The sequence below is a fragment of the Mycobacterium sp. WMMD1722 genome, assembly GCF_049315205.1.
In the GTDB taxonomy this organism is placed as follows: Bacteria; Actinomycetota; Actinomycetes; order Mycobacteriales; family Mycobacteriaceae; genus Mycobacterium.
This window is the reverse complement of record NZ_CP186056.1, coordinates 973875-1084093: the sequence shown is the minus strand read 5'-3', so window position 1 is coordinate 1084093 and position 110219 is coordinate 973875. Positions and strand designations below refer to the sequence as shown.

Annotated in this window: 121 protein-coding genes (2 of these 121 cut by a window edge); 58 read left to right on the top strand and 63 right to left on the bottom strand. The window is 67.5% G+C overall.

The annotated features are described in order from the left end of the window. The 5 genes from ACN27E_RS05050 to ACN27E_RS05030 all read right to left on the bottom strand — a co-directional run. A protein-coding gene (locus ACN27E_RS05050; RefSeq protein ID WP_422747074.1) for an FAD-dependent oxidoreductase crosses the window boundary here: on the bottom strand, positions 1-1503 show its 5' portion. Its footprint begins 633 nt before the window's first position; 1503 of the gene's 2136 nt are visible here — the first part of the coding sequence; the start codon lies at positions 1501-1503; the stop codon falls past the left edge of the window. Between the two features lie 471 nt (positions 1504-1974). Next, positions 1975-2337: a TSUP family transporter gene (locus ACN27E_RS05045; protein WP_422747072.1), complete on the bottom strand. Its 363-nt coding sequence runs from the start codon at positions 2335-2337 to the stop codon at positions 1975-1977. A gap of 164 nt (positions 2338-2501) precedes the next feature. After that, the gene (locus ACN27E_RS05040; protein ID WP_422747070.1) at positions 2502-3128 is read right to left on the bottom strand and encodes an NADPH-dependent F420 reductase; all 627 of its coding nucleotides are present in this window, start codon (positions 3126-3128) and stop codon (positions 2502-2504) included. Positions 3129-3143: 15 nt separating this feature from the next. After that, entirely contained in the window at positions 3144-4544 is a 1401-nt protein-coding gene (locus ACN27E_RS05035; protein WP_422747068.1) for an MmgE/PrpD family protein, read from the bottom strand. 97 nt (positions 4545-4641) lie between these two features. After that, positions 4642-5598, bottom strand: coding sequence for a LysR family transcriptional regulator (locus ACN27E_RS05030; protein WP_422747066.1), 957 nt, complete (start codon positions 5596-5598; stop codon positions 4642-4644). Positions 5599-5776: 178 nt separating this feature from the next. Between ACN27E_RS05030 and ACN27E_RS05025 the strand changes: the two genes are divergently transcribed. Both ACN27E_RS05025 and ACN27E_RS05020 read left to right on the top strand, forming a co-directional pair. Beyond that, a complete protein-coding gene (locus tag ACN27E_RS05025) occupies positions 5777-6703 on the top strand; it encodes a GlxA family transcriptional regulator (RefSeq protein ID WP_422747064.1) in 927 nt (308 codons plus the stop codon). 89 nt (positions 6704-6792) lie between these two features. Further along, positions 6793-7326, top strand: coding sequence for a carbonic anhydrase (locus ACN27E_RS05020; protein ID WP_422747063.1), 534 nt, complete (start codon positions 6793-6795; stop codon positions 7324-7326). A gap of 390 nt (positions 7327-7716) precedes the next feature. Here ACN27E_RS05020 and ACN27E_RS05015 read toward each other — a convergent pair whose 3' ends face one another. From ACN27E_RS05015 to ACN27E_RS04975, 9 genes are all read right to left on the bottom strand, one after another. Further along, entirely contained in the window at positions 7717-8109 is a 393-nt protein-coding gene (locus ACN27E_RS05015; RefSeq protein WP_422747061.1) for a nitroreductase family deazaflavin-dependent oxidoreductase, read from the bottom strand. A gap of 249 nt (positions 8110-8358) precedes the next feature. Further along, positions 8359-8502, bottom strand: a complete 144-nt coding sequence (locus ACN27E_RS05010; protein ID WP_422747058.1) for a DUF2191 domain-containing protein — start codon at positions 8500-8502, stop codon at positions 8359-8361. Positions 8503-8811: 309 nt separating this feature from the next. Beyond that, the gene (locus ACN27E_RS05005) at positions 8812-9192 is read right to left on the bottom strand and encodes a hypothetical protein (protein WP_422747056.1); all 381 of its coding nucleotides are present in this window, start codon (positions 9190-9192) and stop codon (positions 8812-8814) included. Positions 9193-9256: 64 nt separating this feature from the next. Further along, on the bottom strand, positions 9257-10417 hold the full coding sequence (locus ACN27E_RS05000; protein ID WP_422747054.1) for an acyl-CoA dehydrogenase family protein: 1161 nt from the start codon (positions 10415-10417) through the stop codon (positions 9257-9259). A gap of 15 nt (positions 10418-10432) precedes the next feature. After that, entirely contained in the window at positions 10433-11374 is a 942-nt protein-coding gene (locus ACN27E_RS04995) for a PDR/VanB family oxidoreductase (RefSeq protein WP_422749620.1), read from the bottom strand. After that, on the bottom strand, positions 11361-13346 hold the full coding sequence (locus ACN27E_RS04990; RefSeq protein WP_422747053.1) for an acetoacetate--CoA ligase: 1986 nt from the start codon (positions 13344-13346) through the stop codon (positions 11361-11363). The genes ACN27E_RS04995 and ACN27E_RS04990 overlap by 14 nt, the downstream gene beginning before the upstream one ends. Beyond that, positions 13343-14323 (bottom strand): fumarylacetoacetate hydrolase family protein, encoded by a 981-nt coding sequence (locus ACN27E_RS04985; protein ID WP_422747051.1) that lies wholly within the window; start codon positions 14321-14323, stop codon positions 13343-13345. The genes ACN27E_RS04990 and ACN27E_RS04985 overlap by 4 nt, the downstream gene beginning before the upstream one ends. Continuing rightward, entirely contained in the window at positions 14320-15288 is a 969-nt protein-coding gene (locus ACN27E_RS04980) for an MBL fold metallo-hydrolase (RefSeq protein ID WP_422747048.1), read from the bottom strand. The genes ACN27E_RS04985 and ACN27E_RS04980 overlap by 4 nt, the downstream gene beginning before the upstream one ends. Then, positions 15288-16487, bottom strand: coding sequence for a cytochrome P450 (locus ACN27E_RS04975; RefSeq protein WP_422747045.1), 1200 nt, complete (start codon positions 16485-16487; stop codon positions 15288-15290). The genes ACN27E_RS04980 and ACN27E_RS04975 overlap by 1 nt, the downstream gene beginning before the upstream one ends. A gap of 138 nt (positions 16488-16625) precedes the next feature. On the opposite strand from ACN27E_RS04975, the gene ACN27E_RS04970 reads away from it, so the two are divergent. Beyond that, the gene (locus tag ACN27E_RS04970; RefSeq protein WP_422747044.1) at positions 16626-17222 is read left to right on the top strand and encodes a TetR/AcrR family transcriptional regulator; all 597 of its coding nucleotides are present in this window, start codon (positions 16626-16628) and stop codon (positions 17220-17222) included. Between the two features lie 235 nt (positions 17223-17457). Here ACN27E_RS04970 and ACN27E_RS04965 read toward each other — a convergent pair whose 3' ends face one another. Both ACN27E_RS04965 and ACN27E_RS04960 read right to left on the bottom strand, forming a co-directional pair. Beyond that, complete coding sequence (locus ACN27E_RS04965) at positions 17458-17859, bottom strand: nuclear transport factor 2 family protein (protein ID WP_422747041.1); 402 nt, start codon at positions 17857-17859, stop codon at positions 17458-17460. Between the two features lie 45 nt (positions 17860-17904). After that, positions 17905-18618 (bottom strand): helix-turn-helix transcriptional regulator, encoded by a 714-nt coding sequence (locus tag ACN27E_RS04960; RefSeq protein WP_422747039.1) that lies wholly within the window; start codon positions 18616-18618, stop codon positions 17905-17907. A 120-nt stretch (positions 18619-18738) separates the two neighbouring features. On the opposite strand from ACN27E_RS04960, the gene istA reads away from it, so the two are divergent. Together istA and istB are read left to right on the top strand one after the other, a co-directional pair. After that, complete coding sequence (gene istA / locus ACN27E_RS04955) at positions 18739-19953, top strand: IS21 family transposase (protein ID WP_422747038.1); 1215 nt, start codon at positions 18739-18741, stop codon at positions 19951-19953. Continuing rightward, positions 19953-20768: an IS21-like element helper ATPase IstB gene (gene istB, locus ACN27E_RS04950; RefSeq protein ID WP_422747036.1), complete on the top strand. Its 816-nt coding sequence runs from the start codon at positions 19953-19955 to the stop codon at positions 20766-20768. Before istA ends, istB begins: the two co-directional genes overlap by 1 nt. 336 nt (positions 20769-21104) lie before the next feature. Here the strand turns inward: istB and ACN27E_RS04945 are convergent, their stop codons facing one another. Beyond that, positions 21105-21353: a DUF3297 family protein gene (locus ACN27E_RS04945; RefSeq protein WP_422747034.1), complete on the bottom strand. Its 249-nt coding sequence runs from the start codon at positions 21351-21353 to the stop codon at positions 21105-21107. 176 nt (positions 21354-21529) lie between these two features. Here ACN27E_RS04945 and ACN27E_RS04940 point away from each other — a divergent pair, with 176 nt between their 5' ends. Further along, complete coding sequence (locus tag ACN27E_RS04940; protein WP_422747033.1) at positions 21530-21739, top strand: hypothetical protein; 210 nt, start codon at positions 21530-21532, stop codon at positions 21737-21739. A gap of 25 nt (positions 21740-21764) precedes the next feature. Here ACN27E_RS04940 and ACN27E_RS04935 read toward each other — a convergent pair whose 3' ends face one another. Then, entirely contained in the window at positions 21765-21893 is a 129-nt protein-coding gene (locus ACN27E_RS04935) for a hypothetical protein (RefSeq protein WP_422747031.1), read from the bottom strand. 357 nt (positions 21894-22250) lie between these two features. Between ACN27E_RS04935 and ACN27E_RS04930 the strand changes: the two genes are divergently transcribed. Beyond that, positions 22251-23648: an NAD(P)/FAD-dependent oxidoreductase gene (locus tag ACN27E_RS04930; RefSeq protein WP_422747030.1), complete on the top strand. Its 1398-nt coding sequence runs from the start codon at positions 22251-22253 to the stop codon at positions 23646-23648. 213 nt (positions 23649-23861) lie between these two features. Then, positions 23862-25016 carry an amidohydrolase family protein gene (locus tag ACN27E_RS04925; protein WP_422747027.1) on the top strand — a complete coding sequence of 385 codons (1155 nt, stop codon included), beginning with the start codon at positions 23862-23864 and terminating at the stop codon, positions 25014-25016. Between the two features lie 55 nt (positions 25017-25071). On the opposite strand, the gene ACN27E_RS04920 is transcribed toward ACN27E_RS04925, so the two are convergent. Next, complete coding sequence (locus tag ACN27E_RS04920) at positions 25072-25788, bottom strand: class I SAM-dependent methyltransferase (protein ID WP_422747025.1); 717 nt, start codon at positions 25786-25788, stop codon at positions 25072-25074. 79 nt (positions 25789-25867) lie between these two features. Here ACN27E_RS04920 and ACN27E_RS04915 point away from each other — a divergent pair, with 79 nt between their 5' ends. The 6 genes from ACN27E_RS04915 to ACN27E_RS04890 all read left to right on the top strand — a co-directional run bounded on the left by ACN27E_RS04915 (position 25868) and on the right by ACN27E_RS04890 (position 29265). After that, a complete protein-coding gene (locus ACN27E_RS04915) occupies positions 25868-26185 on the top strand; it encodes a hypothetical protein (RefSeq protein WP_422747024.1) in 318 nt (105 codons plus the stop codon). A gap of 39 nt (positions 26186-26224) precedes the next feature. After that, the gene (locus ACN27E_RS04910) at positions 26225-26665 is read left to right on the top strand and encodes a hypothetical protein (RefSeq protein ID WP_422747023.1); all 441 of its coding nucleotides are present in this window, start codon (positions 26225-26227) and stop codon (positions 26663-26665) included. A gap of 161 nt (positions 26666-26826) precedes the next feature. Continuing rightward, positions 26827-27942: a molybdopterin-dependent oxidoreductase gene (locus ACN27E_RS04905; protein ID WP_422747021.1), complete on the top strand. Its 1116-nt coding sequence runs from the start codon at positions 26827-26829 to the stop codon at positions 27940-27942. After that, positions 27942-28379: a hypothetical protein gene (locus ACN27E_RS04900; protein WP_422747019.1), complete on the top strand. Its 438-nt coding sequence runs from the start codon at positions 27942-27944 to the stop codon at positions 28377-28379. The genes ACN27E_RS04905 and ACN27E_RS04900 overlap by 1 nt, the downstream gene beginning before the upstream one ends. After that, on the top strand, positions 28376-29029 hold the full coding sequence (locus ACN27E_RS04895) for an RNA polymerase sigma factor (RefSeq protein WP_422747017.1): 654 nt from the start codon (positions 28376-28378) through the stop codon (positions 29027-29029). The genes ACN27E_RS04900 and ACN27E_RS04895 overlap by 4 nt, the downstream gene beginning before the upstream one ends. Continuing rightward, a complete protein-coding gene (locus ACN27E_RS04890; protein ID WP_422747015.1) occupies positions 29026-29265 on the top strand; it encodes an anti-sigma factor family protein in 240 nt (79 codons plus the stop codon). Before ACN27E_RS04895 ends, ACN27E_RS04890 begins: the two co-directional genes overlap by 4 nt. Before the next feature lie 20 nt (positions 29266-29285). Here the strand turns inward: ACN27E_RS04890 and ACN27E_RS04885 are convergent, their stop codons facing one another. Next, the gene (locus ACN27E_RS04885) at positions 29286-30923 is read right to left on the bottom strand and encodes a dihydrolipoyl dehydrogenase family protein (protein ID WP_422747012.1); all 1638 of its coding nucleotides are present in this window, start codon (positions 30921-30923) and stop codon (positions 29286-29288) included. Here ACN27E_RS04885 and ACN27E_RS04880 point away from each other — a divergent pair. Next, positions 30912-33134 (top strand): arylsulfatase, encoded by a 2223-nt coding sequence (locus ACN27E_RS04880; RefSeq protein ID WP_422747011.1) that lies wholly within the window; start codon positions 30912-30914, stop codon positions 33132-33134. The two genes, ACN27E_RS04885 and ACN27E_RS04880, sit on opposite strands and share 12 nt — an antisense overlap. Positions 33135-33144: 10 nt before the next feature. Here ACN27E_RS04880 and ACN27E_RS04875 read toward each other — a convergent pair whose 3' ends face one another. Then, entirely contained in the window at positions 33145-33849 is a 705-nt protein-coding gene (locus ACN27E_RS04875; RefSeq protein ID WP_422747008.1) for a TetR/AcrR family transcriptional regulator, read from the bottom strand. 88 nt (positions 33850-33937) lie between these two features. Here ACN27E_RS04875 and ACN27E_RS04870 point away from each other — a divergent pair, with 88 nt between their 5' ends. From ACN27E_RS04870 to ACN27E_RS04855, 4 genes are all read left to right on the top strand, one after another. Beyond that, on the top strand, positions 33938-34579 hold the full coding sequence (locus ACN27E_RS04870; RefSeq protein WP_422747007.1) for a GAP family protein: 642 nt from the start codon (positions 33938-33940) through the stop codon (positions 34577-34579). A gap of 32 nt (positions 34580-34611) precedes the next feature. Further along, positions 34612-35511, top strand: coding sequence for an alpha/beta hydrolase (locus ACN27E_RS04865; protein WP_422747005.1), 900 nt, complete (start codon positions 34612-34614; stop codon positions 35509-35511). Between the two features lie 154 nt (positions 35512-35665). After that, positions 35666-37360, top strand: coding sequence for a GMC family oxidoreductase (locus tag ACN27E_RS04860; protein ID WP_422747002.1), 1695 nt, complete (start codon positions 35666-35668; stop codon positions 37358-37360). A gap of 103 nt (positions 37361-37463) precedes the next feature. Beyond that, a complete protein-coding gene (locus tag ACN27E_RS04855; protein WP_422747000.1) occupies positions 37464-38030 on the top strand; it encodes an HD domain-containing protein in 567 nt (188 codons plus the stop codon). Between the two features lie 3 nt (positions 38031-38033). Here ACN27E_RS04855 and ACN27E_RS04850 read toward each other — a convergent pair whose 3' ends face one another. Both ACN27E_RS04850 and ACN27E_RS04845 read right to left on the bottom strand, forming a co-directional pair. Beyond that, complete coding sequence (locus ACN27E_RS04850; protein WP_422746998.1) at positions 38034-38627, bottom strand: hypothetical protein; 594 nt, start codon at positions 38625-38627, stop codon at positions 38034-38036. A gap of 64 nt (positions 38628-38691) precedes the next feature. After that, positions 38692-39390, bottom strand: coding sequence for a helix-turn-helix transcriptional regulator (locus ACN27E_RS04845; protein ID WP_422746997.1), 699 nt, complete (start codon positions 39388-39390; stop codon positions 38692-38694). Between the two features lie 149 nt (positions 39391-39539). Here ACN27E_RS04845 and ACN27E_RS04840 point away from each other — a divergent pair, with 149 nt between their 5' ends. Further along, positions 39540-40793 (top strand): cytochrome P450, encoded by a 1254-nt coding sequence (locus tag ACN27E_RS04840; RefSeq protein WP_422746995.1) that lies wholly within the window; start codon positions 39540-39542, stop codon positions 40791-40793. Continuing rightward, the gene (locus ACN27E_RS04835; protein WP_422746993.1) at positions 40786-41418 is read left to right on the top strand and encodes a TetR/AcrR family transcriptional regulator; all 633 of its coding nucleotides are present in this window, start codon (positions 40786-40788) and stop codon (positions 41416-41418) included. The genes ACN27E_RS04840 and ACN27E_RS04835 overlap by 8 nt, the downstream gene beginning before the upstream one ends. Positions 41419-41434: 16 nt before the next feature. On the opposite strand, the gene ACN27E_RS04830 is transcribed toward ACN27E_RS04835, so the two are convergent. Beyond that, positions 41435-42148: an SDR family NAD(P)-dependent oxidoreductase gene (locus ACN27E_RS04830; protein ID WP_422746991.1), complete on the bottom strand. Its 714-nt coding sequence runs from the start codon at positions 42146-42148 to the stop codon at positions 41435-41437. Between the two features lie 106 nt (positions 42149-42254). Between ACN27E_RS04830 and ACN27E_RS04825 the strand changes: the two genes are divergently transcribed. Further along, positions 42255-42842, top strand: a complete 588-nt coding sequence (locus ACN27E_RS04825) for a TetR/AcrR family transcriptional regulator (protein WP_422746989.1) — start codon at positions 42255-42257, stop codon at positions 42840-42842. Between the two features lie 41 nt (positions 42843-42883). Here ACN27E_RS04825 and ACN27E_RS04820 read toward each other — a convergent pair whose 3' ends face one another. Then, complete coding sequence (locus tag ACN27E_RS04820) at positions 42884-43345, bottom strand: SRPBCC family protein (RefSeq protein WP_422746987.1); 462 nt, start codon at positions 43343-43345, stop codon at positions 42884-42886. A 187-nt stretch (positions 43346-43532) separates the two neighbouring features. Then, positions 43533-43925, bottom strand: a complete 393-nt coding sequence (locus ACN27E_RS04815) for a hypothetical protein (protein WP_422746985.1) — start codon at positions 43923-43925, stop codon at positions 43533-43535. 133 nt (positions 43926-44058) lie between these two features. Here ACN27E_RS04815 and ACN27E_RS04810 point away from each other — a divergent pair, with 133 nt between their 5' ends. Genes ACN27E_RS04810 through ACN27E_RS04800 form a run of 3 tightly spaced genes read left to right on the top strand, consistent with a single transcriptional unit; the run spans position 44059 to position 46053 of the window. Further along, a complete protein-coding gene (locus tag ACN27E_RS04810; RefSeq protein WP_422746984.1) occupies positions 44059-45312 on the top strand; it encodes an NAD-dependent epimerase/dehydratase family protein in 1254 nt (417 codons plus the stop codon). Further along, a complete protein-coding gene (locus ACN27E_RS04805; protein ID WP_422746982.1) occupies positions 45285-45422 on the top strand; it encodes a hypothetical protein in 138 nt (45 codons plus the stop codon). Before ACN27E_RS04810 ends, ACN27E_RS04805 begins: the two co-directional genes overlap by 28 nt. Position 45423: 1 nt before the next feature. After that, positions 45424-46053: an FKBP-type peptidyl-prolyl cis-trans isomerase gene (locus tag ACN27E_RS04800; RefSeq protein ID WP_422746981.1), complete on the top strand. Its 630-nt coding sequence runs from the start codon at positions 45424-45426 to the stop codon at positions 46051-46053. A gap of 4 nt (positions 46054-46057) precedes the next feature. On the opposite strand, the gene ACN27E_RS04795 is transcribed toward ACN27E_RS04800, so the two are convergent. Genes ACN27E_RS04795 through ACN27E_RS04750 form a run of 10 tightly spaced genes read right to left on the bottom strand, consistent with a single transcriptional unit; the run spans position 46058 to position 56968 of the window. Beyond that, positions 46058-47167 carry an ABC transporter ATP-binding protein gene (locus ACN27E_RS04795; RefSeq protein ID WP_422746978.1) on the bottom strand — a complete coding sequence of 370 codons (1110 nt, stop codon included), beginning with the start codon at positions 47165-47167 and terminating at the stop codon, positions 46058-46060. 27 nt (positions 47168-47194) lie between these two features. After that, entirely contained in the window at positions 47195-48109 is a 915-nt protein-coding gene (locus ACN27E_RS04790) for a carbohydrate ABC transporter permease (RefSeq protein WP_422746976.1), read from the bottom strand. Then, the gene (locus ACN27E_RS04785) at positions 48106-48996 is read right to left on the bottom strand and encodes a carbohydrate ABC transporter permease (RefSeq protein WP_422746974.1); all 891 of its coding nucleotides are present in this window, start codon (positions 48994-48996) and stop codon (positions 48106-48108) included. Before ACN27E_RS04785 ends, ACN27E_RS04790 begins: the two co-directional genes overlap by 4 nt. Before the next feature lie 7 nt (positions 48997-49003). Beyond that, positions 49004-50284: an ABC transporter substrate-binding protein gene (locus tag ACN27E_RS04780; protein WP_422746972.1), complete on the bottom strand. Its 1281-nt coding sequence runs from the start codon at positions 50282-50284 to the stop codon at positions 49004-49006. A 39-nt stretch (positions 50285-50323) separates the two neighbouring features. Further along, on the bottom strand, positions 50324-51637 hold the full coding sequence (locus ACN27E_RS04775; RefSeq protein WP_422746971.1) for an alpha-glucosidase/alpha-galactosidase: 1314 nt from the start codon (positions 51635-51637) through the stop codon (positions 50324-50326). Beyond that, a complete protein-coding gene (locus ACN27E_RS04770; RefSeq protein WP_422746969.1) occupies positions 51634-52590 on the bottom strand; it encodes a DMT family transporter in 957 nt (318 codons plus the stop codon). The genes ACN27E_RS04775 and ACN27E_RS04770 overlap by 4 nt, the downstream gene beginning before the upstream one ends. A 7-nt stretch (positions 52591-52597) precedes the next feature. Further along, positions 52598-53575: an N-acetylglucosamine kinase gene (locus ACN27E_RS04765; protein WP_422746967.1), complete on the bottom strand. Its 978-nt coding sequence runs from the start codon at positions 53573-53575 to the stop codon at positions 52598-52600. A gap of 5 nt (positions 53576-53580) precedes the next feature. Beyond that, positions 53581-54744: an SIS domain-containing protein gene (locus ACN27E_RS04760; RefSeq protein ID WP_422746966.1), complete on the bottom strand. Its 1164-nt coding sequence runs from the start codon at positions 54742-54744 to the stop codon at positions 53581-53583. Beyond that, positions 54744-56084 (bottom strand): D-tagatose-bisphosphate aldolase, class II, non-catalytic subunit, encoded by a 1341-nt coding sequence (locus ACN27E_RS04755; protein WP_422746964.1) that lies wholly within the window; start codon positions 56082-56084, stop codon positions 54744-54746. The genes ACN27E_RS04760 and ACN27E_RS04755 overlap by 1 nt, the downstream gene beginning before the upstream one ends. Next, entirely contained in the window at positions 56081-56968 is an 888-nt protein-coding gene (locus ACN27E_RS04750; RefSeq protein WP_422746962.1) for a class II fructose-bisphosphate aldolase, read from the bottom strand. Before ACN27E_RS04750 ends, ACN27E_RS04755 begins: the two co-directional genes overlap by 4 nt. A 129-nt stretch (positions 56969-57097) precedes the next feature. Between ACN27E_RS04750 and ACN27E_RS04745 the strand changes: the two genes are divergently transcribed. Together ACN27E_RS04745 and ACN27E_RS04740 are read left to right on the top strand one after the other, a co-directional pair. Next, positions 57098-57883: a DeoR/GlpR family DNA-binding transcription regulator gene (locus ACN27E_RS04745; protein ID WP_422746961.1), complete on the top strand. Its 786-nt coding sequence runs from the start codon at positions 57098-57100 to the stop codon at positions 57881-57883. A gap of 172 nt (positions 57884-58055) precedes the next feature. Then, positions 58056-59126 carry a diguanylate cyclase gene (locus tag ACN27E_RS04740; RefSeq protein ID WP_422746959.1) on the top strand — a complete coding sequence of 357 codons (1071 nt, stop codon included), beginning with the start codon at positions 58056-58058 and terminating at the stop codon, positions 59124-59126. A 5-nt stretch (positions 59127-59131) separates the two neighbouring features. Here the strand turns inward: ACN27E_RS04740 and ACN27E_RS04735 are convergent, their stop codons facing one another. Then, on the bottom strand, positions 59132-59440 hold the full coding sequence (locus ACN27E_RS04735) for a hypothetical protein (RefSeq protein WP_422746957.1): 309 nt from the start codon (positions 59438-59440) through the stop codon (positions 59132-59134). Positions 59441-59546: 106 nt separating this feature from the next. On the opposite strand from ACN27E_RS04735, the gene ACN27E_RS04730 reads away from it, so the two are divergent. Next, complete coding sequence (locus ACN27E_RS04730) at positions 59547-60026, top strand: hypothetical protein (RefSeq protein ID WP_422746955.1); 480 nt, start codon at positions 59547-59549, stop codon at positions 60024-60026. 50 nt (positions 60027-60076) lie between these two features. Here ACN27E_RS04730 and ACN27E_RS04725 read toward each other — a convergent pair whose 3' ends face one another. Continuing rightward, complete coding sequence (locus ACN27E_RS04725; RefSeq protein WP_422749618.1) at positions 60077-60466, bottom strand: VOC family protein; 390 nt, start codon at positions 60464-60466, stop codon at positions 60077-60079. Continuing rightward, a complete protein-coding gene (locus tag ACN27E_RS04720; protein WP_422746954.1) occupies positions 60463-60747 on the bottom strand; it encodes an ArsR/SmtB family transcription factor in 285 nt (94 codons plus the stop codon). The genes ACN27E_RS04725 and ACN27E_RS04720 overlap by 4 nt, the downstream gene beginning before the upstream one ends. A 66-nt stretch (positions 60748-60813) precedes the next feature. On the opposite strand from ACN27E_RS04720, the gene ACN27E_RS04715 reads away from it, so the two are divergent. Both ACN27E_RS04715 and ACN27E_RS04710 read left to right on the top strand, forming a co-directional pair. After that, positions 60814-61188, top strand: a complete 375-nt coding sequence (locus tag ACN27E_RS04715; protein ID WP_422746952.1) for an RNA-binding S4 domain-containing protein — start codon at positions 60814-60816, stop codon at positions 61186-61188. 1 nt (position 61189) lies between these two features. Continuing rightward, positions 61190-62569, top strand: coding sequence for an NAD(P)/FAD-dependent oxidoreductase (locus ACN27E_RS04710; RefSeq protein ID WP_422746950.1), 1380 nt, complete (start codon positions 61190-61192; stop codon positions 62567-62569). On the opposite strand, the gene ACN27E_RS04705 is transcribed toward ACN27E_RS04710, so the two are convergent. From ACN27E_RS04705 to ACN27E_RS04695, 3 genes are all read right to left on the bottom strand, one after another. Continuing rightward, positions 62524-63348, bottom strand: coding sequence for a DNA-formamidopyrimidine glycosylase family protein (locus ACN27E_RS04705; RefSeq protein WP_422746949.1), 825 nt, complete (start codon positions 63346-63348; stop codon positions 62524-62526). The genes ACN27E_RS04710 and ACN27E_RS04705 overlap by 46 nt on opposite strands. Positions 63349-63439: 91 nt before the next feature. After that, entirely contained in the window at positions 63440-64222 is a 783-nt protein-coding gene (locus tag ACN27E_RS04700; RefSeq protein ID WP_422746946.1) for an SDR family NAD(P)-dependent oxidoreductase, read from the bottom strand. Between the two features lie 34 nt (positions 64223-64256). Beyond that, positions 64257-65063, bottom strand: coding sequence for a YhjD/YihY/BrkB family envelope integrity protein (locus ACN27E_RS04695; RefSeq protein ID WP_422746944.1), 807 nt, complete (start codon positions 65061-65063; stop codon positions 64257-64259). Between the two features lie 45 nt (positions 65064-65108). Here ACN27E_RS04695 and ACN27E_RS04690 point away from each other — a divergent pair, with 45 nt between their 5' ends. Then, the gene (locus tag ACN27E_RS04690; RefSeq protein WP_422746942.1) at positions 65109-65798 is read left to right on the top strand and encodes a CDP-alcohol phosphatidyltransferase family protein; all 690 of its coding nucleotides are present in this window, start codon (positions 65109-65111) and stop codon (positions 65796-65798) included. On the opposite strand, the gene ACN27E_RS04685 is transcribed toward ACN27E_RS04690, so the two are convergent. Both ACN27E_RS04685 and ACN27E_RS04680 read right to left on the bottom strand, forming a co-directional pair. Next, complete coding sequence (locus ACN27E_RS04685) at positions 65707-67251, bottom strand: phytoene desaturase family protein (RefSeq protein WP_422746940.1); 1545 nt, start codon at positions 67249-67251, stop codon at positions 65707-65709. The genes ACN27E_RS04690 and ACN27E_RS04685 overlap by 92 nt on opposite strands. Further along, positions 67248-68366 (bottom strand): glycosyltransferase, encoded by a 1119-nt coding sequence (locus ACN27E_RS04680; RefSeq protein WP_422746938.1) that lies wholly within the window; start codon positions 68364-68366, stop codon positions 67248-67250. The genes ACN27E_RS04685 and ACN27E_RS04680 overlap by 4 nt, the downstream gene beginning before the upstream one ends. A gap of 78 nt (positions 68367-68444) precedes the next feature. Between ACN27E_RS04680 and ACN27E_RS04675 the strand changes: the two genes are divergently transcribed. The 3 genes from ACN27E_RS04675 to ACN27E_RS04665 all read left to right on the top strand — a co-directional run bounded on the left by ACN27E_RS04675 (position 68445) and on the right by ACN27E_RS04665 (position 72301). Further along, the gene (locus ACN27E_RS04675) at positions 68445-69254 is read left to right on the top strand and encodes a carotenoid biosynthesis protein (protein WP_422746936.1); all 810 of its coding nucleotides are present in this window, start codon (positions 68445-68447) and stop codon (positions 69252-69254) included. Then, on the top strand, positions 69251-70792 hold the full coding sequence (locus ACN27E_RS04670; RefSeq protein ID WP_422746935.1) for an FAD-dependent oxidoreductase: 1542 nt from the start codon (positions 69251-69253) through the stop codon (positions 70790-70792). The genes ACN27E_RS04675 and ACN27E_RS04670 overlap by 4 nt, the downstream gene beginning before the upstream one ends. 84 nt (positions 70793-70876) lie before the next feature. Next, complete coding sequence (locus tag ACN27E_RS04665) at positions 70877-72301, top strand: sugar porter family MFS transporter (protein ID WP_422746933.1); 1425 nt, start codon at positions 70877-70879, stop codon at positions 72299-72301. Positions 72302-72311: 10 nt separating this feature from the next. Here ACN27E_RS04665 and ACN27E_RS04660 read toward each other — a convergent pair whose 3' ends face one another. Together ACN27E_RS04660 and ACN27E_RS04655 are read right to left on the bottom strand one after the other, a co-directional pair. Continuing rightward, complete coding sequence (locus tag ACN27E_RS04660) at positions 72312-72959, bottom strand: L,D-transpeptidase family protein (protein WP_422746931.1); 648 nt, start codon at positions 72957-72959, stop codon at positions 72312-72314. Then, entirely contained in the window at positions 72956-73639 is a 684-nt protein-coding gene (locus tag ACN27E_RS04655) for an MOSC domain-containing protein (protein WP_422746929.1), read from the bottom strand. The genes ACN27E_RS04660 and ACN27E_RS04655 overlap by 4 nt, the downstream gene beginning before the upstream one ends. Positions 73640-73749: 110 nt before the next feature. On the opposite strand from ACN27E_RS04655, the gene ACN27E_RS04650 reads away from it, so the two are divergent. Then, a complete protein-coding gene (locus ACN27E_RS04650) occupies positions 73750-75072 on the top strand; it encodes a hypothetical protein (RefSeq protein ID WP_422746927.1) in 1323 nt (440 codons plus the stop codon). A 54-nt stretch (positions 75073-75126) separates the two neighbouring features. On the opposite strand, the gene ACN27E_RS04645 is transcribed toward ACN27E_RS04650, so the two are convergent. After that, the gene (locus ACN27E_RS04645; RefSeq protein WP_422746925.1) at positions 75127-76236 is read right to left on the bottom strand and encodes a spore photoproduct lyase family protein; all 1110 of its coding nucleotides are present in this window, start codon (positions 76234-76236) and stop codon (positions 75127-75129) included. Positions 76237-76277: 41 nt separating this feature from the next. Between ACN27E_RS04645 and ACN27E_RS04640 the strand changes: the two genes are divergently transcribed. Further along, positions 76278-77864: a class I adenylate-forming enzyme family protein gene (locus ACN27E_RS04640; RefSeq protein WP_422746923.1), complete on the top strand. Its 1587-nt coding sequence runs from the start codon at positions 76278-76280 to the stop codon at positions 77862-77864. A gap of 61 nt (positions 77865-77925) precedes the next feature. Further along, positions 77926-78672, top strand: coding sequence for an SDR family NAD(P)-dependent oxidoreductase (locus ACN27E_RS04635; RefSeq protein WP_422746922.1), 747 nt, complete (start codon positions 77926-77928; stop codon positions 78670-78672). A gap of 1 nt (position 78673) precedes the next feature. Here ACN27E_RS04635 and ACN27E_RS04630 read toward each other — a convergent pair whose 3' ends face one another. Continuing rightward, entirely contained in the window at positions 78674-79177 is a 504-nt protein-coding gene (locus ACN27E_RS04630; RefSeq protein WP_422746921.1) for a MarR family winged helix-turn-helix transcriptional regulator, read from the bottom strand. Between the two features lie 42 nt (positions 79178-79219). Between ACN27E_RS04630 and ACN27E_RS04625 the strand changes: the two genes are divergently transcribed. After that, complete coding sequence (locus tag ACN27E_RS04625) at positions 79220-79993, top strand: enoyl-CoA hydratase/isomerase family protein (protein WP_422746919.1); 774 nt, start codon at positions 79220-79222, stop codon at positions 79991-79993. 154 nt (positions 79994-80147) lie between these two features. Here ACN27E_RS04625 and ACN27E_RS04620 read toward each other — a convergent pair whose 3' ends face one another. Together ACN27E_RS04620 and ACN27E_RS04615 are read right to left on the bottom strand one after the other, a co-directional pair. Further along, on the bottom strand, positions 80148-81095 hold the full coding sequence (locus tag ACN27E_RS04620; protein ID WP_422746917.1) for a DUF808 domain-containing protein: 948 nt from the start codon (positions 81093-81095) through the stop codon (positions 80148-80150). Between the two features lie 168 nt (positions 81096-81263). Continuing rightward, positions 81264-81800: a hypothetical protein gene (locus ACN27E_RS04615; RefSeq protein ID WP_422746915.1), complete on the bottom strand. Its 537-nt coding sequence runs from the start codon at positions 81798-81800 to the stop codon at positions 81264-81266. Between ACN27E_RS04615 and ACN27E_RS04610 the strand changes: the two genes are divergently transcribed. After that, on the top strand, positions 81766-83157 hold the full coding sequence (locus ACN27E_RS04610) for a DUF4185 domain-containing protein (protein WP_422746914.1): 1392 nt from the start codon (positions 81766-81768) through the stop codon (positions 83155-83157). The two genes, ACN27E_RS04615 and ACN27E_RS04610, sit on opposite strands and share 35 nt — an antisense overlap. Positions 83158-83224: 67 nt before the next feature. Here the strand turns inward: ACN27E_RS04610 and ripD are convergent, their stop codons facing one another. Beyond that, positions 83225-83848: an NlpC/P60 family peptidoglycan-binding protein RipD gene (gene ripD, locus ACN27E_RS04605; RefSeq protein WP_422746912.1), complete on the bottom strand. Its 624-nt coding sequence runs from the start codon at positions 83846-83848 to the stop codon at positions 83225-83227. Between the two features lie 212 nt (positions 83849-84060). On the opposite strand from ripD, the gene ACN27E_RS04600 reads away from it, so the two are divergent. The 3 genes from ACN27E_RS04600 to ACN27E_RS04590 are packed head-to-tail and all read left to right on the top strand — an operon-like array spanning position 84061 to position 85909. Further along, positions 84061-84300: a DUF6480 family protein gene (locus tag ACN27E_RS04600; RefSeq protein WP_422746911.1), complete on the top strand. Its 240-nt coding sequence runs from the start codon at positions 84061-84063 to the stop codon at positions 84298-84300. A gap of 51 nt (positions 84301-84351) precedes the next feature. Next, the gene (locus ACN27E_RS04595) at positions 84352-85452 is read left to right on the top strand and encodes a spore photoproduct lyase family protein (RefSeq protein ID WP_422746910.1); all 1101 of its coding nucleotides are present in this window, start codon (positions 84352-84354) and stop codon (positions 85450-85452) included. 7 nt (positions 85453-85459) lie between these two features. Next, complete coding sequence (locus tag ACN27E_RS04590; RefSeq protein ID WP_422746908.1) at positions 85460-85909, top strand: MOSC domain-containing protein; 450 nt, start codon at positions 85460-85462, stop codon at positions 85907-85909. A gap of 7 nt (positions 85910-85916) precedes the next feature. On the opposite strand, the gene ACN27E_RS04585 is transcribed toward ACN27E_RS04590, so the two are convergent. Continuing rightward, positions 85917-86699: a hypothetical protein gene (locus ACN27E_RS04585; protein WP_422746907.1), complete on the bottom strand. Its 783-nt coding sequence runs from the start codon at positions 86697-86699 to the stop codon at positions 85917-85919. A gap of 68 nt (positions 86700-86767) precedes the next feature. Here ACN27E_RS04585 and ACN27E_RS04580 point away from each other — a divergent pair, with 68 nt between their 5' ends. Beyond that, a complete protein-coding gene (locus ACN27E_RS04580) occupies positions 86768-86989 on the top strand; it encodes a hypothetical protein (RefSeq protein WP_422746905.1) in 222 nt (73 codons plus the stop codon). 43 nt (positions 86990-87032) lie between these two features. Next, the gene (locus ACN27E_RS04575) at positions 87033-87158 is read left to right on the top strand and encodes a hypothetical protein (RefSeq protein ID WP_422746903.1); all 126 of its coding nucleotides are present in this window, start codon (positions 87033-87035) and stop codon (positions 87156-87158) included. Positions 87159-87162: 4 nt separating this feature from the next. Here ACN27E_RS04575 and ACN27E_RS04570 read toward each other — a convergent pair whose 3' ends face one another. The 3 genes from ACN27E_RS04570 to ACN27E_RS04560 all read right to left on the bottom strand — a co-directional run bounded on the left by ACN27E_RS04570 (position 87163) and on the right by ACN27E_RS04560 (position 89815). Beyond that, on the bottom strand, positions 87163-87909 hold the full coding sequence (locus ACN27E_RS04570; RefSeq protein ID WP_422746901.1) for an RsiV family protein: 747 nt from the start codon (positions 87907-87909) through the stop codon (positions 87163-87165). A 65-nt stretch (positions 87910-87974) separates the two neighbouring features. Continuing rightward, a complete protein-coding gene (locus ACN27E_RS04565) occupies positions 87975-89318 on the bottom strand; it encodes an aldehyde dehydrogenase family protein (protein ID WP_422749616.1) in 1344 nt (447 codons plus the stop codon). Between the two features lie 65 nt (positions 89319-89383). After that, positions 89384-89815, bottom strand: coding sequence for a type II toxin-antitoxin system Rv0910 family toxin (locus tag ACN27E_RS04560; protein ID WP_422746899.1), 432 nt, complete (start codon positions 89813-89815; stop codon positions 89384-89386). 119 nt (positions 89816-89934) lie between these two features. Here ACN27E_RS04560 and ACN27E_RS04555 point away from each other — a divergent pair, with 119 nt between their 5' ends. The 4 genes from ACN27E_RS04555 (at position 89935) to ACN27E_RS04540 (ending at position 94623) form a co-directional block, all read left to right on the top strand. Further along, the gene (locus ACN27E_RS04555) at positions 89935-90387 is read left to right on the top strand and encodes a Fur family transcriptional regulator (protein WP_422746897.1); all 453 of its coding nucleotides are present in this window, start codon (positions 89935-89937) and stop codon (positions 90385-90387) included. Between the two features lie 41 nt (positions 90388-90428). Further along, entirely contained in the window at positions 90429-92666 is a 2238-nt protein-coding gene (gene katG / locus ACN27E_RS04550) for a catalase/peroxidase HPI (protein ID WP_422746895.1), read from the top strand. Between the two features lie 85 nt (positions 92667-92751). Next, on the top strand, positions 92752-93645 hold the full coding sequence (locus tag ACN27E_RS04545; RefSeq protein WP_422746894.1) for an aminoglycoside phosphotransferase family protein: 894 nt from the start codon (positions 92752-92754) through the stop codon (positions 93643-93645). 6 nt (positions 93646-93651) lie between these two features. Continuing rightward, the gene (locus ACN27E_RS04540) at positions 93652-94623 is read left to right on the top strand and encodes a haloalkane dehalogenase (protein WP_422746892.1); all 972 of its coding nucleotides are present in this window, start codon (positions 93652-93654) and stop codon (positions 94621-94623) included. Here the strand turns inward: ACN27E_RS04540 and ACN27E_RS04535 are convergent, their stop codons facing one another. From ACN27E_RS04535 to ACN27E_RS04525, 3 genes are all read right to left on the bottom strand, one after another. After that, a complete protein-coding gene (locus ACN27E_RS04535; RefSeq protein ID WP_422746890.1) occupies positions 94624-95316 on the bottom strand; it encodes an Rv0518 family GDSL lipase in 693 nt (230 codons plus the stop codon). It abuts the gene before it with no gap. Positions 95317-95432: 116 nt separating this feature from the next. Continuing rightward, entirely contained in the window at positions 95433-96683 is a 1251-nt protein-coding gene (locus ACN27E_RS04530) for an acyltransferase family protein (RefSeq protein ID WP_422746888.1), read from the bottom strand. A 154-nt stretch (positions 96684-96837) separates the two neighbouring features. Next, complete coding sequence (locus ACN27E_RS04525; protein ID WP_422746886.1) at positions 96838-97632, bottom strand: M15 family metallopeptidase; 795 nt, start codon at positions 97630-97632, stop codon at positions 96838-96840. A 217-nt stretch (positions 97633-97849) separates the two neighbouring features. Between ACN27E_RS04525 and ACN27E_RS04520 the strand changes: the two genes are divergently transcribed. The 5 genes from ACN27E_RS04520 to ACN27E_RS04500 are packed head-to-tail and all read left to right on the top strand — an operon-like array spanning position 97850 to position 102340. After that, positions 97850-99007: a PP2C family protein-serine/threonine phosphatase gene (locus ACN27E_RS04520; protein ID WP_422746884.1), complete on the top strand. Its 1158-nt coding sequence runs from the start codon at positions 97850-97852 to the stop codon at positions 99005-99007. After that, positions 99004-100596 carry a sensor histidine kinase gene (locus tag ACN27E_RS04515; protein ID WP_422746882.1) on the top strand — a complete coding sequence of 531 codons (1593 nt, stop codon included), beginning with the start codon at positions 99004-99006 and terminating at the stop codon, positions 100594-100596. Before ACN27E_RS04520 ends, ACN27E_RS04515 begins: the two co-directional genes overlap by 4 nt. After that, the gene (locus ACN27E_RS04510; protein WP_422746881.1) at positions 100593-101039 is read left to right on the top strand and encodes a response regulator; all 447 of its coding nucleotides are present in this window, start codon (positions 100593-100595) and stop codon (positions 101037-101039) included. Before ACN27E_RS04515 ends, ACN27E_RS04510 begins: the two co-directional genes overlap by 4 nt. A 39-nt stretch (positions 101040-101078) precedes the next feature. After that, positions 101079-101756, top strand: coding sequence for an alpha/beta hydrolase family protein (locus tag ACN27E_RS04505; protein ID WP_422746879.1), 678 nt, complete (start codon positions 101079-101081; stop codon positions 101754-101756). Continuing rightward, positions 101753-102340, top strand: coding sequence for a class I SAM-dependent DNA methyltransferase (locus tag ACN27E_RS04500; protein ID WP_422746878.1), 588 nt, complete (start codon positions 101753-101755; stop codon positions 102338-102340). Before ACN27E_RS04505 ends, ACN27E_RS04500 begins: the two co-directional genes overlap by 4 nt. Positions 102341-102355: 15 nt before the next feature. On the opposite strand, the gene ACN27E_RS04495 is transcribed toward ACN27E_RS04500, so the two are convergent. Next, positions 102356-103129 carry an ArsR/SmtB family transcription factor gene (locus tag ACN27E_RS04495; RefSeq protein ID WP_422746877.1) on the bottom strand — a complete coding sequence of 258 codons (774 nt, stop codon included), beginning with the start codon at positions 103127-103129 and terminating at the stop codon, positions 102356-102358. Positions 103130-103455: 326 nt separating this feature from the next. Here ACN27E_RS04495 and ACN27E_RS04490 point away from each other — a divergent pair, with 326 nt between their 5' ends. Genes ACN27E_RS04490 through yaaA form a run of 4 tightly spaced genes read left to right on the top strand, consistent with a single transcriptional unit; the run spans position 103456 to position 106413 of the window. Further along, entirely contained in the window at positions 103456-103944 is a 489-nt protein-coding gene (locus tag ACN27E_RS04490) for an NlpC/P60 family protein (protein WP_422746875.1), read from the top strand. 29 nt (positions 103945-103973) lie between these two features. After that, entirely contained in the window at positions 103974-105119 is a 1146-nt protein-coding gene (locus ACN27E_RS04485) for an alkaline phosphatase family protein (protein WP_422746873.1), read from the top strand. A gap of 40 nt (positions 105120-105159) precedes the next feature. Beyond that, positions 105160-105639 (top strand): MSMEG_6728 family protein, encoded by a 480-nt coding sequence (locus ACN27E_RS04480; RefSeq protein ID WP_422746871.1) that lies wholly within the window; start codon positions 105160-105162, stop codon positions 105637-105639. Between the two features lie 27 nt (positions 105640-105666). Continuing rightward, a complete protein-coding gene (gene yaaA / locus ACN27E_RS04475; protein WP_422746869.1) occupies positions 105667-106413 on the top strand; it encodes a peroxide stress protein YaaA in 747 nt (248 codons plus the stop codon). Position 106414: 1 nt separating this feature from the next. Here the strand turns inward: yaaA and ACN27E_RS04470 are convergent, their stop codons facing one another. From ACN27E_RS04470 to ACN27E_RS04460, 3 genes are all read right to left on the bottom strand, one after another. After that, positions 106415-107098: a phytanoyl-CoA dioxygenase family protein gene (locus ACN27E_RS04470; protein WP_422749614.1), complete on the bottom strand. Its 684-nt coding sequence runs from the start codon at positions 107096-107098 to the stop codon at positions 106415-106417. Between the two features lie 41 nt (positions 107099-107139). Then, positions 107140-107967 carry an alpha/beta fold hydrolase gene (locus tag ACN27E_RS04465; protein ID WP_422746868.1) on the bottom strand — a complete coding sequence of 276 codons (828 nt, stop codon included), beginning with the start codon at positions 107965-107967 and terminating at the stop codon, positions 107140-107142. Between the two features lie 84 nt (positions 107968-108051). Beyond that, entirely contained in the window at positions 108052-109314 is a 1263-nt protein-coding gene (locus ACN27E_RS04460) for an amidohydrolase family protein (RefSeq protein ID WP_422746866.1), read from the bottom strand. Positions 109315-109338: 24 nt separating this feature from the next. Here ACN27E_RS04460 and ACN27E_RS04455 point away from each other — a divergent pair, with 24 nt between their 5' ends. After that, positions 109339-110193 carry an AraC family transcriptional regulator gene (locus ACN27E_RS04455; protein WP_422746865.1) on the top strand — a complete coding sequence of 285 codons (855 nt, stop codon included), beginning with the start codon at positions 109339-109341 and terminating at the stop codon, positions 110191-110193. Between the two features lie 4 nt (positions 110194-110197). Here the strand turns inward: ACN27E_RS04455 and ACN27E_RS04450 are convergent, their stop codons facing one another. Then, on the bottom strand, positions 110198-110219 hold the 3' portion of the coding sequence (locus ACN27E_RS04450) for an enhanced intracellular survival protein Eis (protein WP_422746863.1). It continues 1178 nt past the right edge of the window; only the last 22 of its 1200 coding nucleotides appear in the window; its start codon lies beyond the right edge, outside the window — the gene reads right to left on this strand; it ends in the stop codon at positions 110198-110200.

Genomic DNA, 110219 nt, shown 5'->3' with positions numbered 1-110219 from the left:
GTTGCGGGTGACCGGTCCCAGTCCTTGGGGCGACCAATGCGCACCCGAGGCGACGACGACCAGGCTGGCCCCGTAGTCGACGATGTCCTGGGCCGTCATCCGGGTGTTGGGGATGACGGAGACGTTGTCGAGTTTGGCGAACTGCGTCAACCGGTAGTCGATGACGCGGCTCCATTCTCGCAGTCCCGGCAGGTTGGCCATCCACTTGAGGTGCCCGCCGAGTTCGACATCCGCGTCGACCAGATGCACGTTGCGCATACCGCGCTCGCCGAGGACTCGAGCGCATTCCATGCCGGCGGGACCTGCTCCGACGACGAGCACGTCGTTCTCAGCGTTGGTGGCTCTGGAGAAACGTTCGGGGTGCCAGCCGCGGCGGTACTCCTCGCCGGACGTTGCGTTCTGAGTGCACACGATCGGCGGTCCGCCGTGCTCGAAACGTGAGACGCAGATGTTGCAGCCGATACACTCGCGGATGTCTTCAAGCCTGCCGGCCTTGATCTTCTCGGGCAGGAACGGATCGGCGATCGATGGGCGCGCGGCACCTATGATGTCGAGTACACCATCGTTGATGACGCGGCACATCTCGTTCGGATCGGTGAAGCGCCCCACCGCCACGACGGGCTTGCGTGTCGTCTCCTTAACCGATTTCACCCAGTCCATCGCTCGTGCACTTTTGAAGAAGCGCGACGGTGTCGCGTCGTCTCCCCAATCACTCCCGCCGATGTGCACATCCCAGAGGTCGACCACCCCGTCACACATCTCGACGAACGGCAGCACGTCCCGTTCGAGAAGAACGCCATCCTCGCCGCGCATGGTGTCGGCCGAAAGCCGCACTGAGATGGCGCAATCCGACCCAACAGCGGCGGAGATACCCTCGACGACCTCACGCCACATGCGGGCGCGATTAGCCAGCGAACCGCCGTATCCGTCGGTCCGCTTGTTGTAGTGCGGTGAGAGGAACTGTTCGAGCAGTCCTTCATGACCGCCGTAGATACAGATGATGTCGAAACCCGCGTCGCGTGAGCGCAAGGCGGCATCCACGTAGAAACCCTGCACCGCCTTGATGTCGTCGAGATCCATCTCACGGCAGGGCGACATCGGAACGAGATCGCTGGCAATCTGCGACGGCGCCCGCTGCACGGCCCTGGACTCCATGCTCAGTCCGTGGATGCCGCCGTACCACAACTCGATACCGGACAGGGCTCCGTTCTCGCGCACGGCGTCAGTCATGAGGGAGAGGTTGGCCGCGTCGTCGTCGTCCCAAAGGCGAGCCAGCACCATCGGCATCTGATCCGCCTCGGGATGGATCGAGCATTCCTCGGTGCACACCGCGCCCCATCCGCCCTCGGCCTTCATTCCGCGGAACGCCGCTTGCGCGCGTGGCCGGATGACGCCGAAGCTCGTGCAATGCGGCACCTGGTAGAAGCGATTTGGTAGAACCTTCGGGCCGATCTTGATGGGCTCAAACAAGATCGCGTGCCGCGGATCCATCACCGTGATCACCTGTTCCTTCGAGTGCTTCGTGTAGTGCCCGCCTGACGCATGCTGTCTCTCCTAGCTTCCGTGTTGCCCATCGGGCGGAGTCGAGCAGCCGGACGCGTCGATCTCGATAGTTCGGCGCCAGTCTCGCCGGGCGGGGCGGCCCTGCCGGCTCGGCTGCGCGGCCCGAGACCAGCACACTAAGACTGACGTTCCGAACAACTTTGCTCGACATCCCGTCGCCGGCACACACGCGAAGTGTCAAGTACGCGGACCCCCACGCCGACAGTCCGTAAAGTACCTGGTCCCGGCCGCGGCGGCCGACTTTGATGCGGCACACCTGGCCGCGTCAGTGGCTGTTCACGCGTGCCAGATCAATGACGAAGACCGAACTACGTAACCGGCGTCCGACCTGCATACCGCCAGTACGGAGATGACAAGTTCACTGAGACGAGCGGCGCCAGCACTGTCTCAGCGAAGTTGGCACCTTCGCACCTAGTGAGTGCGTCGCTCGCTTCTGAGGAAACGACGGCGCACCGCGATCATCGTCCCGAAGAACGCAGCCAGACACAGGTCGATGAGCCGCGGCGACACCGACAACAGCGTGCGCGCACCGAGAACGGCGGCAGGAACGCCCGGAACGGCGTCCGCCGACACGGCGGTCCAGTCGATCTGTCGCCACCACGCCGCGACGCGTCCGACGTTCGCAGGGACGGCGGCGATCGCCATGATCGGCACCGCCTCGCGCGGGCCGTGAACGACCACCAACAGCGGCAGCAGAAATGAACGACGGAGCCGGTACACCAGCCCGCCGAGGACTCCGGCGGCAAGGGCAACGATGAACAGAACCGCGAACATGGTGAACCTTCTCGGTGCCGCGGGCGCTTCACCGGAGATCCTCCAGGCTTTATCCGGTCAGATGACCCCGCCCGATCGGCGCACGGAGTGGCGTTGCTTGGACCAGGCGTGCCTGCGGCACCGGAACCCTAGACGCTGTCGACGCCAGCCTGCGCGCCAGGCGCTCAGCCATTCGGGAGCACAGGGTGCCCGATCGGCTCTCGGATGGCGTGTACGCCGGTCAGCGGTCCGTCCACTTGTAGGAGCCGACCGTTTTTCAGCGGGCCGAGATCGATCGGAGCGAATCCGAAGCTGTCGACCAGCGCCCGGAACCGCTTCTTGGCCGCGCCGTCGTCGCCGGCGTAGAACAGAATCCGTCGGCCGGCGTCGGTGACCGGATCGGCGGCGATCACCGGCCCATACATGTTGCCGAAAGCCTTGATGACGTGTGCGTCGGGGAGCAGCGATGCCACCAACTCACTGCCGCCCACCTCGAGGCGGTCCATGATGGCCTGTGGTGGCGGGGCGAGCCACTGATTGGTGGCGTCGACGAGTATTCGCCCCGGTCGCGGCGGCAGGCCCGCCAGCGCGTCGGGCACGTGGGTCCAGTTGACGGCCAACACGACAATGTCGGCGGCCGCGGCCTGGACCACGGTACCCGCCACGGCGCCGGCGCCCATCTCGGTGACGAGGTCGCCGAGCGCGGCCGTACCGCGGGCATTGCTGAACATCACCTGGTGGCCTGCTCTCACTGCGTGCACCGCGATCGCGCGCGCCAACGTCCCCGAACCGATCATCCCGACCGTCGTCATGTCCTACTCCCCCACTCAGAAACGGTGCCGAGACCGTCGGTGCGCAGCCACGGCGGAGACCTTTCCCAGCAGCGCAGCGAGTTCACGGACGGCGATGTCCCCGAGGCCGTGGACGCCATCGACGATGTCGGCCCGCAGGGCGGCATCGCAGAACGGCTCGGCAAGCCAGTCGAACTTCTCGACGACCCGATCCCACGACATGGGCCGCGTCGGCGATCCCTCGAAATCGGCCTGCTCGACGCGGAGTTCGCGACGACCGGAGGTGGTGATCTTCACCCGGACCGACGTCCGCTCGGGATAGGCCGCGGTGAGGTCGGCGGCCGCACTCACCTCGACTCGTTGCATCATCTCCTGAACATCTCGGCGGCGGACCCGCTCGGTCTCCAATTGCGCGGGACCGACCGCACCATCGAGCAGCGCGACCGCCGTGAGGAACTTCAAGTTGTAGTCGGCCTGCTCCTTGGTCCACGCGTGCGACTTGTCGCCGTAGGTGCCGCCGCCGGCGAAGTCGTACGCCCCCTGGAAGACTTCCACGCCGACGTGCGCGACATCCGCTCCCGACAGGCGGTGCGCGGTACGCACCTCGAGGGTGGCGTCGATGACGGCCTGGCCATGAATGAGCGAGGAGTACTGCTTGAGATAGGTCTGATTCACCGCGTCGAGGGTCCGGTCAGCGGTGCGGAAGTCCAGTGGCTGGTCGAGAAGCTGCGCCAAGCCGAACGGTCCCTCGAAAACGGCCTTGGGGCCGGTGATTCCGCGCGACGCAAGAAAGGTGGCGTAGACCGCGCGCATCGCGGTGATCGCCGGTGAGATGCCCTTCCAGTTCGACACCGGCTCGGCATGCACGGCGGCCAGCGACACGTTGTCGACCGTCGCAGCCGCGATCGCCGAAGCGGTCGCCGACACGTCGAGTCCGAGCAATTTGGCCGATGCCGCACTGCTGGACATCGCCAGCGACAGAGCGTGATTGAGTCCCTCGGCCATGAGCGGTACCTGAGCGCTGAACCGGCATTGGATCTCATAGGCCAGTGCGAGGGCGAGCAGGAAGTCCGTTCCTGACGCGTCGACGTGCTCGGCGACGGCCAACACGGCACCGAAGTTGTCGGCCGGATGGCACAGACCACCTTCGGTGAGGAACGTGTCGAGTAGATCGGGATAGCGGACCAGCACGGAGTTGAAGAATGTCGCCTGATCCACCGACAACCGGCCGCCTCCGACGGCCGTGGCGCTCGGCGTTCCGCTGAACTGCTCGGCATGCTGCCGCAGTGTCGCTATCGGCTCGCCGTCGAGGGCGCCTATTGCGCACGCGATGCTGTCCAGGACGTTGCGTCGGAGAGTCAGCGACGACATCGAAGTCAGGTCGGAACGCGTTGCGTTCACGGTGAAGTCTGCCAACGCATCTACGGTGTACGTCATCGGGACCTCCTATGGTCACCGACGAGTCAAGTAGCGCCGCCGGCGCTCGTCCAGGTGCGGCCGCTTACCACAGCTCAGTCCGGCCTCGCAGTGCAGTTCAGGAGGACTGCCGGCGGCCGGCGACCAGTCGGCCGCGATGCGGATCGTCTGACGGCGTCCACCAGCGAGGCGCGGACGGGATGCTCCAGGCCAGCGTTTCGGCGTGCGCGCGCAGAGCTTCGACGACATAGCCCACGGCTGGACGCTCGTCATCCGCGCGGGACAGCAGCGACCACGTCCACAGCGGCGTCGGGTCGACGGGGCGAACGCCCATCGTCGGCGGCGTCGCGGCGGTGTGTCGTTTCGGGGAACACAGCACGGCCGTTCTCGCCTGCCGCACGTGGCCGAAGAACGCCTCTCCGACGATGCCACCGTCGTCGATCCGTGTGATGCGAGCTCCGGTGTCCACGGCGAACTCTCCGACGAATCGGTTCCAGGACGACCATGCCGACTCGTCGGCGTCGGCGAGCACGGTGACGCGGCGTGCGGGTACGGCGTCATTGGAAGTGGCGCCTGGGGCGACGGCATGGAGTGGCTCGGCATACAGCAGGTCGGCCCGCAGGGCGCGCTGCAGGGCATCAGCCCCCGTGATCCAGGCGATGGCCAGGTCCAACGTGCCTTCAGCCACGCGGTCGGCCTGCGCGTGCGACGGCAGAACCCATTCGTCTACTCGCATCGCCACCGACGGACCGATGAGCGCGGTGACATTGTCGGGTAGCCAGCTCACGTAGCCCAGTCGCAGTGGGGCTCCGAGAGTGGCGGCCTCCCGCAGCCGCCGGCGCGCCGCATCGGCCAACCCCAGGATCTGCCGTGCGTCGTCGCGCAAGGAGTGTCCGGCCGCCGTGAGCGCGACGGTGCGCCGATCCCGCACGAACAGCTGGGCGCCGACGTCGCGCTCGAGCGCGATGATCTGTTGGGACAACGCGGGACCGGAGATGTGCAGCCGCTCAGCGGCCCGGCCGAAGTGCAGCTCCTCGGCGACTGCGAGGAAGTAACGCAGCTGCCGCAATTCCATAGGTCGAGCTTAGGTGGCACTGTTGGACCGAGCCGGCGAATGACCGCCCGGACAGCTGAGAAGCAGGTGTTACCAATGTTCAGCGAGGTGTCATGGACACGGTTCGGGCGCACGGTTGTCTTGGCGAGGCGCAACCGGCAGGAGGAGTGAGTTGTCGGCGGTAGGCGTACATCGAGTCGTGGCGCTGGCGATTGCCGACGTCGTGGCATTCGACTTGTCCATCGCTGCGCAAGTATTCGGCCACGACGACGAACGCGACCGATACAGCTTCACGGTGTGCGCGCGGCAGCCCGGAGAAGTGCCGACCTCGACCGGCTTCTCGATCAGCGCACCCGCCGGCGTGGCCGCTCTTGGCGACGCCGACACCATTGTGGTGCCCGGGTTCCACCCGTGCCAGACACCGCCGGCCTACGCTGTCGACGCGCTGCGGGAGGCTGCCGACCGAGGAGTTCGGATCGCGTCGGTGTGCATCGGCGCCTTCGCGTTGGCGTCGGCCGGCCTGCTCGACGATCGCGTCGCAACCACACACTGGCAGTACGCCGACGAGCTGCAGCGGCTCTACCCACGGGTGAAGGTGAACCCGCACATTCTCTACGCCGACGAGGGTCGAGTCCTGACCAGCGCAGGCATCTCCGCGGGTATCGACCTGTGCCTGTACATCGTGCGCCTCGATCATGGCGCCGACGTGGCGGCGGAGGTGGCCCGGCGCATGGTGGTCGCAGTGCACCGCAGCGGTGGTCAAGCTCAATTCGCCCAACGCTCGGTGCCCGATGAGGGCGGCCTGGGCGCCACCATGGAGTGGGCCATCACTGAGATGAGGCGGCCACTGACCGTCGAACGTCTGGCCCGCCACGCCGGACTGTCCCGTCGGACTTTCATGCGTCGCTTCGCCGAGCAGACCGGAACCACGCCGATGCGGTGGCTGACCACTCAGCGAGTGCTGGAGGCGCAACGGCTCCTGGAAGCGACCACACTTCCTGTCGACAAGATTGCGGAGTATTGCGGCTTCGGCAGCGCCGGGGTACTTCGAGTGCATCTGGCGCGTGAGATCGCGACCACCCCGACCGCTTATCGCCGCATATCACGCGAGAACACGCGCCCGTGAGCGCCGACGCCTCGACTTTGGCACGGACCAGACCAGAAGTGGCCCTGACGGCTCTCGTCCCCTGCGCCTGACGCGCCGATGCTGTCTGCATGAGCACTTTGACCGAACTCTTGCCCAGCAATGCCCGATTCGCCGCCACCGACGCCAAGGACCGCGTGCCGGGCATTCCTTTCCTTCCCAATCAGCAGATCTACCTGATCACCTGCATCGATCCCCGCGTCGACCCCATGGCATTGCTCGGGCTCCACCTCGGTGACGCCATCGTCGCTCGCAACGTCGGCGGCCGGGTGACTGACGCGGTCTTGGCGGACATGGCGTGGATCAGCTACCTGCATGAGGTGAAGACGCCTGACGCACCATGGTTCGAGATCGGCGTCATCCACCACACCGACTGTGGCTCAGGGCTGATGGCCGACGGATGCTTACGGGCCGGCTTCGTCGACCGTGGCTTCGATGACCAGACATTGCGGGACACCGCCGTCCTCGACCCGGCGACGACCGTCGCATCCGATGTGCAACGCATACTGGACGCCGCACACATCAGTCAGCTCATACGCGTGTCCGGGCTCGTCTATGACGTCCGCACCGGCCTTCTCACCGAAGTCGTGAAGGACCATCGATGAGCACCGTGACCCCTATTGGCAGTGGCCTCGACTCGATGTCTCAGCCAGCCGGTTGTCCTGAGTTCGAGGCTTCGAGGGTGACGGAGTCATTCGTCGAGTTTCATATTCGCGTCCGATAGTCCCCCACGTGGCCGGACCACCACCGTTTCGCATTCTTCTCGCGGTCGGCACGGTGTCCGCTCTCGTCGGAGTGCGCCCTCCCACTCGGTCGCGTCGGGGGAAGCGATCGTTTAGCCGCCATTACGGAGATGACAACACCGATGAGACGTCCTCCCCGGCCTTCGTCTCAGTGCAGTTGGCATCTTCACAGGTCGCGAGTGACGACTTCATTGAGAACGGACAGCCTGGCCGCCTGCAGACCGTCGGCGTCTGGCTGCCGCTATGGCGGCCTTATCCGGCTGGTTCGTGGTACTCGTTCAGGTCGAGGAAGTCGTCAACCGCCAACATGCCCAGTACCCGTCGTTCGAGTGGTCTGATGCTCGTGCGCTCTGGGTCGTGGACGATCCGCGGCTCGGACAGGGTCAGCGTGCGGCCCTGGGTTCGCAACGTACAACCCTGTGCCGCGAGAACATTCTTCACCCATTGGCTATCGGCGCCGTAGGTGAGGGCGATGCGTACCCCGGTTGGCGTCCGAAAGACATTGACGGGGGTTGTATAGCTTCGCCCGGAGCTGCGACCCTGGTGAATCACCAGTCCAAACCCGGGTGCCCAGGGCGCAATATGTTGGGTGACCTTATTGAGGCCCACTCGATTCAACCGGGCCACCGACTTCGGAATCGGCATTCGCCACCCCTCCCCAAGTTGGGACACGCGCACTGTGGACTACCGCACACCCGAATACTGCCACAGTCCGATGGTGTCCACTCAACATGTTGAAACGGCCATGTGCCGAACGTCGGCGATCAGCGCCAAGGACGCAACCCCCACTGATCGGCGACAACCCGGCGGTACCCACGCTGTCTCGCGCTACTACCGCCACCCATCACCTTGTTGACCAGGGTTGGCCATCTCCCCCATACCGCCAGACTTCAATCATGCGATCTGTCGAGCGCACGCAGACGCCGCTGCAGCCTGCTGCAACGCGACGCGGACGGTATCTGAAACGCCGGACGTCTTGAGTTCCTTCTGCGCGGCGGCCAACAAGTCGTCATCGAGGTCAATCAAACGCTTGGTCATCTCGCCACCCTCACGTATATACGAATTCTTGATTGAGTATGTACGCCCGCGTCCTCAATCGGCGACAGCCGGTGTCGCTGGAAGGGATCGCGCGGCGGCCGGCGACGGGATCGGCACGCTCTACCGGCACTTCCCCACCCGCCAGCGCTCATCGAGGCCGCGCTGACCTCGCCGAGGTGTGCGAATCGGCCACGACGCTGCCGGGCCGCGAAATCAAGGCAAGACGAGATTCTACGGGCTGCACCATCTTTCGAGAGACGACGCATTGCGGGTTTGCCCCAGCTCAATTCTCTTTGAGAATGAGTCCAGTCAGGGCGTGCAATCCAGCCGGCCTGGGACGTGACAATCGGGTATCACCCAGGCGCTCAGAGGGTCGTTGGGATTGACGCGAAACGAGCCGATCGGGAGTTGCAGCGCCGAACCCGGCTTCATGACCTTCGTATTGGCCATCATCGTCGGCATGGCATTGGCCAGTCGCTCGAGGACTCCGCCGGGCCGGACGCACACGAAAGCATCGTCAGGCTCACTTGGACTGGGCATCGCCTGCGACGCCGGCCAGGCCAAGTTGCACAAGTCCTGCGCACTGAGGATATGAAATCGCGGTTCCTCAGCGACTGCCACCGATGGCGTCAATAAGGGATGTGCCGCAATAGTGCCGGCCAAGACAGCCACGCTCGCAATGGTTTTCATAACGGTTCTCCTATTTGTGTCGTTGTGCGCCTCTGGCGTGGTGCTGAACGTCTCACTCCGATCGCTACCGGAGTAGTGAACGAGCCATGACAACCCGCTGAATCTGATTGGTTCCCTCATAGATTTGCGTGATCTTCGCATCACGCATCATGCGCTCGACCGGAAAGTCTGTGGTGTATCCGGCGCCGCCGAACAATTGCACTGCGTTGGTTGTGACTTCCATGGCCACATCGGAGGCGAAGCACTTCGAGGCGGCCGAGATGAAGCCAGGGTTCTCGCCACCCCGTTCGGCCCGTGCCGCGGCTGTGTAGACCATCAGCCGTGCCGCCTCGATCTTCATCGCCATGTCGGCGAGCATGAATTGCACGCCCTGCAGGTCGGCGATGCGCGTTCCGAATTGTCGGCGGCCCTTCGTGTATCCGATTGCCGCGTCCAGTGCCCCCTGAGCGATGCCGACCGCCTGTGCGCCGATGGTGGGTCGGGTGTGATCGAGTGTCGCGAGCGCGGTTTTGAATCCGGTGCCGGGATCCCCGATGATTCGATCCGCCGGTACGCGACAGTTGTCGAAATACAGTTCGGCCGTCGGCGAACCTTTGATGCCGAGCTTCTTCTCGAGGTGTCCGACGGTGAACCCCTCGTCGCTGGCGTTGACCATGAAAGCCGAGATTCCGCGGGCGCCCTGGTCGGGGTCGGTCACCGCCATCACGGTGTACCAGGACGATCTGCCGGCGTTGGTGATCCAGGCTTTCGTGCCGTTGAGAATCCAGTGGTCGCCGTCGGCCCTCGCGCGGGTCTTCATGTTGGCCGCATCGCTGCCGGCCTCACGCTCGGACAGCGCATACGACACCATCGCCCCGGCTGCCAGATCAGGCAGGACTTGTTTCTTCAAGTCGTCTGTGCCGCGCAGGATCAGGCCCATGCTCCCGAGCTTGTTGACCGCCGGGATCAGCGATGCTGATGCGTCAACGCGTGCGACTTCTTCGATGACGATGCAGGCTGCCACTGCATCGGCGCCTTGCCCGCCGTACTCGTCAGGGACGTGCACAGCGTTGAAGCCTGACGTGTTCAGTGCTTCCAACGCCTCAGTCGGGAAGCGTGGTCTCGCATCGACTTCGGCGGCGTACGGTGCGATTTCCCTTTCCGCAAGGGTCCGGATCGCCGATCGCAATTCGCGGTGAACGTCGGGGAGTTCGAACAGGCCGGTTGGCGTTGGGTCGAGTGCCATGAAATCTCCAGGGTGCTAGGCGTCGAGGATCAGTTGGGGTGAACGCGCCCGCGATACGCAGATCATCAGGCTCGAGCATGCGCGGCGTTGTTCGTCGGTCAGGACGGAGTCTCGGTGATCGGGCAGGCCCGCGAGAAGGGGGGTCTCACAGGAACCGCAGGTGCCTTCTTCGCAGGAGTACACCACCGGGACCCCGGCTTCTTCGGCGACTTCGAGAATTGACCTCTCCGGTGGAATAGTTAGCGTGACACCGCTTTTGGTGAATTGAACCTCGAAGGCGGTATTGGATTGGAGGGTTCCGGTGTCCGGGATGGGAGAGAACCTTTCGGTGTGTAGTGACCCTGCGGGCCAGAGCGCGCACAGCGTTTCGACTGAGCGCAGTAGCCCTTCGGGCCCGCAGCAGTAAACGCTGGTTTCTGGAACCGGTTCCGCGAGAAGGGCATGGAGGTCAATCTGCCCGCAAGTGTCCTCGGGAATTAGTTGGACCCTGGCCCCGTACTGCTTGAGGTCGTCGACGAAGGCCATCGATGCGGCGGTGCGTCCGCCGTAGACCAATCGCCAGTCCACGCCTTTGCGTTCGGCGGCCTCGATCATCGGGATCATCGGGGTGATTCCGATACCGCCGGCGATGAAGACATACTTGGCCGCGTCAACTTGCGCGAAGTGGTTGCGCGGAGGGCTTATCCGGATGCGGTCTCCGACGGTGAGGCGGTCGTGGATGTGCGACGATCCGCCGCGGCTGGACGGCTCTCGAAGTACTGCGATCTGATAGTGATCGCGCTTCTGAGGGGACGAGCACAGGGAGTATTGCCTGATAAGCGGTCCGAGGTGCACATCGATGTGCGCACCGGGCTCCCACTCGGGTAACGCGCGCCTGTCCGGCGCTCCGAGGGTGATTCGGACCACGCCATGGGCAACGGATTCTCTGCCCAGCACGACTGCGTCAAGAAGCTGCATTCCTGGCACGGTTTCTCCCTTCATGAACACGCCGCCGGCGTTGGCCGGTCTCGTAGTAGAAGTCCAAGAGTTCTGGCCGGTCAACGGCATGGGGGTGCACTGCACTGCCGGAATCGCGCAGGATGTTCTTGACCGGTATCTCAAGTTTCTTGCCGGTATGGGTGTGCGGGATCCCCGGCGCTTGAAGCACTTCGTCGGGAACGTGGCGAGGCGAGAGCCGTTGGCGAACGGCTGCCTTCACGCTGGCGACGATGTGGTCGTCGATCTGTCGTCCATCGGCGAGAGTGACGAACATCGGCATCCAATATCCCCCGTCGTCTTCTTCGATCCCGACAACCAACGCCTCCTCGATCTCGGGCAGATCCTCAGCCGCCTCGCAGATGTCCGCGCTCCCCATTCGGATTCCGTGCCGGTTCAGGGTGGCGTCGGATCGTCCGTGCACGACGACTGATCCCCGGTGGGTCACCGTGACCCAGTCCCCGTGGCGCCACACTCCCGGGAATTCGTCGAAATAAGCTTCGCGGTAGCGCCTTCCGTCGGGGTCGTTCCAGAAGGCGATCGGCATGGACGGCATCGGCGCCGTGACAACGAGTTCGCCGACGTCATCGACCAACTCCGTGTTGTTCGGCGACCATGCCTGCAAATTCACCCCCAGACATCGCGCAGCAATTTCGCCAGCGCGGATCGGCACGATAACCACGGAGCCCGCGAATCCAGTCGCGACATCCGTTCCGCCAGTGGTCGAGCCGACCATGACGTGTGGGCCCAGTTCCTTGGCCGCCCATTGATGCAACGCGGGAGTCAGCACGGAGCCCGTGCACGACACCGCACGCAGCGCGGTCAGATCGAGGTCGGTGGCCGGGCGCACCCCGGCCTCTCGGGACGCACTCAGATAACCGGGGCTGAGCCCGAGGTGGGTGATGCGGCCGCGTTCGGCGACCTCCCACAATGCGCGAACCGTGGGGGCACCGTCAAAGCAGTGGATCGTTGCGCCGCGAAGTAGGCCGCCGCCACGAAGATTCCACATCATCCAATTCAGGGTTGTGTACCAGAAGAATTGGTCGCCTGGGCCGAGATCGAAGTGCAGGCTCAGCGTCTTGAGATGCTCGACGACGATCCCGCCATGGCTATGCACGATGCCTTTGGGCGTGCCGGTGGTGCCGCTTGTGAAGAGCACCCATAGCGGGTGGTCGGCCGGCAGCGGCACCGGCCGCAGCGGCTCACCGTGCGAGGCCACGGCATCATCCCAAGCAATGGTGCTGTGGTCCATCAGATGACCCGCGCCGACCAGCACGGTGGCCCGCACACTCGGTAGCTGCCTGCGAAGACTCTGCACCTCGTGAGTGCGGTCGATCCACTGTCCGCGGTGGTGATGACCGGCGGAGGCGACGAGAACGACCGGGGTGAGTTGACCGAGGCGGGTGCTGGCGGCACCGGCTGAAAGATCCGTCCCGCACCCGGCCCAGATGGCTCCCAGGCTGGCCGCGGCGAGAAACGCGACCACTCCTTGCGGGCAATCGGCAAGATAGCCCACCACGCGGTCGCCCGGCTGAACTCCGAGCTTCGTGAAAGCCGCTGCCAGACTGGCGACCTGGTCCTCGAGTTCGGTCCAGGTCAGGCGCTGCGCGATCCCGGTTTCGTCATGCCCGACGATCGCAACGCCGTCGCGTCGATGACGAAACACCTGCGTGACGTAGTTGAGGGTTCCTCCGGGGAACCATCGGGTTGCGGGCATGGGCGCACCATCGGTGACGGCGTCCGGCGGCCTATCCCATGCCACCTCGCAGAATTCGGTGACGGCGCTCCAGAATCCCGTCGTATCGGTGACCGACCAATGCCACACCTCGTCGTAAGCCGCGCTCGGGGGCGGGGCCCCGCGCGATGCCGCCCACCGGGTGAACCGGGTGATCGCCGCGTCCGCCACGACCTTGTCCGACGGTTCCCACACGTACGGGGGTTTCGGAAAGTTCATGCCGACTCCGGGACGGTCCACTGGCGGGAGCGGCGGAGCTGCCCGCGACGGGCTCTCGGCACGGCGGACGGCTCGACGCCGGCGACGACCCGGCTGGACAACGAACCAATACCTTCGACGACCAGGTTGACGACGTCACCTGGACGCAACGAGGGCTCCTCGGTACCGGTGTGGGCCCAGTACTCCAGCAGACAGCCCGCGCCGCACGTCCCCGACGCCAGCACATCACCCGGTAGGAGTTCGGCCCCCCGCGACGCGAAGGCCACCATCTCCTCGAACGACCACGCCATACTCGCTGAGTTGTCGCCGCCGGCCGGCAGGGAAGCCCCGTTGAGTTCGGCACGCATATTCAGCGCCAGCCGATCGTCGCGGCGGTACGGCTCCAATTCGTCGGCGGTGACGATCCACGGGCCCAGCGTGTTGGCGAAGTCCTTGCCCTTCACTGGGCCCAAGCCGACCGGGACGACCGGACTCATCAGGTCTCGCGCTGACCAGTCGTTGAAGATGGTGTATCCGGCGATGTGCTCGCCGGCCTGCTCAGGGCTCAGATCTTTGCCTGGTTTGCCGATGACGGCGGCCAGCTCGAGTTCGAAATCGAGTCGTCGGCACCCCGGCGGCACCGCGACCGGATCGTCGCGACCCATCACCGCGTTGGTGTTGGAGAAGTAGAACAGCGGCTGGTCATACCAAGCCGGAGGCGGTGTCTGGGCACCAAGTAGTTTCAGGCTGCCTTCCAGATGCTCCTCGAACGTCAGGAAGTCTCTCAGGGTGCGAGGTTGTACCGGCGCGAGCAATCGAACGTCGGATAATCGCCGCCGGCGGCCGTCGCGCGCCCGTTCCACAAGCTGCGCACGCTGATCGGGGGGCGCGGCCAGCACCTCGAAGATGTCGGTGGTCGCAGTCAGCGGCTGGACCTCGCCGCGACTGACGACGCCAACGGTCGTCGTCCCGTCGAACGTGATTCGAGCAATTTTCATGCCCGCTCCCCCGCTTCTGGCGCCGTCGCTGCCGCGAGTTCGAAGTCGGCAATCCGGCCGAACTGCTCCAACCTCGTGGCGCGCGGGCGGCTGGGGTCGAGTTCCTCGTAGACGTTGAGCACGTTGGCGGCGATGCGACCCTGTTCCGACATCGCGGCGAACCGGCCCAGGTCGATCGACGCGACGGCCTCCTCGACGCTGAGCCCTTGCTCGAACCGTTTGGTTGCCTCGGCTTCGATGAAGGTGAGGTAGTCGCGCACGACATGGACGCCGGCCTTGTCGGTGAGTGGCCCGTGCCCAGGCACGATCGCGGTGAGTTCGAGGTCGAGGATCCGATCACACGCGGCGATGCACCGTGAGATGGGGCCGGCCCACACCAGCGGCGCCCCACCGATGAACAGAATGTCTCCGGTGTAGATGACTCGGGCATCCGGTACGTGGACCATCACATCGCCAGGGGTGTGCGCGGGACCGACCTGAACAAGCCGCACGTGCCGCCCCCCGACGTCGAGGTCCAATTCACCACGGAATGTGCGCGACGGGGGTGTCGCGGTGATACCGGACAGGTCGAAGCGGCTGCCGACCGAGCGGACGAATCCGCCGACACGGTCTTGGCGGTCGGCCATGCCGGCCATCTCGGCCACCGCGGCCGGCGTCATCAGCGCTGCCGCCGCCTCGGAGGCGATGATGTCGACCTCGGGCCCGGCGACCAACTGATTGCCGAACCAATGATCTCCGTCGGAATGGGTGTTGACCAAGGTGCGGATCGGATGCCGCGACGTCAGAGGTGCGTAGGCGTCGAGCATCTCGGCTGTGTGCGGCAGGTCGTAGAGGGTGTCCACCAGGAGCGACACCTTCGAACCGCACACCAATCCGGTGTTGCTCTCGGCCCAACGGCCCTCAGGCAGCAGCCACGCATGACAGTCGCCGCCGAGATCATGGGGCCCTTTGGAATAGCCGGTCATCATGCTCCCCTACCCGGCACCAGTCGAACCGGAAGCGACTCGAATTTCCGTACCGTGCCGCTCGGATGACGCACCGCTTCGCCGGCGCGTTCGAAGCGCACGACGCGGCCGGTGAGTTCGGTCAGCATGGCCGTCGCCTCCATCCGCGCCAACGGAGCACCCAGGCATTGGTGGACTGCGGTACTGAACGACAGGTGCCTGCGCGCGTTGTCGCGCCTGAGGTCGAGCCGATCCGGGTCGGGGAACTGCCTGGGGTCGCGACCCGCAGACGCCAGTAGCACCCCGACTGGTGCACCTGGCGGGATCGTGACGCCCCCGACCTGAGCCTGCGCCCGCGTGCGGCGGTAGAAGATGCGGAAGGGCGCTTCGTAGCGCAGTAACTCCTCGACCGCATTCGGGACAAGCTCTGGCTGCCGGCGCAGCAACTCCCACTGGTCAGGATGCTCGATGAAGGCGTTGATGGCGTTGCCCAGCAGCGCCGCCGTCGATTCGATGCCGGCCAACCAAATCGAAGCAAGCGTCATCAACCGCTCGGGTCCGTCAGCTGCGAGGCCACCGCGCGCGCCACCGGAATCGGTGATCAGCCGCCCTAGGCAGTGCGGCGGAAGGTCTTTGAGCCCGTCCTTGCTCAGCCATGCCAGCGCTTCGCCCAGCATGGCGGCATACTGCGGGTCAGCGGCAGGCTCCTCGGCGCGCACAACCGCGTCGCCCCAGTCGACGTAGGTCTGACAACTCGGCGGATTGATGCCGGTCAGCAGCGCCATCGCCCGGTGCGGCATCGGGTCGGCGATCACCTCGATCGCGTCGATGTTGCCGGAAGCGACCGCCTGGTCCGCGATCGACGCGGCCGCGGCCACGATGCCAGAACGCAGAGCTTCCAGCGCACCCTTGGCGAACGACGGTTGCACCGACCGGCGAATGCGGTTGTGCTCGGGCGGATCGCTTTCGAGAAGCGGGAACCTCTCCCGGTGTTCGCGACCGCGATAGGTCACCCCGTCGCCGGAGACGAAGTCGCTGTGATTACGCAACACCGCCTCGGCGTCCTCATAGCCCGGCACAAGCCAGATGTCGCGCTCCGGAACGAAGACAACCGGTCCTCGCGCGCGCACTTCTTCGTAGTACGGGTAGGGATCGAGGAGGGCGGCCGGGTGGTACGGGTCGAGGCCGGCCGACTGTACCGGCGACGGAGTGTGAGACATGATGAACCTTCGGGGCAGTGGCTGCAATGGCACGCAGCGAACGTGTTCCACCTCATTTGCACTGCAGTGCAGTGAGTGGTGTCACACAGTCTGCACTCGAGTGCATATGTAGTCAAGAGGCCTGTGGAGATTGGTGAGATGACGGTGAGCGAGCGGGATGAAGCAGCAGCGGCGGCACCCACGACCCGGGATCTGCTTTACGACGCGGCGGCGGATCTCTTCGTCGAACAGGGCTACGAGGACACCACCATGGCGGACATCGCGGCGCGCGCCGGAACCGCCCGCCGGACGGCCTTCAACCACTTCCCCAACAAAGGAGACATCCCGATGTTGTGGGCGCGGCGCATGGCCGACCGCGCCGTGGAGGCCTTCGCCGCACACTCCGACGATCGGGCGCCGGAACAGATCTACGCCTACTTTCAGCACATCAGTCGGCTAGTGGAGATGAATCCTGAACTCAGCCGGCAGATGCTGCTCGGTTGGGTCGCTGCGGGAGGCCCCATTCGCTACGAGTCACAGTTCCTGGCCGACCTGACGCCGGTGCTCGAGGCCGGGCAGCTGCGCGGCGAGATCGATGCAAGCGTCGACATTGCCACCGCTGCGCGAGCCCTCAGCGACATGTACACCGGCGTGGTCTTCCGGTGGGTCAGAGAACAGTGGTCGCCCCCCTGCTTGCAGACCGTCACCGACGAAGCGATCGGACTCCTTTGTTCGGGCATCAGGGCCCGCGCCTGACCGGCCGCGACCAGCTCCCCCGTCCGGCCGAATTTGGGCCCCTCGGTTGATTCTGGGGATGTGATGTCAGTGGAGATTGGGTTGAGATCCGCCGGTTGCTCCGGTCGGAGGGGATGCCGATCAAGGTGATAGCCCGAATGCCGGGTGTGGGCCGCAATACCGTGCGGCGGGGGTGAATCGTGGTCGGCTGTCCGCGGTCTCATTCGGCTTCGGGAGGAGTGCAGAGTCGGCCAAGTCAGAACGGGCGGGGTTCGGCGCCACCCATGGACCACACCTGTCGCACTCGTCCGTGCTCGAACGTGAGTTGATCGACGCCACCCACTTCTCGCAGCTGATCCTCGCCGGGTGGAGTCGACCGGAGAGTCCACACCAGCGCACCTCGACCGGCGACCTCATCGACCACCATCTCGCCTGGCGTGAATTGGGCATCAGCGAATTGCGCGCGATAGGTGTTGAGGAAGTCCTGGAATGTCGTCGGATCTTCCACCTCGGCCCCGGCGCCCGGGAAGGCCCCGAACCAGATGCGGAACCGTGGAGCGACGAGCTCGTCTACGAGGTCGTGGTTGCCGTTCCACATGGGCAGCCACCGGTTGAGGACGTCGCTGAGCCGGTCGCGGGTGTTCTCATGTTGCGTCATGACACCCGATCGTGGACGGAGTCCGCGACACCGTCCTGTCGGTGTTTACGACGAATCGTCGACTTCGCTGAAAAGCCGGGCGCCGATCCGGGCAAGTTCGGCCTCGAGGTCGGCGTGACGCTGCCGCACGGCCTCGGGTAGAACCTCGGCGGCGATGATCCGGTCGACCCGGAAGCCACGCACGCCCTCTCGAAGCCGACACCACGCCACCAAGTACCACCGGTCAACGTCGCGAGCCTTCACCCAGCCCATCGGTTCGACCACCCTGCAGGTGAGGTGACCGGCGCCGCCGCGGTACCGCAGCCGTATCACCTGCTCGCGTGCCAACCCCTCGTTGAGCAGGGCTGTCACGGCTGACCCTCCCATGGGGTCGCCGACGAGTGCGATCTGCTCGGAGAGAGCTCGCTGTCTATCACGCACTGGCTTCGGCAGAGTAGCCAAGATTTTTTGCCGCGCACTACGCCCCTCCTTGGCCAATGGAGAGTTCACAAGCCCCGACAATGCGACCATGATGGCCAGTGCCTCGTCGGCGGTTATGCCCAGCGGGGGGAGTGTGTGCGCGGTGTCGACCACGTAACCACCCCGGCGGCCGTTGTGGGCATAGAGGGGCACGCCGGCCTGGCGGAGAGAATCGAGATCACGTTCGACGGTGCGAGTGCTGACCTCAAAGCGATTGGCCAGCCACGTGGCACTGCGCGGCCGGGGCGAGACCGCCCGCAACTCCTCGACAATCGCGTACAGCCGATCGGTTCGGTTCACACCGCCGAACGTAGAGGGTGACATAACTTTTGGTGAAACCGGCCTGTCGGCTCCGGTCGAAAAGTGAGCAGGTAGTTCCGGTCGAAAAGTGAGCACCCTTCTGATTGGAGAGTGATCACTGTGGAGGATTGGGCGGAGATTCGCCGGCTGTATCGGTCGGAGAACCTGTCGCAGGCTGCGATCGCGCGGCGGTTGTCGTTGTCGCGTAACACGGTGGCCAGGGCGATCAGCGCCGAGGCGCCACCACGCTACGAGCGGGCCGCGTCGACGACGTCGGCGTGGGCGCAGATCGAGATGGCGGTACGGGTGCTGCTCGGGCAGTTCCCGACGATGCCGGCCACGGTCTTGGCCGAGCGGGTGGGCTGGACCGGTGGGCATTCCTGGTTCGCCGAGAATGTGGCCCGGATCCGCCCGGAGTATGCCCCGGCCGATCCGTGCGACCGGCTGGTGCATCGACCCGGTGAGCAGGTGCAGTGCGACCTGTGGTTCCCCGGTGCGCTGGTGCCCGATCACGCCGGAGTGCTGCGGTCGTTCCCGGTGCTGGTGATGGTCGCGGCGTATTCGCGGTTCATCGCCGCGATGATGATCCCCTCGCGGGTCACCGGTGATCTGCTGGACGGGATGTGGCAGCTACTTCAGGGCTTCGGCGCTGTGCCGCGAACACTGTTGTGGGACAACGAGTCTGGTATCGGCCAACGCGGTCGCCTAGCCGACGGAGTGGCCGGATTCTGCGGCGTACTTGCCACCCGGCTGATCCAGACCCGCCCGTACGACCCCGAATCCAAGGGGCTGGTCGAGCGGTCCAACGGCTACCTAGAGACCTCGTTTCTGCCCGGCCGGACGTTCGCCTGCGCGGCGGACTTCAACACGCAGTTGTGGGCGTGGCTGGCTGGGATCGCCAACCGCCGCACCCACGCGACCACCGGCCTGATCCCCGCTGATGCGCTCGCGGCGGATCGAGCAGCGATGGTCGCACTACCGCCGGTGGCCCCGAGCACGGGCACTACGGTGACGACCCGTCTTGGTCGCGACTACTACGTCAGTTGCGGCGGCAGCGCCTACTCGGTGCATCCGGAGGTGATCGGCCGGATGATCACCGTCACCACGTCCCTGGATCGGATCATCGCCGTCTGCGGGGACCGAGTGGTCGCCGATCACGAACGGCTCTGGGGCAGAGCCGCTCTGGTCACCGATCCGGATCACCTCGCCGCCGCGGCGGTGCTGCGAGAGCAGTTTCGAACTCGTCCCGCCGCGGGATCACATCTGGCGGTCGACGTCGAGGTGGCCGACCTGAGTGCCTACGACGCGCGGTTCGGGACCGGGGAGGTCGCCTGATGCCCGCCAAGCGCACACCGTCGGCCCCCGGTGACGCCGACAAGCTCATCGCCCATCAGGCCCGACTGCTCAAGGCCCCGCGCATCGCCGAGCACTACGCTCGGCTGGCCGAGCAGGGCCGAGCCGCCGGCTGGTCGCTGGAGGACTACCTCGGCGCGGTGCTGGCAGTCGAATCGAATGCACGTGCGGAATCCGGAGCTCGACAACGAATTCGGTATGCCGGGTTCCCAGCGATCAAGACGATCACCGATTTCGACTTCACCGCCCAACCCGCCGTCGACCGCGCCCAGATCGCCCGCCTGGAAGCCGGCGGATGGCTCGCTCAAGCGCGCAACATCGTCCTACTCGGCCCACCGGGCACCGGCAAGACCCATCTGGCCACCGCCCTGGCGATCGCCGCCGCCCACGCCGGACACCGCGTCGCATTCGCCCCCGCGACCGGCTGGATCACCCGACTGGCCGAAGCGCACCGCACCAACCGCCTCGAGGCCGAGCTGCGCAAGATCAGCCGCTACGGGCTCATCGTCATCGACGAGGTCGGCTACATCCCGTTCGACACCGAAGCGGCCAACCTGTTCTTCCAACTGGTCTCCACCCGATACGAGAAATCGTCGATCATCCTGACCTCCAACCTGCCGTTCTCCCGCTGGGGACAGGTCTTCGGCGAGGCCACCATCGCCTCGGCCATGATCGACCGGATCGTGCACCACGCCGACGTCATCGCCCTCAAGGGCACCAGCTACCGCATCAAACACACCGCGATCGACACGCTGCCCTCCGTGGAAGCCGATCGTCAGGCAGACTCAACCCCGTAAACCTGCTCACTTTTCAACCGGAGCAGGCTGCTCAGGATTCAACCGGAGCCGACAACCGGCCCGCGGCGCTTCGTTGATCGCGATGGGTTCCTCGTTCAACCCCACGCTATTCAGGGGCGACAACGCCCTTCGATGACCGGCGGCCGAACCTGTGCCGCTCCCCCTTCGTATGCCTGCCCCATTCGATGCTGTACGAGACTCGATGCTGTACGAGACGAGGAATACGGCCGGATCGAAACGGCGGGTAGCAGGTAACACCCATGTCTTGCGCCGAGCTGGATCATTCCCTGACAAGCTCGCCCAGTTGGCCTCAAGACTGTGCGTCCGCCAGTCCCTTCAGCGGAAATAAGGTTCCACCGTGCCACTGAGCTTGACGACCATCGGATTTCCGTAGCGATCCTTCGCGGTAGGAACCTCGACCCGGACCCAACCCTCGTCCACGTTGTATTCATGGACATTGGTCTTCTCGGTACCGTTGAAGCGAACCCCCACATCGCGTCGAAGCACCTCTTCGCTGTAGAAGGCGCTGCGCGGATCGATGGACAGCTGATTCGGTGGGACGTCGGTGTACTGATCCTCGGACATGATGACTTTCGTTGAATGCACGGATTGTTCCCAGAGAATCTACGCCACCGCGCCGATCGAGGATCGCGCGTGTGTCCGCCTTCAGGGGGCACCTCACAGTCACTCATCGAAGGAGGCCGCGGGGATGCCAACCTGTGCTCAAGGCGATGCATTCGTGCGCGCCGTAGGCTCGCGGCGTGCACGACGCGACGATGGCCAGTGCCGCATCGACGGCGGCGCTGACGATGGGGCTTACTTTCTATGCGGCATTGATCTTCGCCGGCATCGCGGTGGCGATCTACGACGCGCGCCGGCACCGACGGGGTCGGGCGACCACGGCTGCGGTAATAGTTGGATTGCTGACCCTGGCCGGGCTGGTCGTCGCGATCGTCAGCAGCGTCGCGTAGCCATGGATGTGCGCTACCTGGCCGATCAGCGCGCCTCGTGCGGGCGTTCCAACGTGGCCCGGTCGCCGAACAGATTGAGGTGACCGTCGATCAGCATCATGTGCCGACCCGTGTCGAAATCCCCAGCGTCGCAGGAAAGCACATCAACTGCCACCTTCCAATGTTACGCAGGCAGCGCCACCGCTGCCTAAGGGATCCAATCATTCTGCACGAGAATTGTTTTGCGACGCATCCGTAGCGATATCGGCGAGCGAACCCTAGTACCCACTACGCGGCGAAGCCGCGCTTGAGGGGCCGTCGCAGCCGAACGCGGCTACCAAGTCCGCTACTTGCCGCGAGTATTCGTCCGTCATGGATGGCCGGGCCGGAGGCGCTGAGAAACGCCTCAGCGGTCGGCCGAGCAAGTAGTTACCGACCATGGCTCCTTAGAGTTTGCTTAATGTAGTCTTACTTTTCTTAAAAAATGTTAGTTTGCCTCCTGACAAGAGCTCTCGATGCGCCAGGGAGACCCATGAAAGACGCGTCTGGACACGCTGTCGTCCTCGGTGGGGGTATCGCCGGCTTGCTGGCCACGGCCGCGCTGGCCGATGCGTTCTCGACCGTCACCGTCGTCGAGCGGGACCGATTGCCCGACAGCCCAATCGAGCGCCGCGGAGTTCCCCAGGGCCCGCATTTGCACAGCGTTCTATCCCGCGGATGGCTCACCATCGAGGAGTTGCTGCCCGGGTTCCTGGCCGATCTGTCCGCTCACGGGAGCACTGTGCTCGAGGACGCCCACCTCGGAGCCCGCGTCCACCTGCAGAACGGTCCGTACACCTTCAACCGGACCGCGCCGCTTGCCGATCCCGCTGTCCTCACACAGCATTTGGTGACCCGCCCGTTCCTCGAATTCCACCTCCGCCGGCGGGTCGCCGCGCTGCCCAACGTCACCGTGATCGATGGGCATGACATCGTCGAACTCATCGCGAATCGACCCGATCGCATCACTGGGTCGTCGATCAGTGACCGCCGCACCGGACGGGCGACGACATTGACCGCGGACTTGACCGTCGATGCCACCGGCCGCGGCTCCCGCACTCCCCTGCTGCTTGAAAGCCTCGGCCTCGGCCGGCCACCGCAGCAGTCCTTCACCGCACACGGCGTCTACTACAGCCAGCGGATCACCATCCCCGACTGCCATACGTTCTCCGAGCGCCTGATCCTCGTCGTTCCACACACCGGCGCCGGCCGCGGCGGCCTCATCGCCGGCGAGAACAACACCTGGACGCTGACCGTGGCCAAGCGGCGCAACGACCCCCACAGACCACCAACCACTTTCGCGGACATGCTCACTGCCGCCCAACAGTTCGTTCCGCCACACATTCATCCGGCCCTGCAGCGAGCCAGACCCCTCACCGAGATAATGGTTCACCGCTACCCCGGCGGCACCTGGCACCGCTACGACCGCCACCCCCACCATCCCGGCGGCCTGCTCGTCATCGGCGACGCCTTGTGCAGCCTCGACCCCATTCATGGCCAAGGCATCACCATCGCAGCACTGCACGCCCACACCCTGCGCACCCACCTGCACGCCGACCGGTCCGTCGACCCCAAACACTTTCACCAAGCCCTCACAACCGTCACCGCCCGGGTGTGGGCGATGAACCAGCCCCCGACCCGCCTACCGGCGCGCGGGATCAGACGAGCACTGCACCGCCACGTGACCCGGTGGGCACAACACAAGATCCTCGAAGCCGCCGACGATATCGTCGTCACCGAACTACTCCTCCGCGTGGCCAACCTGATTGACCCACCGCAGAGTCTCCTACGTCCGGCCGTACTGGCCCGCGTGGCCGCACATCATTTTCGGCGCGCCGACGCGAAACGTTCGGCGCGCCGGTGCGAAGCGACCGGCGGCGCGGATGATTGACCTCGTCCGCCGCCACCAACCTCACTGAGACGGCCGGACACGCACAAGGCGGAGAAATGCCATCATTGGCTCGCTCGACTTCGTACTGCGCATCGAACTCGGCTGCACGACATGGTGTGGTCCGCACACGTATGCCATAAGCGGAGGTTATCCACACTCACCCGGGAGGTTATCCCCCGTGACACTGGAATTGTCGAGCAGCAGGCTGTGGTCATGCCCCTCCCGAAGAATATGCGAGCTGAACCCCTGGAGAAACTCACAATGGGACGCCGCAACTTTCTCGGCGGCGCCGCCGCACTTGGTTTCGGCGCCGGGTTGTCCGCATGTGGCGCGATATCCCACGACCCAGGAACCGAGAGTTCGGACGTCTCGTTGCGAGACCAAGACCTCCCGTTCATCGCCACCGAAGAGACTTACACCACCGATGAGCTGATTGCGCTGAACGCGATCAATGCTGATCACGTCGAGTACCTCAAGGAAATCGGTCTCGCCGAACTCGGGCCCAGTCGCATCGGCGCAATGGATACGGCGGGAATCACCGTCGGCGTTCTTTCCGCACATACGCCGGGCGTGCAAGACCTCGTCGGTCCGGAGGGCAACGACTTCGCGTTTCGTCTCAACAAGACGATCGCCGACGGCCCGATGACCCTCTATCCGGGGCGGTACCAGGCCTATGCGACCCTGCCCCTGCGGGACCCTGCGGCATCGGCGGATGAACTGGAACGCGCTGTCCGAGAAGACGGCTTCGTCGGCGCCATGACCAATGGGTTCGTCGGCAGCAAATTCCTCGACCACCACGATTTCGAACCCGTTCTCGCACGTGCCGAGGCACTTGGTGTTCCGATATATCTGCATCCGGGCTTCCCGCCCAAAGAAGTCTTCGATATCTACTATCGTATTGAGCGTCCCGGCTACAACAATGAGTACCAGGATTACATCTTCAGCGGATCGGGATATGGTTGGCACCAGGAGGTGCTTACTCAATGCCTTCGGCTGATCATGTCCGGGGTCTTCGATAGATTCCCTAAGCTGCAGATGATCATCGGTCACATGGGAGAGGGACTCCCGTTCTACTACGAGCGCATCGTCGAAGATTTGGGAGAGTCGACCGAAGGTTCGCTGAATAAGCCTTTGGGGCAATACTTCAAGGACAACTTCTGGGTCACGACGAGCGCATTCTTTCAAGATGACCTGCTCAAGCTCTTGCTGAAGCACGTCAGTGCGGACCGAGTCATGTTCGCCACCGACTACCCGTTTGCGAACATGAAGGAGGGAACCGACTGGTTTCGCGCAGTGGATCTGCCACGCGAGACCAAGGAGAAGATCGCGTTCCGAAACGCAGAACGACTGTTCGGCATATCGGTGTGACCAGCCGCCCGGCATCACCGCTGACCGCGAAACCCTCGGTGATCCATCAACGGAACTACCGCGACAGGTCCACTGCCGTGAGGACGAAGAACAGGAAGTTTGGCTGAGTCGCCAGGGCTTCGAAGTCTTCGGGGAACAGCTCTCTGGCCGCGGGGTCCGGTTGAGGTTCACTGATCCGTGAGAGGGCGAACCCGGCCGCGGTGAAGGCGTCGGTCATCGCATGTAAAGGCCTGCGCCAGAACGTCATCGGCGCGGGTCGTCCGTCGAAGGTCCATTCGAACGAATAGCTGCTTACGGCGAAGTAATCAGGCGATGGCTGCTGAATCATATAGGCGATGATGGGGTGCTCGACCGACACGATGAGACGCCCACTTGGCTTCAGTACTCTCCGCATCTCCGCCAGCGTCGGCCCCCAGTCCTGCAGATAGTGCAACACCAACGACGCCATCACGTCATCAAACGTCTCATCGTCGAACGGCAGCCGATCGCGGAGGTCTACCCGCTCCAGTGGCACATCTCGACCTAGTCGCTGTCTGGCCAGCTGCAGCATCGCGGCGCTGGAGTCGATACCGGTGACTGCTGCACCGCGATCACGCAAGGCAGCGGATAGCGGACCAGAACCGCAACCGGCATCGAGAATCTGTCGGCCGGTCACCTCACCTGCCAGCGCAAGCATCGCAGGACGCTCGTAGTACGCGTTCACCAGGTTGTTTTCGTTCTCAGCGGCGTAAGCGTGGGCGAATTCGTCGTAGTTGTTCGCCCGGGCATTCATCGGAACAGCTTCGCACCCTTTGACCGGCTGCGGACGGGGCCACCCGTTTGGACGGTCCGACGCCGGGTAGAGGCTTGAGGTGAACACCAAGGCGTCGCGGTGGCGGGCAGTGCTCGCGGCTCTGACCGTCTTCGCCCTGTCCTCGTGCATCATCAGGACCGAGGTGCCCACTGATTCCGGGGGCCAGGGCGCAGGTCTTGTTCCGGAGAACCTGCCGCCCGGCGTCCGTTACGCAGGGCCGGGTGCCGAAGCGACGACATACCTGCGCGGAGACATCGCCCGCATCGTCGTCGAGGTCGATCAGGTTCAGGGAGCCGAGATATCCCCGGGCGCGCTCTCGCACTTCCAGACGGTGCTCGGGTCGGTGACCAACAAGCCCGTCGACGTCGAGACGTAGACGATCTCGACGAACCTCGACACCTACACCGCAGAGGACTTGCGAACTGTCGAGCAGGAAAACCGAGACACGGTCACCCGCGGCGATACGGCCAGCATGTACGTGCTCTCGGCCAACGGCACGTTCAGCGATCAACAGGGCGTGATCGGCGTCGCCTACAGCAGCTCGAGCTTCGTGCTGTTTCTCGAACAGAATCAGGCGCGCGGGTTCGGCGACTCGAACGCGGTAGAGCGAGCAGTCCTCGTTCACGAGGCCGGCCACCTGCTGGCCCTGGTGAACATCGGCTACTCGTCCCCGCGCGAGCGCGAAGACCCCGACCATCCCAACCACTCCGCCAGTGAAGAGTCGGTGATGCACTGGGCCGTGGAATCGGTCAGCATTCTCAGCGCTCTTGGCGGAGGGCCGCCCGACGACTTCGACGCCGATGATAGAGCCGACCTCGCGGACATCGCGTCCGGCTCGATCACGCCTGAGTTCTGACACTCGCGCCGGATCTGGCGATGACTCCCGTCGACTCCGATAGCCGCCTCCTGTAACGAGCGACACCGCAAGATGCACTACCCCTGCATGGGTCCTTCTCCCCCGACACCGCCCGCGACCATGCAGTGCCGTCTCGACCGACGCGTCGACGGGGTGACCGGATGACGCGCTTCGGGACGTTTTCGAGCTCACGAAGCACTGCGGTGACCGCTCGGGTGGGCGCCTGGCTGGGTGTGTGCATCGCTGTGTGCATGGTGACGGGGTTGCTCAGTCATTTCATCCAGCATCCGCAGCCCTGGTTCTGGTGGCCTACCCGGCCGGTGTGGCTGTATCGCCTGACGCAGGGCCTGCACGTGATTTCGGGCATCGCGGCGATTCCGCTGGTTATGGTGAAGCTGTGGTCGGTGTGGCCGAAGCTGTTCGAGCGTCCGATCTTGGGCGGCATCGGTCGCCAACTCGAGCGATTGTCGATTCTCGTTCTGGTTGCGACGGTGCTCTTCCAGTTGTCCACCGGCTTGCTGAACATCGCCCAGTGGTACGCGTTCGACTTCTTCTTCACCACGGCGCACTATGCGGTGTCCTACCTCGCGATCGGCGCAGTTCTGGTGCACATCGGCGTCAAACTGCCGGTGATCCGCGGCGCGTTGACGAGGTCGATCGACGGTGCGGGCACCGGCCGCGCCGTCGGTGTGTCCCGGCGGACCGTTCTGTGGGGTACCGGGGTCGCCGCCGCGCTGGCGACTCTGGTCACCGCCGGTCAGTCGGTGCCGCTGCTGCGTCGGGTGTCGGTCCTGGCGCCGCGCACCGGTACCGGTCCGCAAGGCGTCCCGATCAACCGGTCGGCGGCTGCGGCCGGCGTGCTCCGGACCGCGCGGTCCACCGATTACACGCTGACCGTCGCCCACGGCGCGGTGACCCGGCAATTCACGCTCGACGATCTGCAGGCGCTGCCGCAGAAGTCATTTCGACTTCCGCTGGCCTGCGTGGAGGGCTGGAGTGTCGACGCCGAATGGTCGGGCATCGCGTTGGCTGACCTGGTCGCGGCGGTGGGTGGGTCACCCGAGGCCGACGTTCGCATGATCTCACTGGAACCACCCGGCCCCTACTCCCGCACCACGCTGCCGGCCCGCCACGCCCGAGATGCCCGGACGCTCATCGCGCTCCGGCTCAACGGCGAAACGCTCGACATCGATCACGGTTACCCCTGCCGCCTCATCGCCCCGACGCGTCCTGGCGTGCTGCAGACGAAGTGGTTGTCCCGCATCGAGGTCGTCTGATGGCGCCGCTGCGGGTGATCCTCATCGCGGCGGGATCGACGGCCGGTCTCTACGGTGCCACCCTCGCATGGGAACTGCCACCGAGAACGCTCTTGCTCATCGCGGCATGGGCGGCGATCGGAGTGATCCTGCACGATTTCGTCTTGGCGCCGCTCTGCGCCGCGCTCGGCTGGGCCGGCCGACGGATCATCCGGGGTCGATGGTGGACGCCGGTGGTTCTGGCCTCCCTCTGCTCCGCGGTTCTGCTGGTCCTGGCCCTTCCCGTCTACGGCAGACCAGGCGCGAAACCGGACAACATGACGCTTCTCGACCGGGACTACTCGACGGGCCTGTGGCTTTCGCTTGCGGCCGTATGGCTCTGTGTACCAATCTATTACGTCGTAGCGATTTCGGTATCACGGCTGCAGCTGCCTTGGCGACGGACCGAGCGAACGTGAGTCCACCGGAGACGGTCACCACGGCGTTCGGGGATGAAGCGGAACTCCTCGCGGCATTGCGCAGGCGCGATGCGTCGGCGTACGCCGACCTCGTCGATCGTCATACACCGGCGATGCTCAGAGTTGCCCGCGGCTATGTACGGAGCGACGACGTTGCCGAGGAGGTGGTTCAGGAGACGTGGATCGCGCTGATGAAGGGGATCTACTCGTTCGAGGGCCGGTCCTCCTTGCGGACATGGTTGTTCGCCGTGCTGATCAACGTCGCCAAACGGCGTGGGGTGCGCGAGCGACGCGATGCGCTCGTGCCGGTTCGCTCGCAAGCCGACACCACCGTCGATCCGTCTCGCTTCCGTGGTCCGGCCGATCCGTACCCGGGCCACTGGCTGCCCGGCGACGCACCGGTACCCTTTCCTGACACCCCCGAGGGATCGGTACTCGGTGAGGAGATGCTGACCGTGACACGGCACGCGCTCGACCGGCTGCCCGACCGGCAACGCACAGTCGTCGCAATGCGTGACGTCTTGGGTATGGATTCGGCCGAAGTGTGCGCGGTGCTCGACATCAGCGTGGCCAATCAGCGCGTACTGCTCCATCGAGGTCGGGCCGCGTTGAGACAGCTCTTGGAGGACTACTTGAGGGAACCGTCATGACCGCCGATGCGATGGACTGCAACGAGCTGGTGGAGTTGGTGACCGAGCATCTCGACGGTTGCCTCGGGATGGACACACAGCGCCGCTTCGAAGCCCATCTGCTCGAATGCGACGGCTGCGCAAACTACGTGCAGCAGTTCCGCACCACCGTGGCCATTCTCGCCAGACTTCGATTCGACGACGTCGATCCGGCACTGCGCGCACGACTCATGACCGTGATCTCGGATCCGCGCTGACGTGCGCAAGGCGATGCCGTTCATTCGTCGAGCGGCGCAGCGACCAACGGGTTCCACATCTGACTCAGGGATGGGTGCGGCGCGATCACGTGCTGTAGCACCGACAGGGGCACCTTGCCCACGATCGCGGTCGTGGCCGCGTGGACCAGATCGCCGACATCCGGGCCGACCAGCGTGACGCCCAGGAGCGTATCGCCAGCGGCGTCGATCACCAGTTTTGCTTCGGCGTCGAACCCGTCGCGCAAGATTGCCAACTCGGCGATTTCGTCCGAATACCGCGCTGATCGTGTCACCGGGCGAAGACCGGCCGAAACAGCCTCGGCTTCGGTGTACCCGACCTGCACCACCTGCGGATCGGTGAAGACGACCTGCGGAATATGCCCGCGGTCCCGGGCAACGAACTGCGCTCCCCGAAGCGCTTTCCCGCGGGCACGGCATTCCACGACTCTGGCCACGATTCCGGCGTGATATTGCGAAACATGGGACAGGAGTGCCCGCCCCGTGGTGTCACCGATCGCATAGAGCCAGTCGCCGTCGACCCCGAGCGCCGTGAGGTTGTCATCGACGGACACGAATTCCCCGGTGGTCAGTCCGACGCTGTCCACACCGAGATCGTCGGTGTTGGGCGTGCGTCCGGTGGCAAGCACGATTTCGTCGGCTTCGACGTCGAGATCGCCTGCCCGCACCCAGACCCCGCCGCCTGCCTCATCGCGGGAAACCGACGTCAACTCGAGGTCGTGGTGGATCGTCACACCACGACTCTGCAGTGCCTGCATCACGCGCTCCCCCGCGAACGGCTCGAAACCGCGCAACAAACGGGGACCGCGCACCAACAGGGTGACGGCGGATCCCAAGCCCGACAGGATGGTTGCACATTCCACGCCGACCACTCCGCCCCCGACGACGATCGCGCGGGAAGGGACCGAGGACATCACGGCGAGATCTCGGTTGGTCCACGGTGCAGCTGTCAGCAGGCCAGGGACATCGGGGATCACCGGCCGCGTACCCGTGGCCAGGACGACTGCGTGCCGGGCGCGCACCTTCTGGTCGGATTCGTTCGTGCCGCCGACAACGACCGACCGCTCGCCGTCGAGTCGGCCGTGACCGTGGATGACCTCGATACCCGCGGCCCGCATGTTCGCGACCACGTCGTGGTCGGCCAGGTGGTCGATGACGGCATCTCTCTTGGCGAGGACCGCGTCGACGTTCACGCGGTCGCCGGACACCACCTCGCGAACGCCGGGAACCGCCTTGGCCAGTGCGAGGACTTCGATCGGGCGGATGAGCGATTTGGTCGGATTGCAGGCCCAGTAGTGGCATTCGCCGCCCACCAAACGATCTTCCACAACGCAGACGCTCAACCCGCGTCGCGCCAGCCCGAAAGCGGCTGTCGCGCCGCCCGGACCGCCCCCAATGACGACGGCGTCGAACTGCCGGCTCATGACCACTGTGTTTCCTTTCGACCTGGCGGGCACCGCCCGCTGCGGAGCTTCGCCGCGCGGCGTCGTCCTACGGAGGTGAGTGCCACGTCGAGCGACATGCGTTACACGACGGAATGGTGAGCGCCAGGTCGGCGGTTCCGCCCGGTCGTATGGTAGTAATGAGGTCGCATTACTTTGACGAGCTTCCGGGTGGAGGAGTTGGCGATGGGCACTCACGATGTGACCGACGAGGTGGCTGCGCCAGTAGGAGCGCCCAATGTGGTCATGATCGTGCTGGACGATCTCGGCTACGCCCAGTTCGGTTGCTACGGATCAGACATCCGGACACCGGCCATCGATCGTCTGGCTCGCAACGGACTCCGGTACAACCGCTTTCACGTCACCGGACTGTGTTCACCGACACGAGCCGCATTACTCACCGGCCGAAACCACCACTCGGTCGGGATGGGCTTTCTGGCCGATATGCCGACTACCCATCCGGGTTACACCGGCAAGATCCCGGCGTCCGCACCGACGCTGCCGCGCGTACTGCGGGATTCCGGCTGGAGCACGATGGCCGTCGGGAAATGGCATCTCGCACCTCGGGGTGAACGGACGAGTGCCGGTCCCTTCGCCCGTTGGCCGTTGGGGCTCGGATTCGAACGCTACTACGGCTTTTTGCTCGGCGACGCCAACCACTGGGACCCGCAACTGGTCCGCGACAACACCTATCTCGAGGGCCCCGATCTGCGCCCGGATGGCTACCACTTGACCGAGGACCTCACCGACGAAGCGATCAGGATGGTGGTCAGTCAGCAGCAGTCGGCGCCGGACAAGCCGTTCTTCCTGTACTTCGCCACCGGTGCCATGCACTCACCCCATCACGTGCACAAGAGCTGGGCCGACGCGTACGCCGGGCAGTTCGATATCGGTTGGGACGCATGGCGTGAGGAGGTGTTCGCGCGGCAGCTCGCCGAGGGCGTGGTGCCGCCCGACACCACACTCACCGACCGGCCCGATTGGGTCCCGGCGTGGACCAGCCTGACCGCGGACGAACGCGCCGTGTACACGCGGATGCACGAGGTTTACGCCGGCTTCCTCAGCCATACCGACAGTCAGATCGATCGACTGATCCGCACCCTCGAGGACATCGGCATCCTGGACGACACGATCGTCCTCGTGATGTCCGACAACGGGGCCAGCGCAGAAGGGGGCGTCTCGGGAACCAGCAATGAACACCGCTTCACCCATCGGATACCGGAGTCGGCGGCCGACAACATCGACCGCCTCGCGGACTGGGGTGGCATCGCGGGCTATCCGCACTATGCGTGGGGTTGGGCCTGGGCCGGCAATACCCCATTCCGGCTGTGGAAGCGGTATGCGTGGCTGGGCGGGACGCGAGTTCCGCTGATCGTGCACTGGCCGCGCGGAGTCCGCAGCGGCGGCGCTGTCCGCTCACAGTTCGCACACGCCATCGACGTCATGCCGACGGTTCTGGAGGCCTGCGGGGTGCGTTTGAATTCGGACTCCCCCGAGACCGCCGTCCACGGGTCGAGCCTGGTGCCGACATTCGACGACGCGACGGCGCCGGCGCCTCGATCGACCCAGTACTTCGAAGTCGTGGGTTCCCGCTCCATCGTTGCCGACGGCTGGAAGGCCACGACCGATCACGTGAGCCAAGGTGTGCTGGATGAGGAATCTCTGCTCGACGGCAGCCGGGATTTCGCCGCTGACCGGTGGTCATTGTTCCGCAACGACGACTTCTCCGAAGCCCACGACGTGTCGGCAGACCACCCCGACGTCGTATCGCGGTTGACCAACCTCTGGGAAGCCGAGGCCGCGCGCTACGACGTCCTGCCGCTGACCGATTCCCTGGTGGCACGAGCGGCCGAGATGGTGTGGCCGCAATACCCGCCCGGGCAGCGCGTGGTGCTGCGGCCCTCGGGTGGTCCGGTCGTCGACGAAGCACTGCCCCTGCTGTACAGCCGGCTGTCCGCCGACATCGACGTCCCAGTCGAGGGCGCCGACGGCGTGTTGTTTGCCATCGGCAACTGGACCGGCGGGCTGGCGGCGTTCGTGATCGAACGCCGACTGCACATTGCGATCGCCGCCCCCGGCGGCAACATTCGGGTGCGCGCCGATCGGCCGCTGGAACCGGGTCGCCACAGCGCAGGATGCCGGTTACACCGCCTCGACGGTGCAACTCGGGTGGAAGCGGTGATCGACGACATCGTCGTCGGCTCTGCAACCGCCCCGCTGACGTTGCCTCACGTCTGGCAACACGGTGGGACAGCGCTGCTCTTGGGCCGCGACCGCGGGCTACCGGTGTGCGACGAATATCGACCACCATTCGTGTGGAACGGTGAACTTCACTCGGTGACAGTGGAATCCGACCTGCAATCACTACCCGGTCGAGAACTCCTGCGGGCTGCGCTCACGTCCGAATAACGAGATTCGTTCACCGCTGCAACGACTCGAGCGTTGCTGCCGATACCGGCGCGCGGATGATCGCGGCCAGCGAATCGATGAGGTCCGACACGAACGTCGCGGTGGGTGGCGCCTCCGTCGCGGTGGCGTGTTGGCGCTGATGGTCGGCCAGAGAAGTCAGACTGCTGATGTAGACGAAACGAAGCCGCGCCGTCGAGACAGCCTCGGGAAGATGCGAAAGCTGTTTCCACAGAAGTTGATTGACCCGTTGCCCATGCCCGGTCAACGACGGGTCGGCCAGAATCCACGCATGCCCGCCAGGTTCGCCGTAGCCGTGGAAGAGGAGCTGAGCCACCAGCTCGACGTGCCGCTCCCCACGTTCGATGCTGCTCACCTGGGGGAGAACCAAGGCTTCGAGAAGACCCCTGAGCTCGATCGGTTGACTGCCCGACAGAGCCGTGTCGAGAATCCGCCCACGCTCTGCGTCGATACGCTCGAGACGATCTTCGAGAATGGCTTTGACCAGGTCCTCTTTGGAGCCGAAATGGTAGTTCACCACGGCGGCGTTGCTCTGCCCGGCGGCAAGTCTGATCTCATTGAGGCTCACGGCAGCGATTCCACGGTCGGCGAACATCGCCTCCGCAATCGCGATGAGCTTGCCACGTGTCGCTTCTCCGCTGCTGTTGCGGCCGCGGTTGCGCGCCGGTTCTCGATGGTGTTTCGACTCCGAGGGCATCGCCCGATCGTACTCAGAAGATGACGCCCAGTATATAATGAGCTTTCATTACTTTTGGGCGGAACACGACGGAAAGCTCGGGTGCGCAATGTTGTTGGAGTTGGCGTCGCCGGCACTGATCATCGCGGTGTCGCCGGCCTCGGTGGTCCCGGCGATCCTGATGCTGCACACACCCCGACCGCTCGCGGCGGGATGGGCCTTCGCAGCGGGGTGGACACTGTCACTGGCGCTGGCGACCGGGGTGTTCGTCCGAATCGCGGGACAACTCAGCGATGCCGGCGGTCCCCCGCCGCACTGGATCCGGCCCGCGACGATGGTGGCTGCGGTGCTCCTGATCGTCGCCGGTCTCGTCACCTGGACACGTCGGGGCCGGGCCAAACGGGCGCCGGTATGGCTGCGGGCGCTCGACTCCGTTACTCCGCATCGGGCACTGGCCGTCGCACCGGTTCTGGTATCCCTCAATCCCAAAGTGCTCTCCGCCTGTGCCGCCGCAGGTTTCAGCATCGGAGCCACCGCGCCGACGAGCCTCACCCTGTCGGGAGATGTCGCAGGATTCGCCGTGCTCGCCAGTGTGACGGTGATCCTGCCCGTGCTGAGCTACGCCATCTGGCGCGAGCGCATGAACGACCCCCTGCGCCGGCTCAAGGTGGCGCTGGAGCGACATAACGCCGCGATTCTGGCGGTGATCCTCGTCGTCGTGGGGTTGATGTTGTTGCTGCAGGCAGTGTGATCACCCTGCCGTCGATGAATAGGAGAACACCGGTGTCTGATGCCACATCCAGCCGCGCGAGCCGACGGCTGATCGCCTTCCAGAAACTCATCCTGATGGCGTCGGCGAAATCCGGCGGTGGGCACGACCTGGACAAGACCCGCGCCATCACCCGATCCATGGAGTCGTTCCAGCGGCGCGCGCGCGGAGTCCAGGAGGCTACCGCGACGGTGGGCGGTGTACCCGTTCGGTGGTTCCGCCCGAGCCGCAAGGGCGGCGGGTTGATCTTCCACGTCCACGGCGGGGCTTTCGTCTCCGGTAGTTCGCTGGCCGCTCGTGCCCACAGCGGCCTGGCCCGCGACCTCGGCGCGGAACTGATAAGTGTCGATTACCGACTTGCACCGGAGCATCCGTTTCCCGCCGCACTGGATGACGTGTGGGCGGTCTACGACGAGGTGGCGCGCGATCGGCCTACGGTCGTGATCGGAGAATCCGCCGGCGGTGGACTGGCCATGTCGCTGGTACGACGAGTACTCGACCGGGGCGGTGCCGCGCCGAAGGGGTTGGTGACGATGTTCCCTTGGGCAGATCTGACGAACAACTCCGCCAGCTTCCTGCACAACGAACACCGAGATCTGCTGTCGCGCGCGGGCCTGTCGCGCAGCGCCGCATCGTATGCCGGCGACTACGATGTGAAGACGCCGTTGGTATCGCCGCTCTTCGGCTCATTCGCCGAATTCCCCTCCACGTTGATCGTCGTCGGCACTCACGACTGTCTACTCGATGACTCCCGCAACGTGGCCGCGCGCATGCGGACGGCCGGTGTCGACGTCACCCTTGTCGAAATGGCCGGTGGGTTTCACGGTTTCGTCCTGTTACCCGTACCGGAATCGAAGAAAGCCAGGCAGCACATGACATCGTTCGTCGGCACAGCCCTCGGCGATCGATGGTGATCGGCTGATCATCGAGGCCGACAGCCGCCGGCACCACCTGGCCAAGTACCGGTCCGATCGCAGCGTGTCGCCGATGTGACCCCGGAACACGATAGGCACGAGAACCTCGATCGCGCACAATGGGACTCCCATCCGTCGGCGTTGGAGGAGAGCGGTGCCGGAAACGAACCCCGTGGCCGAATTCGACTTCGTCGTCATCGGCGCAGGCAGCGCGGGCTGCCTGCTCGCCAACCGACTCAGCGCCAACCCTGAGCACCGGGTGCTGTTGATCGAGGCCGGCGGCACAGACAACTGGTTCTGGATCAAGGTGCCGGTCGGATACCTGTACACCATCGCCAATCCTCGCACCGACTGGTGCTTCACCACCGAGCCCGACCCGGGGCTGGCCGGTCGCAGCATCATCTATGCGCGCGGCCGGGTGATCGGCGGCTGTTCATCGATCAACGCGATGATCCACATGCGCGGCCAGGCCACTGACTACGAGCTGTGGGCGCAGGCCACCGGCGATGAGCGATGGCTCTGGGGTGGCCGACACCGTCCGGGCCAGACACTGGACATCTACCGGGAGCTGGAGGACTACTTCGGCGGCGAGGACGACTGGCACGGTGTCGGTGGTGAGATCCGCGTCGAGCGGCCACGTGTGCGCTGGAAGATCCTGGACGCTTGGCAGACCGCCGCCGCCCAGTCGGGCATCGAGCCGATCGAAGAGTTCAATCGGGGCGACAACTCGGGCAGTGCGTACTTTCACGTCAACCAGCGACGCGGGCGGCGCTGGTCGATGGCCGATGCATTCCTGCACCCGGTAACCGACCGCCCCAACCTCACCGTCTACACCCGCACCCAGGCTCTGCAGCTGCTGATGGACGATGAGGTCCGGGAGGATCAGCGCCGTGGCGCCTGGACCACAGCACGACACCGCGCCACCGGCGTGCGAGTGCTCAAAGACCGTCAGATCGTCGACATCCGAGCTCGCCGAGAGGTCATCCTGAGCGCCGGAGCCATCGGCTCGCCGCATCTCATGCAGGTCTCCGGTCTGGGGCCGGCCGAGCTGCTCGGGCACCATCACGTGCCGGTGACCGTCGATCTACCAGGCGTCGGCGAAAACCTCCAGGACCATCTACAACTGCGCACCGTCTACCGCGTGACGGGCGCGCGTACCGTCAACACGCTGTACCGGAACTGGATCACCCGGGCGGGCATGGGGCTTCAGTACCTGCTGCTGCGATCCGGGCCCATGACGATGCCGCCGTCCACGCTGGGGGCATTCGCCAAGAGCGACCCGCAGTTGGCCAGCCCCGACATGGAGTGGCACGTGCAGCCACTGTCGTTACCGAAGTTCGGCGAAGCCCTCCACCCCTTCGGCGCCATCACGCCCTCGGTCTGCAACTTGCGTCCCACCTCGCGGGGTCAGGTGCGGATGGCCGATGCGGATCCGCTGACCCACCCGAAGATCTCCTGCAACTACCTGTCCACCGACGCCGATCGTGAGGTCGCCGTACGCGGGCTCCGGATGACCCGGCAGATCATGGCGGCGCCGGCCCTGGCGCGCTACCACCCGGAAGAAATGCTGCCCGGACCGCACCTGGTGAGTGACGACGACCTACAAACGGCCGCTCACGAACTGGGGACCACGATCTTCCACCCGGTGGGCACCTGCGCGATGGGCGCCTTCGACACGCGCGGTCTCCCGCGGTCCGCCACCACCGTGCTCGACACCGACTGCCGCGTCTTTCGCGTCGCCGGCCTCCGCGTGGTCGACGCATCGGCGATGCCCACCATCACGTCCGGCAACACCAACGCGCCGGTCATGCTGATCGCCGAGCGCGCAGCGCGGGCCATGCTGGAATGAGCACGGGGCAACCGCTCGTACCCCGACGCACATCATCTCGACACGCGGCCCTGGCAGGGCGGGACTACGGTCTATCGGGAACCAGTGGAGAGGAACCCCGGCCATGAGCGCGCCCACCCGTGCCACCTACCGCACGATGTCCGAAGGCACCGCCGAGGATTACGCCTTGATCAGCGCCGCCGAAGAGACGAACAATGCCGGCCTGGTGCCCCGCGTCCTCTCTCTGGTCGAAGCACTCGCCGAGGGTGAGCAGGCCTACCCCATCAGCCGGCTCGACCACTCGTTGCAGTCGGCTACCCGGGCCTACGACGACGGCCGTCCGGTCGACTACATCGTCGCGGCGTTGCTGCACGACATCGGTGACACTTATGCGCCCCATGCCCACGGCGCGTTCGCCGCTGCCGTTCTCGCACCCTATGTCCCCGAGCGTCTGGCCTGGATCGTGAAGGTTCATCCCGAGTTCCAGCAGTACTACTACGCCCCGCACATGGGCGGTGTCCGAGACGCCCGGGAGAAGTATCGTGGCCACCAGTGGTTCGACGATTGCGTGGAGTTCTGCGAGAAATACGACCAGAACTGTTTCGATTCCCGGTTCGAGCATCGGCCGCTCGAGTTTTTCGGCCCCCTGGTCGACGAGGTCTTCGCCCGCGAACCGTGGGCCACGCGCTGACGTTCAATAACGGAATGCGCGGGTGCCGGTGACCGACCAGATCGGATCGACGACGCCGTCGCGCACGGTGAGGATGTCGACCCCGCCGATGCCGGCGGATGTCGTTCGCAGCATGGCGACTCGCCCACTGGCGACGTCGACGATCAGTTGCCGGTGCACGGCGTAACCCTTCGCCTGCGCCCACTTCGACGCCTCGGCCGCGAGCACGTCCCGCTCGAGGAGATCGCCGGGCGGCGGGTCCGGCTCATCCCGGTGCGGACCGGCGAATGTCCAGTTCTCTTTGATTCGCCTGCCGTGCTGTACGTTCACGTCGATTCCCGTCATCACCGTCGCGTCTGCAGACCTGACGTCCCAGAGATAGGCGAAGGTATCGCCGTCGATGACGTACAGCCGCGGAACGAAGATGTTGCCCAGCCGGGCGCGGGCCGCTGTGACGAACGCTTCTTGCTGTGCCGGGCCCACGACCGAATCGAGGTCGGGTCCATCGGCGAACCATTGCACGCAGTCGTCGGTCATGAGCTGATGGGCGAGTGCGGAGTCTTGATTCCACATGCGGCACCATGTGGCGGCCAATTCGGTGATCTCAGCGGTGTTCATGACGCAACGATCGCAAGGGTTGGCGACACCGTCGTGTCGGTGTTCCGGATCACATTCCGGGCGTTCAACGGTCCAGTGGAGCCGCTCCGATCCGATCGAGCTCTGCGCCGAACTCGACCTCACGGGCCGGCGCGCGCTCGTCGGTCAATTCCGCAGCGACGATGCGGTCGAGCAGGAAGCCTCGAACGCCGGAACGCAGCCGGCACCAGCCGACGAGATACCAACCGACCGCAGACCACAGGAAGCCCAGCGGCTCGACGTCACGGCGGGTGCGGGCGCCGTCCCGGTCGACGTAATCGAGATGCAGGACGCGGTCGGTGGAGACCGCCTGCGTCACGGCGTCGGTGATCCCGGCGGCTACCCGCGGGCGTTGCTCCCCGAGGGTGTGCACACGCGCCGCCAACGCCTGCTCGCGAGTGCGCATATCAGCGGGCAACACCGCCAGCACCTTCTGGGCGGCGACACGTGCCGAGGCCGCGAACGGCGAACCGGTGACCGATCGCAACGCGACACTGATCGCCAGCGCCTCGGTTGCGGTGAGTGTCACCGGTGGCAAGGTGCGGTCTCGATCCAGGAAGTAACCACCGGCACGGCCCACTCCCCCTCGAATAGCCACACCCGATTCCCGCAGGGCCGTCAGGTCTCGCTCGATGGTGCGTGTGCTGATCTCGAATCGCTCGGCAAGCCATGAGGCCGTGCGTGGCCGCGGCGACACCGCGCGCAACTCTTCGACGATCGAGTACAACCGGTCCGCTCGGTTCACAGCGCCAGCCTATTCGCGAGCTCGATGGACATGCAGTAACCGTTTGTATGACCTGGAAGAGAATCTCGTATTCGAACTGCCGATTTCATTCATGCCTACCCCTTTTGGTCATACACTCATGTCCAGAGTGTCCGAAAGGCGGCGGCAGCATGACCATGATCAGCACTGCATCGAGTGTGTTGGACGCCGATCTGCCCAGGTTGCACTACGACCTGGGCGCCACGCCGCACGACGTCATCGAGGATGTCCGAAGGGCCCAGTCCTGTGCACCGATAGCCATCGGCCCCCTCGGGCCCGAGATCATCTCCTATCGACTCGCCCGGGATATGCTGCGCGACAATCGATTCCGCCTGCCGCCCGGAATCACCCTGGCGGCGCAGGGCATCACCTCGGGTCCGCTTTTCGACAAGTTGACGAGCAGCCTGCTGGGCATGGACGGCGCACCACACACGCGATTGCGCAAACTCGTCTCCAAGGCGTTCACCCCCCGAGCGACTGCCCGGTTGCAGGACACGATCCACGCGGTGCTCAACGAGCTGATCGACCGTGTGGTCGATGCCGGGCGCTGCGACGTCGTGACCGATATCGCGCGTCCCTACCCGACGCCGATCATCTGCGCGGTGCTCGGTGCACCTCGCGAGGACTGGCGCCGCTTCGCCGATTGGACCGAAGACGTGTTCGCGGCCTTCAATTTTCAGACCGGTGTCACGTTCGACGAATCTGCGATCATGCGCGCGTGGGGTGAACTCGACGCCTACGTCGACGGGATGGTCGACATCCGCCGGAACAGGTTGACCGATGACCTGCTCTCCGAGCTCATTCGTGCCGAAAGCGACGGCGACCGGCTGAGCCTCGACGAACTACGCATGCTGGTGGCCGGCTTTCTGATGGCGGGCACCGATACGACACGCAATCAGCTGGCGGCATCGATACAGGTGCTCTGCGAACATCCGGACCAATGGGAGACGCTGCGGGACCGACCCGAACTGGCCATGCAGGCGGTGGAGGAGAGCATGCGCCACTCCCCGGCGGCGTGCATCGTCCCGCGAACCACCGCCGAGGAGGTCGAGTTCGGCGGATACCGGTTCCCGGCGGGCACCTTCATCCTCGTGAACACCTTCGCGGCCAACCGCGACCCGGCGGTCTATGACGAGGCCGACCGCTTCGACATCACCCGAGCGGACGCGCCCGCCATTCTGACCTTCGGCGGGGGCGCGCACTACTGCCTGGGGGCCAACCTCGCACGCCGGGAACTTGCCGAAGCGCTTGCCCTTCTGACCCGCCGCCTTCAGGCACCCGGTCGTGCGGGCCCCGCTCCGTGGAAATCGCTGCTCGGGATGACCGGTCCGGCGACCCTTCCCATCACCGTCGTCCCCCGCACACCGGTGACTGCCGATGCGTAGCCGGGGGTGGGCGGGTTCGACGCCGGCCTCCGACGAGGAGGCGATCGTCCGCATCCTGGATGCGGTGGACGACGTGCTGGCCGACGATGGGCCGACGCTGCGAATCGCCGATGTCGCCCGCCGGCTGGGAGTCACCCGCCAGACGGTGTACCGCTACTTCCCCAATGCCGACGCACTGCTCATCGCCAGCGCCATCCGCGCGGTCGACGGGTTCATCGATCAGCTGGTCGACCACGTCAGCGGAATCGACGACCCGGCTACCGCACTCGTCGAATGCGTATACCTCGCGGTCCAGATACTGTCCGGCGATCCGCAGCTGGAGAACCTCCTGAACTCTCGGCACGAGGATGGGGAACGGGTGACTTCACTGACATCCGATACCGCCACGACGTTCTGCCTGTCGTTCTTCCGCCGCCTTGACGTGAACTGGGAGCTGCACGGTTTCACCGGTACCGCGCTCGACCAATTGGCCGAGATGACCTTACGCACAGTGCAATCCCTCCTGACCGATCCTCCCGGTTCGCGGTCCGACGAACGAGAATTACGCAGCTTCATCGCCCGGTGGCTCGGTCCCGCAATCCTCTATCCACGCTTGACGTCGCTGTCGGCTTACGACCAAGCCTGAAATCCCACTGCGCACGCTATAGCGCAAAGGCCCGGGGCGGCCCGGCGAGCATCGTCTTTGCCTCGATGGCGATCGGATCGAGGATCTCGATGTCACCGGCTTCAAGTCCGTCGAGCGCCAATCGGACCAGATCCGCGGGATCCATGACAGCCCCCTCAGGTAGTCGGATGCCGTTGCGCTCGGCGAAGTCGAGCAGAGTTCGGGTCGCGATCAACCCGGGAACCACGGCGGCGACGAGAGTCCCCTGCTGTTCCAATTCGATGCGGACGCCGTTGGTCAACCCCCACTGCGCGGACTTGGCCGCGGCGTAGGCGGTGTTTCCGGCGACGGTGTTCCACGCGGCAACCGAGAGAACGTTGAGGATGGCTCCACCGCCGTTGCGGGCCAGGATCGGCGCGAACGCCCGGATCATCCCCAGCGTGCCGTAATAGTTCGAATCCATGGTCGAGCGAATGGCGGCGAGGTCACCGGTGACGAGGTTTCCGCCTGCGGTGTCGGCGGCGTTGTTGATCAGGACGTCGACATCACCGGCGCGCGCGGCGACCGCATCGACGGCCGATGGATCGGTGATATCGAGCCGCAGCACCTCGGCACCGGGCAGATCCACGGTCTCGGGCCGCCGTGCCGTCGCATACACCTTGGCGCCGCGCTCGAGGAGTTCACGGGCGAAGTGGTGTCCGATCCCCCGGTTCGCCCCGGTCACCAGAGCCGTCGATCCGCGTAACTTCATGTGCCCTCCAGGATTCGCGCTTCTGCCAGAAACGTGACCGATCGGTCATGTTCCGCCGCGACGATGCCATAATGTGACCGATCGGTCAACTTGGTAACCTGGGTCGATGATTCTGCGTGCCGATGCAGCCCGTAACCGAGAGCTGCTGCTGGTTGCAGCCGAGGAGGAGTTCGCCGAACGGGGCCTGGCCGCGTCGGTGGCCGATATCGCCCGGCGAGCCGGCGTCGCGAAAGGCACGGTCTTCCGCCACTTCGCCTCCAAGGAAGACCTGATCGCGTCCATCGTCTGCACCCACACCGGCGCCTTGACCGCCGTGGCCCGGCGCCTGGCCGACGCGGCCGATCCGGGGGCCGCGTTGCTGGAGTTCCTGACCATTGCAGCAGACCAACGCCAGCGGCACGATCTGACGTTCCTGCAGTCGGCCAGCGAGAGCGATCCGCGGGTCACCGAGGTCCGCCAGGAACTGCTTGCCGCCCTGGGGACGCTCGTCCGACGGGCCCACCAGGCGGGGACACTGCGGCGCGATGTCACCGTAGACGACATCTTCCTGATGATGTGCGCACCGATCCACATCGTCGAAAATCTCTGTGCCCCAACCCCTCTACTGTGGCAGCGTTACCTCGCCATCATCTTCGACGGGCTACGACCCGAAGGTGCACACCCGCTCCCCCAACCGGGTCCCACGGTTTCCTGATCCCGGGTGCACTGCATCCTGGTAGGCGCCGCCAGATCCGCTTACGACGAGGCTGCGGCCGCCAGTCGTGCGAGCGTGTCGGCCAACTGATGCTCGGTCACCAACGGGAACCCGACCTTCTCGAGCAGCTTCTTGTCGGTGACCTTCGACCAGTCGTAGGTGTGGCGGACCAGTGTCTCGTCGGGCCCCTGGGGCTCCAGCTCCCACAGCCACTCCCATCCAGGCGGCTCCGTCCCGGCCGGCGCGGTCTTCCATGCCAGCAGCTTGTCCTTGGCATATCCGGTGACGTGGTTGTCGGTCTTGTACTCGCCGCCCATGTGGTCGCCCTGCATGTTCATGGTGAACACGTCGCCGACCTGCTGGATCCGGTCACCATGATCCACGCCTCGGACGAACCCCGAACCGTCGAGCGCCTGGTGCCGATGAGGATTCGAGAGAACATCGAAGATCGCGTTCACCGGCGCGGCAATGGTTCGTTCAACAGTGACCTTGTCATCGCTCATATCTCCACCGTGCCCACAACGGCTGCACCGGAAACGTCGGCCACGATCACGCCAGCAGCAGCGCGGCCGTGAGCAGCATGATGGCCGCGGTGAGGCCGTAACGCCGGGCCACCGCCCTGCTGCCGCCATGGCGCAGCACGATGACGGCGTCCGCCACCGGGAGGACCGTGGCGGGCGCCCGCAATTTCTAGAACGCGTACACGTCATCGATGCTGACGAACATCCCATGGCCGGTCCGATCGTTGGTGAACAGCGTTCCCGTCGCATCCGGGTAGATCGTCCAGTTGCCGCGGTGATATTCGGTGCCGTACTGCATGGTCGTCGTCGGGTTGTCGACGGCCAGGTTCGCGTCCTGCCAATCGAGATCCCCGTCGCCGTGGGTGACGGCCTGGAACCTCGCGCCCGGCTGGGTGAAGGCGCCCTGGCAGACCACGGCGTCCTGTCCGGCGTCGGCGATCGTGGAGTCCGGGGTGACCGCGCACAGCACCCGGCCGGACTGGGTCACGTAGTTGTCGGCGGCGGCCACCGGCGCGCCCACCAGCGCGACGACGGCAAGCGCGGGTGCCAGCAGATACTTCATGAGGTCTCCTCGGGAATGGGGTGGGATTGCTTGTTCGCTGTCGAATCTGCCGCCCTGGTCTCCTTGATTTCTTGGCAGATCCTTGCCGTGCCGAGTGCCGGTTTGATCACCCCGGCGACGGGTAGGCGCCGGCATGACGACAGCAGCCTTGCGGGTGGTCGTGACCGGCGCCTCGGGCAACGTGGGAACCGGCGTCTTGCGCGCCATGAGCAGCGCGCTCCCCGACGCCGACATCGTCGGCGTCTGTCGGCGCCCACCCACGCACGGTGAGCCGTACCGCAGGGTTCGGTGGCATCCGGTCGACCTGTCCGCAGCGAACGCGGCGGCCGATCTCGGCCCTGCGATGCGCGGCGCAGACGTCGTCGTCCACCTGGCACTGGCGGTTCAGCCGGTGCGCGACCAGGAGTACCTGTATCGAGCGAATGTAGTTGGTACACAAGCCGTATTAACGGCAATGGTGGCCGCCGGGGCGCGGAAGCTGGTGTACGCCTCAAGCCTGGGCATCTACGCGCCCGGTGCGGGCGCACCGGTGACCGAGGACTGGCCTGCGACCGGCCAGGCCAGTTCGGTGTACAGCCGCCACAAAATCGTGGTCGAGCAGATTCTCGACGAGTTCGAACGCCGCCACCCCGACATCACCGTCGCGCGCTTCCGACCGACCGTCGTCGTGCAACGCCAGGCCGCCTGGCTGATCAGATCGCTGTACCTCGGCCCCCTGGTCCCCAGGAGCGCGCTGGGACTGTTGCGACGTCGGGAGTTGCCGCTGCTTCCGCTACCCGCCCAGCTGCGGCTGCAATTCGTGCACTCCGATGACGTCGGGGACGCCGTCGTCCGTCTCATCGAGCAGGACGTCCGCGGCTCGTTCAACATCGCCGCCGACGTGTTGAACACCGGCGACCTGGCCGATCTGGTCGGCGCGCGCGCCGTCGAGGTGAACCCGCGGGTGGTGCGTACCGTGGTCGCAGCACTCAGCGCAGTCCGGGTCGTGGCACTGACCCCCGGGTGGTACGACGTGGCGTTCAACACCCCACTGATGGACACCTCGGCGGCGCGCCACACTCTGGGGTGGTCGCCGGCCCGGTCCTCCGCGCAGAGCGCACGCGAGTTGATCGAAGGTCTGGCCGACGGCGCGGTCGGTACGAGCGCACCCATGGGTTCGGGGGTCGGTCCGCGCATCGATGTCCGGGGGATCCTCGATCGCGCACACGATGTGACCCTCGTCGGATGGGCCACCGTGACGCTACTGCGTGCGCTCGGCCTACGCCGCGCCCGCGCGCTGGACGCTCTGGTGGTGATGGCGAACCTGGTGACCGGCACCCCCTGGCGGTGGATCGGGTCTTCGATCGGCGCCGGGATCCGGTGGCACTGCTGGCGCCGGTCGCGGTGACCGCGGCGCTCGGCGCGACGCGCCGCGGCGGTTGGCCGGCGGTCGTCGCCACCGCTGCGCTGCAGTGGCTGCGCGCGTCCGAACGCATCGGGAACCGAGCCCGGCTGTAGCGTGGCCCCCGTGAAGCTCACCGGCCTGCCTTCCTCCGTCGCACTCATGACCGGCGCCGCGTCGCTCGTAGTGACGCTGTCCGCGTGCGGCTCAGACGCCTCGGACACGTCGTCGAGCGACCCATCGTTCGACGACCTGTTCTCGTCGTCGGTCACAGCGCAGGCGGCCAGCACGTGTCCGGCGGCCGCGCCCCCGCGCGGCGGTACACCCGAGTGGACGGTGCCCGGCACCACGGGCAGCGTGGCCGTCACCGGATCCACCGACGTCACCGCACCCCAGGTGGAGGTCACCGCACCGTTCAGCGTGGACGAGACGCAGGTGCACACCCTCACCCCCGGCGACGGACCGGTCGTCGCCCCCACCGCATCGGTGTCGGTCTGCTACATGGGCGTCAACGGGCGCGACGGGTCGGTGTTCGACACCAGCTTCAAGGGTGGGCCGCCCGTGGAGTTCCCCCTCGACGGGGTCGTCCCCGGCTTCCAGAAGGCCATCGCGGGCCAAAAGGTCGGCTCGACGGTCGCGGTGGCGATGGTGCCCGCCGACGGCTACCCCCAGGGACAGCCGGCCGCGGGAATCGAGCCCGGCGACACCCTGGTGTTCGCGATCGAGATCGTCGACGCCACGAACTGACCGTTCACAGCGCGACCCGGTCCCGGCTGGGCAGCGCCAGGCCCGTGTCATGGTCGAACAGGTAGGTCCGCTCCGCAGGTAACGTCAGCCCGATCGCCGCGCCGGGATCCATGACGGTGCCCGCCGGGGCCTGGGCGATGACACGCACCTCCCCGGAACCGGTCGGCAACGCCTCGTCGCGCACGTCGACCAGCGCGGTGATCAGGACGTGACTGCCCAGTGGCTCGACCACGTCGACACGTCCGCCGAGCATCCCGTCCTCCCGTCGTGGGTGCAGTCGCAGATGTTCCGGACGCACTCCCACCGTCACCGGTCCCTCCGGTGCGGACATCGGGGTCACCGGGGCGCCGCCGATGTGCAACACCCCCGACCGGACGACCGCGGGAACGAGGTTCATCGGCGGGCTTCCCATGAAGGCGGCGACGAACGTGTTGGCCGGCCGGTTGTAGATGTCGTCGGTGGTGCCGATCTGTTGCACCTCACCGCCGGCCATCACGCACAGCCGGTCCCCCAATGTCATCGCCTCGACCTGGTCGTGGGTGACGTAGATGGAGGTGACCGGCACCTCGCGGTGCAGCCGCTTCAGGTCGCCGCGAACCTGATTGCGCAGCTTGGCATCCAGATTCGACAGCGGCTCGTCCAGCAGGAACGCCTGAGGCCGGCGGACGAGCGCCCGTCCCATCGCCACCCGCTGGCGTTGACCGCCGGAGAGTTGACCCGGTTTGCGGTCCAAGAGTTGGTCGATCTCCAGCAGTTCGGCGGTCTCCCGGACGCGGCGCTCGACCTCGGCGCGCGGGGTCCGGCGCTGCCGGAGGCCGTAGGCGAGATTGCGATACACCGACATGTGCGGATAGAGCGCGTAGTTCTGGAACACCATTGCGATGTCGCGCTGCCCGGGTGCCAGGTCGTTGACCACCGCGCCACCGATGCGGATCTCACCCGTGGTCGGCTTGTCGAGACCCGCCAGCAACCGCAGGGCGGTGCTCTTGCCGCATCCGGACGGGCCGACCAGGATGAGGAACTCCCCGTCGGCCACCGTCAGATCCAACCCGTTGAGCGCGACGAGTCCTCCCGGGTACCGCCGTGTGACGTCACGAAACTCTACTGCGGCCAACGCTTTTCCTCTCTCCGGCAGCCATGATCAGCCTTTGATGCCACTACTGGCCACCGATTGGACGAAATACCGCTGAGCTCCGACGAAGACCAGCAGCATCGGCAGCAGACTCATCACGTTCGCCGCCATCAGCAGCGGCCACTTCACTCGGTGCGCCCCCTGGAAATAGCTGAGCCCCAGGGGAACCGTCATCTGATCCTGCGAGGTGATGACGATCAGCGGCCACAGGAAGTCGTTCCAGGAGGTGAGCACCGTCAGCGCGGCCAGGGTGGACATCGCCGGCAGTGACAGCGGCAGGACGATCTTGAACAGAACCCCCAGTCGGGATGTTCCGTCCACCCGGGCGGCCTCTTCCAATTCCACCGGCACGGTCTGGAAGAACTGCCGCAGGAAAAAGATTCCGAAAGCCGTGGCGAGGTTGGGCAGCATCAGTGCGCCGATGTGGTCGATGCCCAATCCGGCCCACACGTTGTCACCGAACCACTTCACGATGAGGAACACCGGGATCATCGTGACCTGGAACGGCACCATCAGAGTGGCCATCAGGGTGACGAAAAGCGCTCCGCGCCCGAGGAACCGCACCCGGGCGAACGCATAGCCGGCGAGACTGCACACCAGCAGATTGCTCGCCAGCACCACCAGGGTCACCAGCGCGCTGTTGACGAAGAAGTGGCCGAACGGAGCTGCCGCCCAGGCTTGCGTGTAATTCTCGAAGCGGGGACTGTGCGGCCACAACACCGGTGGGAAGTGGTTGGCCTCCCCCTCGGTCTGCAGCGAGGTGATCAGCATCCACAGCAGCGGCACCACCAGTAGGAATGCCAGCGGGATGAGGACCAGATGCCACGGACTGAACGGTAGCCGCCGCCGCGGTCGCACGGCCGGCTCCGGCTCGTGCACCGTCACCGGTGCCGATGCAGCGGGGGCGATCTCGGTGTCACTCATGAGACGTGCACATGCTTGCGCGCGAGCCGGAACTGGACGGCGGTGATGATGAGGATGACCACGAACAGCGCATAGGCCATCGCCGCGGCGTATCCCGCGTCGAACTGTACGAAGGCGCGGTCCCAGAGGTAGTAGACGATGACTGTGGTGGCCCGCAGCGGTCCGCCACGCGTAGTGGCGTACACCTCGTCGAACAGCTGCAGGGCGTTGATGGTCAACCAGACCACCAGGAACAGGTTCGCCGGACCGAGCAGCGGTACCGTGATGGTGCGGAAGCGCGTGAAAGCACTGGCCCCGTCGATCGCAGCTGCCTCGTGGAGTTCAACCGGAACACCCTGTAGGGCAGCCAGATAGACGATGACCGAGAAGCCGGTCCAACCCCAGATGGTCATCGCCACGATGACGTAGAGGGCCTGCGACGGTGAGGACAGAAACGGTTGGGCCGGCACGCCGACGGCGCCCAGCGCCGCATTGACCAGACCGTAGTCCCGGTCGGTCAACCACAGGAAGATGATGCCCTGCGAGATCGTCGACACGGCCATCGTGATGTACGCCGCGGTGCGGTACACGGAGATGAAGCGCACCGAACGATTCATCGCGGCCGCGACGAACAGACCGACGAGCATGGTGCCCGGCACGAACAGCGCGGTGTAGATCAGCGTGTGCTTGATCGCCTCGACGAACATCGGATCCTCGGCCAGCTTGCGGTAGTTGGCCAGGCCGACCCAGGGCGTTTCGGGGCTGAGCAGATCGGACTGCTGGAACGACAGCTGCAGTGACATCAGCACCGGCAGCAGGCCGAAGACGCCGATCAGAATCGCCGCGGGACTGACCAGGGTCCACCCCGTCGCGGTGTCCGACCGCGCGAGGCGGCCCAGCACCGTCATGCGCCGGTCACTTCTCGCCGAGCGCCGCGTCAGCGGTCTTCGCGGCGGCGTCCAACGCGGCCGCCGGCTGCGACTCGCCCAGCATCACCGACACGATCGCCTGCCCGAGGGCCTCCGAGATCGCGGGATACTGCTCGACGGTGGGTCGGACCTTCTTCACATTGTCGAGGTTCTCCACGAAAGTGGCGGTGCCGGGCACATTCTGGTTGAGGGTGTCCAGTACCGCCCGGTCCTGGCCCACCGATTGCCGGATGGGCAGATCGCCGGTACCCAGCGAGAACGCCTTGACCTGCTCGGGGGCGCTGAGCCACTTCACGAAGTCGATCGCCGCCTGTTTCCTGGCATCACCATTGTCGAATACGACCCAGTTGTCCGGACCGGCGATGGTCTGATGACCGCCGGCCGAACCCGGATAGGTCGGCATCACCTGTACGCCGTAATCGATGTCGGTCAGCGAGCTCAGATCCCATGGGCCGGTCACCAACATGCCGACCTTGCCGCTGTTCATCAGCTTCGTGCCGTTCTCGTTGGTGGTGTCCAGATAGAGCGATTTGTCGGTCACCGCCATCTGCTGCAGCGTCGTGAGTGCCTTGACGCCCGCCTCGGAGTTGAACACGGCACGCTGGTTGTCGGGCGAGAGGATGTCACCGCCGGCCTCCCACAGCATCGGAACGTAGTGCCAGACAGTGTCCTCGCTGCCGTCGGCGGGGATCAGCCACCCGTACTGACCTTTCGCGGGGTCGGTGAGTTTGGCTGCCGCAGCTCGGAAGTCATCCCAGGTCCACTCCGGAGTCGGGGGCGCGATCCCGGCGTCGGCGAAGAGCTTCCGGTTGTAGACGATCGCCAGGTTGTCGACCAGCGCGGGCACCCCCACCACCTTGTCGCCGACGGTGGCGGCCTCCCGCTCGGCCGGGTAGAAGTCGTCCCACGTCCAGTCCGGAGCCTTCACCTGCTCGGCCATGTCGACGACCTGGGGAATCTGTGCGATGTTGGGCGACCACGAGCCGAACATGTAGGCGACGTCCGGAGCGCTTCCGCCGCGCACCGCGGTCAGAACCTTCTGCAGGACCAGGTCGTTGCTGGAGTAGAGCTCGTCGACCTGAACGTCGGGATGCTCTTTGTTGTACTGGTCGATCAGCCCTTTGAACACCTCACCTTCGGTGTCCTGGTAGCCGTGCCACACGGCGATCTCGGTGCGGCCGGACGATGACGAACCTCCTCCCCCGCACGCGGCAACCACGAGAGCCAGGGTGGCGATGAGGGCGATGCAGAGTCGGCGTCGGATCACGGTGAACACTCCTTTGTCGGCGGGGTGGAGCGGGCGGTTTCAGGTCAGCGGAACGGATCGGCGCAGGGCTTCGGGCAGCAAATCGCCGTGGGCGGCGGTCAGTTCGTCGCACAGGTCCCAGATCTGGTCGACGGTCAGGGTGGCGGCGGTGTTCGGATCGACCATGGCCGCCGCGCGCACCAGCCGCGGGTCACCGTCGAGCGCGGCACGCACCGTGAGATCGACGGGTCCGAGGAAGCCGCGGTTGAGGGCGGCGCACTGCGGCGGCAAGTCCCCCACCCGCATCGGGTGGGCGCCCAACGCATCGACCAGCGTGGGAACCTCGACGGCCACACCGTCCGGCAGGTTGGTGATGAGCTGATCATTGATGACGTTGGCCGAGATCACCCGCGGGGTGCCGGTCTCCAGCGAGTGGATCACCTGCGGGGCGTATTCGGTGGAGCCCGTGTCGATCGGGAGGGTGACGGCGTCGGCGAGTTCGGCCCGCACGCGCGCATATTCGGCGAGGTTGGCTTCGCTGATCGACACATACTCGCCCAGGTTGATGCGCAGCCGCTCGACCTCCGCGGCCTGGCGCAGATACCAGGGCACGTACTCGCTGGAGTGCTCGCTGGTCTCGGTCGGGTAGTAACCGAGCCTGCGGTACATGTCCACGCGCACCCGGCGCCGCAGCTCGGGATCACCGGCGATCCGCCGATCCAACAGTGGATAAAGGTCGCGCCCGTCGCGTTCCCACCGCAACACCCAGGCCTGGTGATTGACCCCGGCCGACCAGTAGGACACCTCGTCATACGGCACGTCGATGAGTTCGCAGAGGCCCACCATCGTCCAGTAGACCGAGTGGCACAGGCCGAGCACCTTGAGCTTCGGGGCGACGTGATGCAGGAAACCGACGTTCATCGCCATCGGGTTCGTGTAGTTCAGTAGCCACGCGTCCGGGCAGAGTTCGGCCATGTCCCGGGCGATCGATGCCAGGACCGGAAAGGTGCGCAACCCGCGGAAGATCCCGCCGACCCCGATGGTGTCGCCGATCGTCTGGCCGAGGCCGAATCGGGCGGGGATGTCGAAATCCCGGACGGTCGCTGCGTGCATCCCGACCTGGATGACGTTGATGACATAGTCGGCACCGTCAAGCGCGCGGCGCCGGTCGGTGGTGGCCACCACTTCGGGCTGAGCTCCGGCCGCCCGGGCGGTGGCACCGGCGATGGCGGTTGCGGTATCGAGACGTTCCCCGTCGATGTCGTGCAATACCACCCGTACCGCGCCGAGCTCCGGGAACGACAGGATGTCCCCCAGCAGTTCGCGGGTGAATTCGACGCTGCCGGCGCCGATGATGACGATCGTGGGTTTCACTGCGCCGCCCGGCGATCGGTGGCGCTGCGCGCCTGGGTGGGCACCGCCTCGGTGAGTGACTCGCCGCGCTTCTCGTCGGCGTAGACCATCAGCGTGGAACCGGCGAGGGCGAGCACAATGCCGATCGCCCCGTAGGGGGTGGGCAGTGTCTGATAGGCGATCAGCGAGATGATGACGGTGAGCGCGGGCGCCAGCGCATTCGTCGTCGGCGCCACAATCGAGGCCTTTCCGCGGGCGAGGGCCATCACCAGGAACAATGCTCCGATCGCGTTCAAGACCTGGGTGCCCGCGGTCAACGCCGGCGCCTGCCAGGGGAAGTCCAGCGGGATGCCGCCCAGCGAGATCAGTGCCACAGGAACCAGGATCAGAGCGCTGATGGTCATCCAGCCGAACGTCGTGGCTTCGTTGACGCCGATCGTCGCGGTCTTTCGCATGAAGAACGCCTGCACACCCCAGGCCAGGCAGATCAGCACCGACAGCAGCAGCCACGGGCCCGATGAGCCCTCGGATTCGCCGCCGGTGACGGTGAACAGCACGATCGCCGCGAGCGCCATGATCAGGCCGACCACGGCCAGCGGCGAGATGCGTTCCCGCAGCAGCACCATGGCCATGATCACCGTGATGGCCGGTGAGATCGACACGATCGGGAAGATCAGATAGGCCGGGCCCATCGTGAGCGCCTGGAACAGAACCAGTTGACCGCCCGCGCCGGTGAGTCCGATCAGTAGGCCGTAGACGGTCGCGGCGGGCCGCCGGTCCCACTTCTGTCCGCGGAGCGCCACCGCAGCCGGGATGATCATCGTCAGCGCCCAGATGCTGTAGATCATCTCGTCGGGATAGCCGTAGTTCGTCGCCGGCAGGGCCGAGAAGGCGCCCCAGACGCCCCAGAACAGGATCAGCAGCGCCGCGTAGAAGATCCAGCTGCGGGTTCGTGATGCGGTGTTTGTGGTCATGGTGACGTCACCTCGTCGATTGGTTGTCGGAAAGATGGTGCACGGCATCCGGACTCAGCGGATGGCCGCTGTGTTTGGCGGCGTAGAGCGCAGCGCCCACCGCCGGGTCCAGCCGAGGGGTCTGGAGGTCGTATTTGGCCGAGCAGCCCTCCAGGGCCGTGACGAACTGGGCGAGAAAGCGCTCGTCGGAAAACATTCCGCCGGAATAGGACACCGGCACGGCGTCCTGATCGGTGAAACCGATCAGGATCCGGGTGGTTTCGATCAGCGTGACCAGTTCCTCGACCGCGTGGGTCAGGATGCGCGTCGAGGACTCGTCACCGGCTTTCGCCGCCGCGCATACCGTCGTCGCCAACGCAGCGATCTTGCTGCGGTTTCCCTTCCACGTGTCGATCACCAGACTGACCACGTCGAGGTCCCCGGAGAGCTCGAGGCGGTCCTTCAACAGCCCGTGCAGCGGCCCCTTGGTCAGTCGGCCATCGCTCATCCGGGAAAACGCGTTGAGGGCCTGGGCGGCGATCCAGTAGGCCGATCCCTCATCGCCGAAGAGTTCACCCCAGCCACCCACCCGGTGGCCGACACCGTGGCGCTCGCCGTAGGTCATCGATCCGGTTCCGCTGATGACGTTGATCCCGTCCTCGCCGGCCAGCGAGCCGGCCCAGCCGCAGACCATGTCGTTGTCGCAGCTGTATCGGTCATGGCCGAGAACCTGCTGCGGGACCGCGTCGAGTCTGGGGATGTCGGCGCTGGCCTCTCCGTAACCCGGTATGCCGAAGAACGCCGCATCGATATCGCTCGGTTGGATCGCGGCGTCGGCGCAGATTTGTGAGACACCTTGCGCGAGTACGCGTTCCACGACGTCGAAACCCTCGTTGAAGTAGTACGAGGTGGGGGCGGTGGCCCGGGCCAGCACCTGTCCGGCGTGGTCGATGAGGGCAAAGGCGGTCTTCGAACCGCCACCGTCGACTCCCAGGTAGGTCGCCATGTCACTCACCCCCGCGTCGAATCATCGGTCGGCTCGACCGGATAGATCGTGACGCCTTTGACGACGCGGCTGACCTCCCCGGACGGGAAGGGGTTGTCCGGCGTCTTACCCAGCTCCAACGAGGTGAACAACGCGAGGTACTGCGCGAACACCAGATAGGCGATCGCCACCACGGCGTCGTCGACTCCGGTCAGGCCGGGCAACACCACGGCCGGCCCGAGGGCCTCGGGGATCGGCTCGGTGCTGATCACCGTGACGGCGTCCTGGCCCAGCTGGGTGCGGATCTCGGCGATGATGTCGAGGTCGTAGCGCCGCGTGTAGGGATCCGTCGATACGTACACCACCACGAGGGTGTCGCTGTCGAGCACGGATTTCGGCCCGTGCCGGAATCCCAGCGGCGAATCGAAGTAGGTGACCACCTCGCCCGCGGTCAGCTCGAGCAGTTTCAGCGCCGATTCCCTGGCCAGACCCTCGAGCGGACCGCTGCCGAGGTAGACGAAGCGCTGCTTCTTGGCCCCGGCGAGGGCCCGGATGTCCGCCTGTAGACCGGTGAGGTGTTCGGCGGCCCGAGCCAGCGCCTCCGCATCGGTCCGGCCGGCCGGCCCGAGGATCGACAGACAGGACAGCAGCATCGACGTCAGGCTCGAGGTCATCGCGAACCCGGTGTCGTTGGTGCGCACGGGCATGCACACGACGGCCGAGTCGGCGCGACCGGTGTGCGCCCGGGCGAGTTCGCCGTCCGGATCGCAGGTGAAGACGAGATGCCAGACCTCGTCGACGAAAGAGTCGGCCAGCGCGGTGGTGGCCAGACTCTCCGGGCTGTTGCCGGACCGGCCGAACGACACCAGCAGTGTCGGCGTCCCGGGTTCCAGGTGGTCGCGGGGGCTGGAGACGATACTCGTGGTGGCGATGGCCTCGACGCGGCGGCCGTTCATCCCGCGACCGAGGTGCCGCCGCAGCGCCGGTGCGGCGATCTCACCGGCGAAGGCCGAACTGCCGGCTCCGGTGAGGATGATGCGCAGATCCGGTCTGCTGAGCGGCTCGCGCAGGAACGCCGCCGTCTGCTGGTCATCGCGGGAAGCGACCTCACGCCAGGCTCCGGGCTGTTGCTCGATCTCGAGGATGGTTGCGCCGCCCTGTGTTTGGGCTGGTATGGAGGAAGAGGTCATCAGTGGTCTCCAAGGGTGGTTTCGTGGTCGCCGGCGCCGAAGGACCGGCAGGCTGTCGCGTAGGGCCGCAGGGCGTCGCGTATTCGGTCGATCACCAGATCGTGGGCGGCCGGACGGAGTTCGCCGGCGCGAACCCGCTCGTACTGCACGGGAAGGAACTGGCTGATCAGCGGCAGGGGGATGCCGACGCGATCGAGATTCGCCAGCAGCGATGCCCGCGCCGCCTCCACCTCGGCGTCGGCCCAGTAATAGCGCAACCGGTCGCTGTAGCTGTAGCGGCGGGCCGTGCGCTGAGTCAGCGGATCACCTCCGTAGTAGTTCTGCCACTGCTGCGGTTCGGCGAGCATCCGGCGCTCGATCACCTCGATGAGGTTGGACCGGGACGGCCGCGCAATGATCTCCCGCTCGATGTGCGCCAGCGCGAACAGCGCTTCCCGCATCGCGAAGGTCAGGCCGGGGCCCACCTTGAGGATGGCCCAGTGATCCTCGACGAGCTCGCGAAGTTGTTGGGGCCGTTGGTAATCGGTGGAGTGCGCTTCGAAGACCAGGTGGTCCTCGTCGTCGAGCACGCGACGCAGCTCGGTGGTGCCAGCCCGGTCGTAGTCGATGACGTTGAGATGGTCGAATTCGACGCCGGGCTGCACGACCAGCGCGATGATGCGCGGCCATACCTGGTCCAGACCGGCTCGGGCGAAGGCGTCCCGGTGCACCGCGATGGTCCGGCGGGCTCGATCTGCCGGAGTCGCCATCAGGCGGTCCAGTGTCTCGTGGGCGCCGCCCGGCACCGGCACCTCCGTGCCGATCACGTACACCGGTTGCCCGCCGCCGATCCGCGCGGCGGTGTCCTCGGCGACCCGGAGCAGGCGGGCCGCGCGTTCGGCGACCACCTCATCGGGCAGCACGGCGGGGTCGTCCGCGCAGGACATGCTGCAGTCCAGGTGGATCTTGGTGTATCCGGCCTCGACATAGCTCGCGATCAGCACATCGGCCTTGGCCATCGCCGCATCGGCGGGCTCACGCTGCCAGCGGTTCGGGCCGAGGTGGTCGCCGCCGAGTACCACCCGCTCCCGCGGGAAGGCCGCGCGGTCGGCGATGGCCAGCACCAGGTCGCGAAACTCATTCGGTCGCAGGCCGGTGTATCCGCCGAACTGGTCGACCTGATTCGACGTCGCCTCGATCAGCACGTATTCGTCGTCGGCGGCGGCCTGTTCGACGGCCGCCTGCAACACCATCGGATGCGCCGAGCACACGGAGTACACCCCGATGGCTTCGCCGGCCTTGTGTCCTTCGACGGTCTGCGCCAGCAGCGTGTGCGATATGGCCGGGGCGGCGTGGGTCATGGTCGGTGCTCCTGTCCGGTTTGCGCCGCAGGTTGGCAGGCAGTGACAACTCGGCACAGTGCGGCTACGACGTCGGAGATGGCGGTGCGACCCGCGCTCTGATAGATGCGGGGATCGGTTGCGGTCGAGTCGGCGGACAGTGCCCTGCGCACCGCAGCGGTGTACGCCACATTGAGTGCGGTGCCGATGTTGATCTTGGCGATGCCGCCACCGGCCGCCCGCGACAGTTGATCGTCGGGCACGCCCGACGATCCGTGGAGAACCAGGGGAACGGCGAGACGTGACGCCAGACGGGAGATGAGCTCGTGGTCGAGGCTGGCGTCGCGGGTCGTCATCGCATGAGTACTGCCGACCGCCACGGCCAGACCGTCGATGTCGGTGTCCGCCGCGAACGCCACCGCCTCGTCGGGATCGGTTCGGACCCCGGCAGCGTGCGGATTGCCTTTCCCGCCGATCTCCCCCAGTTCAGCCTCCACCCACAGACCCTGCTCGTGCGCAAGCGCGGCGAAGGACCGGGTTCGTTCGACGTTGTCGCGAAACGGCAGATGGGCGGCGTCGACCATGACGGACGTGACGCCGAGGTCCCGGGCACAGGCGATGCCCTCGGTGAGCAGCTCGACGTTCTGGAAGTGGTCGAGATGGACGGACAGCGCCACCGACGAGCGGGTCGCGATGTGCCCGCAGGCCGCCACCAGCGGGGCCAGATCGCCGCCGTGATAGCGCACGGTGTTCTCACTGACCTGTAACACCGCGGCCACCCCGGCACGTTCGGCGCCCTCGGCGATCCCTTCGGCGTGCTCGACGGCGACGACATTGAACGCCGGAACCGCGTTGCCGCGGGCGGTCGCCGCCGCGACGAGATCGGCTGTGGCGGCCAGAGTCATGATCTGCACCACCGCGGTCGACCGGATATAGGCAACATCACTCGATCATGAGAAGCTCGCTCAGAGCGCGCAACGGAAACCCGCGAAACGCTCAGTAAAACTGATCGCCGTCTCGAGGAGCCACCTGCGATGTCGTTCAAGCGCACCGATCGGATGCGGGAGGTGCTGTCGCTGCTGCGCGATCGCGGCGAGGTGACGGCACAGGTGCTCTGTGCCGAATTGCGGGTCTCGGCAGCGACATTGCGGCGCGATCTGGCCGACCTGGAGGAGCAGGGGCTGCTGGTCCGGACCCACGGCGGCGCCCGCGCGCTCGATCCGAGCGGCAGCGAGATCCCGGTGCGCCTGCGCGATCACCGGATGATCGCGATCAAACGACGCATAGCCCAGCACGCGGCCGCGCTCATTCCCGCCGGCCCGCAGGCGGTCGCGCTGACCGGCGGGGTCACCACCGGGGAGGTCGCCCGGTCGCTGCGCGGGCGGCCGCACATGACGATCGTGACGAATTCGCTCACCATCGCCGCCGACTGCGCGGTGGACGCACACATGAAGGTCGTGGCGACCGGCGGACTGGTCCGGGCGAATTCGCTCGAGGCCGTCGGCCCGATGTCCGAGCACGCCTTCCAGGTGATCACCGTCGGCACCGCTGTCCTCGGAGCTGATGGCATGTCCGCCGAGGTCGGCGCGACGACCTTCGACGAGGCCGAGGCGCGCACGGCGATCGCGATGGCGACCAACGCCCAGCAGGTGGTCGTCGCGGTGGACGGGTCGAAGATCGGCCGGATCACCTTCGCGAAGATGGTCTCGCCCCGGCAGATCCATCATCTGGTCACCGATTCGACGGCCAATGTGGAGCAGCTGGAGCGGATCTCGTCCGCCGGTGTGCATGTGCACGTCGTCGATGTGGGCGACGCGTGAACGCTCGGCCGATCAGGCGGTACGGCTGGCCGCCTGTCCGCGGACCCCGGACCGTCACTGCACTTATGGGCCCAATGGAACCGGAATGGTCGATTTTGGGCCCTCGGTGGTTACCATCGAGAGGTTCCGGCTGCGTTGCCGGAAGGGGCGGCTCGCGGGGAGGCTGAATCAGGTGTTGGTCTGGCTGAGGGCGTGGTGGACTCAGCCAGACCAATTCGACGGCATCACCGACTTTCTGCGTCAACGGGATTTGCTGCGCTCCGCCCAGATCATCATGGCCGTCGTCGCCTCGTCTGCCGGATCGATCCCGCTGACGATCCTGGCCAGTGAGCGTCAGGCCAGCGCCCTCGCCCTGACACTCGGCGTGACCGGCGTGCTGTTCACCGCGGGCATGGTCCTGTTCTGGCTGACGCGGTGGCCGAGTCGCGCCCAGTCGCGGGCCGCGGTGGTGGCCGGCGCCATCTGCGTCGCGCTGTGGAGCGTCTCCCAGGCGTCCGCGCCGATCGCTGCTCTGGGATGTACGGCCATGGCGGTCACCGGCGGCTACATCGCGGTCTTCCACAGTGGCAAGGTGATGATCCTCAACGCCGCCCTCACCATCGGGATCACCGCGGTCACCACGGCGAACATTGCGCGCGGCAGTGGAGGCGCCGCGGCGATCGCCGCCTTCGGCCTGATCTTCCTGCTCAACGTCTCGGCACCGCTGACCATCCGTGCCCTGTCCCGGGCTTTGGTGATCTACGCCCAGCGATCGGAGGAAGATCCCCTCACCGGTCTGCTCAACCGGCGCGGCTTCGTCGACGCGGTCACTCGACAGGTGATGGTCCCGGCGCAGGCCCACACCCATCTGACCGTTCTGATGCTCGATCTGGACGACTTCAAGCGGATCAACGACACCTACGGTCACGCGGTCGGCGACCGCACGTTGCTCGACGTCGCCGGGGTGCTCAAACTCCGTTGTCCGCCCGCCGCGGTCATCTGCCGGGCCGGCGGCGAGGAGTTCCTCGTCGCGCTCACCATGACCGCGGCCGAACGGGAGGCGACCGCTCTGGCCCGGGATCTGTGCGAGGGCATCCGCGAGCTGCCTTACCGGGTGACGGTCAGCATCGGCACCGCTCATCACGCGCTTTCCGACCTGACCGGCCCTGACTCGAAACGGCGAATCGACCGCCTGACCGAGATCGCCGACGAGGCGATGTACTCGGCAAAGCAATGCGGCGGCAACCAGGTGCGCCACGGCTGAACCGGTCACCCGGGCGCCTGCCCGTCCGGCTCGTCGACGTGGGTCTGCCAGCGTGCGGTGCGTTGCGCGTCGGACTGTTCCCACCAGGGCGGCGACCCGCGCTCGCCGAGCGCGACCTTGGCGGCCTGCACGCCGGCCCGGGCCGCCTTCTCCTCGGGCGTGCCCCGCGTCCGTCGGACTTCCCGACGCCACGCCATCAGGATGCGGGTGAGTTCGCTGCGCCGCCCCTCGGGAATCGCTGGATCGGTCGCGCGCCAGCGCCGGCCGTCGACGATGAGGTAGCGCCCGTCGTCGGTGGTCTCCGGACCCGGCATGGCGCCAGCGTAAGGGCGTCGCAGGACGAGACTGCTTCGCCCCGGCTCGAAATGGGTATGAACCCCGTCGCATGTATACGCCTCGAACACAGGAGCCGAACCGAGCATGAAGACCGACCGCAGTACCCGCCGAGCCCCCTTCGTCGCGGGAGTCGCCGCCGCTGCCATCGCGTTGAGCTTCACCGCGGCATGCGGGTCGAGTGACAGCGGCAGCGAGGAAACGTCGTCGACGTCGTCCTCGTCGGCCACCACGACCACTCCCCCCGCCGTCACGACGAGCGCTCCGGCGCCGGCCCCGTCCGGCACCGGTGAACCAGGCGCCCCCGGTGCCGGCGCGGGGCCGGGTGGAGCATCGGCTGAGGTGCCGGGCGCCGGTGCGGGTGCGGGGCCGGGTGGAGCATCGGCTGAGGTGCCGGGCGCCGGTGCGGGTGCGGGGCCGGGCGGAGCCTCGGCCGGCGTTCCCGGCGCGGGCGCGGGTGCGGGGCCGGGCGGAGCCTCGGCCGGCGTTCCCGGCGCGGGCGCGGGCGCAGGCCCCGGTGGCGCGGAGGCCTGTGCGGGCGGCATCTGCGTCGGTACCGGAGGCTGACACCCGGCTGAGCGCCTCAGATCACGGACGCGGCAACCTGATCCGGCCGCTCACTCGCGATAGTGGGCGATCTGGATCAGGTTGCCGCACGTGTCTTCGAACACGGCGGTGGTCACCGGACCCATCTCGGTGGGCGGCATGGTGAACCGCACCCCCAGGTCCTGCAGCCGCTCGTATTCCGCGGCGACATCGTCGACGGCGAACGACGTGAACGGGATCCCGTCGGCGACCAACGCCTCCTTGAACGCACGGGCCGCCGGATGCTGGTCGGGTTCGAGGACGAGTTCGGGACCCTCGGGCCGCTGCGGTGAGACGACGGTTATCCACCGGTGCTCACCCATCGGGATGTCGCGGTAGGGCTGAAAGCCAAGCATCTGGGTGTAGAAGGCGAGTGCGCGATCCTGGTCGTCGACCAGGACGCTGGTGAGATTGATGATCACGGCGAACCTTTCGGCGGAGTCGGCCACCGCGCGACGATCTGCGCCAGCGGTGACGTATCGATGTCGTGGAACTTGTACCGGCCCTCGCGGCGGGTGACGATCAACCCGGCCGCCTCGAGGACGTCGAGGTGTTGAGATACCGCTTGCCGGGACGACGCCATACCGTGTTTGGTGGCCAGGCGCGCACAGATCTCGAACAACGTCTGCCCCGTCCGATGGGTCAACTCGTCGAGAATGGTGCGGCGGGTGGGATCCGCCAGCGCCTTGAAGACGTCACCCACCGGGGCGACGTTATGCAAGTGAATACTTGCCTGTCAAGGTTCGGTCGGCGAGGCCATGATGGTGGCGTGGAATCAACCCGGGTGGACCGCTGGCTCTGGGCGGTCCGGCTGACCAAGACCCGCCCCGATGCCGCCGCCGCGTGCCGCGGCGGACACGTACGGGTCAATGACCGGCCCGCCAAGCCCGCGACGACGGTCACCCCCGGCGACGAGGTGCGCGCGCGGATCGGAGACCGGGAGCGCATCGTCGAGGTCGTCCGGGTGATCCAGAAGCGAGTCGGCGCACCCGACGCCGCCACCTGTTTCCTGGATCGGACGCCGCCCGAACCGCCGCGCACATCCGTTCCGCTGGCAGTCCGAGACCGGGGCGCCGGGCGGCCGACTAAGCGCGAACGCCGGGTCCTCGATGCTTGGCGGGCGAGCCAGCGGCAACAATGGTGAGGTGACGGAAAACGCTTCGACCCGGGTATTGATCATCGGAGGCGGCTTCGGCGGACTGTTCTGTGCGCGCCGGCTCGGCCGCGCCGACATCGACGTCACGCTGCTCGACCGGGCGGCCTGTCATGTCTTCCAGCCACTGCTCTATCAGTGCGCCACGGGCACCTTGAGCATCGGACAGATCAGCCGGTCACTGCGCGAGGAGCTGGCTCGGCACCCCAATGTGACCACCCTGCTCGGCGAGGCATTCGAACTCGATCCCGACGCTCGACGGGTGAGCGCCCGCCGCCCCGACGGCACCACCTTCGACCTCGACTACGACGTTCTCATCCTCGCGGCCGGGATGCGTCAGGCCTACTTCGGACACGAGGAATTCGCCCAGTGGGCCCCTGGGCTGAAGACCCTCGACGATGCGGTGAGCATCCGTCGCCGGGTGTTCGGAGCGTTCGAGGTGGCCGAGACGCTGCCGCCAGGTCCCGAGCGCGACGCCTGGCTCACCTTCGCCGTCGCCGGGGGTGGCCCGACCGGGGTCGAGCTGGCCGGTCAGATCCGCGAGGTGGCGACCCGGGCGCTGGCCAACGAGTTCCACAGCATCGATCCACAGGATGCCCGGGTGATCCTCTTCGATGGCGGCGAACGCGTTCTGAGCAGCTTCGCTCCGGCGCTGACGGCAAAGGCGACCGATGCACTGGAGACCCTGGGGGTCGAATTGTGCATGGGCGTCCACGTCACCGATGTCCGCTGCGACGGCATCACCGTCTCGCCGAAATCCGGTGGCCCCGTGCAGGAGTACGCCACCCACACCGTGCTGTGGACGGCCGGCGTCGAGGCGGTGCCGTTCGCGCGGCACGCCGCGGAGGCGCTCGGCGCGAGCGCCGACCGGGCCGGCCGCATCGCGGTCGAGGCGGATCTGTCGGTCGCCGGACACCCCGAGGTGTTCGTGATCGGCGATCTGGTGGGCCGCGACCATCTGCCGGGCGTGGCCGAGAACGCCATGCAGGGAGGTATGCACGTCGCCGCCTGCATCCGGCGCGAACTCGACGGAAAGCCGCGGCGGCCGTACCGTTATCGCGATCTCGGCTCGGCCGCCTACATCAGCAGGGGCCATGCGCTGCTGGAGGCCGGGCCGGTGCGGGTGGCCGGTGTTGTCGGCTGGCTGGCCTGGGGACTGCTGCACATCGCGTTCCTCACCGGTGTGCAGAACCGCATCAGCACCGTGGCCACCTGGCTGGCCGCGACGGCGCGCACCCGGCGTACCGACCGGACGTTCATCCTCGGCACCACCACCTCACCCCAACACCCCTACCTGTGGATGACATCGGCGCACCCCGGCACGTTTCAGCCGGCCGACGATGCCGACGTCCGGTCAACGGGTCCGGGCTGACAGGTCGGGCACCACCACGTCCGGCGCCGTTCCGGATCGTTCGGAACCTCGGCCACCACGCGTACCCGGGTGCCACATCGCAGGCACGGCCGTCCGGCACGACCTGCCACCCAATGCTGCTCACCTCTGCGCCGGACCCCGGTGGTGACCTGCATGGCACCGGGCATCTTTGCGGAGTGACGTAGCGCCCGGGCGCCGAGATCCAGCAGCGCCGGGACGTCCACGGCGCCGACCGGTGTCCAGGGGCGATGGCCGCGCAGGAAGCACAACTCGTTGGCCCAGAGGTTGCCGAAGCCTGCGACACACCGCTGATCCAGCAGGACGGCGATCAGCGGGCGGTCCGGGTCGGTCGTCATGCGGCGGGCGGCCTCGCCGGCATCCCAGTCTTCTCGCAGCGGGTCGGGACCGAGATGGCCGATCACGTCGGCTTCGTCGCGAGTGCGCAGCAGTTCCACCACCGGCAGCCGGAGCCCGTAGGCGGCGGGGCTGTCGGTGCGCAGCACGACGCGCACGTCGGGCATCACGGTCCTCGGCAACCATCGTCCGGCGGCCGATATCGTCCACGATCCGGACATCCGCAGGTGGGTGTGCAGCGTCAGCCCGCCGGACAACCGGGTGAGCAGGTGCTTTCCGTGGGTGTCGTGCGCCAGGACGTCGAGCCCGGCCAGATCCGCGGTGGCGTGGGCCGCCACCCGCAGCTCACCCCGGGTCAGCGTGCGACCGCGCAGCGCACCATCCAGCCGGCGCGCCAACGCATAGACGGTGTCACCTTCGGGCACGCGCCCGGGGTTCCCCCGAAGACGGCCCGGGAAGCACGACGACTATGGCGCCGTGGAACCCAGACCCATCACCCCGACCGACGGCTCAGCCTCACCCGGAGGTCTTCATCAGCTGCTCGGAGACCATCGCCAGAACGGGCCGGGGCGCAATCCGGTAGCCGAGCGCCATGATGCGGTTGTGCAACCCGGACACCACCGTGGGGAACGGGCGGTCGAGCGCCTTGAGCGCGGTGTCGACCACCTGGGCAGCAGTCTGTCGGCCCCGGGTCATGAACGACTTCCCGGTCCGGTCGAAGAATTCGGTCTCGGTCGCGCCGGGACACAGCGTCAGCACTTTCACCCCGGTGCCGCGGGTCTCCTGCCAGAGCGCCTCGGTGAACGACAGCACAAACGCCTTCGTCGCGCCGTACACGGCCATACTGGGCACCGGCTGGAACCCCGCCGTCGAGCCCACGTTGATGATCACCCCGCGCCGCGCGGTGATCATCGCGGGCAACACGTGGCCGGTCAGCTCGACCAGGGCGACACAGTTGAGTTGAATCATCGCCGCGTTCGCCGCGGGATCCTGCTCGGCCACCTTGCCGTGCAATCCGATGCCGGCGTTGTTGATCAGGACGTCGACGCGCCGTCCCAGGGCGGTGATCTGGGCGGCCAGGTGTGCCGCTGCCCCGGGTTCGGCCAGATCGGCCGGCACGATGTCGATCGTCAGCCCGGGATGGCGAGCGAGCAGTCGGTCGCGCAGGCCCTCGAGCTTGTCGGCGCGCCGGGCGACGAGGATCAGATCGACCTGCTCACCGGCGAGTCGAGTGGCGAATTCCTCGCCGATCCCCCCGCTGGCGCCGGTGATTAATGCGGTGCTTCCGGTGAGTCTCATGAGAGCAAGGTAACGCTCACCGCCGAGCGGGCAATCACGCCGCCCCCACGACCTCGTCGAGGGCGACCGTCACCCGGAAACCGCAGAGCACCAGGATGTGCAGCAGATACAGCCACAGCGACAGCGCGGACACCGCCCCGACGATCGGCAGACCGCCGAACGGCGCCGACCAGGGAATCGGGATAGCCAGGAACAGCACGAAGCCCTGCAGGAACCCGGCGAGGATCGCCCCGGTGCCGAACGATCCGAGCGCGAGAGCGCGCCAGCCGATGCGACCCGGCCCGATCAGCCCGAACACCCCGAGCAACGCGGTCGACACCGTGAGCCACACGATGTGGAACGCCACGACGATCCCCCAGATCAGTGATCCGCCGCCGCGCTCGTACAGCGGTGCGACGTAGGACGCCGACGCCAACACCGCGAGCACGAGGAACGGCGCGACGGCGGCGACGGCGAGCAACCCGGCCCGACCCCGCCAGCCGGTCAGGGTGTCCGGAGCGGCCGACATCTGGACGAACGCCCGGCGTAGACCCTCCCCGTACAGACTCGCGGGGAACAGCACCACGAGCGCCTGCACCCACGACATCGACAGCGCCACCGACGTCAGCGTGCGCAACGCCTCGGGTGTGCCGTGCCCGTCGGGCAGGCCGCCGATGGCTGACTCCATCGCGGCCGTGACGGCGTCGTGGCCGACGATGGCCCCGACCGCCCACAGCGACGCCAGCGCCAGCGGGACCAATCCGATCACCCCGAAGAAGGTGGCACCGGCCGCCCACAGCGACAGATCGCTGCCGGGGAACGTCTTGCGCACCCCGGACGCCAGCGCCGTCACGCGGCCCATGGCGCGTCCCGCCGCGTGTCCGGGATTCTTTGGCAGGCTGGACCCATGGGGGCGAAGGGTCGACCCGGCGGCGCGCCGGACGACGCCGGATGGTCGTCGCTGCACGGTGGCGTGCGGCCGTCGCCGGTGGTCCGCGGCTGGTTGCGGATGGTGTGGTTCCTCTCATCGGGTCCGGTCGCGCGAATCCCCCCCGACCTGCTGTCCGCGGCCGGGGTGCTGGCGCTGGCCGGCGCCTGGGGGTCGGTCGCCACCCGGCACTGGCCGGCGGTGACGGTGGGGCTGATCGCTGCCGCCGGCCTGTTCGACGGTCTCGACGGTGCGGTCGCCCTGCGCACCGGCCGGGCACGACCCCTGGGTGCGGTGGTGGACGCGGTCGCCGACCGGCTGGGCGATCTGCTGCTCGGTGCGGTACTCGTGGCCCTGGGCGCACCGCCCGGCTGGACGTGCGCGGCGGTTGCCCTCGTCTTCGTCCACGAATATCTCCGGGCCCGTGCGCAGGCGGTCGGGATGCCCGGCGTGGGCGCGGTGACCATAGCCGAACGGCCGACCCGACTGATCATCGTGGGCATCGCGGCGGGCGGCGTCGCGCTGTCGCCCACCGGCGTTCCGCCGGTCGGCTGGGCCTGGGGCTCGACGCTGGCGGTCACGTGGATCGCCGTCGGAGCCGTCGGATTGGGTCAGCTGGTGATCGGGGTCCGTCGCTCGATCCCGCGGATGTATCCGCCGGGCCGATGAGCCCGGCGACGATCTCCGCCGACATCAACACCAGCGGGATGCCGCCCCCCGGATGGGCCGAACCGCCGACCAGGTACAGGCCGGGCAGCGGGCTGCGATTGGCGGGCCGGCGCAGCGCGGCGCGCGGACCGTGCGACGCCGTGCCGTAGATCGCGCCGCCGGGCGCACCGGTTCGGCGCTGCAGATCGGCCGGGGTGATGGTCTCGGCGAACCGGATCCGGTCGCCGATGTCGGCGCCGCGGCGAGCGAGCGTGTCCAGCACGAGCTGCGTGTAGCGCTCACGCAGGCCCGGTTGGTCCCAGTCCACGCCCCGGGCGGGATCGTGGGCCGGCGCATTGACCATCACGAACCAGCCCTCGGAATCGTCGTCGGGTCGCAGGGCGGCGTCGTCGGGGGCGTGTACGTAGACGGTGGGTTCGGCGACCGGCCGCGGCCGGCGGCCGAAGATCGCGTCGAATTCGGCGTCGTAGTCGGCCGGAAAGAACACTCGGTGCGCCGGCCCCGGCGTACGGCCCGAAAGTCCCAGCAGTACCACGAATCCCGCCATCGAACGCGGAGTACGGCGCACCCGCCGGCGCAGCGCCGGCGCGGCACCGGCCGGCAGCAGCCCGTCGTAGAGTGTTGCGGCATCGGCGTTGCACACCACCACGTCGGCCGGGATGGCCGCCCCACCGACCACCACGCCGCGGGCGCGGCCTGCGCCGAGCGTCACCGCCCGGACTTCGGCGCCGGTGACGATGTCGACACCCAGGTCTGCGCAACGCTGTGCCAGCACCTCGACGATGCGCCGCAACCCGCCGCTGACGTACCAGGCGCCGAATTCCTGCTCGACGAACGCGGTGACCCCCAGGACGGCCGGCGTGCGTCGAGGATCCGAGCCGGAATACGTCGCATACCGGTTGAGCCACATCCGCAATCGCGGATCCGGCAACATCCGGCGACCCACCCCGTCGATCGTCCGCCACGGTGCGACGGCCCGTAGATCCGCCGGGCGCGCGCTCATCCGGATCAGCGAGGCGAGGCTGACCGGCCGTCGCAGCACCGGTTCGCCGACCAACTCCCACAACCGCCGGGCCCGCTCGTGCAGCCGCTGCCAGGAGGCACCCGCGCCGTCGCCGAGAGCCGCGTCGAGGGCGTCCGGGACCTGCGCCGGGTCGTGCGGCAGGACCAGTTCGGTGCCGTCGGGAAAGACGTAGGCACATGCGGGGTCGACGGCGGTCACGTCCAGTTCGGCAGGTTCCCCGGTGCCGACGAACAGGTCTTCCAGCAGCGACGGGACGGTCAGCAGCGAGGGACCGGTGTCGAAGGAGAAGCCGTCGCGCTCGACGATCCCCAGCTTGCCGCCGACGGTCGGGGCGCGTTCGAACACGCGGACCCGATGGCCCGCCGCGGCGAGCCGGGCGGCCGCCGCGAGCCCGCCCAGTCCCGCGCCCACCACGACGACGCGACTCATACCGGGCGGCCCTTCCACGTCAGCGATCCGCGGACCCGCCCGACCCAGGAGGAGGCCAACAGCCACAGCAGCATCGCTACCGACACCGGGTGGGCCGGGGCGCTCAACGTCCCCGCACACCACCGCGCCGCCGACAGCCGTCCGAGGACCGCGGCACCGTATCCGAGCGCACCGACCCGAGATCCGGCCAGTGCCGCGGCCGCCGGCACCATGTACACCAGGGCCAGCAGCGTGCCGACGGCGACGGCACCCGCCGGTGAGCCGAACGCCGCCCACAGCGATTTGCGGTAACCGTCGCGGAGTTCCGAGCCGGTCTCATACATCCGGCAGGTGGCCAGCGACGAACCGTCGGCGATCCCGGTCCGCCCGCCGGCGACCCGCACGGCCCGGGCCAGCCCGATGTCGTCGAGCACCGCCCCCGACACGGATTCCCAGCCACCCGCACGGGCCAGCGCGCGCGCCTCGACCACCAGAAACTGGCCGTTGGCCACCGCCATCGAGGGGCGCGCCGACCGTTCTGCGATTCGCAGCGGCAGCGTCGTCAGCCACGACCACGCCAGCAGCGGCTGGACCAACCGGCCGGCGACCCCGGCGGGGATCTGCCGCGGCCACGGGCACACCAGGTCGAGCGGCCGTCGACCTCGAAGCACCGCCACCGCCGCGGCCACCGCGTCCGCCGAAAGCACGACGTCGGCGTCGACGAAGACGAGGATGTCGCCGCGGGCGGCGGCGGACAGTTGCGCACATGCATGCGGCTTTCCGAGCCGGCCCTCCGGCGGCGGGCTGCCGGTGAGAATGGCCAGTCGCGGGTCGGCGCCGGCGATTCGCCGCACCACCTCGGCTGTGCCGTCGGTCGAACCGTCGTCGAGCACCAGGATCTCGGCGTCGGTCAGTCCGCGCTGGCCCAGCAGCGATGTGATCGTGGGTCCGATCCGATGCGCCTCGTCGCGGGCCGGAACGAGCAGCGAGACCGGCACAGTGACCGGCGGTGGGTCGGCGGGCGGCCGGCGCAGCAGACGCTGATTGATCAGCTGGTGCGCGGTGCCCAGGCAGGCAAGTGACGAACCCGTGACGACGAGTCCGCGTAGAGTTTCGGCGAAACGCGCATCGGGCACCTGCAAACTCTACGGAGTCCCGCCCGGCTGCACCGCCGACGGGTGCGGGCGCCGTCGTTCTGACCGCGGAGGTATCCCTTGGCGCTGGCCATGCCGGACGTGCGGGTGCGCACGGCGCCCATGGTGTGGGCGCTGGTTGCCGCGGCGATTCTCGTGCAGATCGCCTATCCGCTGATCCCCGAGGTCTGGCGGACCCAGGTGACGGTGACCAGTGTGGTGGTGTTCTTCCTGGCCTCGGTTGCCGATGCCGGCCGGGTGTACGGGGCGTTCGGCGCGGCGACCCTGATCGCGGTGGCCGGCGGCGGTGGTCTGCTGGCCGAGGCGGTGGGTGTGGCGACCGGGTGGCCGTTCGGTGCCTACGCCTACACCGGAACCCTCGGACCCGAGGTGCTGGGAGTGCCGGTCGTGGTGCCGATGGCGTGGGTGATGATGGCGTGGCCCTCGCTGGTTGTCGCGCGCACCCTCGCGTCGCGCACCCCCGCCGTGATCGCGGTGGGTGCGGCCGCGCTGACGGCCTGGGATGTCTTCCTCGACCCGCAGATGGTGTCGGCCGGGCACTGGACGTGGTTCCACCCCGAGCCGGGGTTGCCCCTGGTCAGCGGCATCCCCCTGACGAACTACGCCGGCTGGCTGCTGGTGTCGTCGCTGGTGATCGCCGCGCTGCACACCGTTCTGCGCCGGCGCCACGGCGACCACCCCGACGTTCCGTCGTGGCCGGCCGCGGCCCTGTATCTGTGGGTCTATCTCTCTTCGGTGATGGGCCATCTGGTGTTCTTCGGGCTGCCCGGATCCGCCGTGACCGGCGGCATCGTGATGGGCGCGATCGCGGCGCCGTTCGCGATCGTGCTGGCGCGCCACGCGCGAGCGGCCCGGGCCGGGCGGCGATGAGCGATCCGTTGACCAGCCGGGCCGCTCCACTGCGGATGCGTCCACGCCCGCTCGTGTCCGCCGACCCGCTGTTGCCCCGCGACGCTCCGGCCGGGTCCGAGGCGGTGGTGGTCGGCGGCGGGATCGCCGGCATCTCGGCGGCAGTGGTGCTGGCCGAACGCGGTGTGCGCGTCACGGTCCTGGAAGCCGCCCATCACCTCGGCGGCCGGCTCGGCGCCTGGCCCGAGGCCATGCCGGACGGCACCGAGCAGATCGTCGAACACGGATTTCACGCGTTCTTCCGCCACTACTACACCTGGCGGTCGATCCTGCGCCGCGCCGATCCGCAGCTGTCGTTCCTGGCCCCGGTGCCGAGCTATCCGGTGATCTCCCAGATCTGGCCGGACGAGGATCTGTCGGGTCTGCCCGCGGCGCCGCCGTTGAACCTGCTCACGCTTGCGCTGCGGTCCAAGAGCCTGGGCCGCCGTGACCTGATGAAGGCGGACCCGGCCACCGGGCATGCCCTGCTGGCGTACGACCGGGCCACCACCTACGCCGAGTACGACTACCTCGACGCGGCCACGTTCCTCGACCGCTTCGGGATGAGCGACCGCACCCGCAGCATGCTGTTCGAGGCATTCGCGCGCTCGTTCTTCTGCAATCAGGGCGAACTCTCGGCGGCCGAGCTCATCGCGATGTTCCACTACTACTTCCTCGGCAACCCCGAGGGCATCGGGTTCGACGTGCCCGACACCGACTACGCGACGGCAATCTGGCAGCCGCTGCAACGCCACCTCGAGCGGCACGGCGCCACGATCGCCACGGGAACGCCGGTGAGCGGCGTCGAGCCCGAAGGCCGGGGGTGGCGGGTGCGGACCGCACATGGGCAGTTCGACACCGCCAATGTGGTCCTCGCGGTGGATCCCGGTGCGCTGAGCAGACTGATGGCCGACTCGCCGGCCACCGCCGCGGCGGCTCCGCTACTCGCCAGGCGGTGCGAATCATTACGGGTGGCACCACCTTTCGCGGTCAGTCGGCTCTGGTTCGACCGTGACGTCGCACCGCATCGCGCGGCATTCAGCGCGGTCAGCGGGCAACCGAACCTCGATTCGATCGCCGTCTATTCGCGACTGGAGCGGCCCAGCGCCGAGTGGGCGCGGGCGACCGGCGGCTCGATCGTCGAACTGCACTCGTACTCCTGCCGGCTGGGTGACGTGTCCGAAGCGGCCGCGGCACTGCGGGCCGAGCTCGCCGCACTGTGGCCCGAGACCGCCGATGCGGCCATCTGGCACCGCCACGACCGGATGGAGGCCACCGCCCCCGCCTTTCCGCCCGGTTCGGCCGGGTCCCGGCCCGGGGTGCGCACCGATGCCCGGGGACTGCGCCTGGCGGGCGATTTCATCGAACTGCCCTATCTTTCGGGGCTGATGGAACGCTCTGCGATGTCGGGGGTGCTCGCCGCCAACGACGTCCTCGCCGAACTCGACGTGGCGGCCGAGCCGATCGTCGGGGTGCCGCAGCGCGGCCTGTTGGCCGGGCTGCCTCGACTGCCGAGGTGACGCGGCCACCACCGTCGGCGTTTCGCGTGATCTTCGTTCGGGTAGATGTCGTCATCCGTTGACACGACGAGGGAGACCCGGCCCATGACTTCTTCCGAGAGCGCCGCGACCGAATCCGCCAAGCGCCGGGAGAACACGCCGGGCCAGCTGACCGGTGCGGCCATCGTCGTCGCCCTGGTGTCGGCGGTATCGGGAATGCTCTACGGCTACGACACCGGCATCATCTCCGGGGCGCTGCTTCAGATCACCGAGGACTTCCACATCGCCGAGGGCTGGAAACAGGTGATCACGGCGAGCATCCTGCTCGGCGCGGTGATCGGAGCGCTCACCTGCAGCCACCTCTCGGAACGGCGGGGCCGCAAGGGAACCCTGGTGATGTTGGCCGTCGTCTTCGCCGTCGGATCGTTGTGGTGCGCCCTGGCGCCCAACCCGGTTCTGTTGTCGGTGGGCCGGCTCGTTCTGGGCTTCGCGGTGGGCGGGGCCACCCAGACCGCCCCGATGTACGTCGCCGAACTGGCGCCGCCCAAGTATCGCGGTCGGCTCGTGCTGTGTTTCCAGATCGCCATCGGCGTCGGAATCGTGATCGCCACCATCGTCGGTGCGTCCGAGTCGATTCCGTGGCGGTGGTCGATCGGCGCGGCCGCCGTCCCCGCCGCGATCATGCTCGTCCTGTTGCTTCGGCTGCCCGAAAGCCCGCGCTGGCTGCTCAAACAGGGCGAGCGCGACAAGGGACGGGCCGTACTGGAGCGGGTGCGGCCGCAGAATTACGACATCGACGGCGAGGTCCAGGAGATGGCCGACCTCGCCCGGGCCGAACGCAAGGCCAGCACTCGAGGGTGGTCCGGGCTGCGTGAGGCCTGGGTCCGGCCGGCCCTCGTCCTCGGTTGTGGCATAGCGATTTTCACCCAGCTCAGCGGTATCGAGATGATCATCTACTACTCTCCCACCATCCTGACCGACAACGGGTTCGACGAGTCGGTGGCCCTTCAGGTGTCCGTGGCACTCGGGGTCGCCTATCTGGTCGCTCAGCTGGTCGGTCTGACCATCATCGACCGGGTCGGCCGCCGCCGACTCACCCTCATCATGATCCCCGGCGCGGCGGTCAGCCTGTTCGTTCTCGGCACGTTGTTCGTCACCGGGAACAGCGGCCGGGATTCGGTGCCGTTCATCATCGCGTGCCTGGTGGTGTTCATGTTGTTCAACGCCGGCGGTCTGCAGCTGATGGGCTGGCTCACCGGATCGGAGACCTATCCGCTGGCGGTCCGGCCGGCGGGCACCGCCGCGCAGTCCGCGGCGCTGTGGGGCACCAACCTGCTGATCACCCTGACCCTGCTCACGCTGATCAGTGGGATCGGAGTCGGGCCGTCGATGTGGCTGTACGGGTTGTTCAACGTCGCCGCATGGATCTTCGTGTATCTACGGATGCCCGACCTCACCGGCCGCAGCCTCGAGGAGATCGAGGGCAAGCTGAGCGAGGGCCGGTTCAAGCCGTCAGACTTCGCCTCCTGAGCCCGTCCGTTCAGGCCGGAGCGCCGAGTCCCACCCCGATCTCGATCTGGGGATGCTGGGCGGGGTCGAGCCACTGCAGCACCGTCCGCATCTGGTCGCGGTCGATGGCCACACAGCCCCAGGTCGGATCGCCGTCGGTGACATGCAGAAAGATGCCCGCCGACCGACCGGGGATGCGCTGCGGATTGTGGGCGATGTTCACCGCGTAGTCGTAGATCGGCCCGGAGTCGTAGAGGTTCTCGGCGTCGCCGGACGGCTTGTCGACGCTGCGCACGTGGGTGTTGTAGGTCGGGGAGTCGACGTCCTCGTCCCACCAGTCCTCGTCGGTGGCCTGGAAGAACGGCATCCGGGTGCCGGGGTTCGGTTCACGGCCGAACGCCTGATCCAGGGGAAAACGACCGATCGGTGTGCGGAAGACGTCGTCCTGGGAGACACCGACACCGAGTTCGCCGAACGTCGCGGGCGTCGGTCCGATCACCGCCCGCCATTGCGTTCCCACGCGCTGGTATGCCGTGAGCGTGCCGGTCACCGAGTCCTCGGTCGGTGCGCTGGCGACGATCAGTTGAGCGCTCGAAACAGGTTGTGCCGCCGAGGGTGCGGCGAAGAGCACACCCGACAGCGCTGCGACGGTGAGAGCGAGGACCGCAGGCCGTTTCACGATGTTTGCCGGCTTCCGGCGGACCGGGCATCACGGCGTTGGGCCTTACGCCGGATGTCGGCCGGCAGGGTGTCGAGGTGGCGCAGCTGGGCGAGCAGCTCGGGTTCGCGCAGGATCGCTTTGAACACCGTCTGGACCGTGATGCCGTGGTCAGGGCGCTCGGCGACGACGATGGCATCGCCGGCACGCACCGTGCCCGCATTGATGATCCGCAGATACGCGCCGGGTTCGGCGATGTCGGTGAAGGTCCGGATCAGATCGGGCACGTCGAGCCACGCCGCGAAGGTTTTGCACGGGGTGCGCGGCGACGTCACCTCGAGCACCAGACCGTCGTCGCCGACCTGCCAGCGCTCACCGATCACGGCATGGGTCACGTCGATCCCCGAGGTGGTGAGGTTCTCACCGAAGTTCCCGTTGTCCAGTGTCCGGTCGAGTCGTGTCTGCCAGCGGTCGAGATCCTCGCGGGCGTAGGCGTACACCGCCTGGTCGTCACCACCGTGCAGCCGGCGATTTCCGATCGTGTCGGATTCCAGGCCGCTGCCCAGGCCTGCGGGCGACGGACCGGGCGCGCGAACAGCGACCGCGCCGTCCGTGGGCACCTTGACTATGCCGGTGGTGACAGACGGCTTCGCGGGATTCGGCCGGGGGCTGGCCACGTTCACCGTCAAGACGGAGGTCATGCGGTCAACCTTAAGTGCTCGCAAGGAAACACCAAGGATCCGCCGAGCGCGCGACCGCACTCTTTCCTCAGCCGGCGCCCCGCCGGGCGTCATCGAAAGAGGAGCCGCACATGACCTCCACCAGCAAGTTCTCGGCCGCTGTCCGCAGCGTCGTCGTCGCCGGCATCCTCGGCGCGGCCACCATCGGACTGGCCGGCACCGCCGAGGCCGCTGTCCTGGCACCGGCCCCCGCCGCGTTCTGCAGCCACCACACCGCCCTGATGGTCGGCGACTACGACGACGAGGGCGGCAGCGGCGGCGACGGCGGCGCCTACGCCGAGCAACCGGCCTACGAGGCGCCTGAGGTGCCGGCCGACAACTACGTCGCCGAGGAACCCGCACCCGCCGAAGAGCCGGCACCGGCGGAAGAGCCGGCACCGGAGCCCGCACCCGCCGAGGAGCCCGCGCGGGCACCCGCCGAAGACCCCGCACCCGCCGAGGAGCCCGCGCCCGCACCCGCCGAGGAGCCGGCACCGGCCGACGAGCCGGCGCCCGCCCCCGCTGAGGAGCCCGCGCCCGCACCCGCCGAAGAGCCGGCACCGGCCGACGAGCCGGCGCCCGCCCCCGCCGAAGACCCCGCACCCGCACCCGCCGACGAACCCGCACCCGCGCCCGCCGATGCACCGGCGCCCGCCGACGAGCCCGCGGCCGACGCGGCGGTCACCGAGGCCAGCCAGGCCGACGTGACCACCGCGCAGAGCTCGACCGTGCTCGACGCCAACGCCTCGACGGTGTCGTCGACCACCGTCGACGACCTACGCTCGGAGATCCTCACCGAGATGACCAGCACGACGTCGATCACCAGCACGTCGTGGAACCGTGAGATCACGCAGTGGAACACGTCGTGGATCTCCTACGACGAGTACTACCGTCCGGTGCTGATCAACCCGTACGCCACGCCGCTGCAGCTGTTCTACACCTATGGCGGCGCCACGCGGACCGTCACGGTGCGGCCGTTGTCGCGGGTGGTATTCGACGTGCCCACCGCCGGTGTCTACAACTTCACCGGGGTCCGCCGCTCCCCCTCCGGTGCGTTGACCAACGTCTCGGTCGGCAGCTTCACCGGCGGCGGGTTCGTCCCCGCGCCGGGACGCCCCGGCCCGGCCAAGCCCGTCACGCCGCCGTCGTCGAAGAACGTGCTGGTGCGTATGCAGTTCGCCAACGGCAGCTCGGTTCCGTTCCGGGTCCGCCAGCTCACCGACCTCGGTGACGACAACGCGGTACACGCTCGCCGGGTCCTCATCGACGGCGCCACCTCCGCATGGGGCCGCTGGACCCGGACCGCCAGCGGCGAAAGGGAATTCGACATCACCAAGACCCTTGCGCTACCGGGTCTGGCCGGACCGGGTCAGACGTCCCTGCCGGGCTACAAGGTGGTGGTCCAGAAGCGCTGACCGACGAATCCGCCTGCCGTGCGGTCGCCTCGAGCGACCGCACGGCTTTCGTCGTCAGAAGGCGTAGCGGATCCGGCAGTCGGGCAGGATCTCGCAGATCAGCCCGGTCAACTGCTCGACCCAACGGCCCTTCCACGGGCTCTTGTACCGGACGTTCCACTGGCCGCTCTGACTGCGCTTGAGCTGCTGCAGATCAGGTCGCCACAACAAATCCTCACCCTTGGGGTGCCAGCCCAGGTTGACGGCGTGCAGACCCTCGTTGTGGGTGAGAAAGATGATCTCGGCGGCCAATTGCCGGCGGGTCCGTTCGTTCGTGCCGTCGGCGATCTGCTCGAGCAGCTGCGCCCAGTCCGTCAGCCAGTTCTCGTGCACGATGACCGGGCTGAAGTTCAGATGCACCTCGTAGCCCGCGTCGACGAAGTCGTCGAGCGCCGCAATACGATCGGCCACCTTCGAGGTGCGGACGTCGACCACCCGCGAAGTCTCCTCCGGCATCAGGCTGAAGCGGATGCGGGTGCCGCCTCGCGGGTCATAGCCGAGCAGCTCGCGATTCACGAGTTTGGTGGCGAAGCTGGCCTTGGCGTTGGGAATTCGCGCGAAGAGCTCGATCAGATCGCGCACGTTGTCGCACACCATCGCGTCGACCGAACAGTCGCTGTTCTCGCCGATGTCGTACACCCAGTCGACCGGGTCGCACTGGTTGGGCTCGGGTTTGACACCCTGCCGGGCGGCGTGGCGCTCGAGGTAGCCGGTGATCTTCTCGATGTTGGTGAACACCGTGATCGGATTCGCATAACCCTTGCGACGGGGGACGTAACAGTAGGAGCAGGCCATCGCGCAGCCGTTGGCCGTCGACGGCGCGATCCAGTCGCTCGAGCGCTCGTTGCGACGGGCCGACAGACTCTTCTTCTCCCCCAGCACGAGTACCTCGCGCTTGTTGCGCACCCAGTCCCCCACGTTCCCCTCGTTGCCGTAGAGACCCGGAATGGCTTGATGCGACAACACTTCGATGCGTTCCGCGGCGGGAAATCGGTCGAAGACCTGCACGGCACGCGGGAACCGCTCGATGCTGGGCTCGTGATAGATGCGTTTGACGTCGAGCAACCGATCGGCCAGATCCATCGGCGTGCGGCGAGCGGACTCGGCTGTCTCGGATGTGGACATCACCGAGCACAACGAGCGAAAGCGACACGGGGTTCCGACTGATGCGCGTCGGCTGCGCCCCGATCCGACAAGATCGGGTGGTGACAGACCAACGGCCCACCATTCCGGCGTTGCTGGCGCGCAGCGCGCGCGATTTCGGCGCGCACGCCTACCTCATCACCCCGTCCGATCGGGTCAGCTACGCCGAGGCCCGGCAGCGGTCCGGGGAACTCGCGCGCCGGCTGTTGCGTCGCGGGATCGGCAAGGGCACCCGGGTGGGGCTGTTGTTCGCCAACGATGTCGAGTGGGTGCTCTGGTGGCTGGCACTGTCACGGATCGGGGCCGTCGTCGTCCCGCTGAGCACGTTGTACCGACCGGCGGAGATCGGCAAGGTATTGCGACTGGCGGACGCCGCAATGCTGATTGCGCCGTCGAAGCTGCTCGGAAACGACATCGCCGACGGTGTCGAGGCCGCACTGCCGAAACTGGCCGGCCAACGGGCCGGGGACATCGCCCTCACCGGGGCGCCCTATCTTCGCGAGATCCTGATCACGGACGGCTCGGACCGGTCGTGGGCGAGCCCGCTGCCAGCTGCCCATGTCGCGGCCGAGGTGCTCGCAGCTGCAGAGCGCGAGGTGTCGGCCGCGGATCCGGCGGTGATGATCCACACGTCCGGATCCACCGCTGATCCCAAAGGGGTGTTGCACACCCACGGCACGCTGGTCCGGCAGACCTCGGGCTGGCCTGACGCGGTTCGCGCAATCACCGGATCGGGTGACGAGGCCAGGGTGCTGTGCGCCATGCCGTTCTTCTGGGTGGGTGGTCTGCTCGCGGTCACCGGGGCGTTACATGCTGCGACCGCCGTGGTCACGATGCCCCGGTTCGACGCCGGAACGGCACTCGATCTGGTGGAACGCGAGCGGGTGACGGGGATCATCGGCTGGCCCAGCTTCACCCAGCAGCTGCGTGAACACCCGAGTTTCGCCACCCGCGATCTGTCCAGCGCGCCGATGCTGCGCGACGGTCCCCTGGACATCGCCATGACCGACGTGCCCGACGGATATCCGGTGCACCGCACCATGACCGAGACTGCGGGCGGCTTTGCATTCACCGATCTGGCCATCGTCGACGAGACCGGCGCCCCGGTGCCCGAGGGAACCGTCGGCGAGCTCCTGGTCCGCGGCATCGGTGTGATGGCGGGCTACAACAAGCGCGAGCGCTGGGACACCTTCGACGCCGACGGCTGGTTTCACACGGGGGACCGCGTGTATCGCCGCGAAGGTGACCCCCGGCTGTTCTACGTCGGGCGGAGCACCGACCTCATCAAGGTCGCCGGTGCGAACGTCTCGCCGCTGGAAGTCGAGGCGGTGATCGATGAACTTCCCGCGGTGGCGCAGTGTGTGGTGGTCGGTCTGGATCACCCGCAGCGGGGCGAGCAGGTGTGCGCGGTGGTGGTCCCGCAGGGGCCCCGCGAGAGCGTCGACATCGCCGTTCTGACCGCCGCCGCACGCGACCGGCTGTCGGCCTACAAGATCCCAACTCAGTGGGTGGTGACCACCAGCGACCGGATACCGACCCTGCCGAGCGGCAAATTGGACCGTCGCGCGCTTCGGTCGTCGATCGCCACCGGAGAACTCATCCGGGAATAGGTGACATGTCACGCACGTTGGACCGGCTGTCGCAGAACAAAACCGACCCAGGAGATCCGACATGCCACAACTCACCGACAAAACAGCCCTGGTCACCGGCGGCACGTCGGGGATCGGACTGGCCACCGCGCAGCGCCTGGCGGCCGAGGGCGCTCACGTCATCGTGACCGGACGCGACCAGGCCAAGGTCGACGCCGCCGTGACCTCCATCGGAGCGTCGGCAACCGGCGTCCGCGGCGACGTGGGGCGACCCGACGATCTCGACGCAGTCGTCTCCGCCATCGAGGCGCGGGGGCGCGGACTCGACATCGTGTTCGCCAACGCCGGCGGTGGCGAATTCGCCGCGCTCGAGGACATCACCCCCGGACATCTGCAGGACACCTTCGCCACCAACGTGTTCGGCACCGTGTACACGGTCCAGAAGGTCCTGCCCCTGCTCAACGAGGGCGCCTCGATCGTGCTGACCGGTTCGACCGCCGCGCACAACGGCACCCCGTCCTTCAGCGCCTACGCCGCGTCGAAGGCCGCAATCCGGTCCTTCAGCCGCACCTGGGCGGCCGAACTGGCCGGACGCGGAATCCGCGTCAACACCGTCACACCGGGACCCATCGAAACGCCGGGACTGAAGGGACTCGCACCCAGCGGAGGGGAAGCCGCCCTGCTCGAGGAGTTGAGCGCCGACGTGACGCTGGGCCGCCTCGGCCGCCCCGAGGAGATCGCCGCCGCGGTGGTGTTCCTGGGCTCCGACCAGAGCAGTTTCGTCACCGGAACCGAACTCTTCGTCGACGGCGGCGAGGTGCAGGTATGAGTCAGGGCGCGTGCCGCGGCCGGTCCTCGTCGATCTCCGGCCGCGGCAACGTCCCCCGTCGCAGCACAGACTCGTAGACCTCGGTGAGGAGGTCGGCGAGGTCGCGCTCCTGAGCCCGGCTCAGATCGGAAAACACCAGCGTCTTGACCCATTCCGCATGCGACGGTGCGGCCGCGGTGAACGCATTCCAGCCGCCGTCGGTGAGCACGGCGTCGGTCGCGCGGCCGTCGCTGGCAGACGGGCGGCGCTCGACCAGTCCGCGGCGGGCCATCCGTTGCAGGTGGTGGGACAGCCGGCTGCGTTCCCACCCGATGGTGGTGGCCAGGACGTTGAGCTGCGCACGGCCGCTCGCGGCATTGGTCAGCGCATTGAGCACGGTGAAGTCACTGAGTGACAGGCCGTGATCTGCCTGCAGCTGCCGATTCATCTCGTACTCGAGTCGGTGGTAGACGCGCATATAGGCCAACCACGCACGGCGCTGCGACGCATCGAGTTTGGTTGACATGTCACCAGCCTAGGTGCCCGCACGGGAATTAGGGTGCGACCCATGAGCCTCGTGACCTATGAGCAACAGGACCACATCGCCACGATCACGCTGAACCGGCCCGAGGCGCGCAATGCGATCAACGGGCCACTGCGCCGCGAGCTCAACGCGGCCTGGGACCGGTTCCGCGACGACGAGGACGCCTGGGTAGGCATCCTGACCGCCAACGGCGACGTGTTCTGCGCGGGCGGCGACCTGAAGGACGGTGAGGGCGCGGTCGGCACGTTCGGCGGCACATTCTGGGAGAAACCGACCATCAACTCGTTCGAATCCGGTATGGAGCTGTTCAAACCCGTGATCGCCGCGGTGCACGGCCCCTGCATCGGCTACGGGCTGACCGGAGTGTTGTTCTGCGACTTCGTCATCGCCACCACCGCGACCACGTTCTCCTATCCCGAGGTCGCGATCGGCGTCCCGACGATCGTCGGGGCGATCCGGCTCCCCCAGCGCGTCGGCTGGGCCAACGCCATGGAACTCCTGCTGACCGGCAAGCCGATCAGCGCAGAACGCGCCAAGGAGATCGGGCTGGTGTGGCGACTGGTCGAGCCGGAGGACCTGATGGCCGAGGCGACGTCCTGGGCCCGCACCCTCACCGCGGCCGCACCGCTGGCGCAGCGCGCCACCAAGGAGGTCGCGTGGCGGACCGCCGACATGGGCTGGATCGAATCGGTGCGGTTCGGCGAGACCATGCGCAAGGTCGCCGGCGCGACCGATGACGCCGCCGAAGGTCCGCGGGCCTGGTTGGAGAAACGCCCGCCCCGGTGGACCGGCCGTTGACTACCGGTCACCTTCGTCTGCGGGTGACTCCGGTGCGGCACCGCCGTCCTCGGGTTGCATCTCGGCTGATCCGTCGTCCTCTGAGGCGTCCACATGGGGTTCGGTCACCGAGATCCTCTACCCCGCGCGCCGGGGGCCGAATCACACCGGGCACTCACCCGTGGGCGTCGTCTTTGCGGTGAGCGAACGGCAGCACGCTGACGACGGCGACCACGATCGCGCCGACCACGAGTCCAATGACGGCCGAGGCCCCGGTGTTGACCAGCCATGCCAGTACGGCACCCACTCCGGCCACCGCGTGATGGACGGCCTCCTCGAGGTGGTGGACGACTCCGTAGGGCGCATGCCAGCCGAGTTCATCGGTGCCCACCAGCAGAATGTGGCCGCCGACCCACAGCATCGCCACGGTGCCGATCACCGTGAGGGCGGCGAGCAGCTTGGGCATTCCCGCCACCAGGCCACGCCCGACCTTGCGGGCGAACCCGGACCTGCGGCGTGCGAGATTCAGGCCGATGTCGTCCATTTTGACGATGGCCGCGACCACGCCGTACACCCCGGCCGTGATCACCAACGCCACGACCACCAAGATGATCAGCCGCGGCAGGAACGCCTGATCCGCCACCTCGTTGAGGGCGATCACCATGATCTCGGCGGAGAGGATGAAGTCGGTGCGGATGGCACCGGCCGCCATCTTCTTCTCGGCGTCTTCGCCCGCCACCACCGCGGGTACCGCCTTGTGGTGGTGTCCGCGAATCCGGCCCCACACCTTCTCCGCGCCCTCGTAACAGAGGTAGGTCGCGCCGAGCATGAGGATCGGGGTCAGCAGCCACGGCACGAACTGGCTCAGCAGGAGCGCCGCGGGCAGGATGAACAGGAGCTTGTTGCGCAGCGACCCGATCGCGATCCGCTTGATGATCGGCAATTCGCGGTCGGCGGTGATCCCGGTGACGTACTGAGGGGTCACGGCGGTGTCGTCGACGACCACCCCGGCCGCTTTGGCGGTCGCGCGGCCAGCCGCCGCGCCGATGTCGTCGACCGATGCCGCGGCCATCCGTGCCAGCACGGCGATGTCGTCGAGGAGTCCGAACAGTCCGGCGCTCATGCGGCGAAGGGTACCCGCAGACAATTCACAGCAAAATGCTGAGATTTTCTGAGAAATGCCGGGTGTTACGCCGAATGATCATGGGACTCGGTGCGATGATGCGTATCCCGACTACGGGGACCATCGACGGAGGGGCGGGAAGATGAAGCCGAGACTCAGCGCGGCTTGTTACGTGGGCCGGATCGGCGGATTGGCCGTCGCCCTGGGCATCGGAGCCGCGGTATCGCTCGGACACGGTGTCGCGTCGGCCGAACCCTCGAGCTCGGGGGTGTCGTCGGGGTCCTCCTCGTCATCGAGCTCGTCGTCGAGCAGCGCCCGGTCGTCCGGTGGCGTATCGGCCGGTCCGTCGAGCACCCCGAAGAGCTCGGGCACCGCAAAGAGTTCGGGCACAGCCGATCGCTCCGCGACGCGGTCGTCGCGCACGACGGAGGCGGCCGACGACACCTCATCGTCGATCAACCGGTCACGTGGCATGAGCCGTGCCGAGACCCGGGCCGACAACGCCGAGAGGTCCGCCGCCCGGTCGGCCGACCCGGTCACGGCGAGCAGCCGGACGAGCGCGCCGACCGAACCGTCGGCCGGCGCTGCGCCCCCGGGCAGCGCGAAGGTCGCCACCTCCGCGCTGTCGGCGGCGGTGCCCGCACCGCGGGCCGGCGGCGACGGGGCTCCGGTGGCACCGGCACCGGACCCGGCGCTGCTCGCCATGGCGGCGACCGCGCGCCGAGAGACCGCCCGCGAGATGACGTCCACGGCGGAGTCGACCGCGCTGGCACAGTCCACGACGCTGGCCGCCGCGGCCACGACAACGACGACGGCTGCGACGCGGCCGTCGGCCCTGGCGTCGACGCCGCTGGGCTGGGTGACCGGTGTCTCGAATCAAGGTGTCCTGGGTGGTTACGAGGTGCCCCAGACCAATGACACCTCGAGCTTCAACATCTACGGCACCGACCTGGGCATCATGTGGGACGGCGGCACCATCGACGGCGAGCGGTTCGTCCACCTCGCGTTCGGCGATACCTTCAGCGGGCCGCGAATGACCGGAGACTGGCGCAACAACGTGTTGCTGATCAGCTTTGACACCGACTTCTACACCGGTGAGCAGCCCGGCTTGGAACTCGCGCAGACCGGCCCCGCGTATCAGTTCATCGACCGATCGACCACGCAGCTGGGCTTCCTGTTCCCCACCGAGGTGACCGTCATCCCCACTGCGGGCACCCAGATCAACGGCACGCAGTACGTCAACTACATGTCCGTCCGGTCGTGGGACACACCGGGGCGCTGGACCACCAATTACTCGGCGATCTCGCAGTTCTACCCGGGAGCCAACGGCGGTGACTGGCGGGTCGTGCCGTCGACGATCCGCTCGGCCGGCTGGTTCCGGTCCTCCACGCCCTACGTGGCCGGCAACCAGAATTTCCAGCAGTTCGCCTATGTGCTGCAGCCGGAGGACCAGGTCGGCGAGAACGGCGTGCGGTATTTGTACGCCTTCGGCACCCCCTCTGGCCGGGCCGGATCGGCCTATCTGTCCCGGGTACCCGAAGGCGCCATCACCGACCTGTCCCGGTACGAGTATTGGGACGGCAACTCATGGGTCCTCGGCCGGCCGGCCGCGGCGGTCCCGGTGATCGGCGATTCGACCCGATCGGCCGGGCCCCTGGGATTCATCGTCGACTTCGCCAACGACCCGAACGTCTTCGGCGGCTACCTGGCCGGTCTGTTCGGCGCGAAGACCGGCGGCAACGTCAGCGAGATGTCGGTGCAGTACAACGAATATCTCGACCAGTACGTCGTGCTCTACGCCGACGGCAACAACGACATCCAGATGCGGACAGCCAATCAGCCGCAGGGGCCGTGGTCCGCACCGATCACGATCGCGCGCTCGGCGAACTACCCGGGGCTCTACGCCCCGATGATCCATCCCTGGTCGGGGACCGGACTGTTGACCGGGCAGGACGGGGAGCCCGACGTCAGCACCCTCTACTGGAACATGTCGATCTGGGGCGACTACAACGTCGTGCTCATGGAGACCGACCTGTCTCCGCTCACCGTCGAACAGGTCTGAGGACCGCCGAACGGCATCAGGGCCGTCACCCACGCGGGATGACGGCCCTGATGCCGGAACCGGGAACTCAGTCGATGTAGCGGGCCAGATACGGCGTCATGTCTTTGGTGCGCACGGGCGTCACCTGGACCGAATCGCCGACCTCGATCATCTGACCGTTGCCGATGAACATCGCCACGCTCTGGCTGCCGTTGGGCCCGTAGAAGAGCAGGTCCCCAGGCAGCGCCTGCGACGGCAGCACCTTGCGTCCGGCGAGGTACTGCTCGCCCGACGTGCGGGGCAGCTTGAGTCCCACACCGGCGAAGGCATAGACCATCAGGCCCGAGGCGTCGAACCCCACCACCTTGGGCGCGGGTGCGGGCACGGGCGCCGGGGCCGGCAACACCGGAACCGCCGTCAGACCGGGCAGTGCGGCGGGCGGGACTGCGCCGGGGCCACCGACCGCGGGGATCGAGCCCGGCACCGTGGCCGCGGACTGATTCACCGTGGCTGTGCTCCCGCTGCCCAAGGACGGGCCGGCCACGGTCCCCCCGCCGTAGGCGAACGGCACGCCACGCTGGGACAGCGCCCGCGCGATCACCAGGTCGACCGCCTGCTGATTGCGAGCGGGAAACATCAGTTCGGCGTTGGCCACCCCTGCGGTCGCCAACGACATGGCCAGACAAACGACGAACGCGAAGATCCGTCTCATCCCAACTCACCTCTTCATATGCATGCAGATGTCGACCGGGGAGAACCGGTCAAGATCACTTCTACCGCCTGCCTGCGATCGGAGACGAATCCACAAGCGCCGCAGGGCGAAAAGATGCGTGAGTGAGATGTAACGGTGACCGGAAGTGGGCGAACGCGGCGCCGCACGTGTGAGATGCCCGCCGCGGGGTACCACCAACCACCATGACAGGTATGCCGCCGCAACCCGAGCCCGAGGAAGTTCCAGGTCTGGAACCGGGCGGCGGCGTGACGCCGGGCGACACACCGCCCGACGCGGGTTCGACCGCCGTGGGCGAAGAACCCGGTCCGGTGCCGGCCCGCAGGATGACGACCGGCTCGGTCCTGTCGATCATCCTGGTCGCGATCTTCGCGATCGCGTTCATCGCCGTCGCGGTCGGCATGGTGCTGCACATGACCGGCGTCACGGGCTGATCGCCACCGCGCCAGGAATCGCGTCGTCGCACCTATCGTTGAAAACCGCACATGACCACGATCGCGCCTTCGGCAGCCACCTCGCCCACCCTGTGGACCCCGGCCCGGGTGCTGGTGACCCGCTCGGCGGCCGAACTTCCCCATGGTGCGCAGATCATCGCGCGGTGTGAGGCCGCCGGTGTCGACGAGCTGACGGTGCTCTCCGGCGACCGCCTGCCCGCAGTGACCGCGGACAACGACCGCGCCGCCTACACCCTGGCCAAGCGCACCCTCGCGGTCGTCGTCGCACCGCCCAGCAAGCGCCGCCTGCAGCCGATCCCGCCCAGCGCGGACTGGCGCATCGACCTCGCGCAGGGCTGCCCGGGCCACTGCCAGTACTGCTACCTGGCGGGCTCGCTGTCCGGGCCCCCGATCACCAGGGTGTATGCCAACCTGCCGGATATTCTCGCCGAGATGGACGCCCACGTCGGTAAGGGCACGATCACCTCGACGTCAGCGCAGCGACGCGGCGAGGGGACGACGTTCGAAGCGTCCTGCTACACCGACCCGCTGGCCCTCGAGCACCTCACCGGGTCACTGTCGGCGACCATCCGCCACGTCGGCACCCACGACTGGGCGGCGCCGGTCGGCCTGCGCTTCACCACGAAATACGACAACGTGGCGCCGCTGTTGGAGCTGCCGCACGCCGGACGCACCCGGGTGCGGCTGTCGGTCAACACCGGCGAAGTGGCCCGGCGGTTCGAGGGCGGCACCGCCCGCCTGGCGCAGCGGATCGCCGCCCTGCGGTCACTGGCGGCGGCGGGCTACCGCATCGGTCTGACCATCGCCCCGATCATGCCGATCCCCGGCTGGCGGGAGGGCTACGGCGCGCTGCTGCGGCAGGTGTCCGATGCCGTGGCCGACGTCGCGGACGTCGACCTCACCGTCGAGTGCATCACCCATCGGTTCACCGCCACCAGCAAGGACGTCCTGCTCGGCTGGTATCCACAGACCAAGCTCGACATGGACGAGGCCGGCCGTACCCGCAAGTTCGGCAAATACGGTGCGGCCAAATACGTCTACCCCAGGGACACGATGAGCGATATGCGGGCCTGGTTCGACGCCGAGATCGCCGACGCGTTGCCCGCCGCGCGGACGCTGTACTGGACGTGATGCGCCAGTGAAGGTGCTGGCCATCCATGTCGCCAAGGGCCGGCGACTGCCGGTGCGTCCGGTCCACACCGTCATCGCCGAGGCGGGCGCCGGCCTGGTCGGTGACCGCTACCACGGCACCCGGCACCGCCATGTGTCGATCCAGTCCCTGGAGTTCCTGCAGCGGGCCGCAGCCGATCTGGGCCATGACTTCGATCCGGGCGCGACCCGACGCAACATCACCGTCGACGCCGGGGAGATCCCGACCAAGCCGGGGACCCGCATCACGATCGGCGACGTCGAACTGGAGGTGGTGCGGCTGCTGGCGCCGTGCCGCCTGCTCGACGACGACATGGGCCCGGGCGCAGCAGCCGCCATGCGTGGCCGCGGCGGGTCGGCGTGCCGGATTCTGACCTCGGGCACCATCCGCACCGGCGACGAGGTGACCATCGTGCCGGTTCCGGTGCAGCCCGGCTGACTCGCGGCTAGCGGCGCCGCTCACGCACCTTGTAGGTGGCCGGCCAGGACTGCCGGTCCTCGTCGCCGACCAGCGGGGTGCCCTTGCCGCCGACCTTGACGTTGTAGGCCTCCTGGCCGGCGCCGACCTCGCGATTGGCGTGCTCCTGGGCCAGGTAGTACAGCTCGTCGATGGCCGCCTCGCTGTAGGCGACGAACGTCGTCTTGCGCTCGATGTCCCCCGCTTCGGCCACCATGCGCTCGGGCAGCACCCGGGAGGCCAGCGCCGCCAGAGCCAGCAGCACGCCGGGCACAATCCAATAGCAGACGACCGACAGCGGTGACTTCGTGTCGAGGATGGTGGCGTCGCCCTGCAGGACCGGGGGGATCGCCGACGAGAGCGTCATCAACCCGAACGCCGCCACCCAGATCCACGTCAAGCGGATGGTGATGGTCTCGAAGAGGTCGGTGGCGACGAGTTCCTTGGGCTGACCCGCCGCGGCGAATTCCCGCACGAAGGGCCGGCCGGCCAGCAGGCCGAGGAGAGCGACGAGGAAAATCCCGGCGGTGCTCAGCGGTTGCAGCCAGCGCTCCAGGAAGCCCTGATCGGCCACCAGGGTGACCCCCGTCAGCAGGGCGAACGTGGCCACTGCACCGATCTCGAGCGTCCGCCCCGGGGTGTGGCGCCCCACGCCGACGGCCAAGCCGGCCACCGCGACAGCCAGCGCGACCGCCACCGCGGCCAGGAACGGCACGTTGCCGACCAGGATCCAGTAAACGATCCACGGCGCGAATCCGATCACAATCCCCACGTGCCGAAGTCTAGGGGTGCCCTGCGGCCGGTGGTCGGCGCTCGTCGCGGGGTGTACAACGGCGAGTGATGAGATATCTGCTGATCGCCCTCTACCTGGGCGGCTGGCTTCTGACCACGGTGCTGCTGCTGCGGCGGCAATTCGGCCACGACGACCGCAGCCGCCGAACCCGCATGGTCGTCAACGCGGTCAGCGTGGCATGCGCCCTGGCGCTGGCTGCGGTGTGGCCGGTGTCGGCCTGGTTCCTGCCGATGATCAGGGCGGCGTTGGGCAACGACGACCGCGATTGACGCGAGGTGTCGGCGCGCACCGCCGGTGGGTATACGAGCCCGCATGCGCGAAGACAACCCCTCGGCCGATAAGTCTCAGACCGCGACCAGCCACGAGGACGAGATCAGAGAGGCCAGCGACCGGCCGGCCGATTCCGGTGACGACGTGGGCCCGTCCGCCCAACGCTAGCGGGTCACGGTAGGCGCAGCGCCCGCATCTGCGGGCTGAGCACGTCCTCGAGGGCCGGCCAGGGCACCGTGATCACCGGTGTGCCGTGGAAGAACTGGTAGTCGTCGAAGTGGATCTCCAGACCCGCGGGCGTGGGGATCCAGTTGGCGAAGTTCGCCTCGACCGGCGCGGCCCCCGGATCGTCGTCGAACGTTCCCGGCGGCTGACCGGATTCGGCGGGCAGCAGGATCTTGGTCTGCTCCGCGAGCCGATTCAGGCCGGCCTGCTCGTCGATGAACAACGCGCGCAGTGTGATCGGCGCGGCCGTGCGCGAGTCGATGACGACTGTGCTGACGTAGTTCACCGGATGGGCCGAGGGCACCGCGTTGAACAGTCCGCTGATCAATTGCGCGACCGACGCGGCGCCGAACTGGATCCGCGGGTTCGTGTCGAACGACCAGGTGCCGTCGGTGGTGGCCCCCGCCCGCGCCTCGTCGAGCTGACCCTGAGCCGAGGCCTCCGAAGCCCGGTTGAAGGCGTCGGCGACGGCACCGTCCCCGCCGGCGATCGTGTTCACCGTCAACCACCAGGTTCCGGTGCCGTCCGCCGTCGCCCCGTCGGAGGTGCGCTGGGTGACGGTGTAGAGCGTGCCGTTCGAAACCCCCTGGGGCACCGGCGGATCGGGTGTGACGGGTTGCGCGCCGGCGGCACTCGGGCACAGTATCGACGCCGCGCAGACGGCACTGGCAACGGCGGTGATCCTCTTGAGCATGTGGGGCATTGTCGCCCACCGGCGCCGCCGCGCCGCCCTGATCGGCGCAGATCGTCGCCCCGGTCTCACTGCGGTGGCGGCGACCAGTGCACAACTTTCACCGCGGTCATCTCGTCGAGCAGCTCCGGGCCGTAACCGAAGCCGCTGCCACTGGCCCGCCGAGGTTCCGACGCCCCACCAGGTGCCCCGCCGAACACCGCGTTGATCTTGACGGTCCCCACCGGCAGTGTGCGCCAAGCGGTCTGAGCGTGTGCCATATCGGGCGTGAGCACGGTGGCCGCCAGCCCGTACCGGTCTGCTGCCGCCTCGGCCAGTGCGGTGTCGAAGTCCTCGACCACCCGCACCGGGGCGACCGGACCGAACGTCTCCTCGCGCAGTACCAGCATGTCCGGAGTGCACCCGGTGAGCACCGTGGGTGGATAGAACGAACCGGGGCCAGGGGTGGGTTCGCCGCCGACGCGCAGCTGGGCACCGGCGTCCACCGCCTCGGTGACGTGACCGTGCACCACCTCGCGCTGCCGCTCGTCGACCAGCGGACCGATTCGCTCGCGCCACTGCCGAGCCTGATCGACCAGCGCCTCGATGAAAGCGTCGGCGATCGCCCGATGGGCGTAGATGCGTTCGACCGACACACAGATCTGGCCGGCGTTGGCGAACGCCCCCGTGGCCGCCTGCTCGGCGGCCCACCGCGGGTCGACTCCGGCGTCCACGATCAGCGGGTCGTTGCCACCGTTCTCGAGTACGGCCTTGGCCCCGCGCCGGGCGCAGGCGGCCGCGATCTCCCGGCCGGTGACGCTGCTGCCGACATGGGCGACGACGTCGACGTCCTCGGCGCCGGTCAGGCGAGCCCCGACCCGCGCGTCACCGTCCACGATCTCGAGCACGCCGTCGGGAAGCTCCGCGGCCAGCAGTTCGGCGAAACGCCGACCGGTCGCCGGACAGCGCTCGCTGGGTTTGTGCACGACCGTGTTCCCCGTGACGAGCGCGGCGCCGAGCAGCCCGGCCGCCACCGCCACGGGATCGTTCCACGGCGTGAGCACCGCGATGACGCCGCGCGGCTCGGGAACCATGAGGTCGGTCGCCGACCACTGTCCGTGCAAGGTCCGGCCCCGGTGCAACGGCCCCAGCTCGGCGTACTGCACCAGGGTGCCGGCGCCGGCCTCGACACCGCCGAGCGCATCCTGGCGCACCTTGCCCGTCTCGCGTTCGTTGAGCTCGGCGAGCTCCTCGGCGGCGGCCCGGACCGCGGCCGCGGCGGCGGTCAGGGCGGCGGCCCGCTCGGCTGCCGGCGTACGCGCCCACGCGGGTGCGGCGGCACGGGCCCGTTTGACCGCCTCGTCGCAGGTCGAGGTGTCGGCGACCGGGACCCGGCTGGCGGTCTCGCCGGTGCGGGGGTCGGTGACGATCAATTCGGTGGACTCGGACACGGGTCAGAGGTACCCGCCGCGAGATCACCGAATCACGCGGTGACGCGTCAGGCGTAGAGCTCCTCGAACCGCTGGATCGACCGTTCGATGTCGCCCTTGACCGCACGTGCGGCGGCGGCCCCGATCGGCCCGAAGAGCGGCGCACCCCCGAGTTCCAGGGTGACCGTGAACGCGCACCCCGACGTCGTCGGCCGCACCGCAAGCTTGAGGCCGTATCTCGTACCGCCCACGCCGCTGCCCTTGGCCTCGAGCAGCGCGGGCGGATCGAAGCGCTGGATGGTCCAGGTGACGCGATTGCGCATGCCTTTGGCGCCGGCGACGCCCACCACCGTCGTGCCCTCGGTGACCTCGTCGGGAATCTCGCTGCGCCACCCTTCCTGCATGACCAGCCAGTCGCCGAGCGCGGCCAGATTGGACGCGTGCGTCCACGCGTCCTCGGGGCTCAGCGTCAGCTCGCGGGACATCTCGAGTTTGGCCATTGGGCGATCTTAAACGGACGTCGGTCCGGTGACGTGCGGAAATGCGGGTGTCGACGGCCTGACACGCCGTCCGTCGGCAACTCTTGACTAATTCCAGAAAACGGGGTTGTGTGGTTTTCATGGATTCGACCGCCGACTACGCCGATCGGCTGCGCGCCGCCGATCTGCGCGTCACCCGACCTCGGGTCGCGGTCCTCGAGGCGGTCGGCGCGCACCCGCACTCCGACACCGACACCATCTTCGGCGCCGTCCGCGCCGCCCTTCCGGACGTCTCCCGACAGGCGGTCTACGACGTGCTCCACGCCCTGACCGGGGCCCGGCTCATCCGCCGTATCCAGCCGTCGGGTTCGGTCGCCCGCTACGAGTCGCGGGTCGGCGACAACCACCATCACGTGGTCTGCCGCAGTTGCGGGGTGATCGCCGACATCGACTGCGCTCAGGGCGACGCGCCCTGCCTGACCCCCTCCGACGAGTCCGGTGCGCTCGACGGGTTCGTCCTCGACGAGGCCGAGGTCATCTACTGGGGCCTGTGCCCCGACTGCGTCGGCACCAGAGCCGACGCCACCCCCTAGTTTCCGCTCAGCCCAACCACCTATCCGAAAGGAACGCCGCTGTGTCATCCGATACATCCGACGCCCGCCCGCCGCACTCCGACGCCAAGACCCACAGCCACAGTGAGTCCGAGAACCCGGTCATCGAGTCGCCGCATCCCAAGTCGAGTGCGCCGCTGAAGAACCAGGACTGGTGGCCCGAGCAGGTCGACGTCTCGGTCCTGCACAAGCAGAACGAGAAGGGCAACCCGCTCGGCGAGGACTTCTCCTACGCCGACGCGTTCGCCCAGCTCGACGTCGAGGCCTTCAAGGCCGACGTCATCAACGTGATCCAGACTTCCCAGGACTGGTGGCCGGCCGACTACGGCAACTACGCCGGCCTGTTCATCCGCATGAGCTGGCACGCCGCCGGTACCTACCGGATCTTCGACGGGCGCGGCGGCGCCGGACAGGGTGCGCAACGGTTCGCCCCGCTCAACAGCTGGCCGGACAACGCCAACCTCGACAAGGCCCGCCGCCTGCTGTGGCCGATCAAGCAGAAGTACGGCAACAAGATCTCCTGGGCCGATCTGATCGCCTACGCGGGCAACGCCGCACTCGAGCAATCCGGGTTCGAGACGGCCGGTTTTGCGTTCGGTCGCGAAGACATCTGGGAGCCCGAGGAGATGCTGTGGGGCCAGGAGGACACCTGGCTGGGCACCGACAAGCGCTACGGCGGCACCAACGACGACAAGCGAGAACTCGCTGAACCGTTCGGCGCCACCACCATGGGCCTGATCTACGTCAATCCCGAAGGCCCGGAAGGTAAACCGGATCCGCTGGCCGCCGCACACGACATCCGCGAGACGTTCGGCCGGATGGCGATGAACGACGAGGAGACCGCCGCGCTGATCGTCGGCGGTCACACCCTGGGCAAGACCCACGGTGCCGCGGACGCCAACGTCGGACCCGAACCGGAAGGGGCGCCGATCGAACAGCAAGGTCTGGGCTGGAAGTGCCCGTTCGGTTCCGGCAACGGCAACGACACCGTCACCAGTGGTCTCGAGGTCATCTGGACCGGCTCGAACTCCCAGTGGAGCAACGCCTTCCTGGAGAACCTGTACGGCAACGAGTGGGAGCTCACCAAGAGCCCGGCCGGCGCCTGGCAGTTCGAGGCCAAGGACGCCGAGGCCACCATCCCGGATCCGTTCGGCGGTGCGCCGCGCAAGCCCACCATGCTGGTGACCGACGTCGCGATGCGCGAGGATCCGATCTACGGCGAGATCACCCGCCGCTGGCTCGACCACCCCGAAGAGATGGATGAGGCCTTCCGCAAGGCCTGGTACAAGCTGATGCACCGCGACATGGGCCCGATCAGCCGTTACCTCGGCCCGTGGATCGCCGAGCCGCAGCTCTGGCAGGACCCGGTTCCCCCGGTCGAGGGTGAGTTGATCGGTGAAGCCGAGATCGCCGAGCTCAAGGGCAAACTGCTGGATTCGGGTCTGTCGCTGCAGCAGCTGATCAAGACGGCGTGGTCGTCGGCGTCGAGCTTCCGCGGCACCGACAAGCGCGGCGGGGCCAACGGGGCCCGGCTGCGGCTCGAGCCGCAGAAGAACTGGACGGCCAACGAGCCCGCCGAGCTGGCCAAGGTATTGCCCGTGCTGGAGCAGATCCAGCAGGAGTTCAACGGTTCCGGCAAGTCCGTCTCGCTGGCCGATCTTATCGTCCTCGGTGGTACCGCGGCGATCGAGAAGGCAGCCAAAGACGGCGGCTACGACGTCTCGGTGCCCTTCACCCCGGGCCGCACCGATGCCTCGCAGGAGCAGACCGATGTCGACTCCTTCGCGGTGCTCGAACCGCGGGTCGACGGCTTCCGGAACTTCTTCCGCCCCGAGGAGAAGAACCCCCTGGAACAGCAGCTGGTCGAGAAGGCCTATCTGCTCGACCTGACCGCTCCGGAGCTGACGGTCCTCATCGGCGGTCTGCGGGTGCTCGACGTCAATCACGGCGGCAGCAAGCACGGCGTGTTCACCGACAAGCCGGGTGTGCTGAGCAACGACTTCTTCACCAACCTGCTCGACATGCGCACCGAGTGGAAGCCGTCGGAGAACAGCGCGAACGTCTACGACGGCCGTGACCGCGTTTCGGGCGAGGCCAAGTGGACCGCCACCGCCAACGATCTGGTGTTCGGTTCGAACTCGGTGCTGCGCGGCATCGCCGAGGTCTACGCCCAGGACGACAGCAAGGAGAAGTTCGTGTCCGACTTCGCCAAGGCGTGGGCCAAGGTCATGGACAGCGACCGCTTCGACGTGAAGAAGTAACCGCAACGCAGACCGGGACACCCCGCGAGTCGCAGGCGGCTCGCGGGGTGTTCTGTGTCCCCGCCACTTTCGACAGCCAGGTCATGTGATCGAACTCCCCGAGGCCGTCCTCGCGATGGCGCACCGCGGACCCGAGTGGCAAGAGTGGGTCGACTCGCTGGCCGCCCGCGGCCAGGCGCAACTGCGCGATTGGGATCTGCGCGTCGACGGTCCGCCCCGACACGGCACGACGTCGCTGGTGCTGCCGGTGCGCTCGGCACAGAATCAGCCGGCCGTGTTGAAACTGAGCTTTCCCGACGACGAATCCGAACACGAGCACCTCGCGCTGCGCCGCTGGGGCGGGCAGGGCGCGGTGCGGCTGCTCAGCGCCGATCCGCGGCGGCGCGCGGTCCTGCTGGAACGGCTGGGCGGCGAGGATCTGACCCGCCTGCCCGATGACGACGCCTGCCGCATCGTCGCCGCGCTGTACCCCCGCATCCACGTCCCCGCACTGCCCCAGCTGCGCAGCCTCGAGCGCCAACTCGAACGGTGGACCGCAGCGCTGGAGGCCCTTCCGCGCAACGCCGCGGTGCCGCACCGGCTGGTCGAACAGGCCGTCTCGCACAGTCGCGACCTGCTGGCCGACCACGCCACCACCGGCACCCTCGTGCACACCGACCTGCACTACGCCAATGTGCTTGCCGCACAGCGTGAACCGTGGCTGGTGATCGACCCGAAACCGCTCGACGGCGACCCGCACTACGAGGTCGCCCCGCTGCTGTGGAATCGCTGGGACGAACTGGCGGGAGACATCAGAGAGGGAGTGCGCCGACGGTTCTACGCCACTGTCGACGCCGCCGGTTTCGACGAGGACCGCGCCCGGGCATGGGTCGTGGTCCGGATGGTGCACAACGCGATGTGGGAGCTCACCGAATCCGCGCGCCCCGACCCGAAGTGGCTGACCGTCTGCGTGGCGGTCGCCAAGGCCGTGCAGAATTAGCACGCTATGGACGCGGTTGCGAATGTGGTGAGGACACCCGACGAACGCTTCACCGATCTGCCCGGCTACGACTTCGCGCCCGACTACCGGCCGGTGCAGACTCGTGGATTACCGCCGCTGCGAATGCATTTCGTCGACGCCGGCCCGCCCGACGCGCCGGTGGTGATGCTGCTGCACGGACAGCCGACGTGGTCGTATCTCTACCGGCACACCATCAGGGTGCTCGTCGAGGCCGGCCTGCGGGTGATCGCCCCCGACCACATCGGCTTCGGGCGCTCCGACAAACCCACCGACCCCACCGACTACACGTTCAGACGCCATGTCGACTGGGTGCACTCGCTCATCCGGGAACTCGACCTGCGGGAGGCCACCCTGGTCGCCCAGGATTGGGGCGGGCCGATCGGACTCAGTGCGCTGGCCCGCGATCCTGACCGGTTCGCCGCCGTGGTGACCACCAACACGATCCTGCACACGTGTGATCCGGCCCTGGCCGGAGCGCTGACCTGGCCCCACCACGGCGTCGGCGACAGCCAGGTGCTGCACGAGGAGACTCTGCTCGACTATGTGGCGTTCTATCAGCGCTCTCCCGACATCACACCGAGCGTCTTCCTCGACGCGGTGGCCGGTCCGCTTCCCGGCCCGGTACTGGCCGCTTACGACGCGCCATTCCCGGACCGCTCCCACAAGGCCGGACTACGTCAGCTGACCGCCCTGGTGCCGCTGACCCGCAACGATCCCGGCGCGGTGATCGGTCGGGCCACCATGGCCGTCCTCGAGCAATGGGACCGGCCGTTCCTCACCGCCTACTCCGACGGCGATCCACCGACCCGCGGCTGGGAGCGGGTGTTCCAGGAGCGGGTGCCCGGGGCGCGCGGCCGGGACCACCCGACCATCCCCGGCGCGGGGCATTTCGTGCAGGAGCAGCGCGGGGAGGAGTTGGGCCGCATCGTCGCCGGCTTCGTCGGCGAGCTGCCTTGATCAAATGTGGCGCGGCAGCCGGCCGGCGATCAGCGGTGCGATCTTGTCCGCCAGGTAGATGTGACCGTCGTCGGTCGGGTGGACGCCGTCCTTACCGATGAGCTCCGGCTCGTCGACGAACCACCGCAAGGCGATCGGGTCCACGAAGTCGGCCTTGGCCAGCTGGGCCTGATAGGCCAGCGTGTCCCGGATCCGCAGGATCGCGGGCGGCGGATCCGCCGTGGGCCAGGCGGGGCCGATGATCAGGAAGCGGGCGGTGGGGGCGGTGCGGCGGGCCATCTGGAACACGCCGTAGACCATGACCGACAGGATCGCGGGTTCGACCTTCTCGTCGTTGCGCGAGCCGAAGAACACCACCAGGTCGTCGTCGGGTTTGACCGCTCGGGCCGCCAGATCCTCGAAGACGTTGCCGCGGTTGCCGCGGGTGGCGTACCCGGCGCCGCCTTCGGCGGCGACGTCCGCCATGACCGGCGTGCCGCTGCGGGCCAGCGTCTGCCAGGCGCGGGTGGGCCAGCCGCGGTCTCCCTCACCACCCTCCTTGGTTCCGGTGGTGTACGAGTCACTGACTACGGCGATCCGGCTGACCGTGACCTGCAGTGTGACGGTGTCATCGGCTCTGGGCTGGCCGGCCCGCTCCCCGGCCACGCCGGCCAACAGTGTGATCGACAGCAGCAGCGTGAACAGGCGACTCACTGCTAACTCCCCCCTCGACGGCACCGAGACGCCGCAGCACCCCCAGATCGGGACGAACGCCGAAATCTTAAGGCCACTTTCTGGGAACGGCTGTCGCGACGCGCGTGTCGGGCCGGTCAGCCGACGTGGCCCGCGACCGCATCGTGGCGGTGCTGCCGGGTATCCGAACCGGTGGACCCGGCACTGCTCCCGGCCAGGATCGCGTTGGCCGGGCTGTCGATCGCGTTGGCCGGGGTGTCACGGACGTCGACCATCCGGCGCATCCACAGCCGCGCCGGCTCCTCCACCAGGTGGTAGAGGGCGACCGCGGCGAGCATCGAGACACCGAGCAGTCCCGCGACGACGAACTTCGCCGCCGGACCCGGCGTCAGCGTGATCTCGAACTGAATGACCGCCCAGTTCCACGCGGTGTGCACCAGTTCGTGCACCATGTAGAGCCCGAACGACACATGCCCGCAGTAGACCATGGCGCGGGTGGACAGCAGCCGCGGCAGCGTACCCGCCCCGATCGCCAGGGTGACCACCAGCGGGACGAACAGCAGATCGATCAGGCCGCTGGCGTCCCGGATCGACGCGGGAGGATGCGCGTCCAGATAGTAGATGCCGGCGACGATGGCGACCACGATCAGCAGTGACAGCATCCCGGCATGGCTCCGGGCCCGGTCGGTGAGCCGGAGTTTGCGCACCGCCGCGCACGCCAACGCACCGGCGGTGAACTGCATGACGATGCGGGGAAGCCAACTCCACGGCGTATAGAACTCCCCCGTCGCCATCAGCAGCAACGTCGGGGGCAGCGATGCCGCGAATGCGAGCCAGATCAGGGCGCGAGCCCTGGTCACCCGCGCCACCCGGAACACCACCAGGACCAGTGCGCCGAACAGCAGATAGGCCAGCCACTCGGCGCTGATCGACCAGGCCGGCCCGTCCCAGCTCGAGCCGTCGAAGAAGGGCTGGAACCACAGTTGCACGAGCAGGATCTGTCGCAGATAACTGACGGCGGTGAGCTGATTCGCTGCTTCTGAGGGCACGTGGCCGACGTTGAGGGTGAAGATGATCCACACGGCCGCCAGATGCATGGTGACCAGGTACACCGGCCACACTCGGGCCAGACGCAGCCAGAGGAACCGCAGCGTCGTGCGCGTGGACCACTGCGGACCCATCCGGTCGAGATACGTCCAGGTCAGGACGAAACCGCTGAGGATGAAGAACAGGTCGACACCCTGGGCTCCGCAGTCGAGCACCGGCGCCAACGTCTCGGCGAATCCGGGCGCGGCCTGGTGGAGCAGCGGCCGGAAATGGAAGAGCACGACCCACACGGCGGCCACGATGCGCAGACCGGACAGGGCCTTGATCTCTCCGCTGCGCACAACGCTCTTTTCGTGAGGGAATCTGCTGTGTTCGTTCGTTCTGGTTTCGTAGTACCGACGCGATCAGGCCGGCGGCGATGGGCAGATTACCAGCGGCGGGCGGCGATTCGTGTGCGCGAAACCTGTGGGTCGCCTGGTCGCCTCGCCGATCCGGTCATGGTCGCTCGAAATGCTGGTAGTCCTTGGGCGTGCGCCAATGGCCGCCCCAGCGCCAGCCCCGCGAGGTGAAGAGCTCAACGACCGGGTCCCCGGCGTGCAGCATGCCCGGGTCGGTCCGAGACCGGTCCACGTAGGGTCCGGCGTTGGCCGGCTCGATCTTTCCTGCGCTGTCGACGGACGGATTGAGCAGTGGGTTGAGATCGATCGCCCGCCCGTAGGCGTGTTCGGACCACCGGCTCGACCCGGGGATCCCTCGGCAGTTGAACGCCGAGGTGTTGTTGTCGGCCATGGACAGTTCATCCTCGGCGCCGGGGTATTCGTCGACGGTCCGCATCCTCGCGATCGCATACCGCTGCGCGTGAAGCTGCTCGAGGAGGTCGATGACCTCGGCCACCAGGTCTTCGTGGACCACCAGCGCTCCGCGGTGGGTCTGACCGTCGAAGCCCAGGTAGGTGGTCTCGACACGACGGAGCTCTTCGGGCCCGACGGGGCAGCCGGGTCGCCAGGTCGCACCCAGGTCGGCGGCGGTCACCCAGGTGACCCTGGCGCCGATGGTCGCCGGTGGCTGGGAGGGGGGCGTCGCGGCTGCGACCGAGGGGGGCGCGGGGGGTGGGCTCAGCGGCCGGGCCGACGGATCCGGCGCCGGCGGCTCAGGGGCCGGCGGGACACACGCGACTGAATTGGCGACGACGGCGACGCTCAGGACCGCGACGGCAGCGAACTTTGCCGCGCGGCCTCGGGTGCCCCGGCGGGAAGCCGTGGAAAGGGACGTGATGTGTCGGCGAGCCATGGATCCGTCGACCGACGCTACCCGTTTGCCGACTCGGCCGGTGGCGAGCGCGGCCGCGTTGACGCGCTCGACGATGCACTTCGGTATGGTCAGAGAGCTATCACTGAAGCAGAGGTCAGCGCGACCGCGGTGATTTACGAGAAGGACGTGATTGTCAGTGCTCGCGCCGCATGACCCAGGAGTGAGGCATGTTCCAGATTCGGGCGTTGCTCCCGGTATGCCCTTGACGCGCTTGACCGTGCTCCTCATCGAGGATGACCGCGGGGATGCTTTGCTGGTCGAGGAGCTCATCGCCGATTCGGTGGCCGACATCGAGCTGCGCTGGGCCGAATCCATGGCCGCGGCCGAGCGGGAGATCACCAGGTCCCGCCCCGATTGCGTCCTGCTCGACCTCAATCTCCCGGACAGCAACGGCACCGACGCCTTGGACCGGGTGTGCACCATGGACATCACGCTGCCGATCGTGGTGCTCACCGGCCATGTCGACGAGCATTACGGCGTGTCGGCGGTGGCGTCGGGCGCGCAGGACTATCTGGTCAAGGGCCGCGTGGAACCGGAGATGCTGCGACGCTCCCTGCTCTACGCGATCGAGCGCAAACGCTCCGAGCTCACCGCGGTGGATCTCCATGCCAGCCAATTGCGCGCGCAGGAGAACGCCCGGCTCGAACGCGGGCTCCTCCCGTCCCCCCTGCTCCTGGACGACCCCGGCGTCGACATCATCGCCAAGTACCGGCCCTCGCGACCGAACGCTCTGCTGGGCGGCGACTTCTTCGACTTCGTGCAGACACCGGACCGCACGGTGCACGTCATGGTGGGCGACGTGTCCGGTCACGGGCCCGACGAGGCCGCGCTCGGCGTGGCGCTGCGCATCGGCTGGCGGGCGTTGACCTTCGCCGGTTTACGCGGGCACGAGCGGATGCACCAGCTCGAACGGATCCTGCGCGCCGAACGCCCCGGTAAGCACATCTTCGCCACGGTGCTCAGTCTGGCCTTCTCGCCGCACGACCGTACCTTCGACGCCGTGCGGGCCGGGCACCCCGGAATGCTGATCCAGGGTCCCGACACGGTGGACTGGCTCGAACCCCCCGCCGGGCCCGCCCTCGGTCTGGGCGGCGGCCAATGGCCGCTCAACGAGCTCGAACTGCCAGCCGGCCACGCCCTGTTGCTGCTCACCGACGGCCTTTTCGAGGGCCACTCGGGGGTGGGCAATCAGCGGCTCGGGGAGGAGGGTCTGCTGACGCTCGCCCGGTCGCTGACCGCACTGCCCGGGACCGAATTCGTCGAGACGCTCATCAGGGAGGCCGAGAAGCGAGCCGAGACCCACGGCGGGCTGACCGACGACATCGCCGTGGTGCGCGTGGAGCGCACCGGGTGACCACCGCTGCGCAGCGGCGCGGACAGGCGCTGACCGTCCAGGGCTGGCAGAACATCGTGCTGCTCACCCTCGGGTTGCTCGTGCTGGCCGGGGCGCTGACCGGGGCCCTGCTGATGAAGCGGACCGACGCGGTGTCGCGCGAACTCATCGACGAGATCCAGCCGGCCCGGGTAGCCGCCTATCAGCTGCAGGCCGCGCTGCGCGACCAGGAGACGGCGGTGCGCGGCTACGCCATCGCGGCCGATCCGCAATTCCTGCAGCCGTATTACGACGGCCGGATCGCCGAGCAGGACGCCGTCGACCGAATCGCCGGACTGGTCCCCGGCAATGAGGCCTTGATGGCCGACCTCACGGCCATCGAGCAGGCCGCCGACGGATGGCGCACGAATTTCGCCGAACCCCTGGTCGCGATGGTGCGCCCGGGCGTACCCGGGCTGGCCAACAGCGACCTGGCGCAGCGGGGAAAGGCCGAATTCGACGCCATTCGTGCGTTGTTCGAGACGCAGAACCGGGACTTCACCGCCGCCCGCACGCAGGGACTGGACGATCTCGATGCCGTGCGGGCCTGGCGTGACCGGGTGCTCGGCGCGATGATCGTCACCCTGGTGGTGATGGCGGCGTTGCTGTCGCTGGTCATGCGCCGGGCGGTCGTCCGTCCACTGGCGGCGCTGGCGGCCTCCTGCCGGCGTATCAGCCAGGGACATTTCGACGAGCAGATCACACCACAGGGGCCCCGCGACATCCGCAACATCACCCTCGACGTCAAGGCGATGCGACGGCGAATCCTCGATGAGTTGGAGGCCTCGCAGGCCGCGCAACGAGCACTCGACGAGCAGACGATCGAACTGCGCCGCTCCAATGCCGAACTCGAGCAGTTCGCCTACGTCGCCTCCCACGACCTGCAGGAGCCGCTGCGCAAAGTCGCGTCGTTCTGCCAACTGCTGCAGAAGCGCTACGGCGACAAACTCGACGAACGCGGCGTCGAATACATCGGATTCGCGGTCGACGGCGCCAAGCGGATGCAGGTGCTGATCAACGACCTGCTCACCTTCTCCCGCGTCGGCCGCCTCAACGCCGAACACGGCGACGTGTCACTCGCTGCCGCCCTCGCCGAGGCGTTGACCAATCTCAGTGCCGCGCTGGAGGATTCCAACGCACAAGTCGTGCGTCCCGACGCAGCTCTGCCCGAGGTCACCGGCGATCCCACGCTCTTGACGATGCTGTGGCAGAACCTCATCGGCAACGCCGTCAAGTTCCGCAAGCCCGACACCACACCCAGGATCGTCATCGAGTGCGAGTCGGGCGTCGGCGAGCGCGCGGGTTACTGGCTGCTCACGCTGTCCGACAACGGGATCGGCATCGCCCCGGAATTCTCCGAGAAGGTGTTCGTGATCTTCCAGCGTCTGCACGGCCGCGACGTCTACAGCGGTACGGGTATCGGTCTGGCGTTGTGCAAGAAGATCGTCGAGTACCACGGCGGCAGCATCTGGATCGATACGTCCTACACCGAAGGCACCCGGTTCCACCTGACCCTGCCGGTCGCCGTCCACGAAGAACCACAAGCCGTTCTGGAAGGAGCGCACCAGTGACCACCCCCAGCCGACCGATCGACGTCCTGCTCATCGAAGACGACCCGGGTGACGAGCTGATCACCAGGGAGGCCTTCGAGCACAACAAGATCAGCAACACCCTGCATGTCGCCCACGACGGGCAGGAGGGGCTGGACTTCCTGTACCGTCGCGATCCCTACGGCGATGCTCCGCGACCGGATCTGATCCTGCTCGACCTGAATCTGCCGAAGTACGACGGCCGGCAACTGCTCGAGACGGTGAAATCAGATCCCGATCTCAGCCACATCCCGGTCGTGGTGCTCACCACCTCCTCTGCCGAGGAGGACATCTTGCGCAGTTACAAGCTGCACGCGAACGCCTATGTCACCAAACCGGTGGACCTCGACCAGTTCATGAATGCGGTACGCCAGATCGACGAGTTCTTCGTCCAGGTCGTGCGGCTGCCGCAGGGCCGTCGCTGACGGCTGATTCGCCGGCCGCCGTCGGGGAACTGCTCGAAGATGGAGACACGCGAATACGCTCCCGGCCGCCGGGTCGATCTGTTCGGCGAGCCCGGACAGCCGACGGTACTGCTCTGGCACGGCATGCAGACCGATTCCCGGACGGCGGTGCGGCCGCTGGCCGAGCGGATCGCCGGACGCGGCCGGTTCGTGCTCGCACCCGACTGGAACTCGCACGCCGACGACCGTGGAAGATCCGACCTGCTGGCGTCGGCGCATTTCGCCGCCGAACGCGCGGGCGGTGAGGGATCGCTGACCGTGGTGGGGTGGTCGCTGGGTGGGACGGCGGCCGCCGGGTTGACACTCGGGTCCGACCGGTACGGCGTTGCCGTGGCGCGGACGGTCACCCTCGGCGGCGCCTTCACGGCCCCCGATCCGCTCTCGGACGGTCCGCTTCTCGACCTGGCGCGCGGCGCCGATCCGATTCCGTTGCTGCTGTTGCACGGCGCCGCCGACGATGTGGTGCCCGCGACGGCCAGCCGCGATTTCGCCGAGGCGCTGCGCGGATCCGGTTGGCCGGCGCAGTTCGTGGAGATCACCGCCGACCACGGGGACATCGCGGGCGCGCGCTACGACGCGACGGCCGACCGGTACGAACCCGCCGGTGATCCGGCCGCGCTGTCGGTCGCCGACAGCGTCGCCGCCCGCATCGTCGGTGGCGTCGCACCGACAACATGACCACCCGCTGGCAGGGCGCCGACGCGCCGCGAGGCGACGACTACGACGCGCGGTGGCGTCGGATGGCCGACGCCGGAGCCAATGTCCACGGCGAAGCGGATCTGGTGGAGCGCCTGCTGCGCGGCAACGGCGGCATGCGGGTGCTCGATGCGGGCTGTGGCACCGGCCGCGTGGCGGTCGAGCTGGCCACCCGCGGATTCGAGGTCGTCGGCGTCGACGCCGACCCGCGGATGCTCGACACCGCCCGGGGCAAGGCGCCGGACGTGACCTGGCTGGAGGCGGATCTCGCCGATCCACCGGATTCCATGGGCGCCGACTTCGATCTGATCGTGTTGGCCGGCAACGTGATGATCTTCGTCGCACCGGGCACCGAGGGCGCCGTGCTCACCGCGCTGGCGACCAGGCTGCGGCCGGGGGGTCTGCTGGTGTCCGGTTTCTCCGTGCGCCCCGACCGGCTCGCGGTGACGTCCTACGACGAGCTGTGTGCGCAGGCGGGCCTGCAGCGGTTGGACCGCTGGGCCACCTGGGACGGTGACCCGTTCAACGGCGGTGACTACGCGGTCAACGTGCACCGCCGGCCGTGACCGGCGCACCTCACCTCAAGCCCCTTCCAATCCGCTCTTGAGCGCCGAGAGCGTGTACGGCCATCGCCGGCAGATCCACCGCAGCACGACGCTTCCCGGCTCGAATCCGTCGTGCACGACCGTGAGTCGCACCAGGGCGTCGACCGGTTCGATATCCATGACGACGCGCGATCGCGGCTCTCGAGCGGCGTGCTCCAGCCGCACGGCGTCGAGATCGGCGACGGCGGCGAACTCGGGGACGACGGTGTGGAAGCTGAACGCGAGCCGACGGTACGGGTCGGATTCGAGCACCACCTGCTCGGGGTCGGCAATCTTCAACCCGCGTTCCACCCACGTGTAGGTCGCGCCCTTCTCCCAGCTCGACTCCATCGCATGACCGGTGTATCGCTGCGAATACGCCGGGTCGGTGATGGCCTGCCACAGCCGCTCCGGGGTGCTCTTGAGGTAGATGGAGTAGGTGAAGCGGTGATCCCGCGATGCCAGGGTCGGCGGTGTGCGCGGCTGAAGGTCTGGGGGGTCTGGACGACGCGCTCGGGTGTACTGGTCGATCCATCGGTCGGACAGGGCGGCGATCGGTTCGGCGTCGAGGTGGTGCAGCTTCTCCCTGCCGCGCCGAACGGTTCTGACCAGCCCGGCTCCTTCCAGAACCGCCAGATGCTTGCTCACCGACTGCCGGGACATCGACAGTTGGGCGCACAGTTCGCGCAGGGTCTGGCCGTCGCGCAGGTTGAGATTGTCGAGCAGGCGCCGACGGCTCGGGTCGGCGAGCGCCCGGAACACCTCATCCATGTCCGAGATCCATCTGCGAGCCTCCGTAGGCAACTCTCTGGCTGCATGAGTCAGGATAGGCAGCCGTCTGGTTGCCGGTCAACGAGCGGTGCGGTGGGTTCGGCTGGGCCGCCGACGCCCGCGGTCGAGCGAAGTCTGCGTTTGCCAGAATCAACTGCTGGCCGCCCGTGCGGTAACCGCCCCTGCGAAGCGCCGGTCCGGCGAGCGCGGACGACGGCCGGCTTCCAGGGACGAACTTCGAGGTGGCGGTGGTCACCAGCATGGCGAAACATGAAGGGCATCACACCATTTGGCGGCGTCGAACACCGCTGCTACTGTCCGGCCGCATGTTTGCTCTTGCTTCATTGTTGACACTGGTCAACGCGGTGTCGGGTACCCCGTACATCACCGGCGGAGATACCCCGGCCGGCACCGACTGCTCCGGCCTGGCCTCGTGGGTCAGCAACGCCGCGACCGGCCGTCCGGTGTACGGCGATCGCTTCACGACGTCGAATATGGAAAGCGAACTGCTCAGCCGCGGCTTCCAGCACGGCGCCGAGCCCGGCACGCTGGTGATCGGCTGGAACAGTGGCCACGCTGCGGTCACCCTGCCGGACGGCACTCCGGTCTCCTCCGGCGAGGGCGGCGGTGTGCAGATCGGGGGCGGTGGCGCCTACCAGCCGCAGTTCACCAACCAGATGTATCTGCCTGTTCCCGACGCTCCCCCACCGCCTCCCGGCGCACCGCAGCCGCCGCCACCGCCTCCCGGCGCACCGCTGCCGCCCCCACCGCCTCCCGGCGCACCGCTGCCGCCGCCCGCCCCGTTGGCAGCGTGACGACCGACCGGATGTGACAGGCTCCGCTGATGGAGCAGACGGAGCTGCCGCGGCCACGTCCCGAGGTACCGCATCTGGCCGACGTGGTTCCCTCGATCCTGGCCGCGATGAACGTCCCCGGCTTCGAGCGGCGCCTGGATATCGCCAGTGACGTCCGGTCGGCATGTCTGCTGCTGATCGACGGGCTCGGCGCCGACTTGCTCAGCCGGCACGCCGCCGACGCCCCGGTGCTCAGTGGGATGCGCACAGAAAGCCTGCAGGTCGGGTTTCCCTCGACCACCGTGGCCAGCCTCGCCGCCGTCGGCACCGGCTGCCGCTCCGGCGCGCACGGCATGGTCGGCTACACCTTCCGGCTGGCCGGCGCCGGCGTCATCAATCCCCTGCGGTGGCGTTCGCAGCCGGGGGGCGCGGATCTGCTCGGCGATGCGCCACCTGAGGTCGTGCAGTCTATGCCGACGATGTTCGAGCGGGCTACCGCGGCCGGGATGGCGGTCAGCGTGGTGTCCAACGCCGAATTCGCCGGATCCGGGCTGACCCGGGCCGTGTTGCGCGGTGGCCGGTTTCTCGGTGTCCACGGCCTCGGCGATCTGGCCGCTTCGGTGCGCGGGGTGCTCGCCGACGGTGGCTTCTGCTACGGCTATCACGGCGATCTCGATCTGCTCGGCCACCTGCACGGACCGGGGTCGACCGCCTGGCGCATGCAGTTGCGCCAGGTCGATCGGCTTGTCGAGTCGGTGGTCGCCGGGCTGCCGGCCGGCAGTCTGCTCGCGGTCGTCGCCGACCACGGCATGGTCGAGATCGACCCCGGCGCGGTCGTGGACATCGATGCCGTGCCCGCCCTGCGCGACGGCGTCGTGGCCCTCGCAGGCGAGGCGCGCGCCCGCTACGTCTACGTCGCCGACGGCGCGGCCGCCTCGGTGGCCGCCACCTGGCGCGAGGTGCTCGGGGACCGGGCGTGGGTGGCCACCCGGGAGGAGGCCATCGCGGCGGGTTGGTTCGGTGACGTCATCGCCGACACCGCTCGCCACCGGATCGGCGATATCGTGGTCGCGGCAAGGGATTCCGCGGCCATGCTCCGCCGGTCGACCGAGCCGCTGGAATCGTCGCTGCGGGGCCATCACGGCTCGCTGACCGATGCCGAGCAACGCGTTCCGCTGCTGCTGGCGACCGCCTGAGAACGTGTGGCGGAAGTCGCCCGCGGGTACGCCATGCGCGATGCAGACCTTCCTGCCCTGCCCGGGATTCGACGACAGCGCGGCCGTGCTGGATCTGCGTCGGCTCGGCAAGCAGCGGGTGGAGACCATCCAGGTGCTACGCGCCCTGACGGTGCCGGGTTACGGCTGGCGGCGCCATCCCGCCGCGACGATGTGGGCGGGGTACGAGGAGGCGCTGGTGAGGTACGGCCTGCAGATCTGCGAGCAGTGGTGCCGACAGGACCGGGCCGACACGTGCGCGACCACGCTGGTGACCGATCTGGCCGCCACGGTGGGGATTGCCGCCGTCCGGACCGAGCCGGAGTTGGCCGCCGAGGGCGAGTTGCCCCCATGGCTGGGCGACCAGGACGTCCACAACAGCCACCGCTCGGCGCTGGTCCGCAAAGACCCTGAGCACTATCGGCGGTTCTTCCCGGACGTCCCCGATGATCTGCCGTATGTGTGGCCGGCTTCCGACCGGCAGCGCCGCGTGCCGGTGTGACCCGGCGCGAGCACTAACGTCGTCGGGATGCTGGTGCTGCTCCCCCCTTCTGAGACCAAACGCGTCGGCGGCGACGGACCGCCGTTGCAGATCGACCGCCTCGGGTCCCCGGAACTGGCACCGCTGCGCACCGCGCTGGTCGACGAGCTGGTCGCACTCGCCGCAGACCCGGAGGCCAGCCGTCGTGCCCTGGGCCTCACGGCGGGACAGGACGCCGAGATCGAGCGCAACGCCGCACTGCGCACCTCGCCCACGCTGTCGGCGATCGACCGCTACACCGGCGTGCTCTACGACGCATTGGACATCGGTTCGCTGCGTGGCCACTCCGCCGCGCGGGCCCGCTCCCGGCTCGCGGTCGGATCCGCACTGTTCGGACTGCTGCGTGCCGACGATCCGGTTCCCGCCTACCGGTTGTCCGCATCGGCGAAGCTGCCCGACCGTCCTACGCTGGCCGCACGCTGGCGGCCGAAACTCGAACCGCTGTTGGCCGGCATCGCCGAACAGGAACTGATCGTCGACCTGCGATCGGGATCGTATGCCGCGTTGGCGAGGATCCCGGCCGCGGTCGAGGTGAACGTCGTGGCCGAACACGACGACGGCAGACGCACCGTGGTCAGTCATTTCAACAAGGCGCACAAAGGCCGGCTCGCGCGGGTACTCGCCACGACGCGCGCCGAACCCGGTGATGCGGCGGCCGTGGCGACGATCGCCCGGCGGGCCGGGATGCGGGTGGAACGCTCGGGTCGCGAGCTGACCGTCGTCGTGCCCGCCTGAGTCACCGGCCCAGCGGCCGGCTCAACATGATCGGCGTCTGGGCCATGAAACGCGGTGTGACGCCGCGATGTTCGTCGGCGGCGTGGACGGTGAGCGGATGGAGGAGGTACATGTCGCCCGGTCGGCCGGTGGCCGTGACAACGGCGCAGTCGGCGCTCGCCCGTGCGGCGATCTCGGCGGCGGCCACGGCGTCGAGCACTCGGTCGCCGAGGGCAGCGGACACGGCGCGGTGCGATCCGACTCTGATCCGAGTAGGGGCGTCGTCGACTCCCACCTCGGAGAGCAGCGTCAACAGCAGCATCGTGTGTGACCGGGCGCTCACCAGCCAGGAGCCGTCGGGCTGCGGAGTGTTCAGATCGACGTGCCAACCGCGGTCGTCGGCGGCGGGCCGCACCGGAAAGCGCACCGCGATGTTGCCCAGCGCGCCGCGCGGCCGCCAACCCGCCGGCTCGCACACCGCGTCCAGCACCGCGGTCAACCGCACACTGCGGACCAATGCACCGAACGGCCCGGCTCCGGTCGCGTCCGACATCCACATCACCGGTTCCGTCCAGGTGTCGGGATCGTCGGGCGCCGGCCCGAGCTGTCGCCACAGCTGCACGCGGGCGGCGTCCGCGGCACCACGCAGGTCGGGCTGTTCGATCTTCAGATAGCCGTCCGCCACGAAGGCTCCGGTGTCCACCACGGGGTCGACGCTGCCCCACATCGGGCTGTGCGCCAATCGATTTATCGCAGATTCGCCGCGACGGCGGTGACGGTGGCCGGATCGGTGACGCAGGTGAAGTGGTTGCTCTCGGCGGTGTCGACCACCCGCACCGCCGGATTGACCTGGTGCAGCGCGGCGACGGCGTCATCGCCGATGAGTGCCGCGCCGTTGATCGGCCGGGTCGCCCGCACGGCGACGGTCGGCATCCGCAGCGCGCGCCAGAAGTGCGACCAGTCCCGCGGCCACCGCTGGAACAGATCCTCTTCGGCTGCGGCGCGTGACGACGACGGACGCCACGTGCCGTCGGGCAGCTCGGCGAGTTCGTAGGTGTAGTGCTCGTCCCAGAACGGCGTCCACGGATCGATCACACCCGTGGCCCGCACGGTGTCGAGATACTCACCGGGGGTGCCGACCACCCGGTCGAGCCGGGCGAAGCCGGCGCGCACCGGCGCCAGGGCAGCAGCCTGCGCGGGGCCGATGTGGTCGATCAGCGCGACACTGCGCAGACGGGCACCGGCGTCGACGGCCGCCTGCATGGCGATCAACGCGCCGAGAGACCACCCGGCCACGTCGAAGGTGGGGGCGTCCAGCGCGGTGGCGAGGTCGAGCACGTCGCGCGCGTGGGCCTCGAGTCCGTAGCTGCCCGGCGGGGTGGTCTCGCTGCGCCCCCGCCCCCGCAGGTCGAAGGCGACCACTCGCCGGTCCGGTCCGGCGATCCGTTCGGCGAGATACGTGAAGGCGGTCAGATTCGCGGAGATGCCGTGTATGCACACCAGCAGTGGCGCCCCCTCGCGACCCCAGCTGCGGGCGCGGACCCGTCCGGCCCGGAGCGCAATGTCGACATCCATCGAGCGGACTCTACGCGGCAGCCCGAAGCCTCTCGAACCCCTCGAAACCTCTCGACTCTGCGCTGGGCGCACTCCCCTTCGGCATCAGGCCTTGGTGAGCTGTTTCTCCTCGTACAGGCGGGCCCACTCCGCGCGGGAGCGAATGGACACGTCGACGTCGGCGCCCTTGGCGCGCAACGCACCGACCGTGGCGTCCGCTTCGGCGGTGTGCTCGAACGGATCCCAGCCGAAGAACCGGCAGGAGTTCTGCCAGGTGATCTTGTTGATGTCCGAATCGCTGGCGCCCGCGGCGTCCAGTTCGGCCAGCACCTGCTCGGGCGCATCGGGCCAGAAGCAGTCCGAGTGCGGATAGTCGCACTCCCAGGCGATGATGTCGATGCCGATCTCGTGACGGAGCTTCAGCGACGTCTTGTCGGTGACGTAGCAGGCCAGCGAGTGCTCCCGGAACACGTCGCTGGGCAGCTTGTCGCCGAAGTCGCGGCGTAGCCACTTCTGGTTGGTGTAGTGCCGGTCGCTGCGGTCGAGATAGAACGGAATCCAGCCGATCCCACCCTCGGAGAAGGCGAACTTCAGATCCGGATAGTTCCGCATCGCCGGACCCCACAACAGATCCTGCGCGCACATCGCCGACACCTGGGTGGCCAGGATGATCAGGTTGTCGATCGGCGCGTTGGGCGCCATGCTGATCGCCCCGAAGCCGGTGCCGATGTGCAGGCACATCACCACATTCTGTTCCGACAGCGTCCGGAACACCGGCCCCCAGTACTCGTCGTCGTGGTAGCTGGGCAGGCCCTCGAGGTGCGGCAGCTCCGGCATGGTGACCGCGCGGCATCCCTTGGCGGCGACGCGGCGGATCTCCCTGCACATCGCCTCGGGGTTCCAGGTGGGTAGCACCGCGATGGGGATGAAGCGGTCGGGATAGGAGCCGGCCCATTCGTCGAGGTGCCAGTCGTTGTACGCCGACACCATGACCAACGTGACCTCTTCGCGGTGCATGTTGAGGTGGCGCGCGGAGAATCCGGTGAAGGTGGGGAAACACATCGAGGCCAGGATGCCGTTGCGGTTCATATCCCGGACGCGCTCGTGGACGTCGTAGACGCCGGGTCGCATCTCGGCGAAGCCGGCGGGATCGCGGCCCCACTCCTCGGCCGGCCACGACACCACGGCGTTGAGACCGCTGACGCCCTGCGGACGGCCCTGATACATCCACTGGTCGACGCCCTTGTCGTCGGTGACGACGATCGGCGCATCGGCTTTGTACTTCGCCGGTACGTGGTTGAGGAACATGTCCGGCGGCTCCACGACATGGTCGTCGATGCTCACCAGGATCAGGTCGTCGACATTCATATCCCAGTAGTACCGTCTGAATACGTGACCGTCTCTGCATCAGCGGACAGAGTCTTGTCCGAATCGGCCAACCTCGGAGCGAGCGACGTCCCCCGCCGGGTCATCGAACTGCGCCGGGGTGGCCGCGCGCTGGGCGGCAGCTACCTCTACGAGGGCGACGCCCTGATCACCGGATGGCATTCGCACGAGGTGCACCAGATCGAGTACGCGCTGCACGGGGTCGTCGAGGTCGAGACCGATTCGGCCCACTATCTGCTGCCGCCCCAGCAGGCCGCGTGGATCCCGGCGGGCCTGGAGCATCAGGCCGTGATGAACCCCGACGTCAAGACCGTGGCGGTGATGTTCGACCCCGCGCTGATCGCCGACGGCGGCGACCGGGCCCGGATCCTGGCGGTCTCCCCCCTGATCCGCGAGATGATGATCTACGCCTTGCGCTGGCCGATCGACCGGGCGTGTGGTGACGACGTCTCCGACGGCTTCTTCCGCACATTCGCCGCGTTGGTCACCGAGGCGCTGGATCACGAAGCGCCGCTGAGCCTTCCGACGTCGGACCACCCCATCGTCGCGGCCGCGATGACCTTCACCAAACAGCATCTGGACACTGTGACCTGCGAGCAGGTCAGTCGCGCGGTGTCGGTGTCGGAACGCACGCTGCGCCGGCACTTTCAGGATGAGCTCGGATTGTCCTGGCGCACATACCTTCTGAACGCCCGGATGCTGCGGGCGATGGCGCTACTGGCCGGGCCGGGGGTGTCGGTGCAGGAGACCTCCAGCTCGGTGGGATTCGACAGCGTCAGCTCGTTCACCCGGGCATTCACCCAGTTCTGCGGCGAGACGCCCTCGGCCTACCGTCGACGGACCGGTCAAGCGTCCGGTTGACCGCTCAGAACGGGTAGCCCAGTTCG

Bases quoted from the DNA above. Each gene is read 5' to 3' on its own strand.
- ACN27E_RS04635 (WP_422746922.1), top strand. From the start codon at position 77,926: ATGCCACAACTCACCGACAAAACAGCCCTGGTCACCGGCGGCACGTCG.
- ACN27E_RS04745 (WP_422746961.1), top strand. From the start codon at position 57,098: ATGTCGTTCAAGCGCACCGATCGGATGCGGGAGGTGCTGTCGCTGCTG.
- ACN27E_RS04840 (WP_422746995.1), top strand. From the start codon at position 39,540: ATGACCATGATCAGCACTGCATCGAGTGTGTTGGACGCCGATCTGCCC.
- ACN27E_RS04670 (WP_422746935.1), top strand. From the start codon at position 69,251: ATGAGCGATCCGTTGACCAGCCGGGCCGCTCCACTGCGGATGCGTCCA.
- ACN27E_RS04655 (WP_422746929.1), bottom strand. From the start codon at position 73,639: ATGACCTCCGTCTTGACGGTGAACGTGGCCAGCCCCCGGCCGAATCCC.
- ACN27E_RS04505 (WP_422746879.1), top strand. From the start codon at position 101,079: ATGGAGACACGCGAATACGCTCCCGGCCGCCGGGTCGATCTGTTCGGC.
- ACN27E_RS05045 (WP_422747072.1), bottom strand. From the start codon at position 2,337: ATGTTCGCGGTTCTGTTCATCGTTGCCCTTGCCGCCGGAGTCCTCGGC.
- ACN27E_RS04830 (WP_422746991.1), bottom strand. From the start codon at position 42,148: ATGAAGTTACGCGGATCGACGGCTCTGGTGACCGGGGCGAACCGGGGG.
- ACN27E_RS04580 (WP_422746905.1), top strand. From the start codon at position 86,768: ATGAGATATCTGCTGATCGCCCTCTACCTGGGCGGCTGGCTTCTGACC.
- ACN27E_RS04730 (WP_422746955.1), top strand. From the start codon at position 59,547: ATGAAGACCGACCGCAGTACCCGCCGAGCCCCCTTCGTCGCGGGAGTC.
- ACN27E_RS04690 (WP_422746942.1), top strand. From the start codon at position 65,109: ATGGGGGCGAAGGGTCGACCCGGCGGCGCGCCGGACGACGCCGGATGG.
- ACN27E_RS05010 (WP_422747058.1), bottom strand. From the start codon at position 8,502: ATGACCAAGCGTTTGATTGACCTCGATGACGACTTGTTGGCCGCCGCG.
- ACN27E_RS05005 (WP_422747056.1), bottom strand. From the start codon at position 9,192: ATGAAAACCATTGCGAGCGTGGCTGTCTTGGCCGGCACTATTGCGGCA.
- ACN27E_RS04785 (WP_422746974.1), bottom strand. From the start codon at position 48,996: ATGACGGTGCTGGGCCGCCTCGCGCGGTCGGACACCGCGACGGGGTGG.
- ACN27E_RS04480 (WP_422746871.1), top strand. From the start codon at position 105,160: ATGCAGACCTTCCTGCCCTGCCCGGGATTCGACGACAGCGCGGCCGTG.
- ACN27E_RS04570 (WP_422746901.1), bottom strand. From the start codon at position 87,909: ATGCTCAAGAGGATCACCGCCGTTGCCAGTGCCGTCTGCGCGGCGTCG.
- ACN27E_RS04900 (WP_422747019.1), top strand. From the start codon at position 27,942: ATGGCGCCGCTGCGGGTGATCCTCATCGCGGCGGGATCGACGGCCGGT.
- ACN27E_RS04975 (WP_422747045.1), bottom strand. From the start codon at position 16,487: ATGTCTCACACTCCGTCGCCGGTACAGTCGGCCGGCCTCGACCCGTAC.
- ACN27E_RS04925 (WP_422747027.1), top strand. From the start codon at position 23,862: ATGCCCCTCCCGAAGAATATGCGAGCTGAACCCCTGGAGAAACTCACA.
- ACN27E_RS05015 (WP_422747061.1), bottom strand. From the start codon at position 8,109: ATGCCGATTCCGAAGTCGGTGGCCCGGTTGAATCGAGTGGGCCTCAAT.
- ACN27E_RS04525 (WP_422746886.1), bottom strand. From the start codon at position 97,632: ATGGCTCGCCGACACATCACGTCCCTTTCCACGGCTTCCCGCCGGGGC.
- ACN27E_RS04755 (WP_422746964.1), bottom strand. From the start codon at position 56,084: ATGACCCACGCCGCCCCGGCCATATCGCACACGCTGCTGGCGCAGACC.
- ACN27E_RS04870 (WP_422747007.1), top strand. From the start codon at position 33,938: ATGTTGTTGGAGTTGGCGTCGCCGGCACTGATCATCGCGGTGTCGCCG.
- ACN27E_RS04640 (WP_422746923.1), top strand. From the start codon at position 76,278: ATGCGCGTCGGCTGCGCCCCGATCCGACAAGATCGGGTGGTGACAGAC.
- ACN27E_RS04875 (WP_422747008.1), bottom strand. From the start codon at position 33,849: ATGCCCTCGGAGTCGAAACACCATCGAGAACCGGCGCGCAACCGCGGC.
- ACN27E_RS04820 (WP_422746987.1), bottom strand. From the start codon at position 43,345: ATGAGCGATGACAAGGTCACTGTTGAACGAACCATTGCCGCGCCGGTG.
- ACN27E_RS05020 (WP_422747063.1), top strand. From the start codon at position 6,793: ATGAGCACTTTGACCGAACTCTTGCCCAGCAATGCCCGATTCGCCGCC.
- ACN27E_RS04615 (WP_422746915.1), bottom strand. From the start codon at position 81,800: ATGGCGAGCAGCGCCGGGTCCGGTGCCGGTGCCACCGGAGCCCCGTCG.
- ACN27E_RS04460 (WP_422746866.1), bottom strand. From the start codon at position 109,314: ATGAATGTCGACGACCTGATCCTGGTGAGCATCGACGACCATGTCGTG.
- ACN27E_RS04645 (WP_422746925.1), bottom strand. From the start codon at position 76,236: ATGTCCACATCCGAGACAGCCGAGTCCGCTCGCCGCACGCCGATGGAT.
- ACN27E_RS04995 (WP_422749620.1), bottom strand. From the start codon at position 11,374: ATGCAGCTTCTTGACGCAGTCGTGCTGGGCAGAGAATCCGTTGCCCAT.
- ACN27E_RS04890 (WP_422747015.1), top strand. From the start codon at position 29,026: ATGACCGCCGATGCGATGGACTGCAACGAGCTGGTGGAGTTGGTGACC.
- ACN27E_RS04945 (WP_422747034.1), bottom strand. From the start codon at position 21,353: ATGTCCGAGGATCAGTACACCGACGTCCCACCGAATCAGCTGTCCATC.
- ACN27E_RS05030 (WP_422747066.1), bottom strand. From the start codon at position 5,598: ATGGAATTGCGGCAGCTGCGTTACTTCCTCGCAGTCGCCGAGGAGCTG.
- ACN27E_RS04520 (WP_422746884.1), top strand. From the start codon at position 97,850: ATGCCCTTGACGCGCTTGACCGTGCTCCTCATCGAGGATGACCGCGGG.
- ACN27E_RS04560 (WP_422746899.1), bottom strand. From the start codon at position 89,815: ATGGCCAAACTCGAGATGTCCCGCGAGCTGACGCTGAGCCCCGAGGAC.
- ACN27E_RS04575 (WP_422746903.1), top strand. From the start codon at position 87,033: ATGCGCGAAGACAACCCCTCGGCCGATAAGTCTCAGACCGCGACCAGC.
- ACN27E_RS04790 (WP_422746976.1), bottom strand. From the start codon at position 48,109: ATGAGTGACACCGAGATCGCCCCCGCTGCATCGGCACCGGTGACGGTG.
- ACN27E_RS05035 (WP_422747068.1), bottom strand. From the start codon at position 4,544: ATGACGTACACCGTAGATGCGTTGGCAGACTTCACCGTGAACGCAACG.
- ACN27E_RS04970 (WP_422747044.1), top strand. From the start codon at position 16,626: ATGACGGTGAGCGAGCGGGATGAAGCAGCAGCGGCGGCACCCACGACC.
- ACN27E_RS05040 (WP_422747070.1), bottom strand. From the start codon at position 3,128: ATGACGACGGTCGGGATGATCGGTTCGGGGACGTTGGCGCGCGCGATC.
- istB (WP_422747036.1), top strand. From the start codon at position 19,953: ATGCCCGCCAAGCGCACACCGTCGGCCCCCGGTGACGCCGACAAGCTC.
- ACN27E_RS04880 (WP_422747011.1), top strand. From the start codon at position 30,912: ATGGGCACTCACGATGTGACCGACGAGGTGGCTGCGCCAGTAGGAGCG.
- ACN27E_RS04760 (WP_422746966.1), bottom strand. From the start codon at position 54,744: ATGACCTCTTCCTCCATACCAGCCCAAACACAGGGCGGCGCAACCATC.
- yaaA (WP_422746869.1), top strand. From the start codon at position 105,667: ATGCTGGTGCTGCTCCCCCCTTCTGAGACCAAACGCGTCGGCGGCGAC.
- ACN27E_RS04620 (WP_422746917.1), bottom strand. From the start codon at position 81,095: ATGAGCGCCGGACTGTTCGGACTCCTCGACGACATCGCCGTGCTGGCA.
- ACN27E_RS04490 (WP_422746875.1), top strand. From the start codon at position 103,456: ATGTTTGCTCTTGCTTCATTGTTGACACTGGTCAACGCGGTGTCGGGT.
- ACN27E_RS04905 (WP_422747021.1), top strand. From the start codon at position 26,827: ATGACGCGCTTCGGGACGTTTTCGAGCTCACGAAGCACTGCGGTGACC.
- ACN27E_RS04695 (WP_422746944.1), bottom strand. From the start codon at position 65,063: ATGGGCCGCGTGACGGCGCTGGCGTCCGGGGTGCGCAAGACGTTCCCC.
- ACN27E_RS04485 (WP_422746873.1), top strand. From the start codon at position 103,974: ATGGAGCAGACGGAGCTGCCGCGGCCACGTCCCGAGGTACCGCATCTG.
- ACN27E_RS04930 (WP_422747030.1), top strand. From the start codon at position 22,251: ATGAAAGACGCGTCTGGACACGCTGTCGTCCTCGGTGGGGGTATCGCC.
- ACN27E_RS04700 (WP_422746946.1), bottom strand. From the start codon at position 64,222: ATGAGACTCACCGGAAGCACCGCATTAATCACCGGCGCCAGCGGGGGG.
- ACN27E_RS04600 (WP_422746911.1), top strand. From the start codon at position 84,061: ATGCCGCCGCAACCCGAGCCCGAGGAAGTTCCAGGTCTGGAACCGGGC.
- ACN27E_RS04735 (WP_422746957.1), bottom strand. From the start codon at position 59,440: ATGCCGGGTCCGGAGACCACCGACGACGGGCGCTACCTCATCGTCGAC.
- ACN27E_RS05000 (WP_422747054.1), bottom strand. From the start codon at position 10,417: ATGGCACTCGACCCAACGCCAACCGGCCTGTTCGAACTCCCCGACGTT.
- ACN27E_RS04540 (WP_422746892.1), top strand. From the start codon at position 93,652: ATGGACGCGGTTGCGAATGTGGTGAGGACACCCGACGAACGCTTCACC.
- ACN27E_RS04595 (WP_422746910.1), top strand. From the start codon at position 84,352: ATGACCACGATCGCGCCTTCGGCAGCCACCTCGCCCACCCTGTGGACC.
- ACN27E_RS04750 (WP_422746962.1), bottom strand. From the start codon at position 56,968: ATGACTCTGGCCGCCACAGCCGATCTCGTCGCGGCGGCGACCGCCCGC.
- ACN27E_RS04770 (WP_422746969.1), bottom strand. From the start codon at position 52,590: ATGACCACAAACACCGCATCACGAACCCGCAGCTGGATCTTCTACGCG.
- ACN27E_RS04665 (WP_422746933.1), top strand. From the start codon at position 70,877: ATGACTTCTTCCGAGAGCGCCGCGACCGAATCCGCCAAGCGCCGGGAG.
- ACN27E_RS04810 (WP_422746984.1), top strand. From the start codon at position 44,059: ATGACGACAGCAGCCTTGCGGGTGGTCGTGACCGGCGCCTCGGGCAAC.
- ACN27E_RS04685 (WP_422746940.1), bottom strand. From the start codon at position 67,251: ATGAGTCGCGTCGTCGTGGTGGGCGCGGGACTGGGCGGGCTCGCGGCG.
- ACN27E_RS04465 (WP_422746868.1), bottom strand. From the start codon at position 107,967: ATGGATGTCGACATTGCGCTCCGGGCCGGACGGGTCCGCGCCCGCAGC.
- ACN27E_RS04835 (WP_422746993.1), top strand. From the start codon at position 40,786: ATGCGTAGCCGGGGGTGGGCGGGTTCGACGCCGGCCTCCGACGAGGAG.
- ACN27E_RS04815 (WP_422746985.1), bottom strand. From the start codon at position 43,925: ATGAAGTATCTGCTGGCACCCGCGCTTGCCGTCGTCGCGCTGGTGGGC.
- ACN27E_RS04990 (WP_422747053.1), bottom strand. From the start codon at position 13,346: ATGAACTTTCCGAAACCCCCGTACGTGTGGGAACCGTCGGACAAGGTC.
- ACN27E_RS04630 (WP_422746921.1), bottom strand. From the start codon at position 79,177: ATGTCAACCAAACTCGATGCGTCGCAGCGCCGTGCGTGGTTGGCCTAT.
- ACN27E_RS04980 (WP_422747048.1), bottom strand. From the start codon at position 15,288: ATGACCGGCTATTCCAAAGGGCCCCATGATCTCGGCGGCGACTGTCAT.
- ACN27E_RS04850 (WP_422746998.1), bottom strand. From the start codon at position 38,627: ATGAACACCGCTGAGATCACCGAATTGGCCGCCACATGGTGCCGCATG.
- ACN27E_RS04855 (WP_422747000.1), top strand. From the start codon at position 37,464: ATGAGCGCGCCCACCCGTGCCACCTACCGCACGATGTCCGAAGGCACC.
- ACN27E_RS04495 (WP_422746877.1), bottom strand. From the start codon at position 103,129: ATGGATGAGGTGTTCCGGGCGCTCGCCGACCCGAGCCGTCGGCGCCTG.
- ACN27E_RS04500 (WP_422746878.1), top strand. From the start codon at position 101,753: ATGACCACCCGCTGGCAGGGCGCCGACGCGCCGCGAGGCGACGACTAC.
- ripD (WP_422746912.1), bottom strand. From the start codon at position 83,848: ATGAGACGGATCTTCGCGTTCGTCGTTTGTCTGGCCATGTCGTTGGCG.
- ACN27E_RS04920 (WP_422747025.1), bottom strand. From the start codon at position 25,788: ATGAATGCCCGGGCGAACAACTACGACGAATTCGCCCACGCTTACGCC.
- ACN27E_RS04555 (WP_422746897.1), top strand. From the start codon at position 89,935: ATGGATTCGACCGCCGACTACGCCGATCGGCTGCGCGCCGCCGATCTG.
- ACN27E_RS04965 (WP_422747041.1), bottom strand. From the start codon at position 17,859: ATGACGCAACATGAGAACACCCGCGACCGGCTCAGCGACGTCCTCAAC.
- ACN27E_RS04825 (WP_422746989.1), top strand. From the start codon at position 42,255: ATGATTCTGCGTGCCGATGCAGCCCGTAACCGAGAGCTGCTGCTGGTT.
- ACN27E_RS04765 (WP_422746967.1), bottom strand. From the start codon at position 53,575: ATGGCGACCTACCTGGGAGTCGACGGTGGCGGTTCGAAGACCGCCTTT.
- ACN27E_RS04985 (WP_422747051.1), bottom strand. From the start codon at position 14,323: ATGAAAATTGCTCGAATCACGTTCGACGGGACGACGACCGTTGGCGTC.
- ACN27E_RS04625 (WP_422746919.1), top strand. From the start codon at position 79,220: ATGAGCCTCGTGACCTATGAGCAACAGGACCACATCGCCACGATCACG.
- ACN27E_RS04650 (WP_422746927.1), top strand. From the start codon at position 73,750: ATGACCTCCACCAGCAAGTTCTCGGCCGCTGTCCGCAGCGTCGTCGTC.